Raw genomic sequence first — 112,246 nt, forward strand, 5'->3', positions numbered from 1 at the left:
TGATGATCTGGCCCACCTTTTCGCGGCCATATTTCTCCTGCACATAGCGGATCACCTCTTCGCGGCGATCCATGCAGAAGTCGATGTCAAAGTCGGGCATGCTGACCCGCTCGGGGTTCAGAAAGCGTTCGAACAGCAGGGCATAGCGCAGCGGGTCAAGATCGGTGATCGTCAGTACATAGGCGACAAGGCTGCCCGCCCCCGACCCCCGGCCCGGCCCCACGGGGATGCCGTTCTGTTTGCCCCATTTGATGAAGTCGGCCACGATCAGGAAATAGCCGGGGAAACCCATCTTTTCGATGATGTCGAGTTCAAAGGTCAGCCGGGCCTCGTAATCCTCGCGGCTGGCGGCAAGCGGGATGACGGCTAGGCGGCGCTCTAGCCCCTCCCAGGCCTGACGGCGCAGTTCCTCCACCTCGTCATCGGCGAATTTCGGCAGAATGGGCTTGCGCTTATAGGCGGCAAAGGCGCAGCGGCGGGCGATTTCGACGGTGTTTTCCAGCGCCTCGGGCAGGTCGGCGAACAGGGCGCACATTTCGGCTTCGGATTTGAAATAGTGCTGCGGCGTCAGGCGGCGGCGGGGCTGCTGCTGATCGACATAGGCGCCCTCGGCGATGCAGATCAGCGCGTCATGCGCCTCATACATCTCGGCCTTGGGGAAATAGACATCATTGGTGGCCACCAGCGGCAGGCCCATATCATAGGCCATCTCGATCAGGCCACGCTCGCTTTGCGCCTCGGCCTCGGGCAGTTTGCCACCTTCGCCGGGGTGGCGCTGCAATTCGACATACAGCCGGTCGGGGTAGATGGCAGCCAAGCGTTGCAACAGCGCGCGGGCCTTGGGGTCCTGCCCCTGGCGCAGAAAGCGGCCCAGCGGGCCGTCGGGGCCACCAGTCAGGCAGATCAGCCCTTCGGCGTGGGCGGCAAGGTCGTCGAGGCTGACTTGGGTCAACTGCCCGCCCTTGTCGAGGTAGAGACAAGAGTTCAGCTTCATCAGGTTCATGTAGCCGGCTTCGGTTTGCGCCAGCAAGACAATGGGGGCAGGCAGACGCAGCTTTTCGCCGGGCTGGGCCGGATCATGGGCAAGGCTGATCTGGCAGCCGACAATGGGCTGCACCCCGGCCCCCATTGCGGTCACCGAAAATTCCAGCGCGCAGAACATGTTGTTGGTATCGGTCACGGCGATGGCGGGCATCTCGGCCGCGGCCGCCAGTTTGACCAGTTTCTTGACCGGAATCGCCCCTTCCAGCAGGGAATGTTCCGTATGGACCCGAAGGTGAATGAATCGCGGCGCTGTCATATGCGCAGCCTATCGAAGCCCCGGCGCGGGGGGAAGAGCGCCCAATTCTTCGGCAAGGATTAAGACAGCTTCGCCCAATTCCGAAATATTTGCACTTGCCTTGTGGATCATCGCCCGGCTTCATGGTGAAACAGGGAAACGGGCGGGATAACGCCCACAGGGGCGCATGATCCGCTTTACGCCGCATCGGGCGGACATGCATCACGCCTCGAACGGGGAGAAGGCGGCGGACCGAACATATGGCTGGGATTGCGTTTCTTTTGAACGGAACGCCTGTCCGGGTGGACGCAGAGCCGCCGACCCGGACCCTGCTGGACTGGCTGCGCGAAAATCGTGGCCTGACGGGCACCAAGGAAGGCTGCAACGAGGGCGATTGCGGGGCCTGCACGGTGATGGTGACCGATGCCAGGGGCAGTCGGGCGCTGAACGCCTGCATCCTGTTCCTGCCGCAACTGGCGGGCAAGGCCGTGCGCACGGTCGAGGGGCTGTCAGGCCCCGGCGGCCAGTTGCACCCGGTGCAGCAGGCGATGATCGACCATCACGGCAGCCAATGCGGCTTTTGCACCCCCGGTTTCGTGATGTCGATGGCCACGGCGCATCTGAACGGACAGACCGATCATGATGACCAACTGGCGGGCAATCTGTGCCGCTGCACCGGCTATGCCCCGATCATCCGCGCCGCCCGCGCCGCGGAAAGCGCCCCGGTGCCAGACTGGATGAACGCCGACCATGACTTCATCTGTTCACAAATATCCTCGGGGGGTGAGGCCGAAGGCCGAGGGGGGCAGACAGCCCCCCTGCCCGGCTTGCGCCCCGAAACCACCGATGAACTGGCCGACTGGTATGCCGCCCATCCCCAGGCCACGCTGATCGCCGGGGCCACCGATGTGGGCCTGTGGGTGACCAAGCAGTTGCGCGATCTGGCCCCGGTGGCCTTTTTGAACGGCATTGCCGATCTGGCCCGGATCGAACCGCAGGGCGACCATATCCGCATCGGGGCCGGTGTGACCATCGCCGCGCTGCGGGCCGCGATGCAGGGGCCCCATCCGTCTTTTGCCGAACTGCTGCGCCGCTATGCCAGCGAACAGGTGCGCAATGCGGCCACCATTGGTGGCAATATCGCCAATGGCTCGCCCATCGGGGATGGCCCGCCCGCGCTGATTGCACTGGGGGCCACCCTGCACCTGCGCCGGGGCGCCATGCGGCGCGACATGGCGCTGGAGGATTTCTTTCTTGATTACCGCAAGCAAGACCGCCAGCCCGGCGAATTTGTCGAGGCGGTGACGATCCCAGCCAAAGCCCCGGCCTTGCGCTGCTACAAGATCTCGAAACGCTTTGATCAGGATATTTCGGCGGTGTGCGGTGCGATCAATGTCACCTGTGCCGGGGGCAAGGTGACGGCTGCGCGCATCGCCTTTGGCGGCATGGCGGGCATTCCCAAGCGCGCAGCCCAGGCCGAGGCGGCGCTGGTGGGGCAGGACTGGGCCGAGGCCACGATCCGCAAGGCAATGGCTGCGATGGCGCAGGATTTCACCCCGCTGTCGGATATGCGCGCCAGCAGCGCCTATCGGATGCAGACGGCGCAGAACCTGCTGCTGCGCTATTTCCATGATCTGTCGGGGCACCCTGTTTCGGTGCTGGAGGTGACGCCATGAGTGCGGGAAAATCGCTGCCGCATGACGCGGCCCCGCTGCATGTGACCGGGCAGGCGCGCTATGTCGATGACATTCCGATGCCTGCCAATGCGGTGCATCTGGCCTTTGGCCTGTCAACCATTGCCCATGGCAAGGTGGTGTCGCTGGATCTGTCGGCGGTGCGGGCTGCCCCCGGCGTGATTGCAGTTTGGGGGCCGGATGATTTTGACGATATGCCCGATTGCAGCCCTTCGGCCCATGATGAGCCGCTGTTGGCCACGGGCACGGTGCACTATCTGGGGATGCCGCTGTTTCTGGTGGCTGCCGACAGCCATCTGGCGGCGCGCAAGGCCGCGCGGCTGGCCCGCGTCAGCTATGAGGACTGGCCCGCGCTGCTGACCGTGGATGACGCCCTGGCCGCCGACAGCCGGTTTGAGCAAGGCCCGGTGATCTGGGCCAAGGGCGATGCCCCACGCGCGATTGCCGCATCGGACCGAGTGGTCGAGGGCCGGTTCGAGGTGGGCGGGCAAGAGCATTTCTATTTGGAAGGTCAGGTGGCGGCCGCCCTGCCGCTGGAGGGCGGCGATCTGCTGATCCATTCCTCGACCCAGCATCCGACCGAGATCCAGCACAAGGTGGCCCATGCCCTGCATCTGCCGATGAATGCGGTGCGGGTTGAGGTGCGGCGGATGGGCGGCGGCTTTGGCGGCAAGGAAAGTCAGGGCAATGCCCTTGCGATTGCCTGCGCAGTGGCGGCGGCCCGGTTGGGGCGGCCTGCCAAGATGCGCTATGACCGCGACGATGACATGATGATCACCGGCAAGCGCCATGATCTGCGGATTCTGTATCGGGCGGGATTTGACGATCAGGGCCGGGTGACGGGGCTGGAGTTCACCCATCTGTTCCGCTGTGGCTGGGCGCAGGATCTGTCTTTGCCGGTGGCAGACCGTGCCATGCTGCATGCCGACAACTGCTATCACCTGCCGCATATCCGCATCGAAAGCCATCGGTTGAAGACCCATACCCAAAGTGCCACGGCCTTTCGCGGGTTTGGCGGGCCGCAGGGGATGATCGGGATCGAGCGGGTGATGGACCATATCGCCCACCAACTGGGGCGCGATCCGTTGGCGGTGCGGCTGGCGAATTTCTATGCGGCCAGCGATGGCAGGGGGGCGCTGCCCCCCGCGCTTGCGCGCCCCCCCCGGGATATTTCTGAACAGATGAAGGGGCGGCAGACCACACCCTTTCACATGGAGGTGGACGATTTCATCGGCCATGAGCTGGTGGCCGATCTGGTGGCGCGGTCGGATTATGCGGCACGGCGCGCCGAGATTGCGGCCTGGAATGCCGCGAGCCCGGTGCTGAAGCGCGGGATCGCGCTGACGCCGGTGAAGTTCGGGATCTCGTTCACGCTGACCCATCTGAATCAGGCCGGGGCTTTGGTGCATGTGTATCAGGATGGGTCGATCCATCTGAACCATGGTGGCACCGAGATGGGTCAGGGCTTGTTCCAGAAGGTGGCGCAGGTGGCGGCGGGGGTGTTCGGGGTTGATCTGGCGGCAATCAAGATCACCGCGACGGATACGGCCAAGGTGCCCAACACCAGTGCCACGGCGGCCTCGTCCGGGTCTGATCTGAACGGGATGGCGACGCGGGCGGCCTGTGAGGTGATCCGCGACCGGATGGCTGCCTTTATTGCCGACAAGCATCAGGTGCCCCCCACGCGGGTGCGGTTTGAAGGCGGGATGGTGCGGGTGGCGGGCGAGGCCTATCCGTTCGCGCGTGTGGCGCAATGGGCCTATGAGGCGCGGGTGTCGCTGTCCTCGACCGGGTTTTATGCCACGCCCAAGCTGCAATGGGACCGCAAGGCAGGCAAGGGGCGGCCGTTCCTGTATTTCGCCTATGGCGCGGCGGTGACCGAGGTGGTGATCGACACGCTGACGGGGGAAAACCGCATCCTGCGGGCCGATCTGCTGCATGACACTGGCACGTCGCTGAACCCGGCGCTGGATATCGGGCAGGTTGAAGGGGCCTATGTGCAGGGCGCGGGTTGGCTGACGACGGAAGAGCTGGTCTGGGATGGCAAGGGGCGGCTGGCGACGCATGCCCCCAGCACCTACAAGATCCCCGCCTGTTCCGACCGGCCAGCGGTGTTCAATGTGGCGCTGTGGGGGCAGCCGAACCGTGAGGAGACGGTGGGCAAGTCGAAAGCGGTGGGAGAGCCGCCCTTCATGCTGGGCATCTCGGCCTTTCTGGCGCTGTCGGATGCCGTGGCCTCTTGCGGGGCGGGCTATCCGGCCCTGGATGCGCCGGCCACGGCCGAGCGGGTGCTGGCGGCTGTGGGACGGGTGCGGGGGGCGGCATGAGCCTGAACCGCGATCAACTGGCGCAGGTGGTGGCGCGGCAGGGCCGGGTGGCGCGGGTGGTGGTTGCCAGCTGCGCCGGATCAACCCCGCGCGAGCCGGGGGCGGCGATGCTGGTCTGGGCGGGCGGGCAGATCGGCACGATCGGTGGCGGCGCCCTGGAATATGCAGCGGCCGAGCGGGCGCGGGCGGCGCTGACAACCGGTGACCGGCTGGATCGGGTGTCGCTGGGCCCCGACATCGGCCAATGTTGCGGCGGGGCGGTGACACTGGTGACCGAGGTCTGGGACCGCGCGCGGCTGGATGGGGTGGGCGATGTGCTGGCCCGGCCGATGCCCGGCCATGACGGCGCCGAGATGCCGCTGAAGGTGGCCAATCGGTTGTGGGCCGCGCGCAATGGCACACGGCCTGCCGCTGTCGAGGTGGTTCAGGGCTGGCTGATCGAACCCGTGGCCCCTGCGCGGCGCGTGGTGTGGATCTGGGGCGCGGGCCATGTGGGGCGGGCGATTGTCGATATTTTGCGCCCCCTGCCCGATCTGCATCTGGTGTGGCTGGATACCGCCGCCGACCGGTTTCCCCCCATCCCCGACGGCGTAGAGCAGCGCATCGCCGCTGATCTGGCCGCCGAAGCGGGCCACGCGCCGCCACAGGCAGAGCATCTGATCCTGACCTATTCCCATGCGCTGGATCTGGATCTGTGCCACCGCCTTTTGCAGCATGGCTTTGGCCGTTGCGGGCTGATCGGATCGGCGACGAAATGGGCGCGCTTTCGATCACGGCTGTCAGCTTTGGGGCATGGGGCGCACAGCATCGCACGCATCGACTGCCCGATTGGCGACCCCGGCCTTGGCAAACATCCTCAGGCCATTGCCATTGGCGTCGCTTTGGCCTTTTTGCACAAGCACGAAACCACGGTGTCACGACAGGAGCAGGCAGGATGACAGCACAGCAGGCGAAGCCAGAAGTCTTGCGGCCCGAAGTCTTGCGTATTGACGGCGTGACCAAGGCCTATCCCGGCGTGGTGGCCAACAGCGATGTGTCCTTTGCCATTTCCAAGGGCGAGGTGCATGCCCTGCTGGGCGAGAATGGCGCAGGCAAATCGACGTTGGTCAAGATGATCTACGGGCTGGTCAAGCCAGACAGTGGGCGCATGGTGCTGGAGGGCAAGCCCTATGCCCCGGCCGAGCCTCGGGCCGCGCGGGCGGCGGGTGTGGCGATGGTGTTTCAGCATTTCAGCCTGTTCGACGCGCTGACAGTGGCCGAGAATGTGGCCTTGGGGATGGAAAATCCCCCCCCCATGCAGGCCCTGGCGGGCAAGATCCGGTCGGTTTCGGATGAATACGGCCTGCCGCTGGACCCGTCCCGCATGGTGGGCGATCTGTCGGCCGGAGAGCGCCAGCGGGTTGAGATCATCCGCTGTCTGCTGCAAGACCCCAAGCTGTTGATCATGGATGAACCGACATCGGTTCTGACGCCGCAAGAGGTGGATATTCTGTTCAAGACGCTGCGGCAATTGTCGGCCGAGGGCACGGCGATCTTGTATATCAGCCACAAGCTGGAAGAAATCCGGGCGCTGTGCGACGAGGCCACGATCCTGCGACGCGGCAGGGTGGTGGCCACCTGCACGCCGCGCGATGTGTCGGCCCGCGAGATGGCCGAATTGATGGTGGGGGCGACGCTGACGCCGCCCGCGCGTGCAGGCAAGCCCATGGGCGATGTGGCCTTGCGGGTGGCCGATCTGTCGGTTGCCTCGCCCATTCCCTTTGGCACCAGCCTGAAAAACCTGTCATTCACCGTGCGGCGGGGCGAGGTTCTGGGCATTGCCGGGGTGGCGGGCAACGGGCAAGATGAATTGCTGCTGGCGCTGTCGGGCGAAATTCGCACCGGGCGCGATGTGATTCAGATCGATGGGGTGGGCCTGGGCGACCAAGGCCCGAATGAACGGCGCCGGGCGGGGCTGGTGTCGGCCCCCGAGGAACGGCTGGGCCATGCCGCCGCCCCGGACATGAGCCTTGTGGAAAACGCACTGCTGTCGGGCGCGGTGCGCAAGGGCTTGGTGCGCAAGGGGTTTATCGACTGGCGCGCGACCGAATCCTTTGCCGCAGAGATCGTGCAGGAGTTTGACGTGCGCACCCCCGGCACCCATGTCGCGGCGCGGGCGCTGTCGGGGGGCAATCTGCAAAAATTTGTGGTGGGCCGCGAATTAAGCCAGAGCCCCGGCATCATTGTCATCAACCAGCCGACTTGGGGGGTGGATGCGGCGGCGGCAGCCTCGATCCGGCAGGCCATTCTGGACCGGGCCTCGGCGGGGGCTGCGGTGGTGGTGATCAGTCAGGATCTGGATGAACTGCTGGAAATCGCCGATGATTTTGCCGCGCTGAACGAAGGTCGGCTGACGCCGACACGCCCGGTGCAGGGGCTGACGGTGGATGAGATCGGCCTGATGATGGGTGGCGCACATGGGATGGAGGTGGCGCATCATGGCTGAGCGCGCGCATCAATTTTCTTCACAGAAAATTGCAAATTCCTTTGAAGGAATTTGGGAAAAGGGGCAGACATGCTGAGACTGGAAAAACGCCCGTCGCCCAGCCGGTTCTGGCAATATGCAACGCCCCTGCTGGCCGTTGTGCTGACGATGATCGCAGGCGGGATCATGTTTGCACTGCTGGGCAAGAACCCGGTCGAGGCGATGCGCACGATCTTTTGGGACCCGTTGTTCAACGCGCAATTTGCCAGCTATTCGCGGCCCCAATTGCTGGTCAAGGCCGGGCCGCTGATCCTGATCGCCATTGGCCTGTCCTTGGGCTTTCGCGCGGGCATCTGGAACATCGGGGCCGAGGGCCAGTATATCATGGGTGCCATTCTGGGGGCGGGCGTGGGAGTTGCGTTCTACCCGGCCGAGCATTGGGTGATCTTTCCGCTGATGGTGGTGGCCGGGGCTTTGGGTGGCTGGCTTTGGGCGATGATACCGGCGCTGTTGAAGACCAAGTTCAACACCAATGAGATTCTGGTCTCGTTGCTGCTGGTCTATGTGGCGCAGAATGTGCTTGCCTCGATGGCGGTGGGGTTGCTGCGCAACCCCGAGGGCGGCGGCTTTCCGGGCAGCCGGAACCTGTCGAAATACCCGTCGGCGGCCAATCTGGATCTGATCCCCGGGTCGGGCATGCATTGGGGGGTCGTGGCGGCCTTTGTGGCGGTGATCGCGGCCTATGTGCTGTTGCAGCGCCACATGCTGGGGTTTCAGATCAAGCTGGCCGGGCAAGCCCCACGCGCCGCGCGCTTTGCCGGGGTTGCGCCATCGCGGCTGGTGGTGCTGTGCATGGGCATTTCGGGGGCCTTGGCCGGGCTGGCCGGGTTGTTCGAAGTGTCGGGGCCTGCGGGGCAGATCAGCATTGATTTCAACGTGGGCTATGGGTTTACCGCGATCATCGTGGCGTTTCTGGGCCGGTTGAACCCGATCGGCATCTTGCTTGCGGGCTTGCTGATGGCGCTGACCTATATCGGCGGCGAATTGGCGCAATTCATGCTGGGCCTGCCGGCTGCGGCGATTCAGGCGTTTCAGGGGATGCTGCTGTTTTTCCTTCTGGCGGTTGATCTGTTGACGAATTTCCGCGTCCGGCTGGGCGCCAAGCGTGAGGTGGCGTGATGTTTGGCGGGATTGACCCAAGCCTGTTGATTGCGGCGCTGATCATCGCTTCGGTGCCGATCATTCTGGCGGCAATCGGCGAATTGGTGGTGGAGCGGGCCGGCGTGCTGAACCTTGGGGTCGAGGGGATGATGATCATGGGCGCGGTCTGCGGGTTCATTGCCGCCGTCGAGACGGGCAGCGCGGTGCTGGGCTTTGTCGGCGGGGCGGCGGGGGGCGCGGTTCTGGCGCTGGTCTTTGGGGTGCTGACGCAGTTTCTGCTGGCCAATCAGGTGGCCACGGGGCTTGCGCTGACGCTGTTCGGGTTGGGGCTGTCGTCGCTGCTGGGGCAAAGCTATGTCGGCATCAAGCCCCCGCTGACCGGTTCGGTCCCCTTGGGGCCGCTGGCCGATATTCCGTTCTTTGGCCGCGTTCTGTTCAGCCATGACTGGGTGGTTTACCTGTCGGTCGCAGCGGTGGCGGCGGTCTGGTGGGTGCTGAGATCCACCCGAACCGGGCTGATCCTGCGCGCGGTGGGGGAAAGCCACGATGCCGCCCATGCGCTTGGCTATAAGGTGGTGCGTATCCGCATGGCCGCAATCCTGTTTGGGGGGGCGATGGCGGGCATGGGTGGGGCCTATGTCAGCCTTGTGCGGGTGCCGCAATGGACCGATGGCATCACCGCTGGGGCGGGCTGGATCGCCCTTGCCATCGTGGTCTTTGCCAGTTGGCGGCCATGGCGGGTGTTGATCGGTGCGTATCTTTTCGGCGGAATCACGGTGTTGCAGTTGAACCTGCAAGCTGCCGGTGCGCGGATCCCGGTAGAGTACTTGTCCAGCGCCCCTTATCTGATAACCATCCTTGTGTTGGTCATCATGTCCTCGGGCCGGGGCAAGGCGGCGCTGAACGCGCCGGCCAGTCTGGGCCAGAATTTCCACGCCTCACGCTGAGGCATTTCAACATCGGGGCCTTAAGAGCCCGCAACAGGGAGCATACCGCATGAATCGCAGAACTTTGCTTGCCACCGCAGCGCTGGGTCTTGGCCTGGCTTTTGGCGGTGCCGCATCGGCCCAAGGCATGGACAAGGCCAAGGCCTGCTTCGTCTATGTCGGCCCCATCGGTGATGGCGGCTGGACCTATCAGCACCATCAGGGCGCGCTGGCCGTGCAAGAGGCCTTTGGCGACAAGGTTGAAATCGCATGGCAGGAAAACGTGCCGGAAGGTGCTGATGCCGAGCGCGTTCTGACACAGATGGCGCTGTCGGGCTGCAACATCATCTTCACCACGTCATTCGGCTATATGGACCCGACGAACAACGTCGCGGGCAAGTTCCCCGATGTGAAGTTTGAACATGCCACCGGCTTCAAGCGCGATCACGACAACGTCTCGACCTATAACGCCCGCTTCTACGAAGGCCGGGCGATTCAGGGCCATATCGCGGGCAAGATGACCAAGTCGAACAAGATCGGCTATATCGCCTCGTTCCCGATCCCCGAAGTGATCATGGGCATCAACAGCTATTACCTGCATGCCAAAAAGGTGAACCCGGCTGTTGAACTGTCGGTGGTCTGGGCCTTTACCTGGTTCGACCCCGCGAAAGAGGCCGATGCCGCCAAGGCGCTGATCGATCAGGGCGTGGATGTCATCGCCAGCCACACCGACTCGACCGCGCCGCTGGCCGAAGCGGCCAAAACCAATGGCGCCGTGATCGGCTTTGGTCAGGCCTCGGACATGACCGAGTATAAAGACGGTCCGCGCGTCTCGTCGATCATCGACAACTGGGCACCCTATTACGTCAAGCGCGTTGGTGCGCTGCTGGATGGCACCTATGCCCAAGCCGATGCCTGGGAAGGCATTTCGGGGGGCGAAGTGGAGATCGGCGAGATCACCGATGTGGTTCCGGCCGAAATCAAGGCCGAAGCCGAAGCGATGCGCGATGCGATCAGCGCGGGCACCTATCACCCGTTCACCGGCCCGATCAACAAGCAAGACGGCAGCCCCTGGCTGGCCGAAGGGCAGATCGCGCCGGATGGCGATTTGCTGGGCATGACCTTCTATGTCGAAGGCATCACCGGCGAAATTCCGCAGTAACCCTATCGGCAGACTGACGTTAAAGGCCCGCTTTTGCGGGCCTTTTTCTTATGGCCTGCGACAGCGCGCCGCAGGCTGTATTCATCTGCATACATTCATCTTTCAAGATGTATTGTAGGGCTGTCTGAGGAGGAGGAGAGACTCATGGCGCATGTTGTCGTTCTGGGGGCCGGTCTTGGCGGGGCCATCATGGCCTATGAGGTCAAGGACCAGCTTCGCAAGGAAGATACGGTGACGGTTGTCACCAAAGACCCCTTGTATCATTTTGTGCCATCCAACCCTTGGATCGCCGTCGGCTGGCGCGCGCGCGACGAGATTACCGTCGATCTGGCCCCGACGATGAAAAAGAAGGGGATCAGTTTCATCCCCGTCGCCGCCGAAAAACTACATGCCGCCGAAAACCGCATCGAATTGGTGAATGGCGAGTCGGTCAGCTATGATTATCTGGTGATCGCCACTGGGCCAGAGCTGGCCTTTGACGAAATTCCCGGCTTTGGCCCGCATGGCGGCCATACCCAATCGGTCTGCCATATCGACCATGCCGAAGAGGCCAAGAAGGTGTTTGACGAGCTGGTCAAGAACCCCGGCCCGGTGATCATCGGGGCGGCACAGGGCGCAAGCTGCTTTGGCCCGGCCTATGAGTTCCTGTTCATTCTGGAAACCGCCCTGCGCCGCGCCAAGATTCGCGACAAGGTGCCGATGACCTTTGTGACGTCAGAACCCTATATCGGGCATCTGGGTCTGGATGGCGTGGGGGATACCAAGGGCCTGCTGGAATCGGCCATGCGTGAAAAGCACATCAAATGGATGACCTCGACCAAGGTGAAAAAGGTTGAGGCCGGCAAGATGACGGTGGAAGAAATCAACGAGGACGGCAGCTCGAAAGGCGAAAAAGACCTGCCCTTTGCCTTTTCGATGATGCTGCCTGCATTCCGGGGCATCAAGCCGGTGCGCGACATCGAAGGCCTGTCGAACCCGCGCGGATTTACCATTGTTGACAAGCATCAGCGCAATCCGAAATACCCCAATGTCTTTGCGGTTGGCGTTTGCGTGGCCATTCCGCCCATGGGGCCGACCCCGGTGCCGGTGGGGGTGCCCAAGACCGGTTTCATGATTGAATCGATGGTGACCGCGACGGCGCATAACATCGGCAATATCGTGCGCGGCAAGGAACCCGATCAGGTGGGCACCTGGAATGCGGTTTGCCTTGCCGATTTTGGCGACGGGGGCATCGCCTTTGTGGCGCAGCCGCAGATTCCGCCGCGCAACGTGAACTGGTCGTCCGAGGGAAAATGGGTGCATATGGCCAAGATCGGGTTTGAAAAATACTTCATCCGCAAGCTGAAGAAGGGCACGTCCGAGCCGTTTTATGAAAGCCTTGCCCTGAAGGTTCTGGGCATCGACAAGCTGAAAGAGACCCAAAAGGGCTGACAGGCGGGGGGCCACTTTGGCCCCCTTTTGCCATCTGACCTGCCGGGGCGGGAATATTTGCATCGGCCCGCCCGCCGGTCTTTTCCTTTGCCGCGACGCGTGGCACGGTCACGCCGCATCAGAACAGGGGAAAGACGATGGGCGTGGCCGATATCGTGATCATTGGTGGCGGAATTGCGGGGGTTTCTCTGGCCGCACGGCTGGCACCGCAGGCATCTGTGATCTTGCTGGAGGCCGAGGAAACGCTGGCGCATCACGCCTCGGGGCGGTCGGCGGCGCTGTATGAACCGCGCTATGGCACGCCTGCGGTGGTGGAATTGTCGCTGGCCTCGTCTGACTATTTCCACGCAGCCGAGGGCGTGTTGTCACCGCGGGGCCTGTTGATGGTGGGCAAGGCGGGGACCGAGGCGGAATTTGCCGCCGAAACCCGTGACATGCAGCTTGATCCGATCAGCCCCGATGACGCGCGCAAGATGGTGCCGATCCTGAACCCCGACGTGCTGACGCAGGCCTCTTTTGCCGCCCATGCCTGGGATATTGACACCGATCTGCTGTTGCAGGGCTTTGCCCGCAAGGCGCGGGCGCATGGCGCGCAGATCGTGACCCGCGCACGGGTGACGGCGATGTCGCGCGCCGATGGGCAGTGGAAGATCCGCACGGAAAGCGGCGATTTCAGCGCGGGCCTTGTGGTGAATGCCGCCGGGGCCTGGGTGGATCAGGTGGCCGCGATGGCCGGGGTCAGCCCTTTGGGCTTTACGCCCTATCGTCGGTCGATGGCGCGCATCCCCGCGCCCGAGGGAATGGACCCTGCCGCCTGGCCGATGATCTTTGGTGCGGGCGAGGCGTGGTATGCCAAACCCGATGCCGGGGCACTGATTGTCAGCCCGGCCGAAGAGCATCTGATGGCGCCGCATGACGCCTGGGCCGATGACATGGTGCTGGCCGAAGGCTTGGCGCGCTATGAGGAATTCGTGACGGCACCGGTCACGCGGGTGATCTCGAACTGGGCCGGTTTGCGCACCTTTTCGCCCGACCGCAGTCTGGTGATCGGGCATGATCTGCGCCAAAGCGGCTTTTTCTGGCTGGCCGGCCAAGGTGGGCAAGGCTTTCAGACCTGCCCCGCCGCCAGCCAGATGGCTGCCGATTTGATCACGGGTCGCCCGACCGGCCTGCCCGACAGCTTGGTGGCTGCCCTGTCGCCTGCGCGCTTTGGCTAGGGCCAAACATATATCGGCTTTTGAATGTAACTTGATGTGAATCAAGGCCCCCTGCTCTGCGTCATGGCACCGAAAAGCGCAAGCAAACAGGAGCCTGACATGAGCTATAAAGCCAAAATCCAGGAAATGCGCGGCGAGATCCGGGCCATGAACAAGCTGATCCCCCAAGCCGCGACGGCTTTTGGGGATTTGTCGAAAGCGGCCAAGGATGTTGGGCCGCTGTCGGTGAAGGAAAAGGAATATATCGCGCTTGGGATTGCCATTTCGCAGCGGTGTGAGCCTTGCATCAACTTTCACATCGAAGCCCTGATGCGCACCGGGGCCACCCGAGAGGAGTTGGGCGATGTGCTGGCCATGTCGATCCAGATGGGGGGCGGGCCTGCCCTGATGTATGCAGCCCATGCCTTGGCCTGCTGGGATGAATTGGCCCCCCCTGCCGCCTGAACTTTTCCACCGCTTTTCTTGGGAAAGGGCGACGGAAAGCCGGGGCTTGGTCGTTCAAAGGCCAGGCAAGTGCAGGAACATCACATGATCAAGACGTTGACCACCAGTGCCGCCATGCTGGCCCTGACTGTGGGGCTTGCGATGGCCCAACAGGGCAATCCGGGGGCCCAGATGATCGAGCAATGGGATCTTGATGCCGATGGCGTGGTGACGCTGGAGGAAGCCCGGACCAAGCGCGGGGAAGTGTTCTTCATGTTTGATGTGGCCAGCGACGGCATTCTGAAGGCAGAAGACTGGGTGGGCGTGGCCGAGCATCTGGCGGCTGAATTCGGCCGCCAAGGTCAGGGCCAAGGGGCAGGCCAGGGCCAAGGTCCGGGCGCTGTGCTGCGTGATGCCATGACGCCTGAATTCAACGATGCCAATGGCGATGGTCAGGTGACGGTGGCGGAATTCGACATGGCCAGTGACAAGCTGTTCGCCGCGCTGGACCGCACCGGTGACCATCTGCTGACGGTGGATGACTTTGGCCGCTAGGGCATGACGGCTTTCCGCCGACCGGCACAGCAAGCAGATGACAGGGCGCGTTGCACAGGCCAAGATAGGGCCATGCGACGCGCCCTTTTGTTTTTGCTTTTGCTGACTTTGACAGCCTGCGGCAGTGCCGCCCCCACGCCCCAGAAGGCGGGGCCGGTGGGCCGTGTGGTTGCGCCGAATTTCGGCGATGCCGACCCGCATGATTGGGATGGCCGCGATCCTTTGGCCTATGCGGTGCATGGCATAGACACCTCTCGCTGGCAGGGGCAGGTCGATTGGCCAACGGCGCGGGCCAATGGCGTGAACTTTGCCTTTCTCAAGGCGACCGAGGGCGGCGACATCGTGGATGCCGCCTTTGCCGGAAACTGGCGTGGCGCGCGGGCGGCGGGGGTGCCGGTCGGGGCCTATCATTTCTGGTATCATTGCCGCCCCGCCGCCGAACAGGCGCGCTGGTTCATCCGCCACGTTCCCCGCGCATCAGGCGCCCTGCCCCCGGTGCTGGATATGGAATGGACGCCATTTTCCCCCACCTGCACCAAACGCCCCGCACCAGAGGTGATCCGGGCCGAGGCGAAGATCTTTCTGGATATGGTCGAGGCGCATTACGGCCAACGCCCCATCATCTATTCCGCCCCCGATTTCTTTGAAGCGAACCAGATGTGGAAACTGGGGAATTACGATTTCTGGCTGCGCTCGGTGGCCGGGCACCCGCGGGATACCTATGGCGGGCAGCATTGGACGTTCTGGCAATACAGCGGCACGGGCGTGGTGCCGGGTGTGCGTGGCAAGGCGGATCTGAACGCATTTTACGGCTCGGCGGGTGATTGGGCCGGGTGGCTGGCGGCCCGCACGCGCTGACACTGATGTCGGTGGCCGCGCTTGGGCATTGCTTTTGCCGCAACCCATGCGCACAAGGCATCTTCGCCGCAGCAGGAGTGACCATGCGCATCGCCATTGACGTGACGCTTGACTACGGCTTTCCCGATGCCCGCGTCATCACCGCCGTGATCGAAGCCGCCCGCACCGAGGGGCAGGTTGTGATTGCCGATTATATCGACCTTGGCGATCTGGTGCAGATGGTGCGGGTGCCGGGCGATTCAGATGTGGGCACGCGCATTCTGGCGCAGACCATGTGGCCGCGGCTGATGGTGCGCTACAGCGCCACGGTCGAGCTGACGCGTGAGGTAGCCGATCTGGGGGCTTTGCAGGCAGATGCGCTGATCGCCTTGCCCGGCGATGTGCTGCCCTATCTGCGGGCGTCACGCTATGTGCAGCCAGAACTGTTCGGCGGCTTTGTCGCCAGCGAATTTGCCGGGCGCAGCGGGGGCGATCTGGTTCTGGCCATTCGCGATTTCGTGCAAGGTGCAATGAGCTATATGCCCGGATCATCCAACGGCAACACGACTGCGCTGGAAAGCTTTGCCGCGCGCGAAGGCGTGTGCCGCGATTACGCGCATCTGACCTGTGCCCTTGTGCGGGCCTGCGGTATTCCGGCGCGCTGTGTGGCGGCCTATGGCCCCGGCGCGGTGCCGCAGGATTTTCATGCCGTGGCCGAGGTTTGGCTGGAGGGCGGCTGGCATCTGGTGGACAGCACGGGCATGTGCCGCCCCGACGGTCTGGTCAAGATCGCCGTGGGGCGTGATGCGGCCGACATTGCCTTTCTGGATGCCGGCCGCGATGTCGAGATGATCACCCAAATGGTCAGCGCCACCTTCGTGTAAAGGTGGCGCCACAGGCTTAGCCGTCGATGCGGATCCGGGCGTTCTTGGGGTCGAACGGGCTGTCTTCGACCACCACCGCATCCCATTCCTGCAACAGGATCTTGACCTTCAGTTTGGTGCCCACTTCGGCCAGATCAGGGCGGACATAGCCCATGCCGATCTGCTTGCCAAAGGCCACCGAATAGCCACCCGAGGTCAGGCGACCGACCTTTTCGCCGTTCAGCAGCAAGGCCTCTTTGCCCCAAGGATCGGTGTCGGACGGGCCGTCGATCAGCAGGGTGCAGCATTTGGAGCGGATGCCGGTTTCCAGCATCTTCGCCTTGCCGTTGAAGTCTTTGGACAGGTCAACAAAGCGGTCCAGCGCCGCCTCAAGCGGGGTGGCGTCGCGGCCCAGTTCGTTGCCAAAGGCGCGGTAGGATTTTTCCTGACGCAGCCAGTTCTGCGCCCGGGCGCCAACCGGCTTCAGCCCGTGCTTTTCGCCCGCCTTCATCAGCAGATCCCACAGATACCGGCCCATCTCGATCGGGTGGTGCAGTTCCCAACCCAACTCGCCCGTATAGGCCACACGCACCGCGCGCACGGGGCACATGCCCAGTTCGATGTTGCGATAAGACAGCCAGGGGAAGCGCTTGTTGCCCAGCACGGTGGCAGGATCGGCATCCTTGACGATCTCTTGCAGAATGGCGCGGCTGTTCGGGCCGGCCAATGCGAAAACGCCCCATTGGGTGGTGATGTCGTGGATGTCGATATAGCCACCCCCCTTGGCCATGAAATCCTCGGCCGATTTCATCAGGAAATCAGCGTCATAGGCTGTCCATGCGCCAGCCGAAATCAGGTAATATTCATGCTCGGCCAACCGGACGATGGTGTATTCGGTGCGCGTGGTGCCCGCATCGGTCAGCGCATAGGTCAGGTTGATGCGGCCCACGGTGGGCAGCTTGTTGCAGGTGAAATGGTCCAGAAAGGCGGTGGCACCGGGGCCGCGCACAAGATGCTTGGTAAAGGCGGTGGCGTCGATCAGACCGGCGGTGTTGCGCACAGCTTCGGCCTCGGCCTTGGCATATTGCCACCATGCACCGCGACGGAAAGACCGGGCGTTATGGTCGAAATCGGCAGGCGCATCGACGGGGCCGTAATAATTCGGGCGCTCCCAGCCGTTGACCTGCCCCATCTGTGCGCCAAGGGCGATCTGACGATCATAGTTCGGCGCGGTGCGCAGCGGGCGGCAGGCTTCGCGCTCTTCATCGGGGTGGTGCAGGATGAAGACATGCTCGTAGCATTCTTCATTCTTGCGCGCGGCATATTCGGTGGTCATCCAGTTGCCGTAACGCTTGGGGTCCAGCGACGCCATGTCGATCTCGGCCTCGCCTTGGGTCATCATCTGGGCAAGGTAATAGCCCGTGCCCCCTGCGGCGGTGATGCCAAAGCTGAAGCCTTCGGCGATCCACATGTTGCGCAGGCCTGGCACCGGGCCAACCAGCGGGTTTCCATCGGGCGTATAGCAGATCGGGCCGTTGTAATCGTCTTTCAGACCCACGGTTTCCGACGATGGCAGGCGGTGGATCATCGACATGTATTCTGTCTCGATCCGCTCCAGATCCAGCGGGAAAAGGTCGGCGCGGAAACTTTCGGGCACGTCATAGAGGAAGCGGGCCGGGGCATTGCGCTCATAGGGGCCAAGGATCCAGCCGCCGCGTTCCTCGCGGACATACCACTTGGCATCGGCATCGCGCAGAACCGGGTGCTGAGGATTGGTCTTGCGCCATTCGACCAGCGCCGGGTCAGGCTCGGTCACGATATACTGGTGTTCCACCGGGATCGCGGGGATCTTGACGCCCAACAGCCGTGCGGTGCGTTGTGCGTGGTTGCCGGTGGCGGTGACGACATGTTCGGCCGTAATCTCGAACACGTCGCCCGTGCCGGTCAGCATACCGCCCTTTTCGGCCAGACGCTCGCACGAGACGATCCATTCCGAACCTGTCCAGCGATACCCGTTGACCTGTATCTTGCGCTCGATCGTGGCACCAAACTGACGCGCGCCCTTGGCCATGGCTTGGGTCACATCGGCGGGGTTGATATAGCCATCTTGCGGGTGATACAGCGCGCCGACCAGATCGTCCGTGCGCAGCAGCGGCCAGCGGTCCTTCATTTCCTTCGGTGTCAGGAATTCATGATAGACCCCGGCAGTTTCTGCCACCGAGGAATACAGCATGTATTCATCCATGCGTTCCTGACGCTGCGCCATGCGCAGGTTGCCCACGACATAAAAGCCGGGGTTCAGGCCGGTTTCCGCCTCTAGCCCCTTGTAGAAATCGACCGAGTATTTGTGGATATGGGTCGTGGCGTAAGACATGTTGAACAGCGGCAACAGGCCCGCCGCATGCCAGGTTGAGCCAGAGGTCAGCTCATCCCGCTCGACCAGCATCGTATCCCAGCCGGCCTTGGCAAGGTGATAGGCAATGCCGGTTCCGACGGCACCACCACCGACGACAAGGGCTTTGACATGGGTTTTCATTGGGGCGACTCCGGTCTGTGCATTTGCGCCATCAATGCCAGAGACAGGGCCAAACGGGCAAGATGCGCCGACCTTTGGCGTCAGAAAACGACATTGCCGAAAAACGCGGCCGCCCAAAGGCCGGGCCGCTGCCGCAGGGCAGCTTGCAGTGAACGCCCCCCTGCCCGCACCCCTATTGACCCGATGATCAGATCAGCGCCTGCGTCTTTGCCCAAGCGCGGCAGACAGCGCAAAGATCAGCGCGGCCGCCGTGACGATGGACGGGCCTGCCGGCGTGTCTTGCCAAAGCGACAGTTGCAGCCCGGCAAAGGTGGACAGCGCACCGATCACCGTGGCCATGGCGGCCATCGCCTCGGGCGTGCGCGACAGGGCACGGGCAGCGGCGGCGGGAATGATCAACAGCGCCGCGATCAACAGCGCGCCAACGACCTTGATCGCCACGGCAACCACGACGGCAAGGGCGATGACAAGGATCAACCGTTCGCGATCGGGGTTCAGGCCACTGGCATGGGCCAGATCTTCGTTCAAGGTTGAGGTCAGCAGGGCCTGCCAACGCCAGACCAGCAAGGCCAGCACCAACCCGGCCCCGGCCCAGATAAAGCCAAGATCCGCCTTGGACACGGCAAGGATATCGCCAAAAAGCCAAGCCGACAGGTCGGTGCGCACGCCAGGCAGGAAGGACACCGCGACAAGGCCAAAGGCAAGCGCCGAATGCGCCAGCACCCCCAATGTCGTATCCATGGCCCAGCCTTTGGCGGCCAGTGTGGCAACGGTCACGGCCATGGCAAGCGCAACGATCAGCGTGCCAAGGCCCACGGGCAGGTCGGTGGCCAGGGCCAAGGCCACGCCCAGAATGGCCGCATGAGACGTGGCATCGCCAAAATAGGCCATGCGGCGCCAGACGACAAAGCTGCCCAAGGGGCCAGTCGCCAGCGACAAGCCAAAACCGGCAAGGGCCGCGCGCACCAGAAAATCGTCAAACATGGTCATGCTGGTGCCCATGGGAAGGGTGGCAGGTATGGTCATGCGCGTGATCCTGCGGCTGGCTGTGGTCGTGATCATGCACATGGCGATACAGCGCCAAAGCGCCTTGGGTGCCAAGGCCGAAAAGCGCACGGTATTCGGGGGCCGAGGAAACCACGGCCGGCGTGCCCTCGCAGCAGACATGGCCGTTCAGGCAGATCACCCGGTCGCTGGCGGCCATCACCACATGCAGATCATGGCTGACCATCAGAATGGCCGCCCCGGTGTCAGACCGCACTTCCTCGATCAGGCGATAAAAGGCCGCTTCGCCCGGCTGATCAAGGCCTTGGGTCGGTTCATCCAAAAGCAGGATCTGGGGGTCCGTCAACAGGGCGCGGGCCAGCAACACACGCTGCAACTGCCCACCTGACAGCGCGGCCATTTCAAGGCGGTCCACGCCTTCCAGCCCCACGCGCTGCAATGCGGCCTTGGCGCGGTCATCGCTGACACGGCGGGGCAAAGACAAAAAGCGCCGCACGGTCATGGGCAGCGACCGATCAAGCGCCAGCTTTTGCGGCACATAGCCCAGCCGAAGATCAGCAGCACGGCTGACCCGGCCCTTGGTCAGCGGCACGATCCCCAGCAGCGCCCGCAAAAGCGTGGATTTGCCCGACCCGTTCGGGCCGACGATTGTCACGATTTCTGCGGGCTGGATGGTGACCGAGACGTCATGCAGCACCTCGGCCCCGGAAAACCGCACGCAGATATGATCGGCCCGGATCAGGGCCTGTGGCGCAGATGCGGTGGTCATGCGGCTTGCCCCTGACAGGCCGGGCACAAGCCCAATGCCTCGATATTCGTGCGCTCGATGGCAAAGCCCAGGTCTTTGGCGGCGGCGTCAAGTGCCGCCCGCACAGCCTCGGCCGGGGCTTCGGCCACAATGGCGCAGGTCTTGCAGATCAGAAAGGCCGGGGCATGGGCCTCGCCGGGATGCATGCAGGCGGTAAAGGCGTTCAGGCGCCGCACCCGATGGGCAAACCCCTGATCCACCAGAAATTCCAGCGCGCGATACGCCACGGGGGGTTGGTTGCCAAAGCCTTCGGCGGCCAGGCGTTGCAACACATCATAGGCCCCCAGGGCCTTGTGCTCTTCCAACAGAATTTCCAGCACACGGCGGCGCACCGGCGTCAGCCGCGCGCCCGAAGCTTTCGCCAAAGCCTCGGCCCGGGCCAGAACGTCGCTGGTGCAATGGCTGTGATCGTGATCGGCAAAAGCCAGATCCGAGGTCGTGCAGCCATGGCCTGCAACAGAAGAAGAATCGTCTGACATCGGTCACCCCGGCCTTGACGTGTTATGATATAACATTCATATAGCGACCCAGAGAGAGAATTCAAAGGCCCATCCAGATGCGTTATATCATATCCCTTTTGTTCGCCAGTGCTGCCCTGCCTGCCATGGCCGAGGTGCCCAAGGTGGTCACTGACCTGCCGCCCGTTCATGCACTGGTGTCGCAGGTGATGGCAGGTGTCGGCACGCCCGAGTTGTTGCTGGACAAAGGGGGCAATGCCCATTCCTTTCAGATGCGCCCCAGTCAGGCCAGTGTTTTGGCCGAGGCTGATCTGGTGGTCTGGATCGGGCCCGAAATGACCCCGTGGTTGGACCGCGCTTTGGAAAGCCTGGCCAGCGGGTCGGCGCACCTTGACCTGATCCACAGCCCCGGCACCCTGCTGCGGCAAATCGGGGAAACCGCAAAGCACGGCGACGAGGCCGGCCATGACGACCATGCGGGGCATGCGCACGACGCCGAGCATGACGACCATGCGGCATCCGACGCGGCGACAGATCATGACCATGACCACGAGGCCGAGCATATGCACACCGGCACAGATCCGCATGCCTGGCTGGATCCGGCGAATGCCGAAAACTGGTTGGGGGTGATCGCAGCCGAACTGGCACGGCTGGACCCGGCCAATGCGGCCACCTATCTGGCGAATGCCACAGCCGCACAGGCCGCGGTGAAAGCACTGGATGCCGAGTTGGCGGCAACCCTTGCCCCGGTCAAGGGAAAAACCTTTGCGGTTTACCACAAGGCCTATGGCTATTTCACCGATCACTATGGCTTGATGCCCGCGCTTAGCGTTGCTGCCAGTGATGCCACCGCCCCCGGTGCGGCGCATCTGGCCGAATTGCGCGAGCAAGTGGCCGCTGCCGGAACGATCTGCCTGTTCCCCGAAGCCCAGCATGACCCCCGCGTTCTGGAACAGATCGCAGCAGAAACGGGCGCGCGGATCGGTTCACCGCTGGACCCTGAAGGCAGCCTGATAGAGCCGGGGCCAGAGGCCTATGCCCTGCTCATGCGAGAGCTGGCACATTCTCTGGCCGACTGCTTTGCCCAGGCAGAGTGACCAAAACCAAACGGGGGCGCGATGCCCCCGTCTTCGTCTCGCCCTAGCCTTCGACCCCGCTTATCCCGGCAGACCGAAACCAACGCACAATCGCCTCACGCTCGGCCGGTTCCATATAGCTTAGGTTGCCCGGCGGCATGGCATGGCTCAGGCCAGATTGCAGAACGATCCGCCGCGCCTCATGGGCGATCTGCGCCTCGTTTTCCAGAACGACGCCCTTGGGTGGCCAGTGCAACCCCTCCCACACCGGTTCGGCGGCATGGCACATCGAACATCGCCCCTGCACGATGCTGACCACATCTTCAAACCCATCGGCGGCGACAAAACGCAAGGCCGCCCCCGTCAGCTTTGCCTCGGGCTCTGGCACCGTGCGCATCGGCGCGGTGGACAGCCACGCGATCAGCAAGAACAGCACCGCCGTCACCGCCCATGTCCACCACGGGCTGCCCTTGCCCGCATGTTCGCTGTTGAAGAAATGCCGGATCGTGACCCCCATCAGAAACACAAGTGACGCGATCACCCAGTTCCATTCGGTCGCGAACACCAGCGGGTAATGGTTCGACAGCATCAAGAACAGCACGGGCAGGGTCAGATAGTTGTTATGGGTGCTGCGCTGCTTGGCGATCTTGCCGTATTTCGGGTCAGGCTTGCGCCCGGCCTTCAGGTCGGCCACCACGATCTTTTGGTTGGGAATGATGATCATAAAGACATTCGCGCTCATGATCGTGGCGGTAAAGGCCCCCAGATGCAGCAGGGCGGCGCGGCCCGAAAACACCTGCGCATAGAACCACGACATGAAAACCAGCACCACGAACAGCGCCAGCATCACCAGCGTTTGGTTGGCATTCACGAAAACCCGGCAGATCGTGGTATAGGCCAGCCAGCCAAAGGCCAAAGAGCCGATGGAAATCGCCACGGCCTGCCAGACCTGCAACTCCATCACATTCGGGTCGATCAGGAACATCTCGGCGCCCAGGTAATAGACCAGCACCAGCATGGCAAAGCCGGACAGCCAGGTGGCATAGCTTTCCCATTTGAACCAGGTCAGATGCTCGGGCAGGCGGTCGGGGGCCACCAGATATTTGGTGATGTGATAGAACCCGCCCCCATGCACCTGCCATTCCTCGCCATGGGCCAGGGCCGGCATGCCCGCCGCCTTTTTCAGGCCCAGATCAAGCGCGATGAAATAGAAGGACGACCCGATCCAGGCGATGGCCGTAATCACATGCGTCCATCGCGCGGCGATCTCGACCCATTCCCATAACACCACCCAGTCATACATGCGCCGTCTCCTTGCGTTTCCGTCAGGCTATACCAAGCGGAACTTTGCTGTTAATCCATCAAATAGCGGATCACTTTCAAATCCAGCCTGAATATTGCGTGGGGGCCAAATGTCCTATGTGAACAACATCCGCATGTTCGTGCGTGTCTACGAATTGGGCAGCATGTCGGCTGCCGCCCGCGATCAGCGCACTTCGCCTGCGGTCGCCTCGGCCCGAATCTCGGAACTGGAAAAGCATCTGGGGGTGCGATTGTTCAACCGCACCACGCGCAGCCTGCAACCCACCGAGAACGGGCGCATCTTTCTGGACGGTGCCCGCAAGGTGCTGGAGGCGATTGCCGATGCCGAAGCGGCGGTGATGGATGTCACGCAAAACCCTCGCGGCACGATTTTCGTCGCCGCCCCGTTGGGCATCGGGCGGCGGTTCATCGCGCCGCATGTGCCTGCGTTCAAGGACCAATATCCCCAGATCGACGTGCGCCTGCGCCTGTCAGACCGGCTGATCGATGTGGTGACCGAGGGCATTGATGTGGCCTTTCACTTGGGCATTCTGGACGATTCCACGCTGAAAGTGCGGCTGATTGCCGATTGCCCGCGCCTTTTGTGCGCCGCGCCCGATTACATCGCCCGCCGGGGCATGCCCGCCAATGGCGCGGCACTGGTTGAAGACAAGCACGATTGCCTGAACCTGCGCTTTCCGGGGGCAAAAGAGTTTCAGTGGACCCTGGTCACCCCCGAGGGCCCCAGACGGTTTGAGATTACAGGGCCTTACGAATCGGATGATGGCGATGTTCTGACAGGCTGGGCGCTGACCGGGCGGGGCATTGTGCTGAAACCCGCGTTCGAAGTGGCCGACCACCTGCGCAGCGGGCGCTTGGTGCCCGTTGCCACCGAAACCCCGCCCCTGCCGGTGCAACTGACCTGTCTCAGCCAGCACCGGCGCCTGAAAGACCCCAAGGTGCGGCTGTTCACCGATTTCATGACGGCCCGCATCCGCGAGGAATTGCGTCGTGCCACCACAGGCGTGGCAGATTGACAAAGCACCTGCCCGGACGCTGCGGCCCGGGCAGGTGCCTTTTCTCGGATCAGATCGTTACTGGATCTGCTGGCCGTTCACAAAGATAGATCCGCCCTGACGTGCCTCGATCTGCGAGGTCAGCACATCCTCGCCCTCGGGCTTGCCAAACATCGCCATCATCATCCGCGCGCCCATGGCGTCTTCCGATGTCAACAGCCCGATGGCGATCAGACCGTCGATCAGCTTGTTGCCGCCTTCCAGCCGCAGATCGGCGGTGCCAACGGGCATCGGCGGGCCACCGGCTGCCAACATGCTGTTGTCAAAGGTAAAGGCCCCCGTGCCCGCAAGCGTTGCGCCCGCCACCTTGACCGCCAGTTCCTTGATATCCAGCGAAACCGGCTCGGGGATGGGTGCCGCGGTTCCGGCGGTATCGGCGGCAATCATCGCCAGCATGTCAAACTTGGCCTGACCCGTCAGATCCAGTGCCAGATTGGCAGGCTCTCGCGGCAAGGCGGCACCCGGATCGAACATCGACCAGACCTCTTCGCCCACCACCAGATTGTTCAGGTTCAGCTTCAGTTGGTAATCACCGCCTTCGGGGGCCACGATCGGCATCAGATAGGTCATGCCAAGGCTATCCAACGAGGCCGGAAAGGCCATCGGCATGCCGGGCGGGGTGACATTCAGGGTGATGCCTGTGGCTTCCAGGTCTGTCACCAGTCGCTCTTGATCAAAGGCCAGCTTCATCGACGATCCGGTCGATTGGAACTCTGCCTTGATCGGCATCATCTCTGACCGCTCATCCATCGTGCCGCCCGAGGCGCCGCTGGTCATCGTGGCATCCATGGCAAGCCCCGCCGCAACCGCGGCCTCAAAGGCCCCCGGCGCATCCAACGCCGCCAGATCCACGCCCTCGGGCACGGTCAATGTGCCCGCAATCACCAGATCAGCCGAGTCACTGACCGAGGTGGAATCAATCATCGCGGCCTTGTTGACCTGCGTCAGATCATAGACCAGCCGATCAGCGGTCAGATCAACCGTCATCGCCTCTGTGGCACGACCATAGCTGGCCTCAAGCCCCTCAAAGACAAAGCTGCCCGCATTGCGGATCGCCGTGTCCCCACTGCCTTCGGAACTGTCGAACACCACCTTCAGCATATCGGCGAAAACCGCATAGCCAAGGCCGCCCTCATCTTCAAAAACCGAAACCGACAGTTCCTGCTCTTCGATCGAGGCCGTCATGCCGGGCGCACCGACCACCTTGATGTCAGACGGGAAAAACGCAACCGAGCCGTCGTCTTGCTCCTCGATCGACATTTCGGCGATGGTCACAAAGGCGGGCTTGCCGGCCGGGCCAATGCTGACGCCATTCAGCACCACCGCGCCATCTTCCTTGACTTCGGTTGCCGCACTGATCGCGCTGTCATTTTCCGAAGCAAGACCCTGCAAATCTGCCCAGACCTCTTCTGCGGTCAGGGCAAAAACCGAGGTGCCCGACAGCAAAACTGCGGCCGGCGCGACCAGAAGGAATGATTTGGTAAACATGGACCTCTCCTGAAAGGGATTTTTCTGACCCCAGATCAGAACGCCAATCAGGCGGTCAAAGCAAGGTCATGTTTCAACTACCCCGATAGGTGGAATAGGCAAATGGAGAAATCAGCAAGGGCACATGATAATGCTGTGAAGCATCCGGCACGCCAAAGCGAATGGGGATCTGGTCAAGGAACAACTCACCCTCGCCCGCCTGGCCACTGGCCCGCAGATAGTCGCCTGCGTAAAACACCAGCTCATACTGGCCCTGCTGCAAATCATCGCCCGTCAGCAATGGGGCATCGGTGCGGCCATCGGCATTGGTTGTCACCTCGGCGATCTTTCGGTGGCTGTTGCCAGATACCCGATACAGCGCAATGCGCACCCCCGCTGCCGGTTTTCCACGCGCCGTATCCAGAACATGTGTCGAAAGTCGGCCCATTTGCTTGCCCTTCTCTTGTGCTTTTGCCCATCACAGCATGAAATCACGGCTGATGCGACCTATCCGGCTCATGATAGCACTTTCATGAAAATCCTGAAAACGATCTGACCAGTTTCACCCTAGACTTGCAAATCATCCACCAAAAGAGGCCCCCGTTGAACCGCTATCCCCGAGATTTCCGTGGCCACGGCCCCAATGCCCCCGATGCCGCTTGGCCGGGTGGGGCAAAGATCGCCATTTCGCTGGTCCTGAACTATGAGGAAGGGGGCGAGAACAACCTGCTGCATGGCGATGCCCAGTCCGAGGCCTTTTTGTCGGATATCGCCGGTGCAGCCCCCTGGCCCGGCATGCGGCACTGGAACATGGAGTCGATCTACGACTATGGCGCCCGCGCCGGGTTCTGGCGCCTGCACCGCCTGTTCACCGAACGCGGCCTGCCGGTCACGGTTTATGGCGTCACCTCGGCCCTTGCGCGCAACCCCGAACAGGTGGCCGCGATGAAATCGGCCGGGTGGGAGATTGCCAGCCACGGCCTGAAATGGGTTGATCACCGCGACATGCCCCCCGAGGAAGAGGCCCGCCAGATCGCCGAAAGCCTAGCCCTGCATGCCGAGGTGGTGGGCGAACCGGCGCAGGGGTGGTATACGGGCCGGTGCAGCATGAACACCGTGCGGCTGACGGCCCAGACGGGCAAGCTGACCTGGATTTCCGACGCCTATGACGACGACCTGCCCTATTGGCTGGAACTGGGCGACCATGACCAACTGGTCATCCCCTACACGCTTGAGGCAAACGACATGCGCTTTGCCACTGCCCCCGGCTACATCACGGGCGAGCAGTTTTTCACCTATCTGAAAGACAGCTTCGACACCCTTTATGCCGAAGGCCAAGCGGGCCGCGCCAAGATGTTCTCGATCGGGCTGCACAACCGCCTGATCGGGCGTCCTGGCAAGATTGCGGGGCTGAAACGGTTTCTGGATTACGCCCAAGGCTTCACAGATGTCTGGTTCCCCCGCCGCATTGATATTGCGCGCCATTGGGCCGCCACCCATCCCCACCGCCGCATCGAACGGCCCAGCCAGATGTCGCGCGACCGCTTTGTCGCCCGCTTTGGTGGCATTTTCGAACATTCCGCCTGGATCGCCGAGCGCGCCTTTGATCTGGAACTGGGCCCCGCCCATGACAGCGCCGCGGGCCTGCACAACGCTCTTGCCCGCATGTTCCGCAGGGCCAGCCCAGAAGACCGCATGGGCGTGCTGCGCGCCCACCCCGATCTGGCGGGCAAACTGGCGCAGGCCAGGCGGCTGACGGCCGAATCCACCCTTGAACAGGCCAGTGCCGCCCTCGATGCGCTGACCGATGACGAACGCGCCGCCTTTCAGCGCCTGAACGATGCCTATGTGGCCAAACACGGCTTTCCCTTCATCATTGCCGTGCGCGACAACACCAAGGCCAGCATCCTTGCGGCCTTTCAGACCCGCCTCTCGAACGATACCGAAACCGAATTCGCAACCGCCTGCGCTCAGGTGGAACGGATTGCAGAACTGCGCTTGAAAGATCTGTTGCCATGACCGGATATTACGCCCCCAAAGGCGGCCTTCCGCCACAAACCAGCCTGATGACCGGGCGTGCGGTGTTCACCGAGGCCTATTGCTTCATCCCCAAGGGCTGCTTTTCCGACATCGTCACCAGCGCCCTGCCGGGCTGGGAAAAGGCCCGGCTGTGGCTGATCGCCCGGCCCATGTCGGGCTTTTCCGAAACCTTCAGCCAATATGTGATGGAGGTGGAACCGGGCGGCGGCTCGGATGCGCCGGATGCCGAAACCGGGGCCGAACATGTGATCTTCGTCACCGATGGCCTGATCACCCTGACCATCGACGGCCAAGGCTATGAACTGGATGCAGGCGGCTATGCCTATATCCCCCCCGGCAGCCGCTGGACCGTTCTGGCCGAAGGCAAGACCCCCGCCCGGTTTCACTGGGTGCGCAAACTTTATGAACCGGCCCCGGGTCTTGGCGCGCCGACCGCCTTTGTCACCAATGACCGCGACGTGAAGCCCAGCCCGATGCCCGATACCAACGGGGTCTGGGCCACCACCCGCTTTGCCGATCCGGCCGATCTGCGCCATGACATGCATGTCAATATCGTCACCTTCCAGCCCGGCGGCGTGATCCCGTTCGAAGAAACCCATGTGATGGAACACGGGCTTTACGTCTTGCAGGGCAAGGCGGTTTACAAACTGAATCAGGATTGGGTCGAGGTCGAGGCCGGCGATTTCATGTGGCTGCGCGCCTATTGCCCGCAGGCCTGCTATGCCGCAGGCCCCGGTCCGTTCCGATATCTGCTCTACAAGGATGTGAACCGCCACGCCAGATTGCGCGGCCCCGGTGCTTTTGGGCCTGCCCGATGATCTTCATCTGTTCGAAAATATCCTCGGGGGTCAGCGGTTTTGCCTGCAAAACCGCAAGGGGGCAGACAGCCCCCTTCGCCGCCCCGGCAAAGCGGAGCCGGTGATGACAAAAGAGATCCCCCCCCAGCCGCTGACCGCCGCCGCCTTCGCCCCCTTTGGCGAGGTGCTGGAGGCCACGGGCGATTTCCGGCTGATCAATGACGGCTGGTGTCAACGCCATCACGACCGCGCGGTGCTGGACTTCGGCCCTGACGGTCGGGCGGGCATTTCGGTCTTTCAGGCCAAACCCCGCGCCCTGCCCTACAGCTTTGACCTGATCGAGCGTCACCCCGAAGGCAGTCAGGCCTTTGTGCCCCTGTCGCAGCATCCGTTTCTGGTGATCGTGGCGCAAAGCCCCGATCACACGCCCCTGGCTTTTCTGACCAACGGCCAGCAGGGCATCAACTTTCGCCGGGGCACATGGCATGGGGTGCTGACGCCCCTGCATGCCCCCGGCCTGTTCGCCGTGGTTGACCGGATCGGCCCAACCCCGAACCTTGAGGAAGTCCGGTTCACCGAAAGCTGGACTGTGATCGCACCCTGAGGAGGGGGTGTGGCGAACCGGACGACGCCTTGGGAGGGGCGGTGTCGAGACGGCGCGAATAACCCAAAGCCCCCAAGGGAAAGGACTGACGGATGAACACTTCTGTTCACCCGGTGGATGCGCTTTTGCCGCCACCAAAGCTGTTTACGCTGGGCTTGCAGCATGTGCTGGTCATGTATGCCGGGGCCGTGGCCGTGCCCCTGATCGTCGGGCGCGCACTGAAACTGTCACCCGAGGATGTGGCCTTTCTGATCTCGGCCGATCTGTTCGTCTGCGGCATCGTCACATTGATTCAGGCTTTTGGCGCGACCCAATGGTTTGGCATCAAACTGCCCGTCATGATGGGCGTCACCTTTGCCGCTGTCGGGCCCATGGTTGCCATGGCCAATGTCCAAAGCGGGCCCGAGGGCGCGCGGGCCATCTTTGGCGCGATCATGGCCGCCGGGGTGATCTCGATGCTGATCGCCCCGGTGGTCAGCCGGTTGCTGCGGTTTTTTCCGCCCGTCGTGACCGGCACGATCATTCTGGTGATCGGCGTGTCGTTGATGCGCATCGGGATCAACTGGATCTTCGGCAACCCGGTCGGCCCGACCGCCCCGCAGATTGTCAGCCCTGAACATGCAGACTGGCTGAAAACCGTCTCCGAAGGGGCTGTGGCCGCGGGGCTGCCTGAAATGCCGCCCGGCCTGACACTGGCGGGCAAGATGAACAACCCGGCCTATGCGCCGCTTGGCAACATCCTTGTCTCGGCCATCGTTCTGCTGTCGATCCTGCTGATCGCCAAATTCGGCAGGGGTTTTGTCGCCAACATCTCGGTGCTGCTGGGCATTGTGGTGGGCGTTGTCATCGCCATTGCCATGGGGGCCATGCATTTTGACAAGGTGGCAGAGGCCCAGTGGTTCGCCCTGATCACGCCGTTTCATTTCGGCATGCCGACCTTTAACCCGGTCATGATCGTCACGATGACGCTGGTGATGATCGTGGTGATGATCGAATCCACCGGCATGTTCCTTGCCCTTGGCGATATGACGGGCCGCAAGATCACCCAACCGATGCTGTCGGCGGGGTTGCGGACCGATGGTCTGGGCACGTTGATCGGTGGGGTGTTCAACACCTTCCCCTACACCTCTTTCTCGCAGAATGTGGGGCTTGTGGGGGTCACCGGCATCAAGTCGCGCTTTGTCTGCGTGGCGGGTGGCCTGATCATGCTGGTGCTGGGGCTGGTGCCCAAGATGGGGGCGCTGGTGGAATCGGTGCCGACGATGGTGCTGGGGGGGGCCGGTCTTGTGATGTTCGGGATGGTCGCGGCGACGGGGATCCGCATCCTTGCCGGGGTCAACTTTGCCAGCAATCGCAACAACCTGTTCATCGTGGCCGTATCGCTGGGGTTCGGGATGATCCCGCTGATCGCGCCGAACTTCAAGATGTGGATGTGGCATGACCTGCATCCGCTGATCGAGAGCGGGATCCTGCTGGCCTCGATCTCGGCTGTGGTCTTGAATGCGTTTTTCAACGGAACCGCCGGGTCGGTGGACGAGGCCAAGGCGGCGGCGATGGCGGCGGATCATTGAGCGACGGCTGAAAGGCGGAAGCGGCCCCCGGAAGTGGGGGCCGTTTTGTTTGGCCTTGGGTATCTCTGGCAGAGACGCCTGATGAACCCATTAAAATCAAGGGGTTATAATCGGGTATTCAAGGTTTGCTAAGATATGGACGGCAGGGAAGGGTGTGGCGTGAGGAGGAGTCGGGCTGAAGCCCGACCTACGGGGCGTGTGGGGCGGCCCTAGAGCATGGCGGGCACGACCTGATCTGGGGGGCGGTGGCCATCGGCGAAGGTCTTGATGTTGATGATCACCTTTTCGCCCATCTCGACCCGGCCTTCGACCGTGGCGCTGCCCATATGGGGCAAAAGGACCACGTTCTTCAGTTCGCGCAGGCGCGGGTTCACCTCATGCCCGTGTTCGAACACATCAAGGCCCGCACCGGCGATCTCTCCGGCGCGCAACATACGGGTAAGCGCGTTCTCGTCGATCACCTCGCCCCGCGAGGTGTTCACGATCACCGCCGAGGGTTTCATCAGTTTCAGCCGCCGGGCATTCATCAGGTGATAGGTCGAGGGCGTGTGCGGGCAGTTGATCGACAGAATATCCATCCGGCTGACCATCTGATCAAGGCTTTCCCACCAGGTCGCCTCAAGCCCTTCCTCGATCTCGGGGCGCAGGCGTTTGCGGTTGTGGTAATGCACCTGCATGCCAAAGGCGCGCGCCCGTGTGGCCACCGCCTGCCCGATGCGGCCCATGCCCAGAATGCCCAAGCGACGCCCGCCAAGGCGGCCGCCCAGAAAGGCCATCGGCGACCAGCCCTGCCATTCCCCGGCCTGCATCAGGGCCAAACCTTCGGGAATGCGCCGCGTGACCGCCAAAATCAGCGCCAGCGTCATGTCGGCGGTATCTTCGGTGACCACACCGGGGGTGTTGGACACCAGAATGCCGCGCTGTCGGGCGGTTGAGACATCGATATGGTCGATGCCTGCGCCGTAATTGGCGATCAGTTTCAGCTTGTCACCCGCCTGGCCGATCAGGCCCGCATCAATCTGGTCGGTGACGCAGGGCACCAGAACATCGGTCCGCTGCATCGCGGCGGCCAGTTCCTCGCGCGTCATTTTCACATCGTTTTCACGCAGTTCGACGTTGAACAGCTCTTTCATTCGCGTCTCGACCGGCTCGGGCAACCGTCGCGTGACTACAACACTCAGCCGCTGTGCGGACATCCATGCCTCCCTGGACTTGATCTTGGCGCGTCTCTGCAGGCAAAGTGACGGCAAGCGGGCCGGGGCACAAGCCCCTGAACGGAAGAACACGACGGAATAGCACAAGACACATCGGGAAAAACCGATGGCCGAGCAGCAGAATACCGGGCCAAAGGGTCTGAAACAGGCGGAACAGATGATGAAGACTTGTTGTGCAGGGGCCATTGTGGCCGCGGCCTTCGCCGTGATCAATGCTGCCCCGTCTTGGGCAGAAAGCCCGCGCCCGAAGCCGCGCCCCGAAAGCGTGGTGGCCGCCCCCCCCGCCGAAGCCCAGCAAGAGGCGGCGATCGTTACCGCCGCGGCCCCTGTGGCGACACCGGCCACATCCCCTGCCTCGGGCCCTGCCTCAGCCCCTGCCCCGGTCAGCACCCCGCGCCAAAGCGCGAAACCGGCCGAGCCGGTGCGTGACCCGAACCGGGGCGCGGTGACGAACCTGCCCCTGCCGCGCTATGTCTCGCTGAAGACGAATGAGGGCAATGCCCGGCGCGGCCCCGGCCTGACGCATCGGATTGACTGGGTGTTCACCGTGGCGGGCATGCCGCTGAAAATCACGGCCGAGTTTGAGAACTGGCGCCGTGTCGAAGATGTGGATGGCCTTGGCGGGTGGGTGCATTATTCGCTGCTCTCAGGGGTGCGCACGGCCATTGTGCAGGGCGATATGGTGGATTTTCACACCATGGCCCGCGAAGATGCGGCCCTGGCGTTTCGGGCCGAAGGCGGCGTCGTGGCCCGGATCTTGACCTGCGAAAGCCATTGGTGCCGGGTTCAGGTCGATGGTCAGCGCGGCTGGGTGCCCGATGTGGCCCTGTGGGGCGTTGACCCCGGCGAAAGCATCGAATAGGCGCCGGCGGCTTTTTGCTTTGTCAACGGCTTGGCAGACCTTTATGGCCGCGCCATGATTGGTCATGCCTGCGCTGACCTGCCCTTGCAGACGGAACCCCACGATGACCGCAGCCAACACCACCAGATTGAATCTTTCGGCCGGGGTGCTTTCGGTCAGCGTGGCGGCCATTCTGGTGGGGGTCAAGCTTTGGGCGCTTGGCATGACCGGGGCCTTGTCGGTGGCGGCGTCGCTGGCCGACAGCGCGATGGATCTGATGGTCAGCCTGGGGGCGATGGCGGCCATTTTATATGCCGCCAAGCCCGCGGATGAGGACCATGCCTTTGGCCATACCTCGGTCGAGGATCTGGCGGCCCTTGGTCAGTCTTTGGTCATTCTGATTTCGGCCTGCGTGATTGCGGTGGCCGCTGTGCAGCGCCTGTTGTCGCCCGCCCCTGCCGTGCTGGAGGCAGAGGCGGCGGGGATGGGGGTGATGGGGCTGTCGATCGTGCTGACGCTGGGGTTGGTGCTGTGGCAGGGCCATGTTGCGCGCAAGACCCAAAGCAAGGTCGTGGCGGCGGACAGGCTGCACTATCTGGGCGATCTGTTGCCCAATATCGGGGCGATCCTGTCGCTTTGGGCCTCGGCCACCTTTGGCATGGAGGCGGTGGATTCGGTGGTGGCGCTTGGGGCCTCGGCCCTGTTGGTGGTGGGGGCGCTGCGGATTGGCAGCAACGCGTGGCATGCGCTGATGGACAGGCGGGCGGACCCCGAGGTGATCGAGGGCATTGCCGCCATCGCCCGCACCTGGCCGGGGGTGCGGGGGTTTCACGACATCAAGACGCGCATGGCGGGCAGCCGGATCTTCATTCAGATCCACATCGAGTTGGATGGGGCGCAAACGCTGCACGAGGCCCATGCCATCGGTGCGGGCCTGCGGCGGGCCTTGTTGCGGGCCTATCCGCAGGCGGATGTGATCGTGCACAAGGATGTGGCCGAGAACCGGCCCGCAGAATTGTAACGGCGCGCGGGCACGGCGGCTTGCGGTGTGATCTGCGCGTTGTTATACGATTGTATAACAGTGAGAGGGGCCTGCCCGATGACCGTCGACCGCCGCAGCTTTCGTCGTGAATCCGAAGATCAGCGCCGCGAGTCGCTGATCCTGGCGGCCCTCGAGTTGATGAGCGAGGGCGGGCCTGCTGCGGCCACGGTGCGCGCCATTGCCGAGCGGGCAGGCACGACGCCGGGGCTGATCCGGCATTACTTTCAGTCAAAGGACCAACTGACCCGCGATGCCTATCGCTGGATGATGGACCGGATGACAACCGACAGCCAGTCGGCCAGTGCCACCGCCAGCAGCCCCGAGGCGGCCTTGGCCGCGCTGATCCGCAGCAGTCTGCAGCCGCCGGTCATGGATGGCACGCGGGTGCGGCTTTGGGCGGGTTTTCTGCATATGGTGCAGGATGACCCGGCGATGCGCGAGGTGCATATGGCCACCTATACGCGCTATCGCGACCTGTTGCAGTCGCTGATCCAGCGCCTGCCCGGCAAGGGCAATCCCGGCGTCGCGCGGGGGTTGGCGATTGCCTGCAATGCCGTGATTGACGGGCTGTGGCTGGAGGGCGGCACCCTGCCCGACAGCTTTGCCCCGCGCGAAATCGAACAGATCGGCCTTTCGGCCATTTCGGCCATTCTGGGCACGGATCTGACACCCTTTGCCAAGGACCAAGACGCATGAAATACGCAAGCATCACTGACCGTCTGGCCGATCTGGGGGGCGCGAAATGGAAGGTGCATTTCGAGGCGCGCAAATTGCGGGCCGAGGGGCGCAAGATCATCGAGCTAACCATTGGCGAGCCTGATGTGCCCACCCCCGACCGCCTGATCGACGCGGCCACCGCCGCACTGCAACAGGGCCGCACCGGGTATAGCAATGGCCGGGGCGAGGCCGGGTTGTTGCACGCCCTGACCGCGCGCTATGGCCAGCGGCGCGGGCGGAAGTTTACGCCGCAGCAATTCCTGTGCCTGCCGGGCACGCAAACCGTGCTGTATCTGCTGTTCGCCGCCCTGACCGAGGCGGGGGATGAGGTGTTGGTGGCCGACCCGATGTATGCCACCTACGAAGGTGTGATCCGGGCCAGCGGGGCCACGATGGTGCCGGTGCGGCTGTTGCCTGAAAACGGGTTCCGCCTGCAAGCCGCCGATGTGGCCGCCAAGATCACCCCCCGGTCGCGGGTGTTGTTCCTGAACAGCCCGCATAACCCATCGGGCGCAGTGCTGGGGCGTGACGACATTGCCGCCCTTGGCGCCTTGGCCCGCCAGCATGATCTGTGGATCGTGTCGGATGAGGTTTATGAGGATCTGGTCTTTCCCGGTGTGGCCTTTCATTCCCCGCTTGATTTCCCCGAATTGGCTGACCGCACGATTGCGGCGGCCTCGATCTCGAAATCGCATGCCGCCCCCGGCTTTCGGTCGGGCTGGTGCGTGGGGCCAGAGGAGTTTATCGCCCGCGCCTTGCCGCTGGCCGAAACCATGCTGTTCGGCAATCAGCCCTTTCTGGCCGATGCCACCGCAGCCGCGCTTGCCGCGCCTTCGGATGTGGCGCCGGGCATGGCGGCGCGGTTTCAGCACCGGGCGCAGATGCTGCACCAGCGGCTGAACGGGGTGGCGGGCCTGCGCGTGACGCTGCCACAGGCGGGCATGTTCGCGCTGATCGACGTGACGGCCAGCGGCCAAAGCGGCGAGGCCTTTGCCATGGCTCTGCTGCGGGCCAAGGGGGTGGCGGTGATGCCGGGCGAAAGCTTTGGCCCCGGTCTGGCCGGGTGGCTGCGCGTCAGCCTGACCCGCCCCGATGAAGACATCGCCGCCGCCGCCGAGGCGATTGCAACCTTTGCCCAGGAACAGGTGCCCGCATGACAACCGTTGGAGAACGTCTGGTTCAGGGGCTGGCGGCCCGTGGGGTTGAGGTGGTTTTTGGCATTCCCGGGGTTCACACGGTTGAGTTGTATCGGGGCCTGGCCGGATCACCGATCCGCCATGTGACGGCGCGGCACGAACAGGGCGCGGCCTTTATGGCCGATGGTTATGCGCGGGTCAGCGGCAAGCCGGGGGTGGCCTTTCTGATCACCGGGCCGGGGCTGACCAATGCGCTGACCGCAATGGCGCAGGCCAAGGCCGACTCGGTGCCGATGCTGGTGATCACCGGGGTAAACCGGCGCGATAGCCTTGGCGCGGGTCTGGGCCATCTGCATGAACTGCCCGATCAGGCCGGCATGGTGCGCGCCCTGTGCCCCAGCTTTCAGGTGACTGCGCCCGAAAGGCTGGGGCCGGTGCTGGACCTGGCCTTTGCCGCCCTGACCGCCGATCGGCCCGGCCCGGTGCATATTGAGGTGCCAACCGATGTGATGCCCCTGCCAGCGCCCCCCCTGCCTCCGCCTGCGGCCCAGTCGCTGTGCCTGCCTGACCCGGCGCTGATTGCCGCGGCCCTTTCCCGGCTGGGCACGGCCCGGCGGCCGGTGATTTTGGCCGGGGGCGGGATTCGCGGGGCCGAGGCTGCGGTGCAGGCCCTGGCCGAGCGGCTGGACGCCCCGGTGGTGCAGACGGTGAATGCGCGCGGGGTGATGTTTGGCCATGCGCTTTCGGTGCCGGCCTCGCCCAGCCTTGAGGCCACGCGGGCGCTGATTGCCGGGGCCGACACCGTTCTGGCGATTGGCACGGAAATCGGCCCCACCGATTACGACATGTATCTGCGCGGTGGGTTTCCCGATGTGTCGGGCATGATTCGCATTGATTGCAGCGCGGCCCAACTGGCGCGCCATGCGGCGGGCCTGTGCATTCGGGCAGATGCGGGCGCGGCCATCGCGGCGCTGCTGGCAGGGGTGCCGCCCGGCCAGGCAACAAGGGAGGGTGCAGATCGTGCCGCCAAGGCGCGACAGGCGGCGCGGGCGGAACTGGCGCAGCTTGACCCGGCGATGCCCGCACGGCTGGCCATGGTCGAGGCGATGCGCGATGCCTGCCCCGGTGCAATCATCGTGGGCGACAGCACCCAGCCGGTCTATGCCGCCAATCTGGTTTACGATCACGACCGGCCCCACGGCTGGTTCAATGCCGCCACCGGCTATGGCGCGCTTGGCTTTGCCCCCGGCGCGGCGGTAGGGGCGGCGCTTGCCGCACCGGCCAGCCCGGTGATCTGTCTGATCGGGGATGGCGGGCTGCAATTCAGCCCGGGCGAATTGCGCAGCGCGGTGGATGAATCGCTGCCCATCACCTTTGTGGTCTGGAACAACGCAGGCTTTCGCGAGATTGCCGAGGCGATGACGGGGGCGGGCACGGCGGTGATCGGATGCAGCCCCAGCCCCCTGCGCCTGCAAGCCTTTGCCCAAGCCTGCGATCTGGCCTTTGACAGCGTGCCCCATGACCCGGCGGCGCTGCGGGCGGCGCTGCGTCAGCCACACCAGGGGCCAAGGCTGATTGAAATCCGCGCCGGGGATACGGGGCTAAGCCATTGATGTAAAACGTGCTATCCCCTATCAGCTGTGGGTTTTTGCCTAACAGCGCCGCGATGTGCAGGTTGACCCTATCGAAATGCCGCAAGGGCCCGCTGCTGTGGCCCGGCGCGAACCGGAAAAGGGAAAAACCATGCTGCCCAAGTTGTCCTCTGCCAGAACCACTGCCATCGCCTCGGTCACGGCGCTTGCCATTGCCCTGACGGCCGCCGTCCCGGCCCAGGCCCTTGGCCGGAATGAGCGGAACTTTCTGAAAGGGGTGGCCGCCACACTGATCATCGGGGCGCTGATCAACAACCAAGCCCAAGCCCGCCCCGCCCCGGCCCCCGAGCCGCAGCGGCGGCATGTGCCGCGCGACGACCGCTATCAGCCCCGGCAAGACCATTACCAGCCGCGCCACGACCAGCCTGCGGCGGGGCGGGTGATCGGGTCGCAAAGCTCGGTCTATTCCACCCATGCGGCGCGCGCCTTCAACAGCCTTTCGCTGCCGGAACGGCGTTTGGTGCAAAGCCGGTTGCGGGCTTACGGCTATTATGCGGGCAGCATTGATGGCGCCTTTGGCCCCGGCACCTATGGCGCGCTGGTCGCCTATGCACGCGACACCTCGGGCGAGCGTCAGCTTTCCACCGTGGCGGGCGCTTACGGTGTGCTTGACGGCCTGCTGGCCTGATCGCCGCGCCCCTGCCCCTGCCCCGGCTGCGATGCCGGGGCTTTTTTTCGCCCCGCCGCCAAGGATTGCGGACCGGGCTGCGTCTTGGATAGCGTGATGCAGATGAACAGCCTTGACAGCGCCCCCGAAGGCCCGACCGACAGCGGCCTTGCCCTGGCCGCCGCAGCGGGCGACCGTGTCGCCTTTGCGACCCTGGTCACGCGGCATTACGACCGTATCTTTGGGCTGTGCTGGCGGTTGACGGGCCAGCGGGCCGAGGCCGAAGATCTGGCGCAAGAGATCTGCGCCTCATTGCCCCGGCGGCTGCAAAGCTGGCGCCGAGAGGCGCAGTTCAGCACTTGGCTCTACCGGGTGATCGTCAATGCTGCCCATGATGCCCGACGCCGCAGCGCGACCCGAGGCCGGGCCGCCGCGGGCTGGGGCGATTGGGAAATCGCGCGGCAGGCCACGATGGCCGAGGATCGCGCGGCGCAGGATTGGCTGGCGACGGCGATGCAAAGCCTGCCGCCCGACTTGCGCGATACCGTGGCCCTGGTTCTGGGCGAAGATCTGACACAGGCGCAGGCCGCAACGGTTTTGGGCCTGTCCGAAGGCACGGTTGCCTGGCGCATGTCAGAAGTGAAAAAGCGCCTGCGCGCCCTTGCCGCCGAGGAGGCGCACCCATGACAGATGACATCGACGCCCTGAAGGCCGCGCTGAAGGCCAGCCCCCCGGCGCGCAATCCCGCCCGCACCGCAGCCCTGAGCGCCGCCCTGCGCGCCTTTGACGAGGCGCAGGACAGCCGCCAAGGACTGCCCCATGGCCTGCGTCACACAGCTGACCGTCCAGAAAGGGCGGGTTTGCTGAAAGGATGCCTTGCCATGTTGTCTGGACTGAAACTGAAACCCGTTCTGGCCGCCACCACCTCGGCTGCGGCGCTTGGTCTGGTGATGGTGGCCGTGCTGCCGAACCTTGACCAGGGCCCCATGCGCCAGTTGCCCGCCCCATCCGCGCCAGTGGCTGAAACCGCCGTGGTGCAGATGGACACCGAGGCCGTGGCCGATGACGCCCCGGCCCTGCGCAAGGCCATGGCCCCCGACACCGGGGCCGTGGCAGCACAGGCCCCCGCCGTGATGGCCGAGCCGCCGATGGTGGCGGATGGCGACCTTCCCGAGGCGGAACGGTTCGGGGTCGAAACCGAGGGTGAAGCCTATGCCAATGCCGCCCCGAACCCGGTGCGCAGCACGGCGGAGACGCCGGTTTCGACCTTTTCGGTGGATGTCGATACGGCCTCGTATGCCGTGATCCGCGCCATGCTGAATGCGGGCCAAAGGCCAGACCCGCAGGCGGTGCGGATTGAGGAAATGATCAACTATTTCCCCTATGCCTATCCTGCCCCACAGGCCGGGGGGGCGCCGTTCCTGCCCTCGGTTGCGGTGATGCCAACGCCCTGGAATGCCGACACCCGGTTGGTGCGTATCGCCCTGCAAGGCCGCATGCCCGCGCAAGAGGACCGCCCTCCCCTGAACCTTGTGCTGCTGATTGACACCTCGGGGTCGATGGATGACCCGGCGAAACTGCCGCTGCTGAAGCAATCGCTGGGGATGATGCTGGGCGAATTGCGCGCCGAAGATCAGGTGGCCATCGTGGCCTATGCCGGATCGGCGGGCGAGGTTTTGCCGCCCACCCCGGCCGCCGAGCGTGCGACCATTCTGGCCGCCCTGGACAGGCTGGATGCGGGTGGGCCAACGGCGGGGGCCGAGGGGCTGGATCTGGCCTATCGCCTTGGCGCGCGGATGAAACAGGCGGGCGAGGTGAGCCGCGTCTTGCTGGCGACGGATGGCGATTTCAACCTGGGCCCGTCTGATCCGGCGGCTTTGGCCGATTACATTGCCCGGCAGCGTGACAGCGGTCTGTATCTTTCGGTTCTGGGCTTTGGCCGGGGCAATCTGGATGATGCGGTGATGCAATCCCTTGCCCAGTCGGGCAATGGCACCGCAAGCTATATCGACACCGTGCAAGAGGCGCGCAAAGTGCTGGTCGATCAGTTGACCGGCGCGTTGTTTCCGATTGCGGATGATGTGAAAATTCAGGTCGAGTGGAACCCCGCGCAAGTGGCCGAATATCGGTTGATCGGCTATGAAACCCGCGCCCTGCGGCGCGAGGATTTCAACAACGACCGGGTTGATGCGGGCGAGATCGGGGCTGGGCATCAGGTGACGGCGCTGTATGAAATCACCCCGCCCGGCAGCCCCGCGCTGTTGAACGACCCGCTGCGCTATGGCCCCCCCAGCAGTGCCGAGGCCGACCCCGGCGCGGAACTGGGCTTTGTGCGGCTGCGCTATAAGGCGCCGGGGGAAACCAAAAGCGCCCTGATCGAGGTGCCGGTTCTGGCCGATGCCGCCGCCGATCCCGATGCCCGGTTTGCCGCTGCCATCGCTGGCTTTGGTCAATTGCTGGGCGGGGCCAGCTATCTGGGCGATTGGGGCTGGGATCAGGCGATCGAGCTGGCGCTGAACAACCGAGGCGACGACCCGTTCGGCTATCGGATCGAGGCGATCAACCTGATGCGGTTGGCGCAGAATCTGGCGCGCTGAAAACGACAAAGCCCGCCGGAGGTGATCCGGCGGGCTGAGTTTGGTCAGGCTGGGGTCTGCTTAGACTTCGACCGTTTCCAGCGCCTTGGCCTGCACATCGGTCGGGCGGCCAATTTCGATCCGGCGCGGCTTCAGCGCCTCGGGCGTTTCGCGGATCAGGTCAAGGTGCAACATGCCATGTTCATGGGTGGCGCCGGTGACGCGCACATGATCGGCAAGGGCAAAGCGCCGCTCGAACGCGCGGGTGGCGATGCCACGGTGCAGATAGGTTTTATCGGTTTCATCCGTGGCCTTGCGGGCCGCGACATGCAGGGCACCATCGCGCACTTCGACAGACAGCTCGTCCGGGGTAAAGCCGGCAACGGCGATCGAGATGCGATAGGCATCATCTGCCGTTTTCTCGATGTTATAGGGCGGATAGGTGGGCTGGGCCACATCGGCCGACAAGGCGCGATCCATCAGATCGGCGATACGGTCAAAGCCAACGGTGGCGCGATACAGCGGGGCAAGATCAAAACTGCGCATAGGGATCATCCTTTTTCAAAGCGATGCGTCGTGATGGCCCCCCGATCATCGGGCGGGCCGGTTGACCGGGCCCGTCTGGCACCCGGTTGATTTCTATCTGGGAAGCCTTGTGTCGCAGTTCAAGGGGTGGGGGCCTTGACGAAACGCGCGCCGCCCGCACGGTCGCCCGACCCGACGGTGATGCGCCGCGCGCCCGCCCCCGGCTGTGCGGCGGCCCCCATCACACCGCGCCCCGCGCGCAACTGCGCCTTGAGATCGGCCACCAGACCCGGCAGTTCCATCCCCAGGGCCACATTGCGCGTGCCAGAGCGCCCGCCTGCGGAAATGATCGACACAATCTGTGCGCGCCCTTGCGACCGGTCAAACACAGGGGCGCCGGACGAGCCAAAGGTCACATCGCAATCCACCGCGATCAGCCCCTGCTGCCGCCCCAGAACCCGGCAGGCGCGCTGCCAGGACAGCGCCTCGGACCGGCCACGGGCATAAGAAACGACGCTGACTTCTGCGCCATTGCCGGGGCTGCTGACGGCAAAGGGCGGGGCAAGCGCCGTGGAAATCGGTTGCGCCAATTGCAGCAGGGCCACATCGCGCAAAATCTGCTGGCCGTTTGACCGCCCCCCGACCGAGGGCACATATTCGGCATGGGCCGCCGCCCGCACCACTGCGCTTTCGGCGATGGACTGTCCATCGGCCAGACCGGCGCGAAAGATGATTTGCGTCACATCCTGTGGCTGGCCGCTGTCATCAAACAGGCAATGCGCCGCCGTCAGCACCAGATCGGCGGCAATCAGGGTGCCGGTGCAAAAGCCCGCGCCCCCAAGATCAACCCGCCCCACCGCTTTCCAGCTGATCACCTGATCGGGCCGCGTCAGGCGTTCCAACCCCGAATTCTGCGCAAGTCCAGGGGTGGACAGCGCCAAAGCGGCACAAAGTGACAGCAGAAAACGTGTCATGGCTTGATGAACTTTCCGCCAGAGCCCCCCGACAACACCCGCACATTCCCCGGCAGCGGGCGGGTGCCTTCGTCCTGCATCTGGGCCAGCAGCAGGGGCACCGGATCGGTCAGCGGCGTGCCAAGCGAGACTTTGCGCCCGGCCATTTCCGCCTTTGCCGACACCACCGAGACAATGCGCAACGCACCATCGCGCATCGAAAAGACCGGCGCGCCGGACGATCCGAAATCAACATCGCACGACAAAACCAGCATTCCCTGACGCTGATCCAGCACATGGCAAAGCTGCTGCAACGACGGCACTTCCGAGCGGTCTTGGGCATAAGACACCACCTCGACCTGATCGCCGGTGGCGGGGCGGCCTGCGGTGGAAAAGGGCCGGATCGACGGCAGGCGGATCGGCTGATCCAGCTTGAGCAGCGCCACGTCGAACTGAACACGGTCAATGTTTTCATGACCGCCATAGACATATTCAGGATGCGCCAAGGCCTTGGTCACCCCTCGATAGGCGGCGGCGCGGCCATTGCGCCAACCGGCCAGAAATTCAATCGTCGCAGGGTCGATCCGGGCGCCTGTTTCTTTGTCAAACAGGCAATGCGCGGCGGTCAGCACCAGATCTTCAGCAATCAGCGCACCGGTGCAAAAGCCCCGGTCGCCCAGATTAAGCCGGCCAACCGAATCCCAACCCCGGCTGTCATTGCCGGTTTGCAGGCCCTTCAGGCCGCCATCCTGGGCAAACCCCGGCACCGCAAACCCCGACAGGGCCAAGGCCAGCATGGCCACCATCGCATGAAAATGCCGCATCATCCCTCCGCTTGCTTGCCCCCTCGGGTGCCAGAGCAGTTTGGCAGGATTGTGGCGCTTGTTAAACCACCGCTTTTTCGACCAGCGCCCGTGGCTTGGGGCCCCCCGTCGCCCAATCCAGCAGTTCAACCGTATGCAGGATTGGCACCTGAGTGCCCGAGCCGATCTGCATCATGCAGCCGATATTGCCCGCCGCGATGATATCGGGCGTCTTTGCCTCCAGCGTCTGCACCTTGCGGGCTTTCAGTTGCTGGCTGATTTCCGGCTGCAACAGGTTGTAGGTGCCCGCCGAGCCGCAGCACAGATGCGGGTCGGCCGGTTCCACCACCGTAAAGCCTGCACGTTTCAACAGGTCTTTGGGCAGAGTCTTGATCTGTTGGCCGTGCTGCAAGGAACAGGCGGCATGATAGGCCACCTTCAGCCCCTTGGGCGCGCCCTGCGGCAAGCCCAGTTTGGTCAGCACCTCGGACACATCCATCGCCAGCCCGGCCACCGTGGCCGCATCGGCGGCCAGGGTCGGATCGGTGCGGAACATATGGCCGTAATCCTTGACCGTGGTGCCGCAGCCGCTGGTGTTGATCACAATCGCATCCAGCCCGGCCCCGTTCTTTTCGGCCATCCACGCGCGGATATTGGCGGCGGCCGAAGCATGGCTTTGATCGGCCTTGCCCATATGATGCGTCAGCGCCCCACAGCAGCCCGCCCCTTGGGCCACCACCACCTCGCAGCCCAGACGGCGCAGGATGCGAATGGTGGCATCGTTGATATCGGTGTTCAGCGCCTTTTGCGCACAGCCCGTCATCAGCGCCACCCGCATCCGCCGCGCACCCTGCGGTGCAAAGCTTTGCGGGTCGTCATTGCGGCTGACCGCCGGAATCTGCCGGGGCGCCATTTGCAGCATCGCCTTCAGCCGGGGGTCGGGCATCAGCCTGGCAAAGGGCCGCCCGATCTTGGCCGCCAGCAGCGCAAGGCGAAAACGCATCGGATGCGGAATGACCCAGGCCAGCACCCCGCGCAGGATGCGGTCCATCAGCGGGCGCTTGTAGGTGGCCTCGATGTATTCGCGGGCGTGATCCACCAGATGCATGTAATGCACCCCGGACGGGCAGGTGGACATGCAGGCCAGGCAAGACAGGCAGCGGTCGATATGCTTGACCGTCTTTTCATCCGCCGGGCGGTTGTTTTCCAGCATGTCCTTGATCAGATAAATGCGACCACGCGGGCTATCCAGTTCATCGCCCAGCACCTGATAGGTGGGGCAAGTCGCAGTGCAAAAGCCGCAATGCACACAGGTGCGCAACACTTCGTTGGCACGCTGGATACCGGGGTCTTGCAATTGCTCGGCGGTGAAATTCGTCTGCATCTCAGGCCCCCATCAGACCGGTGTTGAACAGGCCGCGCGGATCGAACTTGGCGCGCAGACCTTGGGTCAGTGCCGCAATCGCGGAGGGTTCGGGCTGAAACGCCCCCGGCCCTTGGCCGCGGATCCTGGTGGCATGGCCCTGAAACGCGCCAAGGCGCGCCCGCAGGTCGGTGCCTTCGGGCACCAGCGCCCAGATCAGACCACCGCCCCAATCATATTGCACCGCATCGGCCCCCAGACGGGCCGTGATGGCAGGCGCATCCGACGGCTTGACCGACAGCCGCCAGACATCGCCCGCGCGCCCGTGAAAGGCCGCCACATCGCGCAGACCGGGCCAGCGTGCGGCGTTTTCCTCAACCTCGACCGTGCCATGTGCGGCCAGATGCTCGCGCAGGCGGTCGGTCCGATAAGCGACCGAGGCGGCAAAGCCTTCGATCCGCAGAAAGGTGCCCTCACCCGGCAGATGCGCGGCCCCGCTGACCTCATACGGAGAGCCAAGCGCCGCCGACATCGCGGCCACGGCCTGTGCATCACTTAGGCCACGCAAGACCAGCGTGGCAGATGCTGCGGGCACAGGCAGCAATTTGAAGCTGACCTCGGTCAAGACCCCCAAAGTGCCCCAAGCCCCCGCCACCAGCTTGACCAGATCATAGCCGGTGACATTCTTCATCACGCGGCCCCCGTTCTTGATGATCGCGCCATCGCCGGTGACCATCCGCACCCCGATCAGGCTGTCGCGGCAAGCGCCCGCCTGCACCCGGCGCGGCCCGCTGGCATTGGCCGCCACCACGCCGCCGATGGTGCTGGTGCCGTCGCGCCCCAAAAGGCCGCGCATATCCGGCACCTCAAAGGGCAGGCGTTGGCGTTCCTTGGCAAGCGTCGCCTCGATCTCGGCAAGGGGGGTGCCCGCAAGGGCCACCAGTGTCAGCGCGCCGGGCTCATACAATTCGATACCACGCAGCGCCGAGGTCGAAAGCACCTCGCCCTCGGTCAGTGCAATCGACCTTGTGCCCCCGCCCATGATGGCCAAAGGCCCCTTGGCATCCCGAATACAAACGGCCAGTTCTTCTTCTGTCGCAGGACGCATTCCCTGCCCCTTCATCTGTTCAAAAATATCCTCGGGGGGTGCGGGGGGCAGACAGCCCCCCGCTTCCGAAACGTCAGGCCGCGCGGCGGCTGGCGGTGACGTGCAACGGAAACACCTTGGCCGGGTTCAGTAGCCATTTAGGGTCGAACACATCCTTGACCCGCAATTGCGCCTCTATATCCTCGGGCGCGAATTGCACCGTCATCAGGTCGCGCTTTTCGATGCCCACGCCATGCTCGCCCGTCAGGCAACCGCCCACTTCCACGCAAAGCTTCAGAATATCCGCACCCAAAGCTTCGCATTTTTCCAGATCGCCGGGCTTGTTGGCATCAAACAGGATCAGGGGGTGCATGTTGCCGTCCCCGGCGTGAAAGACATTGGCCACATCCAGCCCCACCTCTTTACTCATCTCGCCAATCCGGCGCAGAACAAAGGGCAGCGACGACACCGGGATGGTGCCATCAAGGCACATGTAGTCATTGATCTGCCCCATCGCGCCAAAGGCCGATTTGCGGCCCAGCCAGATGCGCTTGGCCTGATCTTCATCCGCGGCTTCGCGCAGTTCGACCGGGTTGTGGCGCAGGGCGATCTGCTTGATCAAGGCCAGTTGTTCGTCAATCTCGGCCGGGCTGCCCTCCACCTCGACAATCAGCAGCGCCTCGCACATCGGATAGCCGGCCTTGGCAAAGGCTTCGGTCGCCTCGATGCAGGGGCGATCCATGAACTCGATGGCAACAGGCAGGATGCCGGCCTTGATGATGTCGGCCACACATTCCCCGGCGACCTCGTTCTGGTCAAAGCCCATCAACACCGGGCGCGCGCCTTCGGGCTTGGGCAGGATGCGCAGCCATGCTTCGGTCACGACGCCAAGCTGGCCTTCCGACCCGCAGATGATGCCCAAGAGATCCAGCCCGCCCGCATCCATATAGGGGCCGCCGACCTGCACGATGGTGCCATCCATCAACACAATGGTCACGCCCAGCAGGTTGTTCGTCGTCACCCCGTATTTCAGACAATGCGCCCCACCCGAATTCATCGCGATATTGCCCGCAATCGCGCAGGCCAACTGGCTGGACGGGTCAGGCGCGTAAAAGAAGCCGTCAGATTCCACCGCCCCCGTCACCGACAGGTTGGTGCGGCCCGATTGCACTTGGATAAAGCGGTTGTCGTAATCGGTTTCGATCACAGCATTCATCCGGCTGACCCCAAGGATCACCGCATCGGCCGTTGGCAGCGCCCCCCCAGCAAGCGAGGTGCCAGACCCGCGTGGCACCACGGGCACGCCCTCTTCGTGGCAGATGCGCAGCACGGCCGACACTTCCTCGGTGGTGCGGGGCAGCACGGCGGCAAGGGGGGGGCAGCGATAGGCGGTCAGCGCGTCGCATTCATAGGCGCGGGTTTCGGCCTCATCCTCGATCACGGCATCGGCGGGCAAAACAGAGCGCAAGCGCGCCACGATCCTTGCCTTTGCCGACAAGATCATGCTGTTGGGTTTTGGCATTTCCATGGCGCAACCTCTCTTTTGTCAGAGCCCAGGGTAGCAGGATAATTGGTAAAATGAAATAACCAATTTATCCATAGCAGCGGCTGGCGGCTGGCGATACTGTCGCACCATGATGATACCGCTACCCCTGCAAAGCCTGTCGCTGCCCGATGCCATTGCCTGCGCTGTGGCTGTCGGGCTTTGGTGGATCACCGGCCTGTTGGTCGAACATCCGCCCGCGCGGCGGATCTCGGTTTCGCGGCTGATGGGCGATTATCGGCGGGACTGGATGGTGCAATTCGTCACCCGCAGCCCGCGGATTTTTGATGCCAATGTCATCGACTCGCTGCGGCAGGGCACGGCGTTCTTTGCGTCGGCCTGCATGCTGGCGATCGGGGGCGGGGTGGCGCTGATCGGCAATGCGGCGCAGTTGCAGGGGCTGGCGCAGGATCTGACGCTGGAAACCGACAATCTGGTGATCGAGTTGAAGATCATCTTCGTGCTGGCCTTTCTGGCCAATGCGCTGCTGAAATTCGTCTGGGCGCATCGCCTGTTTGGCTATTGCTCGATCATGATGGCGGCGGTGCCGAATGATCCGGCTGACCCGCTGGCCTATCACCGGGCAGGTCAGGCGGCTGAGATCAACATCACAGCGGCCAAAAGCTTCAACCGTGGGCTGCGATCCATCTATTTCGCGCTTGCCGCGCTTGCCTGGCTGTTGGGCAATGGCGCGCTGATCGTGGCGGCCGTTGCCGCCACCGTGGTGCTGTTGCGCCGCGAATTTGCCTCGCTGTCGCGCGAGGTGATGTTGCAGCGCAAACCCTGATCAGGCGCGGCGGGTGCCCTTGCGCCCCTCGATCAGCCAGGCCGCAATCGACAGGGCCGCCGCCAGAATCAGCCAGGCCCATCCGGGCAGCAAGGCCGCCACTTTGACATCCTGCGTCACATAAGCGCCGCGCGGCGTCACGCCGATCCAGCCGCGCCCAAAGGCGGGGCGGCCCTCTCGCACGCTGCGGATATCGGGGGCGCCGTCTTCCAACCGCAAGATGCCGCCATTGGTGGGGGTGACCACCGGGGCAAGCACATCGCCGCTGGCGATGGTCTGCACGAATTCACGCGGGGCCGACGGGCCAATGGCCACCACCCGCGTCAGATCACCCTGCTCCAGTCGATACAGCCCCATCATCGGCGCGGGCCATTCCACCTCATGGCGGCCCGGCGACACCTCGGTCATGGCAAGGCTGGTCTGGCTGCCATCGGGGGCCGTGACCGTCACCTCTCCGGGTGGGGTTTCGGCAATGCTGCGGCGGATGATCGTCATCTGTTGGCCCGAGACATTGGCGGTCAGCGTCTCTTCTTCCAGCTCTGGCTCTTTCAGCATCCAGTGCGCAAGGCGGCGCAGCAGTTCAAGTTGCGGCCCGCCGCCTTCGTAGCCACGGCCCCAGAGCCACGCATGATCAGACGCCAGAATGGCAACCCGGCCCTGATCAACGCGGTTCAGGATCAACAGCGGGCGTTTGTCCGGCCCCTCCATCACGATCTGGCCTGCGCGCGGGGTCACATCCACCATGCGGAACCAGCGGCCCCAGCCACCTTCGGGGGCCAGTGCCTCCAGCCCTTCGGTCACCGGATGGCGGCGGCCCAGATCGGTCAGTTGCGGGGAAAAGCCCTGCTCGACCACCCGCGCCGTGGGATCGGCGGGCAGGATTTCGGCCAAGGGCGAGCGCCAGATGGAATCGACGGCGCCATATTCCGGGCCAGCGGCCACCAGAACGGTGCCCCCGCCCCGCACATAATTGACGATGTTTTCCATATAGGACATCGGCAGGATGCCCCGCATCCGATAGCGGTCGAACACGATCAGGTCGAATTCGTCGATTTTTTCCACGAACAATTCGCGCGTGGGAAAGGCGATCAGCGACAATTCACTGACCGGGATGCCATCTTGCTTTTCGGGTGGGCGCAGGATGGTGAAATGCACCAGATCGACGCTGGCATCAGATTTCAAAAGGTTGCGCCAGACCCGTTCGCCGGCATGGGGTTCCCCCGAAACCAGCAGCACGCGCAGCCGATCGCGCACGCCGTTGATCTGGACCACGGCGGCATTGTTGCGGTCGGTCAATTCGCCCGGCGCAGGGGCAAGGCTGAATTGCAGCACGTTCATCCCGCCATGGGGCAGCGTGACGGGCAGTTCCAGATCTTCGCCCACCGGCACGGTAAAGGTGCGGGGGGCATCGGAATCGACGGCAATGGTCAGTTCCGCCATGCCTGCCATGGCAGCGGGCACTTGGCCCTCATCCTCGATCCGCAGGGTCAGGGTGATTTCTTCGCCCAGAATGGCAAAGGCCGGCGCGTTGCGCACGATCAGGCGGCGGTCCCAGTCAGACTCGCGCCCTGTCAGCAGCACATGCAGCGGCGCCGGCAGGTTCGGCGCGATTTCCAGATCATGCACCTGCCCGTCGGTGATCAGGATCGCCCCGGCGATGCGCGCGCGCGGTTCTTCGGCCACGGCTTCGGCAAGGGCGGTCATCGCCTGCGTGCCCGCATCCTCGGGGCCATCGCCCAGGCGAACCACGCGCAATTCGGTATTGTCCAGCGCCGCCACCTCAGCCTCGATCGCGGCCAAGGCCTGCGCCGCCTGATCGGGGCGGTCTGACAATTGCTGGCTGGCGCTTTCATCAACGACTGCAATCACGATGTCGGTCTGCGCGGCGCGGTCTTCCTCTTGCAGGGCGGGGTTGGCCAGGGCCAGCAACACCACCGCCACCGCCAGCCCCCGCAGCCACCATCCCGTCAGCCCCCGCCACAGCGCAAGCGACAGCAGGCCAACGGCCACGGCCAAAGCCGCCCACAGAACGGGCCAGGGGATCAGCGGGTCGAAGATCAGCGATTGTGTCATTGGCCCAACCTGTCAAGAAGTGCAGGCACATGGACCTGATCGGATTTGTAATTGCCGGTCAGCACATGCATGACCAGATTGACGCCAAAGCGATAGGCCATCTCGCGCTGCTGTTCGCCCGCAAAGCCGCGCCCGACGGGCAGCAGCGGCACACCGGCATCGGTCACGGCCCAGGCTGCGGCCCAGTCGTTGCCGCCGATCACCACCGGCGTCACCCCGTCATTCAGATTGCGAAAGGGCATGCCTTCGACCTGTTCGGCATCAGGGGGCGCGGCTTCGACCCAGATGGCGCTGCGGGTAAACCGGCCCGGAAAGGTTTGCAAAAGATAGAAAGTGCGCGTCAGCACATGATCGGCGGGCACCTGTTCCAGCGGCGGAATATCCAGCCCCGCCGCCAGACGCTGCAAATGCTGCGCCTCGGGCGAGGTGCCGCCGCCGACCAGATCGCCATCGCGGGTATCGAACAAGATCATGCCACCTGTGCGCAGATAGTCGTTCAGCCGCGCATAGGCCGCAGCCGAGGGCAGGGGCTGCGCGGTGGAAATCGGCCAGTAGAGAAAGGGAAAAAACGCCAACTCGTCGCGCTCGATATCCACCGCGACGGGCAGATCAGGCTCGATCGAGGTGCGCGCCCACAAGACATCGCCAAGGCCGATCAGGCCCTGCCGCGCCACCTCATCAACGCGGGTGTCGCCGGTGACGATATGGGCCAGCACCAGCCCGGTGGTGGCCTGCAAGGCAAAGGCATCATCGGGGGTATCAGCCGCAGGGGTCTGCGTTTGCGCCTGCGCCTGAGGCGTCACCAACAGCAGGGCGGCCAGAACCGCTGCCCCGCGTGCGAGGCCAGCCAATCGGCCCGAAACCCACAGCGCCGCCAGCACATCCAGCAGCAAAAGCCCCAGACCCGCCGACAGGAACCCACCCTTCAACGATTGCTCGGGCGCGGTTTCCAACCCTTCGATCACGGTGCCCGTGGGCCAATCGGCGGCGACAAGCGTGGTGTCGGCCCCGATCACATTCAGCGCCACCCGGCGGTCGGCCCCGGCATAAAGACCCGGCGGCAGGTCGGGCCCGGCCCCTGTGGTCAGCGCCCCGGCCAAAGCCTGCCCCTGAACGCCGGGCATCTCGCCTGCATCCTGGGGCTGGCCATAGGCATCCAGCAGCGTTTCCGCCACCCAGACTTGCCCCGCCAGATCCGCCGCATCGGGGGCCACCGGTCGGGTCGAGACGGCCAGACGCTCGAGCATCTGCATGAACAGGCCCGACAGCGGCAGGGTGGACCATTCGGCATTGGCCGTCACATGGACCAGAACCACCTGCCCCTGCCCCACCGTCTTGCGCGTGACCAAGGGCGTGCCATCGGCCAGTGCGGCGATCGTGCGCTCGGCCAGATCGGGGTCGGGCTGGGCCAGAACCTGGGCTGTAACCTGCACATCATCAGGCACGGGCAGGCCGTGAAAGGGGCTGCCCTCGGCAAAGGGGGCCAGCGTCTTTGGCTCTCCCCAACTCATGGCCCCGCCGACGGTGCGGCCGCCTTCGCGCAGGCGCACCGGCATCAGCGGGTCTTCCTCAAACCGGCTGACATCGCTGGCGGCCAGTTGCGGCCCGGCAAAGCGCAGCAGCATGCCACCCGTATCCAGCCAATCCAGCAGCGCGTCGGTTTCGCCTTGGGTCAGTTTGGCGACATCGGCCATGATCACCACATCGGGCGAGGCCAGCAGCAGGTCGGTCAGCCCGCCCTCCATCAGATCGGCCACCGGGGCCAGAGCCTGGCGCAGATAATGGGTGGGCGACAGAAGTTGCAGGCCCTCACGGTCGTCGCGGCCTCCGATCAGCGCCACCTTGCGGCGCTTGAGGCTGTCATCGGTCAGGCTGACTGCCCCGGCCGAGCGCAGCCCCGCCAGTTCAAACCGGGTGATGCGGTTGCGCAATTCGGGCGGCAAGGACAGCGCATTTTCGGCTCGGGCGGCGCCTGCCTCGAACGTCAGGGGCAGGCGGGCCAGTTCACGCTCGATCCCCGCAGGATCGGGGCCACGGGCCACCACATCCAGCGTCAATGCATCGCCCACGGGCAAACGGCTGGCCGCCACCTGCACCGCGCCATCGGCGAAGCCCGACGGATGCAGGGCCAGCACCGGGCGCGGGCTTTCAAACACCGTGACCGCCCCCTTGGCCGACAGGGCCGACATCAGGGCATCGCGGCCCGGATGATCCAGCCCATCCGACAACCAATAGCTGTCAAACCCACCCTCGGGCAACACAGTCGCCCAGGCCGCCAGATCGCGTGGGGCCCAAGCCTGCGGCGCAATCCCGGCCAGACGCGGCAGCAGCGCATCGGCAGCCTGAAAGGCGATCTGGCCCGGCGCATCGGTCAAACGGATCAGCGCCACGGGGCGGCCATCGCGCCCGGCCTCTTCGGCCAAGGCCTGAACGCGGTCCATCCGGCGGGGCCAGTCACGGGCATCGGCCCATGTGGCATCCATCGCAATCAGCAAGGGGCCGGTGCCGGCCACCCTTTCGCGCGGGTTCAGAACGGGGCCGGCAAAGGCAATGATTGCCGCCGCAATCGCCGCCATCCGCAGCAACAGCAGCCACCACGGCGTCTTGTCGGTTTCGGCATCATCATCTTGCAGCCCCAGCAGCAGTGCCACCCCCGGAAAGCGCCGACGGATCGGCGCAGGCGGCACCGCGCGCAACAGCAGCCACAGGATGGGCAGCGCGATCAGGCCCAGCAACAGCAGGGGCGTGGCAAAACCGATGGGGCCCAGCATGAACATCAGCGACCGCCCTCCAAAGCGCGAAAGGCCCACAGCAGCGCCGATTGCGCCGGTTGCCCGGTGTGATGGGTGCTGACATGCCAGCCGACGGCCCGGCCCAGTTCGGCCAGCCTGTCCTTGCGTTCGGCCAAACGTGCCAGATAGCGGTCGCGCAGATCGCCCGCCTGTTGGGTTTCGTGCCGAATGCCGCCGCCCATTGATTCAAAGATCGTGCGGCCATGAAAGGGGAATTCTTCCTCGGCCGGGTCAAGCACCTGCAAGATCGCACCGCGCACGCCGCGGTCGGCAGCGGCGGTCAGTGCCGCCTGCACCGGGGCCAGATCGCCCAGAAAATCAGAGATAAAGACCGCCCGCCCGTGGCTGACCATGCCAGTGGCCGTGGGGGTGCCGTATTCGGCGGCATCATCTTCGGCGGCCAAGAGTGCGGCCAGTTTCACGATCTGCGCCCGGCCCGGACGCGGCGGTGCGGCAGTGCCCACCAACCCCACACGTTCGCCCCCGCGCAGCAACAGAACGGCCAGCGCCAGGGCCAAAAGCCGCGCCCGATCAGATTTGGAGCCGCGCCCGCCATCACCGGAAAACGCCATGGATCGGGCCGGATCCACCCAAAGCGACACCGATTGCGCCGCCTGCCATTCGCGTTCGCGCACAAAGGGCAGGTCAGAGCGGGCCGAGCGCCGCCAGTCGATCATGCGGCTGTTGTCGCCGGGTGCCGCGGCGCGATATTGCCAGAATTCATCCCCCTGCCCTGCCCGCCTGCGGCCATGTTCGCCCAGCATGACAGTGGCGGCCAAAAGCTCGGCCTCGGCCAACAGCGCGGGCAGCGATTGGCCCAGCGCCTCGGCCTTGGATTGCAGCTCAAGGCTCACGCGGCGGCCTCAAGTCCCAGGGTGCGGGTGGTGACGCGGTCGATGATGCCGGCCAGCGTTTCGCCGCGCGCGCGGGCCGCGAAAGACAGCGCCATGCGGTGGGTCAGAACCGCCCGCGACAGCGCCGCCACATCGGCCACCGACGGCGCCAGACGGCCATCCAGCAAGGCGCGCGCCCGCACTGTCAGCATCAGGGCCTGCGCCGCGCGGGGACCGGGGCCCCAGGACAGGCTGCCCTCCAGATCACGGCCCTCGGCCTCTCCGGGGCGGCAGGCGCGAACCAGATCAAGGATCGCCTCGACCACCGTGTCGCCCACCGGCATGCGACGCAGAACCGATTGCGCCATCAGCAGTTCTTCGGCGGTAAACACTTGGGAAGATTGCGCTTCCTCGGCCCCGGTGGTGGCGATCAGGATGTCACGCTCGGTTGCGCGGGTGGGATATTCGACATCCACCTGCACCAGAAAGCGGTCAAGCTGTGCCTCGGGCAGCGGATAGGTGCCCTCTTGCTCGATCGGGTTTTGCGTGGCCAGAACGTGAAAGGGCTTGCCCAAGGGGCGGTGCTTGCCGGCAATGGTGACCTCTTTTTCCTGCATGGCCTGCAACAGCGCCGACTGCGTGCGGGGGCTGGCGCGGTTGATTTCGTCGGCCATCAGCAACTGGCAAAAGATCGGGCCTTCCAGAAAGCGGAAGGCGCGGCTGCCATCCTTGGCGGTTTCCAACACCTCAGACCCCAGAATATCGGCAGGCATCAGATCGGGGGTGAACTGGATGCGGTTGCCTTTCAGCCCCATGACGGTGGACAACGTGTCGACCAGACGGGTTTTGCCAAGGCCGGGCAGGCCCACAAGCAGCGCGTGGCCGCCACACAGCATCGACGACAAGACCAGCTCAACCACTTGTTCCTGGCCGATAAAACGGCGGTTGATCGAGGCCTTCGCCTCACTCAGCTTGCCCCCCAACCGCTCAATTTCGGCCACAAGGTCGTGTGTCTGGGGGTCAATGGCCATGACAATGCTCCTGTCCGGTGTATATGGTGACATTAGAACCAAACTATTGCCCCCGGCACAAATGGCAAAACCAGAACACGGACAAATGATTGTGAAACCTTCGGCAGATGCCCTGACGCAGTCGCTTTCGGCCCTGCCCCGGCAAAAAGGCCCCCCCCCGGTGCATTTGTGGAATCCGCCCTATTGTGGCGAGATGGATATGCGGATCGCGCGGGATGGCACATGGTTTCACGAAGGCACCCCCATCGGGCGGCCCGGATTGGTCAGGCTGTTCTCGTCGATCCTGAAAAAAGAGGGGGATCGGTATTTTCTGGTGACGCCCGTCGAAAAGGTGGGCATCGTGGTGGAAGATGCGCCAATGCTGGCGGTGGATTTCGACGTGGCAGACAAGGGCCCCGATCAGGTGCTGACCTTTCACACCAAAACCGAAGATATTGTGGTTGCGGGCCCGGAAAACCCCATCCGTGTGGTGCGTGATGCCCAGACGGGCGAGCCGTCGCCCTATGTTCTGGTGCGCCGCAACCTTGAGGCGCTGATTGACCGCAAGTCGTTTTACCGCCTGATCGACCTTGGCACGCATGAAGAAACGGCCGAGGGGCGGTGGTTTGGCCTGCGGTCTTCGGGGCAGTTCTTTCCCATCATCCCTTCGGCTGACCTGACCTGATGCCCCGGTTTGCCGCCAATCTGACGCTGCTGTTCACCGAAGTGCCCGTCTTGCAGCGGGCCGATCTGGCTGCGCAGGCGGGGTTTGACGGGGTGGAAGTCCTGTTCCCCTATGACCACCCGGCTGCCGAATGGGAAAAGGCGCTTGGCAGCATGCCGGTGGCGCTGATCAACACGCCGCCCGGAAACTGGGGGGCGGGCGAGCGGGGCTTTGCCGCTGTGCCGGGGCAGGAAGACCGCTTTCGTGATGGCTTTCTGCGGGCGGCCGAGGTGGCCAACCGATTGAAGGCACAGCATATTCACATCATGGCCGGGGTCGCCAAAGGCCCCGAGGCCGAGCAGTGTTTTCGTGAAAATTTGACCTGGGCCTGTGCCCGTGCGCCGGGGCAAAAGCTAACGGTCGAGCCGATCAACCCGGATGACATGCCGGGCTATTTTCTGAACGATTTCGATCAGGCCGCGCGGATCTTGCAGGATGTGGGTCTGCCACAGATCGGTCTGCAATTCGACCTGTGGCATGCCGCGCGCATTCACGGCAACGCGGCCACGGTCTGGGCCACGCATCGCGACCGGGTTTCGCATGTGCAGATTGCCGGCTTTCCGCAGCGCCATGAACCGGGTGGCGGCGGGTTTGATCTGACCGCCCTGTGCCGCGAGATCGACAGCCTTGACCGTGACATCTGGGTGGCCGCCGAATACCGGCCCTTGCGGGCGACCGTGCATGGGCTGATGTGGCTTGCGGCGCTGAAGGGCCGCGCCCGGATGATCGGGGCCTGACGGCCCACCCAGCGCCATAAGCCGCTGATCTGGCGGTGATTTTAGCGTGGTCAAAGCGTGGGAACCGCGTGGTTTTTCTGTGGTTTTCCTGTGGTCACAGCTGTGGTTTTTTGCGCGGCCCGGTGCCTTGCCCTGACAGCCGTTTTCCGTAATATGTCAGGCCAGCCCAGCAAAGGAATCTGCCATGCCGATCGACGCCCCCGAAACCCAGGTTGTAACCAAATGGAAGGTGGCCTGTGACGGCGGCGAGGGCGCTTTGGGCCACCCCCGCGTCTGGCTGACCATTCCGCAAGAAACCGGCTGGGTGGAATGCGGCTATTGCGACAAACGCTATGTGATCGACCGCGAGCACGCCCACGACGACCACTAGGGCCACAGACCACAAAGGCCCAGACCACAGGGGCGCGCGATCCTGTGGGCCTTAGGCCAGTTCCACCGAAAAGCGGGGGCCGGGAAGCGGCAGTTCCGCCAGACCCATGGCGCGATAGCCAAGGATGGCGGCATCGTTTTCAGGATGGGTGCCGATGGTCAGGCCGGTGCAGCCTTCGTCGCGGGCCAAGGCGCGCGCGCCATCGATCAGCGCCCGGCCAATGCCCTGATGCCGCAGCGGTGCCTGCACAAAGAGGTGCTCGATGGCACAGCCCTGCCCGCCCGTAATCAGGTCAGGCCGCAGCACCAGCAAGGCATAGCCCACCGGATGGCGCTGCGGGCTGTCATCCAGCATGGCCACAAGCAAGCGCGCCGCAGGCCCCTGCAGGGCGATGCGCCGCAAGGCATCGGGGGTGATCGTCGCCTGATCGCCATGATGGGCGGCAAGGGCGATCAGCATGCGGTGCACCTCGGGCAGATGCGGGGGCGTTGCACGGTGGATGGTGACGGGTTTTCGGGTCATGATCTGGTTCCTTTGCGCGGCCCGCGCGGGGAACCCTATGCCTTGGCCTGCCCGTCGCGGGCGGCTGATGGGGTGGTTTCCGAAGGATGAAACGCTGCCCGGCCGCCTATGTGGCGTCGGTCCAATAAAACGAAGCGGGGCGGATCAGGTGCAGCATGGGCGCACCTAACGCCATGCGCGGTGATTGGTCAAGGGGCGGCCTTGGCGCGCAGGGTGATGCCAAGGGTGGAAGCAGGGCGCAGAACGTGGCAAGACAGAGGCCAAAGCGACAGAGGGAGACGCGCGTCATGGGCAACGGCTTTGGCAAGGGCTGCCATCTGAATCTGATTGATGGCTCGGCCTATATTTTTCGGGCCTACCATGCCCTGCCCCCGCTGACGCGGAAATCCGATGGCTTGCCCGTGGGCGCAGTGGCCGGCTTTTGCAACATCCTGTGGAACGAGTTGACGCGCAACGGCGGCAAAGAGTCCCCCACCCATCTGGCGGTGGTGTTCGATTATTCGTCAAAAACCTTTCGCAACCAGATTTACGACAAATACAAGGCCAACCGCCCCGAGCCCCCCGAAGACCTGCGCCCGCAATTTCCGCTGACCCGCGATGCCACGCGGGCCTTTAACGTGGCCTGTCTGGAGATCGAGGGGTTCGAGGCCGATGACATCATCGCCACATTGGCCCGGCAAGCGGTAGAGGCCGGGGGCGAATGCACGATCATTTCGTCTGACAAGGATCTGATGCAACTGGTTGGCAATGGCGTGCGGATGCGCGACCCGATGAAAGACAAGCTGATCGGGGTGGATGAGGTTTTCGAGAAATTCGGGGTCGGCCCGGACCGGGTGGTGGATGTGCAATCGCTGGCGGGCGATTCGGTCGATAACGTGCCGGGCGCGCCGGGCATCGGGCTGAAGACCGCGGCGCTGCTGATCAACGAATATGGCGATCTCGAAACCCTGCTGGACAGGGCGGGCGAGATCAAGCAACCCAAGCGGCGCGCGGCGCTGCTGGAAAATGCCGACCTGATCCGCATTTCCAAGCAATTGGTCAGCCTGGACGGCCAGGTGCCGCTGGAGTTCGGGCTGGACAGCCTGGAGGTGCAAGAGCCCGAGCCGGAAAAGCTGATGGCCTTTTTGCAGGATATGGAGTTCCGCACCCTGACCCGCCGGGTGGCCGAGCGGCTGAAGATCGACCCGCCCGCCGTGCCCGAAGGCGCAGGCTTTGGCGGTGGCGACGCGGCCCATGACGCCACTGGGGACGCCACTGGTGCAGCCCCCGAACGGCTGCCCTTTGACCATGCCGGCTATGACTGCATCCGCGACATGGCCACGCTGCAAGCCTGGATCGACCAGATCCGCGACATTGGCCATGTGGCGGTGGATACCGAAACCACCAGTCTGGATGAGATGAAGGCCGAACTGGTGGGCATCTCGCTGTGCGTTCAGGCCGGGCGGGCCTGCTATATCCCCTTGGGCCATCGTCAGGGTGGCGGCGATCTGTTCGGCTCGAACGATCTGGCCCCGGGGCAGATGCCGCTGGATCAGGTGCTGGCTGCGCTGAAACCGGTGCTGGAAGATCCGGCCATTCTGAAGATCGGCCAGAACATCAAATATGACTGGAAGATCTTTGCCCGCCACGGTGTGCGGATCACGCCCTTTGATGACACGATGCTGTTGTCTTACGCCATGCATGCGGGCCTGCACAATCATGGCATGGACGGGCTGAGCGAAACCTATCTGGGCCATGTGCCGATCCCGATCAAATCGCTGCTGGGGTCGGGCAAAAGCCAGATCACCTTTGACCGGGTGGCCATCGATGATGCGGTGAAATACGCCGCCGAAGATGCCGACATCACCCTGCGCCTGTGGCAGGTGTTCAAGCCGCGCCTGCACCGTGCGCAGGTCACTACCGTTTATGAAACGCTGGAACGCCCGCTGGTCACCGTGCTGGCCGAGATGGAAATGGCCGGCGTGCAGGTGGACCGCGATACGCTGTCGCGCATGTCCAACGCCTTTGCCCAAAAGATGGCAGGGCTTGAGGACGAGATCGCCACAATCGCCGGAGAGCCGTTCAATGTGGGCAGCCCCAAGCAGTTGGGCGAGATCCTGTTTGACCGCATGGGCGTTCCGGGCGGCGAAAAAGGCAAGGCCGGGGCCTATTCCACCGGCGCCGACGTGCTGGAAGATATCACCACGCTGGAAGACAGCCAGCCACAGGCAGCCAAACTGGCCGCATTGGTGCTGGACTGGCGGCAATTGTCCAAGCTGAAATCCACCTATACGGATGCGCTGCAAACCCATATCAATGCCGAAACCGGGCGGGTGCATACGTCTTACTCCATCGCCGGTGCCAATACCGGGCGTCTGGCCTCGACCGATCCCAATCTGCAAAACATCCCCGTCCGGTCAGAAGAGGGCCGCCGCATCCGCGAGGCCTTTGTCGCCCCCAGGGGCCGGGTCATCGTCAGCCTTGACTACAGCCAGATCGAATTGCGCATTCTGGCCCATATCGCCGAGATTCCGGCGCTGGTGCAGGCCTTCAAGGATGGCATCGACATCCATGCGATGACCGCCTCGGAAATGTTCAACGTGCCGCTTGACCAGATGACACCCGAGATCCGCCGCCAGGCCAAGGCGATCAACTTCGGCGTGATCTACGGCATTTCCGGCTTTGGCCTTGCCCGCAACCTGCGCATCCCGCGGGCCGAGGCTCAGGGCTTTATCGACCGCTATTTCGACCGCTTCCCCGGCATCAAGGAATATATGGCCGAAACGATCAAATTCGCCCAAGGGGCCGGCTTTGTGAAAACCCTGTTCGGGCGCAAGATCCACACACCCGACATCAATGCCAAAGGCCCCGGCGCGGGCTTTGCCAAACGCGCCGCCATCAACGCCCCGATCCAGGGCACCGCTGCCGATGTGATCCGCCGCGCCATGATCCGCATGCCCGCCGCCATTGCGGGGATGGATGCAAAGATGCTGCTGCAGGTGCATGACGAACTCTTGTTCGAAGTGGCCAGCGATCAGGCCGATGACCTGATCACCACAGCGCGCCGCGTGATGGAAGGGGCCGCCGCCCCGGCCGTGCATCTGAAAGTGCCGCTGGTCGTCGATGCAGGAAGGGGTGCCAACTGGGCCGAGGCGCATTGACCCTTCCGCTTCATCTTGGCCCAAATACTCCCGCCAGAGGCGGCCCCTCGCCGGTTGGCCGCAGGCCAGAGGCGAGGCAAAAAGAAAGGCCCTTCCCGCAAGGGAAGGGCGCTATTTGAAAACCGTTGCAGGCGGTGCGGCGATCAGTCGGCCCGGGCCACCATGCGGCCCATCACCCGACCGCCCAGGATGTGCAGGTGGTAATGCGGCACTTCCTGCACGCCATGTGCGCCGGAATTGGTGATGGCGCGAAACCCCTCACCCGGCTTGACGCCCGTCATCTCGCAGACCTTGGCGGCGGTGCGATGGAAATCGGTGATCTCTTCGGCACTGGCATGGGCCGCGAAATCGGCGAAATCAACGTAAGGCCCCTTGGGGATCACCAGCACATGCACGGGGGCTGCGGGGTTGATGTCGTGAAAGGCCAGCGTATGGGCACTGTCCAGCACGGTCTTGTTGGGAATTTCGCCGCGCAGGATGCGGGCAAAGATATTGTTCGGATCGTAAGCCAAGGGTCTGTCCTTTAGTCAACGAAAAGATATTCGGTCGCCGCGATCTCGCGCGCCTTATCCACGGGGATATCAAGGAATTCGGCCAGCGGCACGGTGTTTTCATCCACGCTGGCCGATTGCCGGATGCGGTGAAAGCCCGAAAAGCCGGCATCGCGGATGCGGTCGGATTCAAAGCGCACGTCATAGCGGATGGTCGGCAGCAGGCGGTCGATGGTTTCTTGCGGGGTGCGGTCGCCCGCAAGGCCAACGCGGCGGGCATGGCCGATCAGATAGTCATCGGTGAAATCGCATTCCACCTCCAGCAGCCGGACGGCCGCCTTGTCGTTGTAGAAATCCTGCATCAGATCGACATTCGCCGGGTCGATGCACAAGATCAGCTTGTCGGTTTCCCAATAGTCGAACAGCATCCGCACCAGCGCGCGGCGATGGCGGGTGCGTTTTTCCAAGGTGGACTGGATCCCCCCCAGATCGGGCAGATGCGTCGCCTCTTCGTTGAACAGATAGTCGATGGCGGGCATGTTGGTCACCTGCCGCACGCGATCGACCAGACGTTTGGCCACATGCCATTTCTTGCAGGTCACCATCATCAGCTGCCGTTCGCGCCCGATCGAACTTTCACGCTCCCAGAACCTTGGGGCAAAGCGGCGCCCGATGCGGCCCCGGCCTGTCAGAAACTGAAACAGGCTGCGGCCTTCGTTCGAGATCTGAAAGCGCACGTTCTGCGAAGTGTAGAGTTTGCCCAGACGGTCTTTCAGCGCCTTGGCATCCTGGCTGATCTTGCGTGCGAACAGATAATCCTGGCTGACCAGCAGGTCATAGTGATCGTTGTAAAACGTCACCGGCATGCCGTAATCGGTGAACATCAGGAAGGTCAGCGTGCGCGAGCGGATTTCATGTTCGGGCACCAGATGGCGCACCAACGTCTGGAAAAAGGTTTCGTCCGGAATCCATGTGGTGCGGAAGAACCGCAGCACATCCTTGCGGCGGGCCAGAAATTCCAGAATGAATTCAATGGTGCGCCGGCGCAGGCACCACCATTGCGAGCCGATCTGCATTTGCAGGTCCGCCGGCACCTTGCGGCGCAGGCCAAGTTTTTCCTGCAACCGCATGGACCGGTAGAACCATTCTTTCTGCGTGCGTTCGTTGAACAGGTGGCGATAGACCAGCCGTTCTTCCTTGATCCCCGTCTTGATCCAGTCAGAGTTGAAGAAATCGACGCTTTCGATGTAATCGACATCGTCGCGATCCAGAAAACTATGGGCATATTCGGCCGATTTGATCGGCATGCAATCGCCCGACAGCATGTAGAAATGTGTGGCGCGCGGAAATGCCTCGACCGCCGCTTCGACCGCCATCAGAGACGCGCCGACAAGGCTCCACTCGCCCCAGCCGCATTTGACACGGGTTTTGGTAAAGACAACGCCCGGATTGTCGGCAAGCGCCGCCTTGATCTGGTCGTAATCCTTTTGCGCCGAGCGCGCGTCATAATGGATGGCGACATAGTCACCGGCCGCGGTCAGCCGTTCGGATTGGGCAATCACGCCCTCCGGGTCTTTGTGGGTCAGCAGGATATAGGCGATTTTTGCCATATGGGCGACGATTTCCGCGGCAGACGAGTCACTGTTTCCCTAAATAGCTTTATCACACGTTGAAACGACAGCGTTTATTTGCGAATTTGCGGACAAGATGAACGAGCGGGCACAATAAGCCCGGCGAAACGGAGAGCAGTTGAATGGGGTTTCCCGGCACTTGGATGACGGAAAGCGAAAGCATGGTCTATCGGGTGGTGCCCAAATGCGCCTGCTCGTCGATCGGGCAGATCATGTTCTATTCCGACCATGGCACGTTTTTCGACGGCGATATTCATGACGCGAAAGAGGGCCTGCACAAATGGGCGCTGGAAGACAGCCAGCCGCGGATCGAAGCCAATGTGAAGGCGCATAAAAGCTATGCCTTTACCTGTGTGCGCAACCCCTACACCCGCATTCTGTCCAGCTTTTTCGACAAGATCGCGGGCATTCAGCGCAACGGCAAACGCTATCGCGGCAATCTGGTGCCGCAGTTGGCGCAGAAATACGGGGTTGAGGTGGGCAGCCCCGAGGATGATTTTGCCTTTGATCAGGTCAAAAGCTTTCGCCGCTTTTTGCTGTTTGCCCGCGACACCATTCGCTGGAAAAAACCGATGGAGCCGGACATCCATTGGTCGGCCATGTCGGGGCATATCTCGACCTATATCTGCAATGGTGGCCGCTATGACCACATCTTTTTCACCGAGCATTTCGATGACGGGATGCAGACGGTTCTGGATAATACCAAGCAAAAACATAAGGTTGATCTGAAAAAAATCCCCCGCTTTAACGAAAGCGAAGGTCACGGGCCCAAGCGGCTGCACCCGGTTGAGGACTATTTCGACGATCTGTCGATGCATCTGGTGTGGGAAATCTACAAGCGCGATTTCCAGCTGTTCAAATATGATTTCGAGAACCCGGGCAACAAGCTGCCCAAGGGCGAGATTGATCTGGCCGAGATCCACGCCAAACTGGGCGAGTGATTTTCCGCACCGCGGCACCTCGCCTGCCCGTCTGATCGCGCTAACTTGATCCGCAAGTGATTGGGAACGGGCGGACAGCTATGAAACAGGTGATCATCATGGGGTCCGGCCCCGGCGTTTTGCGGGCACAAGGCTGGGACAAGCGGGCCGGTCAGGTGCTGGTGGCGATCAACAACGCCTGGCAGGTGCGGCCCGATTGGGATTGGCTGATCCATCCCGAAGACTTCCCCGCCGACCGCTGGCCCAGCGCGCTGATGCCCGGTCAGGCGGTGGTAACGGCGGCAGATTATGTGCCGGTGCAGAACGACTTTGGCGGGTTCGTCTATGCAGGCGGGACCATGGCCTTTACGGCGGCGTATTGGGCGCTTGGGGCCTTGCGGCCCGATGTGATCGCGATGATCGGCTGTGACATGGTCTATCCCGCCACCGGGCGCACCCATTTTTACGGCACAGGTGAGGCTGATCCCCTGCGCGACGATGTGACCCTGCGGTCGCTGGAGGCAAAGTCGGCCCGTCTGATGGTGCAGGCTGCCGAACTGGGATGTGCCGTGGTGAACCTGTCAGAGGCGCGGGACAGCCGGCTGGTCTATCCGCGCGCCACGCGCGAAGGGCTGGCGGCCTTTCGCGCCTGGCAATTTGATCCAGTGTGCATTGCAGCCGCGCGTCTTGCAGAAACAGAGGCGGCCTACTCTGTCCCCTCGGGGCGCTACTGGACAGAGGCGGAGCGTTTCGATCCCACTGTGATCGACCGCATTGATGCCTTGTGGCTGCAGGCCGCGCAAACCCCGGCCAATGCCGGACGCTGGGCGCAGGGTCAGGGCAGTCTGTAAGACCGGTTGCCCTGGTCATCGGCGACCGTATTGGAGTCGATGATCTTGACGAGGAACGGCGTTGACATCGTTTCACCCCCTGCTGGCCCCATTTGCGAGGAATAGCTGATCATCACCAGTGGCGTGACCACAATGGTATCGGCCCCCTGCATGGCTGCCGTAAAGCTGCCCTCTCCGGACAGGGTGAAGGTCATCTGCTGGCCGTAAACCGACATGCCGTTGATCGTGCCATAAATCCGCAGAGCGCCGCCGGATGCGTAAGTGGCGGTGGCCTGAATCGTGGCGCTGGAAAAACCCTCCAGTTGGGTGTTGATCGGGTCGCTGCGCCAGGTGCCGGTCAGATAGCGGTTCGGGTCGAACTTCACCTCGGGCGGAAGGGACGCAAATAGAGGTTGCAGGGCCACAACCTTTTCGGCAGCGACCCAGTCGGCCATTCCTTCGGCCCAGACCAGCGTATCGCGCTTCAACTCGCCCCGTGCCACCATGGCGCGCAGATCAGCCTCGGCAAAGGGGCCCGTAGGCTGGCCGTTGACCGCCACGAAATGCGGCGCAATCCCCCCTTGTGCGGGGGGCGTCGGAACCAGTGGCGGGGGCGCAGGCAAAGGCGGCGGCGTGCCGCCCCCAATCACAGGACCCGGGGCTGGTGCCGGTGCGGGGTTTGGGGCGGGGGTCGGTTCGGGGGTCGGTTCGGGGGCTGGTGCCGGGGCTATCCCACCACCGGGCGTCGGAGCGGGCCCGCCTGCGATGCCGGGTGCCACACCATCACCTATTCCTGCTGAAATCTGGGCAGCCAATGGCGCAGCCAACACAGTCAGTGCCAATGCGGCTGTCAGGACAAAACCGCGGAAAACAGTGGTTTTCGACATGGAAACCCCCTTGAGACGGTATCTCTCAAGGGTGAACCTTTGCTCGGCGCCGATCAATGATTGTTTTTCAGCCAATCCTGTTGGGACAACACCTTGAAAATGCGCAAGAACAGAGTGGAATTCGCGCAGTCTTGCGCGAATCACCTCGGTTTCGGTTCGGTCGATTCGGCCTAGACCAACCCGTGCTGGCGGAACAGGGCCATCAGATCGGCCTCGGGGCGAGCGCCGATATGGCTGATGATTTCCGATGCCGCCACATTGCCCATCCGGGCGCAGGTTTCCAGATCATGGCCGTGGGTCAGCCCCCACAGAAACGCCCCGGCAAACAGATCGCCCGCCCCGGTGGCATCGACGATCTGGGTGGGCACGGCGGGCACATCCCACCGCTGACCATCAGACAGGATATGCGCCCCATGTTCGCTGTGGGTGCAGGCCACGATCTTGACCTCGGCCGCGGCCTGCGCCAGGGCGGATTCAAAATCATCGGTCTGATACATCGACAGCATTTCGGCGCGGTTGCAGAACAGCAGATCGACATCGTCGCGGATCATGCGGCGAAAGGCGTCGCGGTGGCGTTCGACACAGAACGGGTCAGACAGGGTGATCGACACGCGCCCCCCTGCCCCCTTGCAGGCGGCAATGGCCTTGGCAAAGGCGGCGTGGCTGTCGGGGCCGTCAAAGCGATAGCCTTCCAGATAGATCCATTCCGCCTGCGCCATCATCTCGGGGTCGATGTCTGACGGCTCCAGAAACTCGGTCACGCCCAGATAGGTGTTCATCGAGCGTTCGCCATCAGGCGTGACCACCACGATGCAGCGCCCGGTTTCATGCGTGGCGGTCTTGGGGGCAAGGGAGGTTTGATAGACCGCCCCTTGGGCGCGCAAGTCATGGGCAAAGATCGCGCCAAGCTGGTCATCCTTGACCTTGCCGACATAGGCCGTGCGCCCGCCCAGACGGGCCACGCCCGCAATCGTATTGGCCGCCGAACCGCCCGAGATTTCCTTGGCCGGGCCAATGCGGGAATAAAGATCAACGGCGCGATCCATGTCGATCAGCTGCATGATGCCCTTGCCGATGCCAGCCTGATCAAGAAAGGCGTCTTCGGCGCGGGCCAGAATATCGACCATGGCATTGCCGATGCCGACGACGTGAAACTGTTTCATTCGGTCTTGTCCTCGAACTGGCACCATTCCGCGATCGGGCAGGCGCCGCATTTGGGTTTGCGCGCGACGCAGATATACCGGCCGTGCAGGATAAGCCAGTGATGCGCGTGCAATTGGAATTCGGCGGGCACATGATCTTCGATGGCGCGCTCGACCTGATCGACATCCTTGCCGGGGGCGATGCCGCTGCGGTTGCCGACGCGGAAGATATGGGTATCCACCGCCTGCGCGGGCTGATGGAACCACATGTTCAGCACCACATTCGCCGTCTTGCGCCCCACACCGGGCAAAGATTGCAGCGCCGCCCGGCTGGAGGGCACCTCGCCGCCATACTGGTCGTGCAAGATCTGGCTGAGTTTGATGACGTTCCTGGCCTTGTTGCGATACAGGCCGATGGTCTTGATATGCTGGATCAGCCCCTCTTCGCCCAGGGCCAGCATCTTGGCAGGCGTATCGGCCACCGGCCACAGCGCCCGGGTGGCCTTGTTCACCCCGACATCGGTGGCCTGTGCCGACAGGGCGACAGCCACCAGCAGGGTATAGGCGTTGGTATGTTCCAACTCGCCCTTCGGTTCCGGTTCCGCCTGCTGGAACCGGGTGAAGATCGCTTTCATCGCGTGATAGTCAAGTTGCTTTGCCATAGCGGTTATGGACCACAAAGCCGCCAGCCCGACAAGCGTTTTGCCGCAGGAATCGGGTCGCAGATGCCGCAGGCGGGGCCTATGGTCAGCGCAAGGAGAGCCGCATGACCGATCTTTCGCCCGAATATCATTACAAGGTGATCGCCCGCGCCCTGCGCGAGATTGATGCCGCTGGCCCGGGCCTGACGCTAGAGGCACTGGCCGCACGGATGGGGATGAGCCCGGCGCATTTTCAGCGCACCTTTAGTCAGTGGGTCGGGGTCAGCCCCAAGCGCTATCAGCAATATCTGGCGCTGGACCATGCCAAGGACATGCTGGCCAACCGCGCCACGATGCTGGCCGCTGCCGAAGGGGCGGGCCTGTCCGGGGCCGGGCGGCTGCATGATCTGTTTCTGACATGGGAGGCAATGACGCCGGGCGACTATGCCCGCGCGGGACGCGGATTGACCATCCTGTGGGGCTGGTTTGACAGCCCGTTCGGCCCTGCCATCGTGATGGGCACCGAGAAGGGCATTTGTGGCATGGGCTTTGCCGCCGAGATGGGAGAGCAGGAGGCCTTTGACGATCTGCTGCGGCGTTGGCCGCAGGCGCGCTTTGTCGAAGATCCGGTGGCCCTGCGCGCTTGGGTGCAGGCGGCCTTTGGCGCGCGCAACGATGGCGCGCAGGCGCCGCTTTACCTGATCGGTGCCCCGTTCCAGATCAAGGTCTGGGAGGCGCTGCTGGCCATTCCTTCGGGCCATGTCACGACCTATGGCGAGATTGCACAGGTGATCGGCCACCCCAAGGCCGTGCGTGCGGTGGGAACGGCGGTGGGGCGCAACCCGATCAGCTGGCTGATCCCCTGCCATCGCGCCCTGCGCAAGGGGGGCGGATGGGGCGGCTATCACTGGGGAATGCCGATCAAGCGCGCCCTGCTGGCATGGGAGGCCGCGCGCGCCGACGCGAAAGACACTGCAACGTGATCGGCGAAAAGCTGCTGAAACCGGGTGGGAACTGTTGGGGGCGCAAGGGCGTTGCTATAAATGGATCGTCCCGATCTGTTCGGGTTTCAGAAAGACAAGAGGCGGCAGCTATGATGTTCAAGACCCCCCTTCTGATCGCGTCGGCGTCGTTGCTGGCGTTGACGGCGTGCGTTGACCCCAATGCCTATCCCGATGACCCGAATGCCCGGACGAAATCCGGTGCCGTAATCGGCGGTCTGGCAGGCGCGTTGGCAGGTGCCAATGCGGGCGGCGACGACCGGCTGGCCAAAGCCGTGGTTGGTGGTGCCCTTGGTGCCGCAGTGGGTGGCGCCATCGGTGCCTCGCTTGACCGGCAGGCGGCGGAACTGCGCGGCTCGATCAACAATCCGAATGTGACGGTGACAAACAACGGCAGCTATCTGACGGTGAACATGCCACAAGACCTGCTGTTCGCGGTAGACAGTGCCAGCCTGCGCCCTGACCTGCGGTCGGATCTGGGCAGCGTGGCGCAAAGCCTGATCCGCTATCCCAACAGCCGGATCGAAGTGATCGGTCATACCGACAACACCGGCAGCGCGGCCTATAACTATGATCTGTCGCAGCGCCGTGCCAGCGCGGTTTCGGCCGTGCTGACGCAGAACGGTGTGCCCTACGGGCGGATCACCACCATCGGTCGCGGCTTTGATCAGCCGATTGCCAGCAATGCCACGCCGCAGGGCCGTGCCCAGAACCGCCGGGTTGAAATCATCATCCGCCCGACCCAGTAAGTCGCCCCAGCCAGAGTTGCAAAGGGCCGGCCCTCGCGCCGGCCCTTTCGCGTTCGACCCAGATATTTGACTTGAGACCTTGACCAAGTGGTCATAGATTTTGACCAATACAGCCAGGTGCGCGCATATGCCATTTATGAAAATCCAGACGGAAAAGCTGTCGCAGTCGGTGGTTCGTCAGATCGAACAGTTGATCCTGCGCGGCATTCTGCGCCCGGGCGAACGGCTGCCTTCGGAACGTGAACTGTCGGATCGGCTGGGCGTGTCGCGCCCATCTTTGCGCGATGCGATTTCTGAATTGCAGGACCGGGGCCTGCTGACCGCCCGCGCCGGCGCCGGCGTCTATGTGGCCGAGGTGTTGGGATCGGCCTTTTCCGATGCTTTGGTGCAGCTTTTCGCCAGCCATGAAGAAGCCGTCTTCGACTATATCGCCTTTCGCCGCGATATGGAGGGGCTGGCCGCCGAGCGGGCGGCGCGGATGGGGTCGGACACCGATCTGAAGGTGGTGAACACCATCTTTCAGAAGATGGAGGCCGCCCATCTGAAGCGCGATCCGACGGATGAAGCGGCGCTGGATGCCGAGTTTCATCTGGCCATCATCGAAGCCAGCCATAATGTGGTGATGCTGCACATGATGCGGTCGATGTATGATCTGCTGCGCCAGGGCGTGTTCTACAACCGCCAGATGATGTTCAAGAACCGCACCACCCGCGATATGCTGCTGGATCAGCACCGGGCGATCAATGACGGATTGCAGGCGCGCGATGCGGTGGCCGCACGGGCCGCGGTTGAAGCGCATCTGAATTACGTCGAGAATTCGCTGGCCGAGCAGGTCAAGGCCGAAAAGCACGAAGCCATCGCCCGCCAACGCTTTGAGCATGAGATCAACCGCTGACACGACCGCGCAGGCAAGAAAAAACCGGCCCAAGGGCCGGTTTTTCAACTCTGATGATCGGCAAACGATCAGTGCAGTTTGGCTTCGACCTGCGTGATGGCGGCATCGATCGATGCAGCGGCATTTTCGGCCGTCATCTGCTTGGCCAAGATTTCGCCAGCGGCGGCAACGGCAATCGAAATTGCCTTTTCCCGCACTTCGCGCACAGCGCCGTTTTCGGCGGCGGCGATCTGCTCTTCGGCTGCGGCCAGACGGCGCGCAATCGACACTTTCAGATCAGCCTGGGCCTGAACGCCAGCGGCCTCGGCCTCGGCTTTGGCCGACGTCACGATCTGGTCAGCCAGTTCCTTGACTTCTTTCTGCTTGCGCTCGAACGAGGCAAGCAGGGCCTTGGCTTCTTCGCGCAGGCTGCGGGCTTCTTCCAGTTCGGCCTTGATCTGGGTGGCGCGCTTGTCGAGCAAGCCGATGATCATGCCCGGCACCTTGAAATACACAAGGATGCCAAGGAACAGCAGGAAGGCGATCAGCACCACAAAGTCGGTGTTGCGCAGGCTGAAGAACGGACCACCAGCAGCCAAGGCCGGGGTGGCCGTCAGGGCCAGAAGAACGGATGCGTATCTGATCATCATCTTACCCTTTCAGCCGTGCCGTCACGGCCGATGTCACCGAACGGGCATCTGCCTTGCCACCAAAGGCCGCGACGATTTCTTTCGCAGTGTCTTTGGCAACTTCGGTCACGGCCTCAAGTGCGCCCGCGCGGATTTCCGAAATACGGGCCTCGGATTCTGCGGTGCGTGCGGCAATCTCGACATCGGCTTTGGCCGTGGCGGCGTCCAGTTGTTTCTGGATTTCAGCCTTGGCATCAGCCACAATCTTGTTGGCCTCGACCTTGGCGGCGGCCAAGGCGTCGTTATAGGCCTGCTCGGCGGCAACGGCCTTTTGCTTAAGTTCTTCTGCGGCGGCCAGATCATTGGTAATCGTGCCCAGACGTTCGGCCAGAACGCCCCCGATGCGCGGCAGCGCGATGCGCGACAGCACGAAGAAGATCACGACCAGAGAGACGACCAGCCAAAAGACCTGGTTCGGCATCCAGTCAACGCAAAGCTGCGGCATGCCGATGGCACTGCCGACATCATTGACGCAAGTGCCAGCCTGGGCTGCACCATGTGCCGCATCGGCTGCGGTTGTTTCAGTTGCCATCTTGACCTCCGACGGACCCCTTTGAAGGTAGAAGGGGCGCCGAGAGCCGGCGCACCCCCCTTACGTAAGGATTCGAATTCGGATCAGACGGCGAACATCAACAGCAGAGCGACGAGGAATGCGAAGATCCCCAGAGCTTCTGCGAAGGCGAGACCGATGAACAGGGTAGCGGTCTGGCTGCCAGCGGCCGAAGGGTTGCGCAGGGCGCCGGCCAGGAAGTTGGCGGCCACGTTGCCCACGCCGACAGCGGCGAGGCCCGAACCGAGGGCGGCGATGCCCGCACCGATGAATTTGCCGAGTGCGGCTGCTGCTGCGAGTTCCATGTGATGCTCCTTACGATGGAATGGTTGTTCAGTAAGACCGGGTGTCAGTGCGACGGATGCAAGGCATCTTTCAGGTAGACACAGGTCAGGATGGTAAAGACATAGGCCTGGATCACGGCCACCAGCACTTCGAGTGCGTAGATCGCAGTGATCGCAAGGATCGAGGCGGGGGCAATCGCGGCGACAGCGGCAAAGGCTGCAAACACCTTGATCACCGCGTGGCCTGCCGTGATGTTGCCGGCAAGACGGATGGAATGGCTGACCGGGCGCACGAAGTATGAGATGACTTCGATCACCGCGATGACGGGGCGCAGGAACAGCGGCGCATCAGACATCCAGAACAGGCCCAGAAAATGCGCGCCGTTCTTGGCAAAGCCGATCAGCGTAACCGCAAAGAACACGCCAAAGCCCAGAACCGCAGTCACCGCGATGTGCGAGGTGGGCGAGAACGAGCCGGGGATCAGTGCCAGCATGTTGGCAAAGAAGATGAATAGGAACAGCGTCATGATCCAGGGGAAATACTTGATCCCGTCACGGCCCGTGACATCCTCGATCATCTTGTAGACAAAGCCATACAGAACTTCGGCAACCGACTGGATGCGGGTTGGCACGATGGCGCGGCCACGGGTGCCCAGAACGAACAGGGCCACGATGGCCAGAATGGCGATCGCCATCCACAGCGTCACGTTGGTGGGCGTGTACCATTGCACAGGCCCGTCACCAAACAGGGGCTTGACGATGAACTGATCCATCGGGTGAAAAACCAGACCCGATCCACCTTCGCTGTGTGCTTCCGTTGCCACGTCAATCTTCCTTTGCTTCGGCAGCCTCTTTGGCCGACCAGCGATCTTGCACTTCCTTGGCCGAGCGCAGCATGGTTTTCACCCCTGCGGCAAAGCCGAACCCTATGAACAGCACCAGAAAGATCGGCAAGGTTCCAAACAGGGAATCCAGCCCGTATCCGATGCCGAAACCGATCACCAGACCGGCCACCAGCTCTATCACCATCCGCCAGGCCAGATTGGCCTGAGAATAGTCTTTCTTCATGTGATGGACATCTTCCGGCGTGCCTTTGGCCCTGGCGATCCTTGCCTCAAGGTCCAGCAGGCGGGCCTTGTCATGCGGCAATTCGGGGTCAGACACGGGGATATGTCCCATGAAGTTGGTTGAGGGGGTGCTAATGCCTGACGGCGCCCGAGTCAACAACCCGTGAAAGGCTGAATTATTACGCGAATTCAGTGCGTTGACTTTCGCCCCCTGCCCTGCGGCCATTCCGCCGCACCCGTTTTCGCCCCTTTTCTTTATTCAACCGATTGGTTGATTGTGGCCCAAGCGGCAAAAGCGGCACCAAATGCTTAACCCCGCAGTTGACCATTCGCGCGCGATCTGGCCTAGGATAGCAGCCATGAGCGATCCCCTCTCCACTGTCTTTGCCGCGCTTGCCGATCCGACGCGGCGGGCCATCTTGTCGATGCTGCTGGAAGACGACATGGCCGTGACCGATGTCGCCGCCCCCTTTGAGATGAGCCTTGCCGCGATTTCAAAGCATCTGACCGTGCTGGCCGAGGCAGGGTTGATCAGCCGTGAAAAGCGGGGCCGGGTGATCTGGTGCAAGCTGGACCCTGACGCGCTGAAAGAGGCCAGCGTCTGGATGCAGGGCTTTGGCCAGTTCGACCCTGTGGATCTGGATGATTTCGAGCGGTTTCTGTTGGTCGAATTGCGCGACGACGCCGCGCCGGATGACACGGCAGAACCGCGATCCGACCTGCAAGAGATCTAGACCCGGCGCCGATCAGGCCCGTTGTCGCGGATTTGGCAACGCGGCGTTTCCTGCATGCCTTGCAGCAGGCCCGGACTTGCCCCGATTTCGCCGCATAGCCACGTCACACCGACACCAAGGGGCAAAGTGATAAAACAAGGAGGCCAAAATGTCGGCACTCATGTCGCTGTTGACCAAGTTTGGGCTGTTTGCCCCCAAAGCGCCGGTGGATGATGCCTTTGACCTACGGCTGACGCGGCTGCAAACCCGCGAGGCGCGGCGCGATGTGCAAGGCACGATTTTTGTCAGAGGTCCACTTTGACGCCGGGCAAATTCAACTCGTGCATCAGATCGCGCACTTCTTGGCGGGCTGCGATGTTTGACATGTTCAGCTGATCGACGCCGGTATCTTTCAGATCCAGCAGCGTGATCCCGCGCGGGAAAAGTTCGCGAAAGATCACACGCTCGGAAAAACCGGGGGCGACGCGAAAGCCGATGCGGCGGGACAAATCCTCAAGCGCCGCGCCGACCTTGCGTTTGTTGTGCATCTGTTGCGCGCCCATGCGGTTGCGCAGCACGATCCAGTCAATCGGCTTTAGCCCCGCCTGCGCCCGCAACTGGCGCGCATTCCACACCATTTCGGCATAGATCGACGGGCCTTTGACCTTGTTCGTCTCGGGGTCGATGCGGGCCAGCAGGTCAAAATCGACAAAGCTGTCATTCAGCGGCGTGATCAGCGTATCGGCAAGGCTGTGCGCCACCTGTGACAGCCGGGTATGGCTGCCGGGGCAATCGATGATCACGAAATCAGACACCGGATCAAGCGCCGCCACGGCCGCCGACAACCGCGCATCATAAGGGTTTTCGCCCGGTTGCAGGCTGGCCGGGTCAATCTCGGGCAGATCGCGGTAATCGGGGGTTGGCAAATTCAGCCCGTTACGGGCCAGATAGGCCCAGCGGTTTTCGATATAGCGGCCAAAGCTTTTCTGGCGCAGGTCCAGATCCAGCGCACCCACGCGAAAGCCCAGCCGCGACAGGGCCGTTGCCACATGCATGCAGGTGGTCGATTTCCCTGATCCACCCTTTTCGTTTCCAACAACGATGATATGCGCCATGGCCCCGGTTCCTTGATGCCCTACCTTGTCGGCAGGGGTCTTTGTCCCCTCTATTGGCAAGGGAACGCGGCAGAGGGAAGCCCCCTTGTGCAGGGATCGTAGGGGAAATCAGGCGATGAAACGAGAGGGCGGGCGCTATCTGGCGGTGACTGTGGTGATTGCGGCCACGGTTTTCGTGCATCTGCTGTGGATGCAGGCCTTGCGCGCAGTGTCTGCGGGCGCCCAGACCGGGATCTGGCCCGATGTTGCCTTTGGGCTGCATCAACTGTGGTTTTTCAATCCGGTTCTGTGGCAGGGGGCCCAGGCCTATCCGGGCGGTGCGGTGCTGATGTTTGTCACCCATGGGTTCGTGCACAGCGGGTGGGAACATCTGCTCTGGAACATGCTGCCGCTGGTTCCGCTGGGGGTTTATGCCTGCCGCCGGGTTGGCCAGATCGGGTTTCTGGCGCTGTATTTCGGGGCGATGGTGGTGGCGGCTGGCGTCTATGCGCTGACAGCCCGGCATGGGGCGGCGATGTTCGGGGCCTCGGGCGCGGTTTACGGGCTGGGCGGGGCCGTCTGGCTGTGGAGTGCGCGCGACGCGGCGGGGTGGCTGGGGCGATGGGTGATCCCGGCTCTGGTGGGTGCGGCCCTGGTGGCGCTGAACCTGTGGTTCCTGTCGCGCGGCATCGCCGTGGCCTGGACCCTGCATCTGGGCGGGTTTCTGTTCGGGGCCGCGATTGCAACGGCCACGGGCCGACGCGGGGCCGTGGCAGACGCGGGCGCATGAAAAAGGGCGCACCAGATGGCGCGCCCTTTTCAACCTTGGTGCAGGTCTTAGAAGCCCAGACCGGCGTATTTGTTCTTGAACTTCGACACACGGCCGCCGGTATCCAGCAGCTTGGCCGACTGGCCGGTCCATGCCGGGTGGGCCAGCGGGTCGATGTCGAGCGCCAGCGTCTCGCCTTCTTTGCCATAGGTCGAGCGGGTCCGGTAGGTGGAGCCGTCGGTCATCTTCACTTCGATGAAGTGATAATCGGGGTGAATGCCCTCTTTCATCTTCCTGGCTCCTCTTATTCGGATTTGGCTTTGTAGGTGGTGTTCTCGGCGATACGGGCCGACTTACCGCGACGGGTGCGCAGGTAATACAGCTTGGCGCGACGGACGCGGCCGCGACGGACCACTTCGATCGAGTCGATGTTGGTCGAGTAGAGCGGGAACACACGTTCCACGCCTTCGCCGAACGAAATCTTGCGGACGGTGAACGAGGCGGCGATGGTGGCGCCACCGCGGCGGCTGATGCAGACGCCTTCGTAGTTCTGCACGCGCGAGCGGGTGCCTTCGGTCACTTTATAGCCGACACGGATGGTGTCGCCTGCCTTGAAGTCCGGGATGGACTTGCCGAGCGCAGCAATCTGCTCGGCTTCGATCTGGGCGATGAGGTTCATGCGCCTTTTACTCCGTTCTGCCTGCGGTGGTTTCCGCAGAGGTGATGCCGCCAGAGAGCTCTTGGTCTTCGATCGGGTTCCCATCCGTGGATGAGCCCGCCAGAGGTCAGGCCTGCGTTCCTTTTGATGCCGCCCCGATGCCCCGTGATGGCCGGGGAAGAAACCGGCGCGGGCAATGGGAATCGGGCCCGATGGGCAAGACTGCCCCGGACCAGCGGGCTTTAGGGGATGGTTTAGGTGCGGTCAAGAGGCGTTCTTGCGGTGACTCTGACAGAGACGGGGCATAGCGCAAAGGAAATCAATGGGTTGGCACCGCGAATTCGAAATTTGTTCGGAAGTGGCGGCGGGGGGCAAGGGAGACGGGCTGAAGCCCGGCCTACGGGGGCACCGCAGGCTTAGCCTTTGCGATGCGTTTGCCAGAGATCGGGGCGGCGGTCGGCGGTCAGGGCCTCGGACTGGGCGCGGCGCCATTTGGCGATTTCGGCATGGTTGCCCGACAGCAGGACGGGCGGAATCTCATGCCCCTGCCAGACCGGGGGTTTGGTATATTGGGGGTGTTCCAGCAGGCCGTGGGAATGGCTTTCCTCGGCGATGCTTTCGGCATTGCCCAGCACACCGGGCAACAGGCGCACCGTGGCGTCAAGCATGGCCTGCGCCGCAATTTCACCGCCCGTCAGAACGAAATCGCCCAGACTGACTTCCTCGATCTGCCAATGATCGAGAACGCGCTGATCGACACCTTCGAACCGCCCGCAGAGCATGGTCAGCCCATCACAAGCGGCAAAGCGCCGGGCCATGGCCTGATCAAACCGCCGCCCGCGCGGCGACAGATAGATCAGCGGCCACTGCGCGCGCGGTTGGGTGACGCCTGCCATGGCCTGTGACAGGGCGGCATCGACCACATCGGCGCGCAACACCATGCCCGCGCCGCCACCGGCGGGCGTGTCATCGACATTGCGGTGCTTGCCGATGCCAAAGGGGCGCAGATCGGTGGTTTCCAGCCGCCAGCGGCCCAGATCCAGCGCCTTGCCGGTCAGCGACTGGCCCAGAACGCCGGGAAAGGCATCGGGAAACAGGGTGATGATCCGTGCCACCCAAGCACCGCGCACAGGCGGCGGGCCGCCCATCAGATCACGCGGTTGCAGCGTGGGCCGGATGGACAGGCGGCCATGCGATTTCGCCGGTTTGGCTGGCATTTCGGGTGTGTCACTCATGCCGCGCTGTTTAGCGGGCGGGGGGCAGCGGTGCAAAGGGAATCGCGGGTCAGAGCGGAGAGACGGGGATGTCAGGCGCCAAGGCTGGCCTGCTCGGCCTGTTTCATATGGTGCGCCAGGGCCGCGAGGGCCTGCTGCACCTGTGGGGGTTGGCTGTCGTCGATCGTGATTTCGATATCGCGCGATTGCGGGAAATCTGCGGCCAAGGCGGGGGTCTGATGCAGGGCCGCCAGCCCGCGTGTGGCAAACAGGGCCAGAAGATCGGGGCGCAGGCCCGCCAAGGAAAAGGCGGTGGCCGGGCCCCCGTGCAGATCGCCGCCCGGTGTGCGGGCCGGGTCGGTGGCCCAGAGGATCAGCCCCTGACGCAGGGCCAGACGCGGCGGGTGGGCATGTTCCAGCGCCGCTTCCAGCAGGGACAGCCGCAGACCGCCCTGATGCCCGCGCAGGGCCGCATCAAGGGCCTGTGCGGTCAGGTCGGGGTCGGCGCCTTCGGGCAGGCCAAGCAGCGTATCAACCATGACATCGCGCGGCCCGCCCGTCAGCGGGTGAAAGGCGGGGTCGTGGATCTGGCGCAAGGCATCTTGCATCAGCTGGTGCGTGGCATCGCCGTGCTGCGGGTTCCAGATCAGGCGCGACAGCGGCGTGGCCAGAAAGGCCAGCCCCACGGGCAAGACGGCGGGCAGATTGGGCACAAAGCCCGCCACCCCGCCAAGGCCCCGGCCGGTGGCAAAGAGGATCAGGACAAGCAGCGTGTTGACGGCCAGTTGGGCCATGGCGGCCAGCACCGTTTCGCCCGTCCAATCCGACAGGTCGCGCGGCCATTGGGCGGGGCGCATCACCACCAGCCACAGCGCGAAGAGGGCGATGAAGACAGGGGCGGCGTTCCAGCCCAGCCCGATCAGCCCGGCCAGAAGCGGGCCGAAATACAGCAGCGCCGAGGCGCCCATCAACAGCCGCAGGCGGTTTTGCATCGCTGCCCCTTGTCACATCGTCTGATCAGGTCAGAAAACGGGGTTTGGCGCGAAAAGGCAAGTCGGGTGGCGATTTTCGCGGGTTTCGGGCCTAGTCAAGGCCTTCGGGCAGATCGGCGATCACCTTGCCGCTGTGCAGATCGACCGTGGGCACATTGGCCATGGTAAAGGGAAGCAGCAGGGGCTGTTTGCGGCCTGTGGCGTCGATTTCCAGCAGATCGCCCGCGCCATGGTTGTGGACGGCACGGATCGCGCCAATGCGTTGGCCGCCAGTGTCGAACACGGCAAGGCCGATCAGATCGGTGTGGTAGAATTCATCATCGGGCAAGCGTGGCAGGCGGCTGCGTTCGGCGAAAAGGGCGGTGCCGCGCAGGGCATCGGCCTGCTCCTTGGTGGTCACGCCCGACAGGCGGGCGGCAAGGCCCCCGGCCACGCCGCGCGTCAGTTTCACGGTGAAACTGCGGCTGCCATCTTCGGTGAACAGCGGGCCATAGGCCGCAATCGCCTCGGGGTCAGAGCAAAAGGATTTGAGCCGGACCTCGCCTTGCACGCCAAAGGCGCCAGCAACCGAGCCCACGCAGATCCTGTCAGAGCCAGTCATGGCGGCGATCCCTTTTCACAGCCCGAAACAGTAACGTGCCCACCCGCATCCTGGCATCTGTCAGGGGCTTGCGCGCGTTCAAAACGCATGCCGGCCCAAAAGGCGGTGGCACAAAGGCCAAGTGTCACGGTTCGGCGCACAAGGCCGAAACCGGGCAGAAAGGCGGCCCCCATGGGGACCGCCAAGCATTTGAACAACCAGAGGATTATTCTTCGGCCGGGGCCGCAGCGCGCGCGGCTTTCTTGGCGGCGCGTTCTGCCATCTGCTTGCCCGGAACAGCCGATTTCGGGTTGTTGCGCACCTTTTTGGCCAGCACGCCCGCAGCTTCCAGGAAGCGGGTCACGCGGTCGGTCGGCTGGGCGCCGGTGGCCAGCAGTTCCTTGACGCGGTCGATGTTCATCTTGACGCGGTTTTCGTCATCCTTGGCCAGCATCGGGTTATAGGTGCCCAGCTTTTCCAGGAAACGGCCATCGCGCGGCATGCGGCTGTCGGACAGAACGATCGAATAATGCGGGCGCTTTTTCGAACCACCACGGGCGAGACGGATTTTGGTTGCCATGTCATATACTCCTTTTACGATGGCGGATACCGGCGGTAAGTGCCGGTTATTTCTGTAGTTTTTCGTGATGCCTGATGACTTCGGAGATGATGAAGGTCAGGAATTTCTTGGCGAACTCGGGGTCCAGATCGGCCTCTTTCGACAGCCATTCTAGACGCTCGATCTGCCGGGCTTCGCGGCTGGGGTCGCTGGGCGGCAGGTCATGCTCGGCCTTGAGACGGCCCACAGACTGCGTGTGCTTGAAGCGTTCGGCCAAAGTATAGACGAGGATCGCGTCCAGACGGTCGATCGACTCGCGGTGGTGTTTCAGCAGTTCGGCGGCGCGGGTGATGGTGTCGGTCATCTCGGCACTCATTTCTTCTTCATCAGCCCCGACAGGCCCGAAGGCAGCGACATGCCGCGCGGCAGGCCGGGCATGCCGCCCATTCCACCCATGCCTTCGCGCATGCCTTTGGCGGCGGCTTCCAGTTCGGCGGGGGACATCTTGGACGGGTCGGGCAAGCCGCCGCCGCCCAGTTTGCCGCCCATCATCTGCTTGACCATCTGCTTCATGCCGCCGCCTTTGCCCATCTTCTTCATGACATCGGCCATCTGCTTGTGCTGTTTCAGCAGGCGGTTCAGTTCGGCCACTTCCAGCCCCGCCCCGGCGGCGATACGCTTTTTGCGGCTGGCTTGCAGCATGTCGGGGTTGGCGCGTTCCTTTTTGGTCATCGAATTGATCAGCGCGATCTGGCGGCGCAGCATGCGATCGTCAAACCCGGCCTCTTCGGCGGCCTTGGCCATCTTGCCCATGCCCGGCAGCATGCCCATCAGGCCCTGCATGCCGCCCATCTTCATCATCTGTTCCAGCTGCATCTTCAGGTCGTTCATGTTGAACAGACCCTTGGAGAAGCGGCGGGCCATGCGTTCGGCCTGTTCGGCCTCAAACGTCTCTTGCGCCTTTTCGACAAGGGCAACGATATCGCCCATGCCAAGGATGCGGCCTGCGACGCGCTCGGCCTCAAAGGTCTCAAGCGCATCCATCTTTTCGCCAAGGCCGACAAAGCGGATCGGCTTGCCCGTCACGGCGCGCATCGACAGGGCGGCACCGCCCCGGCCATCGCCGTCCATCCGGGTCAGGACAACGCCGGAAATGCCCACCTTGCCGTCAAATTCGCTGGCCACATTCACCGCGTCTTGCCCGGTCAGGCCATCGACGACCAGCAGGGTTTCGCGCGGTTGGGCAATGTCACGGACGGCCTGCACCTCATCCATCAGCACTTCGTCGATATGCAGGCGGCCTGCGGTATCGAGGAACAGCACGTCATAGCCGCCCATGCTGGCCTGCGTCTTGGCGCGCTTGGCGATTTGCGGGGCGGTTTCGCCCTTGACGATGGGCAGGGTATCGACGCCGATCTGGCCGCCAAGAATGGCCAACTGCTCCATCGCGGCGGGGCGGTTGGTGTCAAGGCTGGCCATCAGCACGCGCTTGCCATTGCGGTCTTTCAGACGCTTGGCCAGCTTGGCGGTGGTCGTGGTTTTCCCCGAGCCTTGCAGACCAACCATCAGGATGGCTGCGGGCGGGTTGTCGATTTTCAGCGCATCGGCCGGGCCGTCACCCGCCAGAAACCGCACCAGTTCGTCATGGACGAATTTGACGACCATCTGGCCCGGCGTGACCGATTTGGTCACTGCGACCCCGGTGGCCTTGTCCTGCACGCGCTTGATGAAATCGCGCGCCACGGGCAGCGACACGTCGGCCTCAAGCAAGGCGACGCGCACTTCACGCAGGGCGGCGGTCACATCAGCCTCGGACAGGGCGCCTTGCTTGGTCAGGCGGTCAAAGACACCGCCAAGGCGTTCTGAGAGGCTTTCAAACATGCGCGTCACTCCTGACTTACGGGTTGCCCCGATATGGGGGCGGCAGCGGATAGGGCCAAGGGCAAAGCGGAAGGGCACCTGCGGGCGCAACGCGCTGGCAGATGGCGATCCCGGGATAAGCCCAAGGGACCGGAAGCCTGTGCCTCCGGGGAATTTGAACTGGCGGATATGCGTCTTGGGTGCCGGAGTCAAGGAATAAAGGCCATTTGCAAGCGAAAGCCCGCCAGACGCAGGGTCTGACGGGCTTTGCCGGGAGCTGGGGAGAGGCTGATCAGTCGTTGTCGATCTGTGCCGCATAGAGCGAGGTGAGTTCGGCCAAGCTGTAATCAGCGGCGTTGACACCCAGAGCGGCTGCCAGCTGCTGCCCACCGGCAGTGCTGCCCGATACGCTGGAGTGCTTGCGGGCCTCGCCCGAGACGATGAAGCTGATGGTTGCCGTGTCATCATCCCGCATGGCGCGGTCCAGACGCAGCAACTCATCCAGCGTGTAGCGGCCGGGTTCGACACCGAGGCTGTTTGCCAGCTGTGCCGCACCGGCGCTGGTGCCGCCCATGTCGGACCGGCTGACGCCAGATGACTGCTGCGAAAGGATGAAGTTGATTTGTTCTTGGTCGCCATCGCGCTGTGCATTGATCAGACGGGTCAGTTGGGCCTGAGTGAAGCCCTCGGACGAGACGCCGGCGATGGCCGCCAGTTGCGCCACCCCCGGAGAAACCGACTGGGCCATGGCAGCGCCGCCCGACAGAGCAGCGGCGAGAACGAGGGCGGAGATTGCAAAGTTACGCATGAGATAGTCCTTTTCATCTTGCGGTTCGGTGCGCCTTTAACGGACGCGGTGTCTTGTTCTGTCGGCCAATCCCGTTTTTAGTTTTGGCCGTCGTGATCCCTAGATGGTGCAGAAATTTTTTCTTTGTAATTCAGAAATTTAGGATCATGTCTGTGCGAATACGCACAGCACATTTCGGTGAAACTTCGTGAGTCTGCGCCACTTTTTGCCCCCTCCCCGCCCCCGGCTTCGAGAGACTGGACCCGATGTTTCAAGCAGGCCTGCTTGGCCTGTCTGGGGGCAGCGTCGGGGGTGCGCCATACTCACGGCGCAGTGAAGGATGGGAGGATCTGGCCCGCGAAATCGCTCTGAAAAGCCTCCTGCCGGTTATCTGGCGCCGAAGATGCCCGCCGTTTTTTTCGATGGCCTCGAACCGGCGCCTTGCCGCAGCACCATGATGGGGGCCAAGCGCCCCGATGGAAGCTGCGGCCTTTCGCGTTGCATTCCATGGGCTTGCCACTAGTCTGTCGGCAAAGGCGGAAACCCCCGCACGCCGGGTTTTGAAAAAGAGGCATTCCATAATGCAACAACCCAACTGGGATGAGATCCGCACAGCCTTTCAGGTGGCCCGGATGGGCACGGTCTCGGGTGCGGCCGAGGTGTTGGGGGTGCATCATGCGACGGTGATCCGGCATATTGACGCGCTGGAAAAGGCCCTGGGCACCAAGCTGTTTCAGCGCCATGCGCGCGGCTATACCCCGACCGAGTCGGGGCGGGATCTGTTGTCGGTGGCGCAGACCACCGAGGAGCAGTTCGCGCAGCTTGCCAGCCGGATCAAGGGCCAGGGCGAGGCGGTGACGGGGGAATTGGTCATCACCGCGATCGCCGGGATTTCGGGATTGCTGACACCGGTTCTGGCCAGCTTTCAGCAGGCCTATCCGGGGGTGATGGTGCGGTTTCTGACCGATATGCGGGTGTTTCGGCTGGATTATGGCGAGGCGCATGTGGCGATCCGGGCCGGGGCCGCGCCGGAAGAGCCCGACAATGTGGTGCAGCCCCTGGCGCGCATCCGCACCGGGCTTTATGCCGCGCGCAGCTATGTGGATCGCAACGGCCTGCCCCAAAGTGACGCCGAGTTTGACCGCCATCAGTTCATCAGCGTGGATAATGAAGCAACGCGCGCCCCGTTCTATCGGTGGCTGACCGCGACGGTGCCGCCCGAGCAGATCAGCTTTCGCTGCACCGAGCCTGCCGCGCTGGACGAAGCGCTGCGCCGGGGTGTGGGGATCGGGTTCATGTCAACCTACAAGGCCGATGCCGACCCCGATCTGATCGAAGTGATGCCGCCGCGCCCAGAGTGGGAGGCCCCTTTGTGGCTGGTAACGCATGTCGATTTGCACCGCACCCGCAAGGTGCAGGCCTTTGTTCAGCACCTGCGCGAAGCCGTGAAAAGCTGGCCCCTCTGACATGACCCTGACCCAGCCGCAGCGGGGCCATCTGGCGATGCTGGGCTTTTCGGCCCTTGTCGCCGGGTCGTTCAGCCTTGGGTCGGTGGCCGCGCCCTTTGTCGATGCGGCGGCGCTGACGACATTGCGGTTCTTGATCGCGGCCCTGCTGGTGGGGATCGCCGCGGGGCTGAGCGGCGGGCTGACCCGACGCATGTGGGCGGCACCCTGGCGCTATGGCGTGTTGGGGGCGTTGATGGCCGCCTATTTCGTCCTGATGTTCGAGGGGCTGAAAACCGCCCCGGCTGTGGCAACGGCGGCCGTTTTTACCCTGACGCCGGTGATGTCGGCGGGCTTTGGCTGGGTGCTGCTGCGCCAGGGCCTGACACTGCGCATGGCTGTGGCCCTGGCGCTTGGGGCAAGTGGCGCGCTTTGGGTGATCTTTCGCGGCGATTGGGCGGCGCTGACCGGGTTTCAGCTGGGCCGGGGTGAGGCGATCTATTTCTGGGGCTGCGTCGCACATGCGCTTTATACGCCCATGGTGCGGCGGCTGAACCGGGGGGAAAGCGCCATCGCCTTTACCTTTGGCACCATGCTGGCGGGATTTGGCTTGCTGACCCTTTGGGCCGGGCCGGCGGTGCTGGCCACCGATTGGGCTGCCCTGCCCGCAATCGTGTGGTGGACCCTGGCCTATATCGCCGTGGTCGCCAGTGCGATCACCTTTGTTCTGGTGCAATACGCCAGCCTGCGCCTGCCCGCGTCGAAAGTGATGGCCTATACCTATCTGACGCCAAGCTGGGTGATTCTGTGGGAGCTGGCCTTGGGTCGCGAAGCACCCCCGCTGGTTGTCAGCGCCGGATTGGGCCTGACTGTCGTCGCTTTGTGGCTATTGCTGCAGGAACCGCGCCCGCGTTGACCGTTTGGAAACCCTTTCCCGTTTGAATCCGCTCTATTGCCACATTTGCGCCCAAGTGTCTGGCAAAGGTAGGGACCAGAGCAGGAGAGTTCTTATGGCGGCAATCTTCATCCTTGCAGGCGGGTTACTGGGCTTTGCCTCGGCCATCGGGTCGATGATCCTGATTGATGCAAGCGTTCTGATGGCCTTGGGCATCTGGTGCGGGGTTGGCCTTGCCTTCTTTGCCATCGGCCTTGGCCTTGCCCTTGCCCCACGTCAGGCCGCGGCCCCGGCGCGCCAATCACAGTCGGCCTGAACCGCCGTTCGCAGGGCCTGTCACCTGTGGCAGGCGGCAAAGAATTGCCTTTTCTCTTGATTTTCTAGGGGTATTGCGGCATATTCTGGGGGCGACGTTATCTAATTCGACCACTGTCTCCGACTTCGGCCACAGCAATCGACTATCAGCTGACTGCGCCGGGCCGTCGCACTTCCGCGGGCGGCAATTCTAGAGGAGACTTCACGATGGCCAAGGGCACCGTGAAATGGTTCAATGAAACCAAAGGCTTCGGCTTTATCGCCCCGGAAGGCGGCAAAAAGGACGTTTTCGTCCACATCACCGCTTTGCAGCGTGCTGGCCTGACCAGCCTGAAAGACGGCCAGCCGGTGACGTTTGACATCGAAGCAGGCCGTGATGGTCGTGAATCGGCCACCAATCTGGCACTGGCCTGATCCACCTGCCGTTTCGGCGCAGTTCATTTGAAACGGGCATTTGCCATGCGCAAGTGCCCGTTTTCCTTTGACCCGGCCTTTGACATGGCCCGATTTGTGACAGCGTCCGCCTGAACCTATCCCCACCTGAACCACCCAAGCCCGCTACCAGCCTTTGGCCGAAAACAGGGCAGGCAGGCGTATTTCAAGCGCCAGCCGCAACGCCACGCGGCTAAGCGGGGCCCGAAGCAGCACAGGATCCATCCGCTGCTGCGGAAAGACCTGTTCGGCGCAATGCATCGACAGCAGAATCACCGGGGCGCGCCGTTCATCCGGCCCAAGGCGCCCAAAGGCGCGGCGCACGGCGGCCAAACCGTCAAAGCCATCGCAATCCACCACCACCAGATCGCAGGCCCGTGGATCGTCGCCAATCATCGTCAGACAGGCGTAAAGTTCGTCAATGACATCAAGATCAGCCCCCTGATGCACCAGACGCCGCGCCGTCTGGCCCAGCGGGCCATCCCGGGTGGCCAAAAGCGCCGAAAAGCAAGGCCGGCTTTCAGGCTGGCCGGGACCACTCAGCCGCAGCAGTTCCATTCCCTACCCCAACACCGTTGCGCAGATTGCGCTTGCCCCGTTCCCCCCCTTGCCTAACGCCTGGCAGAGGGCCACTCTGCCCCTGCAAGGCACGATCCTTTGATCAACGCGCACAGGGTGCAGGGGCAGCATGGCAAACCCGGATTACCAAAGCCTTATCGACGCCAAGACCTGGGACTTTATTCGGGCAACCGAAGCCGCCTATCCGTCCGATACGGCCAGCCTGACCATTGCCGATCAGCGCCGCATTTATGATGCGATGTGCGCGCGGTTTCATGCAGGCCGCCCGCCGGGGGTGACGGCCCGTGATGGGGCGATTGCGCAGGTGCCCTGCCGGTTCTATGCCGGGGCAGACCCGACGGTGCTTTATTTCCATGGCGGTGGCTTTGTCGTGGGTGGGCTGGACAGCCATGACGATATCTGCGCCGAAATTCGCGCGGCCACCGGCTTTGGTGTGGTGGCGGTTGATTACCGGCTGTGCCCCGAACACCCCCACCCCGCCGCCTTTGACGACGCTCTGGCCGTCGCCCTGGCCCTGCCGGGGCCCTTGGTTCTGGTGGGCGACAGCGCCGGCGGCACCATTGCGGCGGCTTTGGCCCATGCGTTGCGGGGCCGCAAGCCGGTGCTGGGGCAGGTTCTGATCTACCCCGCACTGGCGCGCGATCACACAGGGGGCAGCTATGTGACCCATGCCCATGCGCCCCTGCTGACGGCTGCGGATATGGAATTTTATGCCGCGATCCGCCACGGCGGAACTGTGCCCGACCAGCCCGACCCCAGCGCCACCCCTTTGGCGGCCGGGGATTTCAGCGGCCTGCCGCCGACCCTTGTGGTGGCTGCCGAATGTGACCCGCTGGCCGATGATGCTCCGGCCTATGCGGCCAAGGTGCGGGCCGCCGGGGGGCTGGCCTGGGCCATCACCGAACCGGGGCTGGTTCACGGATATCTGCGGGCGCGCCATTCGGTGCCGCGCGCCGCCGCCAGCTTTGACCGCATCACCCGCACCATCACCGCCTTTGCCAACCGCATCTGGCCCTTTGGAGACGCGCCATGAAAGATCATCTGAACATCACCCATTGGGCCGAACGCACCGACATGGCCGCCGCCTTTCAGTGGGCGGCGAAACTGAACCTGCATGAGGCTGTGGCCAACCATTTCAGTCTGGCCGTCAATGACAGTGGCAGCCGTTTTCTGATCAACCCGCGCGGGCGCCATTTTGCGCGGATCACGGCCAGCAGTCTGGTCGAGATCGACGCCAATGACCCCGAAACGATGAACCGCCCCGATGCGCCCGATCCAACCGCCTGGGGCCTGCATGGCAGCCTGCACCGCGCCTGCCCCCATGCCCGCTGCGCCATGCATGTGCATTCCATTCACGCCACGGTTCTGGCCAGCCTGGCAGATTCGCGCTTGCCCTCGATCGATCAGAACACGGCGATGTTTCACAACCGGGTCGTGGTGGATGACCACTATGGCGGCATGGCGTTTGAAGAAGAAGCCGCCCGCTGCGTGCAACTTCTGGCCGATCCGAAGATCACCACCATGGTCATGGGCAACCATGGCGTGCTGATCATCGGTCGCACGGTCGCAGAAACCTTCAATCGCCTCTATTACTTCGAACGGGCCGCTGAAACCTATATCCGCGCACTGCAAACCGGCCAGCCCCTGCGCCACCTGCCCGATGCCATCGCGGAAAAGACCGCACAGGAATGGGAGGCCTATCCCGGCTTTGCCGAAGACCACCTGCGCGAAATCAAGGCCCTCTTGGACGAAACCGCATCGGCCTATGCCTCGTGACCCCAGCTTTCATCTGTTCATAAATATCCTGGGGGGAGCCGAAGGCGGGGGGCAAAGCCCCCCTGACATCACGGCTGAAAGAACGGCTTTGCCCGCATGGATGCGGGCACCGGCACCCCCAATCGCGTCAGGATCGACGGTGCCAGCGCCAACTGGCCCAGCACCTCGTCTGGTGGCGGCATCGGGCTGTCACCGAAATAGTAAAAGGCGAACTCCTGCTGCAACTCGCCCGTGCCGCCGTGATGGCCGCGTGCGTCTTGCCCGTGGTCGGCGGTGACGATCACCTCATAGCCCTGATCGCGCCAGCGCTGCACAAAGGGGGCCAGCATCGCATCCATCATATAGCAGGCGTTATCCATTTCTTCGCAATCGTGGTAGAAACGGTGGCCCATGCTGTCCAGCGTGCAGGTGTGCAAGATACCGTAATCAATGCCCTTCACCTCGGCCAACCGGGTCAGGGTGGCAAAGAGATCGACATCTGATGGCGTCATCTGGTTGATGTTGCCATAGCCCGTCATGGTGTGGAACCGGCCATGGTGGATCGGCCCGGCCTCTTCGTCATATTCGATGTCGCGCACCAGATCGAAAGGCGCGCGCTGAAAGAATTCAGACCAGAAGCTGTGGGTCACCGCGCCGGTGCGTTTGCCGGCGCGCGCACATTCGGAAAAGATATCGGGCAGGTCCAGCTTGCGCACGGCCTCATTGCCCCAGACATGATGCACCTGCGGGGGCACGCCGGTGTGGATCGAGGCATAGCATGACGCGCTGGTGGACGGCAGAACCGAGCGCATCCGCCAGACCCGCGCATCGCCATTCTGGACCCAGCCTTCCAGATTGCCGAACAGACGGCGCCAGTTGCGATAGGGCACCCCGTCAAGAATGATCAACAGCAGTTTCCGGCTCATGGCACACTCCTGCCCCGCCCAAGCCGCGGATGCCCGTGGCGGGGTTGTTTATGAACAGATGACGTCAGTTATCGGCGCTTTCCATCTTGCGATGGCGGATCACCTTTTCCAGCCAGCCCAGTTCCATTTCGGGCACGGATGACAGCAACAGATCGGTATAATCATCAAAGGGCGGGGCCAGAACATCGGATTTCTGCCCATAGCGCACCACCTGACCGCGATACATGACCGCGATCTTGTCGGCGATGGCTTTGACCGTGGCCAGATCATGGGTGATGAACAGATAGGCCACATTTTCCTTGGCTTGCAGGTTCAGCAACAGCCTCAGGATGCCATCGGCCACCAGCGGATCAAGGGCCGAGGTCACCTCATCGCAGATGATCAGCTTGGGCTTGGCCGCCAAGGCGCGGGCGATGCAGACACGCTGCTTTTGCCCGCCCGACAATTCCGCCGGATAGCGATCGGCATAGCCTTCGCCCATTTCGATCTGATCCAGCAGTTCCTGAATCCGCTTTTGTTTGGCCGCACCTTTCAGGCCAAAGTAGAATTCAAGGGGGCGGCCGATGATGGTGCCCACGGTCTGGCGCGGGTTCATGGCGGTATCGGCCATCTGATAGATCATCTGCACTTCGCGCAGGTCATCGCGGCTGCGCGCGCGTTGATCGGCGGTCAGCGTGCGCCCCGAAAAGGTGATCTGCCCCTGCGCGGGCGGCAACAGACCGGTGATCACCCGTGCCAGGGTTGATTTTCCCGACCCACTCTCGCCCACGATGGCCAGGGTCTGGCCCGGCGCCACATCGACATTCACATTCTTCAGCACGTCGAAATTCGTGCCCCGATAGCGCGCCGTGACGTTCTGCACCGTCAGGATGGGGTCGGCCTGCGGCTTTTCCTGATGGTCGATCGAGCGCACAGAGACCAGCGCCTGAGTATAGGCCTGGACAGGGCGATGGATGATCTGCCCGGTGTCGCCGTATTCCACCTTTTTGCCGGATCGCAGCACAAGGATATCATCGGCAACCTGCGCCACCACGGCAAGGTCATGGGTGATATACAGCGCCGCCACCCCGGTATCATGGATCGCATCCTTGATCGCGGCCAGCACATCGATCTGGGTTGTCACATCCAGTGCCGTCGTCGGCTCGTCAAAGATCACAAGATCGGGCTTGGGGCACAGGGCCATGGCTGTCATTGCGCGCTGCAACTGCCCGCCAGACACCTGATGCGGATAGCGGCTGCCAAAGGTTTCAGGCTTGGGCAGGCCCAGCTTGCCAAACAGCATCACCGCGCGCTCTTCGGCTTCGGCCCGGCTCATCACGCCATGGGCAAGGCTGGTTTCGATCACCTGATCCATCAGCCGGATCGCCGGATTGAAGGCCGCAGCCGCCGATTGCGCGACATAGGTCACTTCGCGCCCCCGCAGTGCCCGCAGTGCCGATGGCCCGGCAAGCCGGATGTCGCGGCCGTTCAGCCGGATCACCCCGCCCGTCAACCGCACCCCGCCCCGGCCATAGGCCATGGACGACAGGCCAATGGTCGATTTCCCCGCGCCGGATTCGCCGATCAGCCCCAGCACTTTGCCTTTTTGCAAGGCAAGCGACACGTCATCAACCAGCACGACATCTTTCGGCGGCTCGCCCGGCGGATAGGCGGTCGCCTCGATCCGCAGGCCCGTGATCTCTAAAAGCGCGTCACTCATCGCCTGTCTCCTTTGGCCTTTCTTCTGGCCCAACTATCGCAAGGGGGGCCGGGGAGCTGCCCCCCGGCCAGTGTCACCACGCCAAGCCGTGGCCAGACTTATCCACGCCCGCCCTTCAGGCTGGTTGTGCGGCTTAGCACCCAATCGGCCACCAGATTGACCGAAATCGCCAATGCCGCGATGGCAAAGGCGGGGATCAGTGCGGCGGGGATGCCATAGACCAGACCAGCCGAGTTTTCTTTGACGATGCCGCCCCAATCGGCCATCGGCGGTTGCACGCCAAGGCCCAGGAACGACAGGGTCGAGATGAACAAGACCGCAAAGATGAAGCGCAGGCCCAGCTCCGCCACCAAGGGCGACAGGGCATTGGGCAGGATTTCGCGGAAGATGATCCAGCCCCAGCCTTCGCCCCGCAGGCGCGCGGCCTCGACATAATCCATCACCACGATATCGGCAGCCACGGCGCGTGACAGGCGGAAGACGCGGGTGGCATCCAGCAGACCGATCACCACGATCAACACCGGAATCGTGACCGGCGTCACCGACAGGATCACCAGCGCAAGGATCAGCGACGGGATCGACATCGCCAGATCGACCAGACGCGACAGCACCTGATCAGCCCAGCCCCCCAAGACAGCGGCGGTAAAGCCCAAAACCGAGCCCGTGACAAACGACAGGATCGTGGCGGCCGAGGCGACAAAGATCGTCGTGCGCCCGCCGTAGATCATCCGGGTCAGCATGTCGCGGCCGATGGCATCGGTGCCAAACCAATGGTCGGCCGAGACCGGATCCCAGACGCCCCCGACGACTTCGCCCACGCCATAGGGCGCGATCACATTCGCCAGAAGCGCCCCGATGAAAAAGGCCCCTGTCAGCACAAGGCCCAGCATTGCGGAAAATGGCATCCTCATTTCGGGTGCCTCAATCTTGGATTGGCAAGGATAGAGATCACGTCAGCCATGATGTTCAGCCCAATATAGACGGCGGCAAAGACAAGACCCACGGCTTGCACCACCGGCAGGTCACGCTTGGTGACATGGTCCACCAGATATTGCCCCATACCGGGATAGACAAAGACCACCTCGACCACGACCACGCCCACCACCAGATAGGCCAGGTTCAGCATGACCACATTCACCACCGGTGCGATGGCATTGGGAAAGGCGTGGCGCCAGATCACCGCCATGGGCGACAGGCCCTTCAACTCGGCCGTTTCGATATAGGCCGATTGCATGACGTTCAGGATGGCCGCACGGGTCATCCGCATCATATGGGCCAGCACGACCAGCACCAGAACGATCACCGGCAAGATCACGGCATTCAGCCGCTCGATGATGCCCATGCCGGGAAAGACCATGGCGACCGAGGGGAAAAGCTGCCACTTCACCGCAAGGAAATACAGCACGATATAGCCCACCACGAATTCGGGCAGCGAAATCGTTGACAGCGTAACGCCAGAGATCACCTTGTCGGGCCAGCGCCCGTTATAGCGCGCCGCGATCAGGCCCAAGAGAATGGCCAAGGGAACCGAGATCACCGCCGCCCAGAACGCCAGGAACAGCGTGTTGCCCAGGCGTTGGCCGATGGCCGCGGCGATGTCGGTCTTGTTGGTCAGCGACGTGCCAAGATCGCCGGTGAAGATGCCGCCCAGCCAGGCGAAATATCGGGTCAGCGCCGGCTGATCGAGGCCCATCTCGGCGCGGAGGTTTGCAAGGGCCTGCGGTGTTGCCGACTGGCCCAGAATGGCCTGTGCGGTATCACCCGGCAAGGCCTCGACGCCCAGAAAGATGACCGCCGAGACCGCAAGGAGGAGAAGGCAGCCCAGCGCAAGGCGCTGGACCACCAGAGTTACGATCGGATGCACGCAGCCAGCCCTTATGCCAACCAGCAGCGCGACAGCGCCTTGCCGTTCATCAGCTCGCCATTCGGGTCGGCTTCCCAGCCCGCCACGTCATCGCGCACGCCATCAACGAAATCGTTGAACATCGGCAGGATCAGCCCGCCTTCGTCGCGCACGATATGGGCCATTTCCGAATACATCGCCTTGCGCTTTGGCGCATCCAGTTCCGCGCGGGCCGCGATCAGCAGTTCGTCAAACTTGGCGTTCTTGAACTTGGTGTCGTTCCATTCCGCCGTTGACAGATAAGCGGTGGAATACATCTGATCCTGCACCGGACGCCCGCCCCAATAGCTGGCGCAGAACGGCTGAACGTTCCAGACATTCGACCAATAGCCGTCATCCGGCTCGCGCTGGATTTCCAGCGGGATACCGGCAGCCTGTGCGGTTTGCTGGAACAGCTGTGCCGCCTCGACTGCGCCGGGGAAGGCACCTTGGGCGGTGCGCAGAATGATGGGCGAGCCATCATGACCCGATTTCTTGTAGTATTCAGCCGCTGCCGCCGCATCATATTCACGCTGCGGGATGGTGTCGTCAAACAGCGGATAGGCCGAGTTGATCGGGAAGTCATTGCCGACCGACCCCAGACCGCCAAGGATCTTTTCGACCATTTCGCCGCGGTTGATCGCCAGTTTCAGCGCCATCCGCAGATCGGCATTGTCGAACGGGGCCTTGTCGACATGCATGATAAAGACGTAATGCCCGCGGCCCGGCACGTTCTTGATCTGCACCCCCGGCACGCGCGCGATCAACTGGGCAATCTTGGGATCAACCCGGTTCATCATATGCACCTGGCCCGATTGCAGCGCGGCTGCGCGGGCGGTGCCATCGTTGATGACCAGAATTTCCACCTGGTCGGCATGGCCGGTTTCGGTATCCCAGTAATTGGCGAATTTCTCAAAGCCGTGACGCACGCCCGGCTCGTTCACCACCACCTTGTAGGGGCCTGCGCCCACGCCTTCGGTTGGATTGTCCACGCCCCCATTCGGCTGAATGATCAGGTGGTAATCGGCCATCAGGAACGGCAGGTCGGCATTGCCCGCAGCCAGTTTCAGCGTGACCATATCGCCATCGGCCGACATGTCGGTGATGCCCTGCACAATGCCCAAGGCCCCCGATTGCGACTTTTCATCGGTGTGGCGCTTCAGCGTGGCGATCACATCCTCGGCCGTCACAGTCTTGCCGTTGTGGAATTCAACGCCTTGGCGCATCTTGAATTTCCACTCGGTCGCATCGGCATTGGCGCTGACTTCTTCGGCCAAGCGATACTGAATTTCGCCCGTGGCCCCCACATCGACCAGCATTTCTCCCCAGGTCATGTTGATGGCAAAGGGCACTTCTGATGCGGCCAGCGCCGGATCAAGCGAATTGGTGGATTCGCCGCCCTGCATCCCTGCCCGCAAGAGGCCGCCCTTTTTGGCCTGCGCCTGAGCAGCCTTGCCATACAGCGCCGAGGCCAGCCCGGCCGACAGGCCAAGCGCCGTGGTGCCGCCCACAAATTCGCGGCGGTTCATCTTGCCAGCTTTGGCCGCAGCCACAAAGCGGTCGAGTTGTTCAGACATAGATCGTCTCCCTGTTGTCGTTCTTGGTGTTTTTGTTGATTACGCAATCAATAACCCGCATCGCAGGCAGCGGGCAAACCTTTTTCTGTCGAGCGGCCGAATTGGGGGCCGCGTTCAGACCCATAGGCGCGGCACCTCCTCGTGAAATACACGGTCAAAAACCTCGGTGCCATTTTCCCAGGCGGTCAAGCGCGCCTCATGCACCAAATGGGTGGCCGTGGCCGTCATCCGGGCCGAAACGACGGTGCGCACCGACCAGTCCCCGCGCGACAACCGCTGTTCCCAATCATGGATGGCAACGGCGCTTTGCGGATCATCGGGGGCGATCTCCCAACGCTCTGACATCGTTTCCCCGGTGCACAGGCCATGGGTCAGGTTTTCCTGGTCACCCAGATCATCGTGCACCATCAGAGCCCGGCGGCCCGTGATCAGATCCTGTTCAACCCAGCGTCGGCTTTGGCCCGCGCGGATCACCCGATGCCGCCATTCGGGCGCGGCCTCGGGCGCAGGCGGCTGCCAGCCGGGGCTGTCGCCCTGATGCACGGGCAGCAACAGATGCCCCCCTGTCACTGTCAGCACCGCCGCTTCGGGCGAGGGCCAGAGGAACGGCCAATAGCTGGTGGACAAGGCCAGCCGCAAGTGATGCCCCGCTGCCAGCCGATAGGCCATCTGGTCCAGGGTCAGGGCCACATCGACCACCTGCCCCGGCACCATCTGCGCCGGCGTGCTGCGGCTGGTGCGGTGGCACAGGTTCAGCATCCCATGGGCGATGCGCACCGAGGAGCCGTCGGGGGCCACATCGCACAGCCGCGCCACCACAAAGGCCAGGGGCTTGTCCGAGGCCAGCCGCAGATGCAGGCGCGCGGCCCCCAGCAGATCAAGCGGGGTCTTCTGCACCTTACCGTCGAAACACAACGACAGGGCATCATCTGCCGCCTGATCCCCCGGCATTTCGGCATTCAGACCCATCGGAAAATACTCACCCGCCGCCAGCCCCAGATGCTGGGGGCTGGCGATCGTAAGCGCAAAATCCGGACCATGTTCCGGCCGCAACTGCCCTTGGGGGCCAGACGCCCCCATGGCCGCCCCCAGATGCAGGGGCGTGACCGTTACCCGGTTGCTGGGCCACTCGGTCTCGGCCACCCAATGCCCCGGCCTGTCTTTGGCGCAGGCATCGGGCGGGGCGGAATGCATCATCCAGACCCGATAGGCCGGGTCTGCATCGGCACCGTTGTCGATGCCTTTCAGCCAGCGGTCCCACCAGCGGATGGCCACCTGCAAAAAGCCGATCGCAGGCCCCGGCACCGCCGTATGCGGGTATTGATGCACCCAAGGCCCCACAATCCCCTTGGCCCCCACATTGCGCACCAAGGCATCGACCGTGTTCATATAGCCATCGGCCCAACCGCCAAACGACAGCACCGGCACCTGCACACGCGCATAATCCTGGCAGATCGACCCATGTTGCCAATAGGCATCGCGCGCCTGATGCCCGGCCCAGCGGGGGGCCAGAAAACGCAGATTTTCCAGCCGCCGCAGCCAGTCTTCGCGCCAGTCGAGCCGCAGGGCGGGATCGGCGGGGCGGCTGGAATATGACAGCATCACCGCCCCCCAGCCGAAATTCTCGCCCATCAGGCAACCGCCCTTGAAATGGATGTCATCGGCAAAGCGGTCTGTGGTGGAACAGACCGACAGCACGGCCCTTAGCGCCGGGGGCTGAAGAAACGCGGTTTGCAGGCAGTTAAAGCCCCCCCAGCTTTTGCCCATCATCCCCACATGACCCGTGCACCAGTCCTGCGCCGCGATCCATGCGATCACGTCACAGGCGTCTTGCAATTCCTGCGGGGTGTATTCGTCCTCCATCAACCCTTGGCTATCGCCATTGCCGCGCATATCGACACGCAGACAGGCATAACCGTGCCCCGCGACATAGGGGTGCATCCGTTCATCCCGCGGCAGGGTGCCGTCGCGCTTGCGATAGGGGATATATTCCAGCACCGCCGGAACCGGCCGCACGGCAGCATCCTCGGGCATCCAGACACGGGCCGACAAACGGGTGCCATCGGGCATCACGATGGCCATATCCTCAAATTCAACCAGATTTCTTTCGAATTCCGTAACCACTTTCATGCGAAGGCTCCGGCATGCCGTATCTGGACGGGCGCTGTCGTTTGGGGGAAAGACGCGGTCGGGGCGACGGCGCAGCCTCGCGCCACGCACAGCAGGAGACAAGACCGATGACCGACCGCCCGAATATTCTGATCATCATGGTGGACCAGTTGAACGGAACGTTGTTTCCCGATGGCCCTGCCGAATTCCTGCATGCGCCCAACCTGCGGCGGCTGGCCGACCATTCGCTGCGCTTTCAGAACTGCTATACCGGGTCGCCGCTGTGTGCGCCGGCGCGGGCCTCGTTCATGTCGGGGCAATTGCCGCGCCGCACACGCGTGTATGACAATGCCGCCGAATTCGCATCCGACATTCCCACCTATGCCCACCACCTGCGCCGTGCAGGCTATCTGACGGCGCTGTCGGGCAAGATGCATTTCGTCGGCCCCGACCAGATGCATGGGTTCGAAGAACGCCTGACCACCGACATCTACCCCGCCGATTTCGGCTGGACGCCCGATTACCGCAAACCCGGCGAGCGGATTGACTGGTGGTATCACAACCTTGGGTCGGTCACCGGCGCGGGCGTGGCCGAGATCACCAACCAGTTGGAATATGACGATGACGTGGCCTTTCAGGCGGTGCAGAAACTGTATGATCTGTCGCGGGGGGCAGATCAGCGCCCGTGGTGCCTGACGGTCAGCTTTACCCACCCGCATGACCCCTATGTTGCGCGGCGCAAATACTGGGATCTGTATGACGGCGCGCCCGAAGTGGAACCGCCCGCCGCCATCGCCTATGCGGATCAGGATCCGCATTCCCAACGGCTGATGGATGCCTGCGACTGGCGCAACTTTGACATCACCGATGACCATATCCGCCGCGCACGGCAGGGCTATTTCGCCAATATCTCTTACATCGACGACAAGGTCGGCGAGATTTTCGCGGTGTTGGAGGCGACGCGGCAAGAGGCCGTCGTGATCTTTGTGTCGGACCATGGCGATATGTTGGGCGAGCGCGGTTTGTGGTTCAAGATGAATTTCTTTGAAGGCTCGGCCCGCGTGCCGCTGATGATCTCGGCCCCCGGCTATGACCCGGCGCTGATCACCGATCCGGTGTCGACCATTGATGTCACCCCCACGCTGGCGGCCCTTGCGGGTGTCGATCTGGGCGAGGTTGCGCCCTGGACCGATGGCGTCAACATCCTGCCCCTTGCCGCTGGCGGCAAGCGCCCGATGGTGGCGATGGAATATGCCGCCGAGGGCACGATCACGCCGATGGTGGGCCTGCGCGAAGGGGCGTGGAAATACATTCGTTGCCCTGCCGACCCCGAATTGTTGTTCGATCTGGCCTCTGATCCGGGCGAGAGCCGGAACATGGTGGGCGACCCCCGCGCTGCTGAAATTCTGGCCTATTTCCGCAAAGCCGCCGATGCCCGTTGGGATTTGCCCGCCTTTGATGCCGAGGTTCGGCAAAGTCAGGCACGGCGGTGGGTGGTCTATGAGGCACTGCGCAACGGCGCCTATTTCCCCTGGGATTATCAACCCCTGCGCGCCGCGTCGGAACGCTATATGCGCAACCACATGGATCTGAATGTGCTGGAGGAGTCGAAACGCTTTCCGCGTGGCGAATAACGGGGGCCTGCCCCCCGCCAATGGCCATGGGGGGATCGGCCTATCTGGCATCTTCCAGCACAAGGGCCGCCCCCTTCCACCCCATCAAAATCGCCGGGGCATTGGTGTTTCCGGCGATCAGATTGGGGAAACTTGACGCATCAATCACCCGCAGCCCATCGACCCCACGCACCCGGCAACGATGGTCCAAAACACTGGTCGCCGGGTCTGCCCCCATCCGCGCGGTGCAAGAGGGGTGATAGACCGTGCCCGAGCGTTTGCGAAAATCGTCGATCAGGGCCTCGTCCGTCGTGACCTCTGGCCCCGGCCGCAATTCTTCGATGATCAGCCGCTTCATCGCCGGTTGCGCCGCCAGATGGCGCAGGAACTTTACGGCGGCCAGCATCTCGGTCACGTCGTGATCGGTGGAAAAAGCATTGGCCGTGATCACCGGATGGGCCATCGGATCGGGGCTGCCCAGCCGGATATGGCCCCGGCTGGTCGGGCGGCAGTTCGACAGGCCCAAGGACAGGCCAGACCACGGATCGGGGTTCAGGATCGGCCGCTCGCCGTCACGCGGGATCAGCGTTGAAAACGCCTGCATGTAAAGTTGCATGTTCGGGCGTGGCAGATCGGGCGAGGTGCGGAAAAACCCGCCGCCATGGTTGATCGACTTGGCCAGCGGGCCAGTGCCGCCAAGGAAATACTTCATCCCCGCCAGCGCCTTGCCCCACCACGGGCGCAACTCGTCATTATAGGTCGGCACGTTCATCGACCATGTGTAGTTGATCCCCTGGTGGTCGTTCAGGTGATCACCGACATTGGGGTTATCGACCAGCACCGGCAGGCCCAGCGATTGCAACAAGGCCCCCGGCCCGATGCCAGACAGTTGCAGCACCTGCGGCGAGTTGATCGCGCCGCCCGACAAGATCACCTCGGCCTTGGCGCGCAGCGTCTTGATCTGGCCGCCCTGCCGGTATTCGACGCCAACAGCGCGCCCCTGTTCGATCAGCACCCGCGTCACATGGGCATGGGTCACCACCCGCAGGTTCGCCCGCCCCATCGCCGGGCGCAGAAAGGCGCGCGCAGTGGAATTGCGGCGCGCGCCCTTGATCGTCATCTGATAGATGCCGGCGCCTTCCTGCTCGGCCCCGTTGAAATCGGGGTTATGCGCCAGACCGGCCTGACCGCAGGCGGCAATGTAATCCTTGACCAGCGGATGCAGCCCGCGGCGGTTGGCCGAAATGAACAAGGGCCCGCCCTGCCCGCGATAGGCGTCGGCCCCGGCCTCGTTATCCTCGATGGCGCGATAGGCATCGCAGCATTCCTGCCATCCCCAACCGGGGGCTTCGCGCCCCCAATCTTCGTAATCGGCGCGGTGCCCCCTGATCCAGACCATCGCATTGATCGAAGACGATCCGCCCAGCAGTTTGCCCCGCGGCCAGTGGTCACTCGCCCCGGCAAGGCCCGCATCCGGTTCGGTCTTGTAAAGCCAGTTCAGGCTGGGGTCGAAGAACAGTTTGCCATAGCCAAGGGGCAGATGCACATAGAACCGCCGGTCACTGCCGCCGGCCTCAAGCAGCACCACCTTGTGTTTGCCCGACTCGCTTAGCCGGTTGGCCAGCACACAGCCCGCACTGCCCGCCCCCACAATGATGAAATCGGCATCTTGCGTCATGTCGTGCCCCTGCCCCCGTGGCTGCCAGATCGCGGCAGGTTAGGCGCAAACGCCGGCCAAAACCTTGGCCCTTTGCGACAGTAAATGTCGGGAACACGCGCCACTTACGCTACAACCTGCTTGCCTGTGCAGACGACGGCAGGACGCGTGCGCGCTTGGATGGCGGCATCTGGGGTGTCCATCTCAGCACCCTTTCCAGACGGGATCGCGCTTTTCGGCAAAGGCACGCGCGCCTTCCAGCTGGTCTTCGCTGGAATACAGCCGATCAACCGTTGCAAACTGGCGCTTTGTGATGCGGTTCAACCCATCCTGAAAGCGCAGGGCCTCGGCCTCACGCACCACTTCCTTGATCGCCGCATAAACCAGCGGCGGCCCACTTTCCAAAAGCCGCGCCAATTCCCATGCCTTGGGCAGCAGATCCTGCGATGTGGTGATCTCTTTCAAGATGCCCCAGCGCAGCGCCTCGTCTGCGTCAAACCAACGCCCGGTCAGCAAGAGATCCATCGCGACATGATAGGGAATGCGCTTGGGCAGTTTCAGGCTGGCCGCATCGGCCACGGTGCCTGACCGGATTTCGGGCAGGGCAAAGGTGGCATTGGCGGATGCCAAGATCAAATCGCAAGACAGCGCCAGTTCCAGCCCGCCGCCACAGCAGATGCCATTGACGGCACAGATCACCGGTTTGTTCAGATTGGGCAGTTCCTGCAAACCGCCAAAACCGCCCACGCCATAGTCGCCATCCACCGCATCGCCCGCGGCGGCGGCTTTCAAATCCCATCCGGGGCAAAAGAACTTGTCGCCCTCGGCACGCAAGATCGCCACACGCAGGCTGTCGTCATCGCGAAAATCACGAAAGACAAGGCCCATGATCCGGCTGGTGGCCAGATCGATCGCATTGGCCTTGGGGCGATCCAGCGTGACCTCCAGCACCGCGCCTTCGCGCCGTGTCAGGATCGGTCCTTCGGTGCGCATCTGCATCATTCTGTCGCCTCCCAGATCACCGCATCGGCGGCAACGGCCCCTTGGGCCCGCACCATCAGCGGATTGATTTCAATTTCCTCCAGCCGGTCGTCTGCCACCATCATGGCTTGCAGCGCCATCACCGCCTGCACAACCGCACCGGTATCGGCCCGCACCCGGCCCCGATAGCCATCCAGCAAAGGCCAAAGCCGCAAGCGACGCAAGGCCGCGCTGACCTCTTCGGCCACCACAGGCAGGGCAAGGGTGACCGTATCGGCCAAAAGCTCGGCCTCGACCCCGCCAAAGCCAAGCGTCAGCGTGGCTCCGTAAACAGGGTCACGCCGCAGGCCCAGCAACAGTTCAGCCACGGTGCCCGTCACCATTTCTTCTGCCAGATAGCCTTGCGCGCCTGCCATCTCGTCCTGCCCCTGCAGCGAGGTCAGGCTCAGGCGCACGGCCCCCACCTCGGACTTATGGGCAAAGCCCAGACCCTTGAGCGCCAACTTGCCCGTCAAGCCCAAGGCCAGCGGCACAAGTTCGGCAAGGCAGGGGGCCGTGACGCCCCGCGGCACCGCGACCCCGGCCAAGGCCAGCCGCGCCTTGGCAGCGGCCTCGTCCAACAGATGCGTCTGCCGGGGCGGCAGGGCCGCCCAAGGCCGCCAGCCCACCCGGCCCGGCGGCGTTTGCGCCGCGCGCAAGGCCGGCAAGGCCGCAGCCAGCCCCATCAAGGGGCAAAGGCCACGGGTCATCATGGCAACGGCCAGGTCTTCGTCAAAATTCTCGGGTAGCGAGGCCACGGGAAAGGCGGGCTTGCCCGTGGCGGCCTGCGCCGCCTCGATCGCCGCAAGGGCCGGTTGAAAACTGGCCGGGTCGCAGCGATCAGGGCGCGGCGGGTCGATGATGAAGATCCCCGCATCAAAGGCCGACAGCATCGTCGAAAAGACATCGGTGGTGCGCGGCCCGTCGCCCCAGATAAAGGTGTGGTAATCCAGCGGGTTGGCGATGGTGACAATGGGGCCCAGAAGATCCGACAACCGCGCCTTGGTCGCCTCGGGCACCGGGTCAAAGCCCAAACCGGCAGGCGCCGCCATATCGGCCACCAACCCCGCCTCGCCACCCGAACAAGACAGCGAACAGACCCGCGTTCCAATCGCAGGGCCATGAACGTGAAAGATCTTCAGGGTTTCGATCAGCGCATCCAGCGTGGCCACCTCGGCCACGCCACAGGCCGCCAGAAAGGCGCTGCTGGCGGCCCCACCCCCCGCGAGTGAGGCGGTGTGCGATGCCGCGGCCACGCGCGAAAGCTCGGTCTTGCCGGATTTGACGCAGACAACCCCCTTGCCCGCCGCGCGCGCCGCCTGCGCCACAGCCGCAAAGGCCGGGGCGTCGTCAATGCCTTCGATATACATGCCAAGGGCGGTGACGCGATCATCCGCCAACAGGGCAGCGGCCAGATCGGCCAGCCCCACCTGCGCTGCATTGCCCAGACAGGCAACATAGGCCACCGGCAGGCCCCGCGCCTGCATCGTCAGATTGATGACGATGTTGGACGATTGCGACAGCAGCGCAACCCCGCGCTCAACCCGCCGCCCCCCATGCTGATCGGGCCACAGCAAGGCCCCATCCAGATAGTTGATCACGCCATAGCAATTCGGCCCCAGAACGGGCATATCGCCTGCCGCTGCCACCAGTTGTGCCTGCAGGTCCGCCTCGCCCGCCTCTTGCCAACCGCTGGCAAAGCAGATCGCGCCACCCGCACCTATGCCGGCCAGGTCGCGCACCACCTTAACCGTGGCAAAACGGTTGACGCCGACGAAAGTGGCATCGGGCGGGGCAGGCAGATCGGCCAGCGAGGCAAAGGCAGGCAGCCCCCCCACCACATCCCGCTTGGGGTGAACGGGCCAGATCGGGCCGGTGAACCCCATTTTCTGACATTGCTCGATCACGTTCTCGGCCCAGCCTGCGCCCAGAACGGCAATCGACTGCGGGCGCAGCAGGCGCGACAGGTCAGGCATGTGGCAGCCCCCAACCTGAGGCGACCAGACCAGCCAAGCACAGCGCTGCAGCCAACGGCCGGGGGCTGTCTGCCCCGGACCCCCGAGGATATTTTTGAACAGATGAAGATCAGGGCGGTGACGCCCTGCCCCCAAAAAAAGAGGCAGGGACGCTTCACCTGTTACCGTCATCGGGGTCCCCCCCTGTTCGGCAGGGTCAGATTGGCAGGCCATGGTTAACATTTGGTTGACTTCATCTGTTCATAAATATCCCGGGGGAAGCGCGGAACGCGCGTGGGGGCAGCGCCCCCAGACGCGGTGTCAGCCCCCGACGGCACGCAGCAATTCGCGGCTGATGATATGCCGCTGGATTTCCGAGGTGCCTTCCCAAATCCGCTCAACCCGCGCATCGCGCCAGATCCGCTCAAGTGGCAGTTCTTCCATCAGGCCCATACCGCCGTGAATCTGGATCGCCTCGTCCGCGATCATGGCAAGGGCTTCGCTGGCTTTCAGCTTGGCCATCGACATATCGGCCTCGGTCACCGTGCCTTGGTCGAATTTCCACGCGGCCTCCCATGTCAGCAACTCGGCCGCCTTCAACTCCATCGCCATATCGGCCAGTTTGAAGCTGACGCCCTGATATTTGCCGATGGCCTGACCAAATTGCTTGCGTTCCGCGGCATAAGACAGGGCATGACCAAGGGCACGTTCAGCGCGGCCAAGACAGGTGCTGGCGACCTGCAGGCGCGTGGCCCCCAGCCAGGTGTTGGCGACGTCAAAGCCTTTGTGCACCTCGCCCAGCACGTTTTCGGCCGGAACGCGGCAATCGTCGAATTCCAGCACGGCATTGGTATAGCCGCGATGCGAGACGTTGCGATACCCGTCGCGCACGCTATAGCCCTTGGTGCCCTTGTCGACGAAAAAGGCGGTGATCTTTTTCTTTGGCCCTTTCGGCGTCATCTCTTCGCCGGTTGCCATGAACGCGATGGTAAAGCCCGCCAGATCGGCATGGCTGATGAAATGCTTGGTGCCGTTCAGCACCCAGTCACTGCCGTCTTGCCGGGCACTGGCCTTCATCCCGCGCAGGTCTGACCCGGCACCGGGTTCGGTCATTGCCAGACAATCCCATGTCTCGCCCCGGATGCAGGGCATCAGATAGCGGTCGCGCTGCTCGGCCGTGCCGGCCAAAAGGATGTTCGACGGGCGGGCTACGCAGGTCCAGTGCAGGGCATAATTCGCCTTGCCCAGTTCTTTTTCATACAGCAGCCACGACAGCGTATCGAGCCCCGCCCCCCCCACTTCGGCGGGCATGTTCGCGGCGTAAAGCCCGGCAGCCATGGCCTTTTGCTGGATCTCGCGGATCAATTCCAGCGGCAGATGCCCGGTGCGTTCGACCTGCGCTTCATGCGGAAACAACTCGGCCTCGACAAAGGCGCGGGTGGTTTCAACGATCATGCGTTGTTCATCCGTCATGCCAAACTGCATCACGCGCCCCTTTGTCCGACGTGGCGGCCGGCAGCGGCGGGTTTGGGCAGGCTGGCATGGGCCTTGGCAATCGGCAGCAGCCGGTCAAGGATGGCGGCCGGGGCCGCGCAGGTTTTGCCGGCCTGCATATCCACATGCAGCAGCATCTGTTCAAGGGTCGCCACGGGGGTTTCCCCCTTGAGGATGCGGATGAAGATGTGCAGGCGCTTTTCATCGGCATGCAGCACCTGCACCGTGCCGGTCAGGGCATCGCCCAGTTTGGCCTCTCCCAGATGCATGATATGCGTCTCGGCGGTGTAATAGCTGAACCCCGTGCCGACATAGGCGATGTCGGCCCCGATATGGCGCAAGAACGCATCCGAGGTTTCCGAGGCCGCAAAGAGATAGCGGCTTTCGGTCATATGCCCGTTATAGTCGATCCAGCCCGGCAACACCGTCATGCGGGCCATTTCCATCGGGCCGTCGCCCATTGTGGGCTGGGGCATGGCGGCGCGGCGGCGGGCGTCGTGGTCCAGCAGCACCTTGCCCGCGCCCCAGTTGCGTTCCTTCAGCACCCGCAGAAAGCCGATCAGGTTGCGGTCGCGGATCCGCTCCAGCTCGCGGATCGTGTGGTGGCCCGATTGCGCATCAGATTGGCCGGCGATCAGATCGACCAGTTCGTCGGTGAATTCGGGCACATCGGTCAGCTTGGTCCAGGGCCATTGCAGGCAGGGGCCGAACTGGGCCATGAAATGCTTCATCCCCGCTTCGCCGCCCGCGACGCGATAGGTTTCAAACAGGCCCATCTGCCCCCAGCGCAGGCCAAAGCCCATGCGGATCGCCTCGTCGATTTCCTCGGTCGTGGCGATGCCGTCTTTCACCAGCCACAAAGCCTCGCGCCATACCGCCTCGAGAAAGCGGTCGGCGATATGGGCGTCGATCTCTTTGCGCACATGCAGGGGGAACATGCCGATTTCGCGCAAAATCTCTTTGGCAGCGTCGATCACCTTGGCATCTGAACGGGGCGACGGCACCACTTCGGCCAAGGGCAACAGGTAAACCGGGTTGAACGGATGGGCGACGAAGATGGTGCCGGGGTTGGCCGCGCCTTGTTGCAATTCGCTGGGTTTGAAGCCGCTGGTCGATGATCCGATGGGCGTTGTCAGCGGGGCTGCCTGCTGAATTTGCGCCAGAACGCGGTGCTTCAGCTCCAGCCGCTCACCCACGCTTTCCTGAATGTAATCAGCCCCCTGCACCGCCTCGGATACCGAGGAGACAAAGCTGAGCGTGCCTTCGGCAGGCATCGGCCCGTCCGACAGCGCGGGCAGGCTGGCGCGGGCATTGGCCAGCACTTCCCCCACCTTGCGCGGGGCCTCGGGGTCTGGGTCATACACCGCCACATCCCAGCCGTTCAGCAGGAACCGCGCGGCCCAACCGCCCCCGATAACGCCACCCCCAATGATCCCAGCCTTGCGTGTCATCTTGTCTTTCCTGTCTTTTCGTTGCCCGGCCCAAACCCTTGGGCTTAGCGTGATAAAATCGCAGCCAGATAGCCGACCGCCCCAAATCCGATCATCAGGGCCAGTTGCCCCCCTGACAGCGGCGCAAGGGGGCCAGCCCGCATCTGCCACCAGCGAAACCCTGCCCCCACCGCAAATGCCCCCAGCACGATCATCACCAGGATCGCCGTCTGCCCTGACTGCCCCGCGGCCAAGGGGCCACCGTTCCACCAGATCACGGCGCCGCCTGTTGCCATGACAACCAGCACGGCTTGGCGCAGCCTTGCGCGGTCACGGATCATGGCCAATCCGATGACCAGCCCAAGGATGGCCACCTCAATCACAAAGCCCCCCCGCCCAAGGCACCGTGCCCGCGCTTCACTGCGGCGTCCTTTGCATCGCAGCCTCGTCATAGCCGTTCTTGCGGAAAACCTCGCGCGCCCAGCGGCGCTGCTCGGGGGTAAAGACGCGATCGCGGTGCAGCACCCAGCCCGCGATGCGTGTTGGCGTGCCCACCAGAAGGGTGCGGCCATCACGGCTGGCACCGATCACCCAGTAATCGCCAGCAAAGGGCACACCTTGCAGCCGGACCTTGAACTTGCCGGGGCCATTCGGCGTGGCGACGCCTGAAATCCTGACCTCACGCCCGTTTCGCACACAGCGGTTGGTCAGGCCCAAAGTGCCGTCGCCGCGGTTGGCATAGGTGGCCGAAGTCTGGGTGCAGCCGTCCTGGAACGGGCCGGGAAAGGTTGCCACCTCATACCAGGTGCCCACCAACCGCTCGGGCGCGATTGGCAGCAGATACATGGGCGCAGCCGAGAGTTGCTGCGTTGGCGTATGCGGATCGCAACCCGCAAGCGCAAGGGCCAGACTAGCGGCAGTTATCAGGCGTTTCATCATGCACCCCTTTGGTCAGCAGCATCTGTCACCGGCACCCGCCCCCGCGCGCCATGGCCCAAGGGGGCATCATCTTTTTATCGCGGCAAAGGTGAACGCCAGCATCTGCCTTCCCCCCCGCATCACCACATCAGCGCGGCATTGGCGCGCGCTTTTCCAGTTTCAGCCGCGCGCGCACTTCGGCCGGGGTGATCACCCGCGCACCCATGTTTTCGATGATGGTCGCCGCACGATCAACAAGCTGCGCATTGGTCGCCAGCACGCCCTTGTCCAGCCACAGGTTATCTTCCAGACCCACCCGCACATTGCCCCCGGCCAGAACGGCCGCGGCAACATAGGGCATCTGGTGACGCCCCAGCGCGAATGCCGACCAGTGCCAATGCCCCGGCACATTGTTGACCATCGCCATCAGCGTGTTCAGATCATCCGGCGCGCCCCACGGCACGCCCATGCACAGCTGCACCAGAACCGGGTCGGGAATAATGCCTTCGGCGGCCAGTTGCTTGGCAAACCACAGATGGCCGGTGTCAAAGGCCTCGATCTCGATCCGCGTGCCCGAGGCCACCATCCGCGTGGCCATGTCGCGCAACATGCCGGGCGTGTTGACCATCACATAATCGGCCTCGTTGAAATTCATCGTGCCGCAATCCAGCGTGCACAATTCGGGGCGGCATTCCACCACATGGGCCACCCGTTCAGCAGCGCCCGCCATGTCTGATTTGTCGCTCATGCGGTTCATGGCTTCGGTGCCATCGAACAGCATGTCGCCACCCATGCCAGCAGTCAGGTTCAGCACAACATCTTCGCCCGCGTCGCGGATGCGCTCGGTCACCTCTCGATACAGCGCAAGGTCACGGCTGGGTTTGCCGGTTTCCGGGTCGCGCACATGGCAATGCACCACGGCGGCCCCGGCCTTGGCGGCGTCGATGGCGCTCTCGGCGATTTGCTTGGGGCTGCGCGGCACATGCGGGCTGCGGTCTTGGGTGCCGCCCGATCCGGTGACGGCACAGGTGATAAAGACCTCTCGGTTCATGGTCAGTGGCATGGTCACACTCCCTGATTTTGGGCCAGCTTAGCCCGCTTGAAATGGCCCGCATTACATAATACGAAATTGCGATGTCGCAAAATGCTGTGTTCACCGCCGATCCCCGTCCGCTGTCGATTGCGGTGCTGGTGCTGGCCCATGCGTCCATCCTTGAGGTGGCCTCGGTGCTTGATCCGCTGCGGGCGGCCAATCGCCATCTGGGACGCGAGGCGTTTCGCTGGCGCGTGGTGACGCCGGATGGCCAGCCCGCGCCGTTGACCTGCGGCATCTCGCTGCCCGCCAGCGGGCCCTTGGCCAGTGCCGATGGGGCCGAGGTGCTGATCGTGATCGCGGGCTATCGGCTGAATGAGGTGGCGACGCGCCCGCTGATCCGCGACTTGCGGCAGATCGCGCCGCGCTTTGCGCTTGTGGGCGGGGTGGATTCCGCCCCTTGGGTGCTGGCGCGGGCCGGATTGCTGTCAGGCTTCAAGGCCACAGTGCATTGGGAGGATCTGGAGGATCTGGCCACCGCCCACCCCCAGATCGAGGTGCTGCCCGACCGCTATGTGATTGACCGCAACCGGATGACAGCGGGGGGCGCGGCCCCGGCGCAAGATCTGATGCTGCATCTGATCCGCACGCGCCACGGCGCCCCGTTGGCGCGGCAGGTGGCGCAAAGCTTTATCGCCACAGCCCGCCCCGGATCAGACCCGCAGGTGGCGCCGCGGTCACGCGACCCCTTGCTTGACCCCCGTGTCGCCCGCGTTGTGGCGCGTATGGAAGCCAATCTGGAGGCAGTTGAGACGGTGGCAGACCTTGCGGCGCAGGTGGGGCTGTCGCCCCGGCGTCTGGAAAGCCTGTTTCAACAAAGCCTTGGCACCTCGCCGGGGGCCTACAGGCTGTCGCTGCGGCTGGCGGCGGCGCATCGGATGCTGACCGACACCAGCCATCCACTGGCCGAAATCGCCTTGCGCACGGGCTTTTCTGGCGCACCTGCCTTGGCGCGGGCCTTTCGCGCCAAACATGGGGTGACCCCCAGCAGCCTGCGTGTCAGCCGTGCCTAGTCGCGCTGATTGCGCTGATTGCGCAGGTTCAGCACCAGATCCCAGCCGGCCAGCACAACGGTGGCACCGATCACAGCGATCAGATCAAGCCGGGGAACATGGACGACAAGGATCACCAGAAAGCCGACAAAGACCAGAAATGCGGCAATAGCCAACAGGTTTTTCATCAGATCACTCCGCCTGATCAAGGGTTTCAAGATGCGCGGCCAGCCAGCGGGCCGTGCGCAGCAAACGGGCATCATCCCCCCGGCGGCCCACCAGTTGCACGCCCATGGGCAGGCCGTTTTCGGCCGTGAACACCGGCAATGTGATGGCGGGCACCCCGGCCAGCGTCCAAAGCCCGTTGAAAATGGCCGATCCGGTGCTGTCCAGCCCAGCCGGGGCGGGGCCGAGGGCGGCGGGGCACAGGATGGCATCGCAACGGTCGAACACAGGGTCCAAGGCACTGTTCATCAGCGCGCGCCAATCCATCGCGGCGATGTAATCGCGGGCCAGCACGGCCTTGCCTTCGTCAAGCGCGGCTTTCAGCACATCCGACATCCGGTCACGCCCGCGCCGTTCAAGGCCGTAATAGCATTTGGACATTTCGGCAAAGTTGATCTGCTGGCGCAGCGCCGCGACCTGTTCGAAACCGGGGATCGGGGCCTCGAAACACTGCTCGCCCAACAGGTCGGCCAATTCCTCTAGCGCGTCTTTCATCTGCGGCTCGGCCGTGTCCCAGCCCGGGGGGCGGAAAAAGGCAAAGGTCGGCGTCACTGGGGGCTTGGATTGCGCCGCTTTCAGCAAGCGCGGCATCGGCACGGGTTCGGTCGCCAGATCGGCAGGGTCATGGCCTGCCAACACCTCGGCCAGCAGGGCGGCATCCTCGACACTGCGGGCAAAAACGCCCAGCGTATCAAGGAAAGGCGATTGCATCAGCACACCGGTGCGCGGGATCAGGCCAAAGCTGGGTTTCAACCCGACCACACCACAGAACGCCGCAGGCCGGATCACCGAGCCGCCCGTTTGCGTGCCAATGGCCAGCGGCACCATACCCGCCGCCACCGCCGCAGCCGACCCCTGAGATGATCCGCCCGGCGTATGCGCGGGGTTGTGCGGATTGGTCGTCTTGCCCGGATGCAGGAAGGCGCATTCAGTGCTGACCGTCTTGCCCAGAATGATCGCGCCCGCCGCCTTAAGCCGCGCCACCACCCAGGCGTCTGCCTCGGGCACCCGGCCTTCGTCGATGACCGTGCCGTTCTGGGTGGGAATACCTTTGGTGTCGATCACATCTTTCAGACCCACCGGCAAGCCGTGCAACGGCCCCACCGGCTTGCCCGATTTGCGCCACTTGTCCAGCCGGCGCGCCTGTTCCAAGGCGTGTTGACCATCCAGCCAAACCCAGGCTTGCACCTGCGGTTCCACAGCGGCGATGCGGTCAAGGCAGGCTTCGACCACCTCTTCCGCATTTAGCGCGCCACTGGCCAGCCTGTCGCGCAGGCCAATGGCGCCCAAGCCAAGGATCGTCGCCGAATTATCTGGCCGGGCCATAGAACGCTTCCGGCAGGGCAAAGACGATTTGCGGATAGAGATACATCAGCGCCATACAGATCACGACCATGCCGCAATAGGGCAGCACGCCTTTGAAGATCTCGGTCAGCTTGATTTCTGGCGGGGCGATGCCTTTCAGGTAATAGGCACTCATGGCCATGGGTGGCGTCAGGAAACTGGTTTGCAGGTTCAGCGCCACAAGCACGCCAAAGAACAGCGGATCAATGCCGAACACCGGCAGCAACGGCAGGAAGATCGGCACGAAGATGATGATGATCTCTGACCATTCCAGCGGCCAGCCCAACAAGAAGATGATCAGCTGCGCAATGATCAGGAACTGAATGGGCGTCAGATCAAGTCCCTGCACGAATTCAGCGATCACATGCTCGCCGCCCAGATAGCTGAACACGGCCGAGAAGGTGTAGGAACCGACGAACAGCCAGCACACCATCGCCGTCGTGCGCACCGTCAGATAGACCGACTCGCGCAGGCGCTGGAACGTCATGGCGCGGTAGGCCACGGCCAGAACCATGCCACCAAGGGCCCCGATCGACGCCGCTTCGGTCGGGGTGGCCAGGCCGAACAGGATCGAGCCAAGCACCGACAGGATCAGGATCGCCAGTGGCAGGAAGCTGGTCGCCAGCATCCACATCATCTTGCCAAAGGGCACCTCGGGCATTTCTTCCTTTGTCGGCTTCGGGGCCAGCTTGGGGTTCAGGATCGACCGGCCAACGATGTAGATTAGATACAACCCCACCAGCGTAAAGCCCGGCAACAAGGCCCCGGCATAGAGCCGCACGATCGACACACCCGACGAGGCCGCATAGACGATCAGCATGATCGACGGCGGGATCAGGATGCCCAAGGTGCCGCCGGCGCAGATGATGCCGGTGGCAAAGCTGTGATCATAGCGCATCTTCAACATCTGCGGCAGCGCCAGCAGGCCCATCAGCGTGACCACGGCCCCCACGATGCCGGTTGCCGTGGCAAACAGCGCACAAGTGATCAGTGCCGCCACGCCCATCGAACCGGGCACATTGCGGGTGGCAACGGCCAGCGTGCCGAACAGCTTGTCAACGATATTGGCCCGTTCAACGATATACCCCATGAACAGGAACAGCGGGATAGCCGTCAGCACCTCGTTCGAGATCACCGTATAGGTCTGGTTCACGAACAAATCGAAGATGCGGTTGTTGTAGAACCCCTCGATCCACAGGCTGGTGCTGTCCCACCAGCTGGCGTCTTCGGTCAGGCGATTGAACGAGCGCCACATGCGGCCTGCATCGAAATAGGCGTAATAGCCAAAGCCGATGCCAAGGGCCATCAGGGTGAAGGCAATGGGGAAACCCAGAAACACGCAGGCAATGAAAATGCCAAGCATGGCAAGGGCGATCTGTGGATCGGTCACGGTGTGAACTCCAGGGCAGGCGCGGGCGGGCCGCTGCTGTCAGCTTTGTCGGGAAAGGAGAAGTCGGGCGCGCAGGCGATCAGCTCAGCTCGCCTTTGGCTGCCTTTTTGATCAGGATCTGTTCGGTTTCTTCGACGTCTTCTTCGGCTTCCAGCCAATACCCGTCACGCATGCACAGGATGCAGCGAAAGACCTGCGCAATGCCCTGGATGATCAGCAAGATACCCGCCGCCACGATCACGGATTTGAACTGGTAGATCGGGATACCCGCCGGGCTGTTCACCGAAACTTCGGCATAGCTCCAGGATCGGGCGGCATATTTCCAGCCGGTCAACACCAGCGCCAGAATGCCGGGGAAGAAGAACAGGATATAAAGAACAAGATCGACCAGCGCCTGCGTGCGCGGTTTCCAGGTGCGATAGACGAAATCGCCCCGCACATGCCCGCCCCGAGACAAGGTATAGGCCCCGCCCATCATGAACATCGTGCCATACATGATAAAGCTGACGTCCAGCGACCATGGCGTGGGCGCGTTGAACATGTAGCGCACCAAGACTTCGTAACTCATCCCGAAAGTCATCAGAATGATAAGCCAGCCAAAGGTTTTGCCGACCATCGCCGAAAGACTGTCGGCAAACCGAATGTAGCGGACCATTTGCACAAACTCCGTCCAGAGCATGACGCCGAGGCTCTGCACCTCGGCGTCACTGGGAAATGGGGCGCCTTGGGTGCGCCCCGCTCAGTCCTTACAGGGCCAGTTTGCCCGGGAAGTAATGCTCATAGGCAAGGCCCAGATCGGGGGCGTTCATCAGCTCATAGTAGGCGACTTTTTCCACCCACTCACGCTGGCTGTCCATGACCTTCTTGCTGAACGCATCTTCTTCCAGTTGCGGGATCAGCACATCCCAGGCCGCGATCTGGCCATTGAGGATGTCTTTCGAGGTGCGGCGCACCGTGACGCCCGAATCCGCGATCAGCTTTTGCAGGTCGTTCGAATATTCCTTCATCGCCAGCGCCAGGTTTGCGGTGGCCGAAGCCTCAACCCCATACCGCAGGATGGCCTGCAGATCGGGCTCTAGGTCATCCATGAAGTCCTTGTTGAACAGGAATTCAAAGGCTTCGGACGCCTGATGATAGGACGACAGGTAGTAGTTCTTGGCAACGTCCTGCGCGCCGAAACGGCTGTCCGACGACGGGTTGTTGAATTCAAAGGCGTCGATCACGCCACGCTCCATCGCCGGCACGATCTCGCCGCCCGGAAGCTGGGCAACCGACATCCCCATGCTTTGCAGCAGGTCAGCCGCCAGACCCACGGTGCGATACTTGAAGCCCTGCAGATCGGCGACCGTGTTCACTTCTTGCTTGAACCAGCCAAAGGGCTGGGCGGGCATCGGCATGCCCATCAGGCCATAGACATTCAGGCCCATGATCTGCTGGGTCAGCTCTTCATACAGCTCTTTGCCGCCGCCCTGATAGAACCAGCCAAGCATCGTGGTGGACGACCCGCCAAACACCGGGCCGGTGCCAAAGAACGATGCCGCCTTGTTCTTGCCATACCAGTAAACCGACACCGAATGCGCGGCATCGATCACACCGTCGCTGACCGCATCCATCACCTGAAACGCGCCGACGACTGCGCCCGCTGGCAGCAGGTCGATTTTCAGGCGGCCACCCGACATCGCCTCTACCCGCTCGACATACTGGCGGGCGAAATCCATCCAGATATCCGATGCCGGCCACGAGGTTTGCATCTTCATAACCAGCGGGGCTTGGGCCAGAACCGCAGGTGCAGCAAGCGCCGTTGCAGCAGCCGCAGAGCCACCCAAGGCGCCTTTGCGCAGGAATGAACGGCGCGAAAGCCGTGCGGAATCACGGGTATCTGTCATCGGTGTCCTCCCAGACGATATATGCCGCCCTGTGGCAGCGGTTTTATCCCTGTCGAGATTAAGGCCCCCACGAAAAAAGGCAAGTGCTGGTAAGTTTATTTTACCAAATAGCCTGTTAGCGCCGGACATATCTATTTTTATGAATAAGTTCAGTCACTTGATGCGCCAACCCCAAGGGCAGACCCGCCAAAGCCCAGAAAAAACTTTCGTATAGGCCCCGGCGGGTGGCACCATCAGGCGGCGTCCAACAGACCGCGCCCTTTCAGCAATGCCTCGACCCCCGGCATCTTGCCGCGGAACTTCAGATACAGCGCCTCGGCATCGTCAGACCCGCCCGCCGACAGAATGAACTGCTCCAACCGGGCTGCGGTGTCAGGATCAAAGGCGTTGCCCGCTTCCTCGAACGCGGCAAAGGCATCGGCATCCATCACCTCGGACCACATGTAGGAATAATACCCCGAGGAATAGCCATCCCCCGAAAAGACATGGGCGAAATGCGGGGTGGCG

General features: G+C 63.3%; 109 protein-coding genes (2 of these 109 cut by a window edge). 48 read left to right on the forward strand and 61 right to left on the reverse strand.

From position 1 onward, the window contains the following. Positions 1–1,300, reverse strand: partial view of a DNA polymerase III subunit alpha gene (gene dnaE / locus V3C85_RS15175; RefSeq protein WP_331796120.1) — the start only. The gene continues 2,198 nt to the left of window position 1, outside the view; only the first 1,300 of its 3,498 coding nucleotides appear in the window; the start codon lies at positions 1,298–1,300; its stop codon lies off the left edge, out of view. A gap of 239 nt (positions 1,301–1,539) precedes the next feature. Between dnaE and xdhA the strand changes: the two genes are divergently transcribed. The 13 genes from xdhA (at position 1,540) to V3C85_RS15240 (ending at position 16,360) form a co-directional block, all read left to right on the forward strand. Beyond that, positions 1,540–2,955, forward strand: a complete 1,416-nt coding sequence (gene xdhA, locus V3C85_RS15180) for a xanthine dehydrogenase small subunit (RefSeq protein ID WP_331796121.1) — start codon at positions 1,540–1,542, stop codon at positions 2,953–2,955. Beyond that, positions 2,952–5,300 carry a xanthine dehydrogenase molybdopterin binding subunit gene (gene xdhB, locus V3C85_RS15185; RefSeq protein WP_331796122.1) on the forward strand — a complete coding sequence of 783 codons (2,349 nt, stop codon included), beginning with the start codon at positions 2,952–2,954 and terminating at the stop codon, positions 5,298–5,300. The genes xdhA and xdhB overlap by 4 nt, the downstream gene beginning before the upstream one ends. Further along, on the forward strand, positions 5,297–6,238 hold the full coding sequence (xdhC, locus tag V3C85_RS15190; RefSeq protein ID WP_331796124.1) for a xanthine dehydrogenase accessory protein XdhC: 942 nt from the start codon (positions 5,297–5,299) through the stop codon (positions 6,236–6,238). The genes xdhB and xdhC overlap by 4 nt, the downstream gene beginning before the upstream one ends. Continuing rightward, complete coding sequence (locus V3C85_RS15195; RefSeq protein ID WP_331796126.1) at positions 6,235–7,785, forward strand: ABC transporter ATP-binding protein; 1,551 nt, start codon at positions 6,235–6,237, stop codon at positions 7,783–7,785. The genes xdhC and V3C85_RS15195 overlap by 4 nt, the downstream gene beginning before the upstream one ends. A 69-nt stretch (positions 7,786–7,854) precedes the next feature. After that, positions 7,855–8,943 carry an ABC transporter permease gene (locus tag V3C85_RS15200; protein WP_331796127.1) on the forward strand — a complete coding sequence of 363 codons (1,089 nt, stop codon included), beginning with the start codon at positions 7,855–7,857 and terminating at the stop codon, positions 8,941–8,943. After that, positions 8,943–9,872 (forward strand): ABC transporter permease, encoded by a 930-nt coding sequence (locus tag V3C85_RS15205; RefSeq protein ID WP_331796129.1) that lies wholly within the window; start codon positions 8,943–8,945, stop codon positions 9,870–9,872. The genes V3C85_RS15200 and V3C85_RS15205 overlap by 1 nt, the downstream gene beginning before the upstream one ends. A 49-nt stretch (positions 9,873–9,921) precedes the next feature. After that, positions 9,922–11,013 carry a BMP family ABC transporter substrate-binding protein gene (locus V3C85_RS15210; protein WP_331796130.1) on the forward strand — a complete coding sequence of 364 codons (1,092 nt, stop codon included), beginning with the start codon at positions 9,922–9,924 and terminating at the stop codon, positions 11,011–11,013. 144 nt (positions 11,014–11,157) lie between these two features. After that, a complete protein-coding gene (locus tag V3C85_RS15215) occupies positions 11,158–12,444 on the forward strand; it encodes an NAD(P)/FAD-dependent oxidoreductase (RefSeq protein WP_331796131.1) in 1,287 nt (428 codons plus the stop codon). A gap of 137 nt (positions 12,445–12,581) precedes the next feature. Further along, on the forward strand, positions 12,582–13,661 hold the full coding sequence (locus V3C85_RS15220; protein ID WP_331796133.1) for an NAD(P)/FAD-dependent oxidoreductase: 1,080 nt from the start codon (positions 12,582–12,584) through the stop codon (positions 13,659–13,661). A gap of 99 nt (positions 13,662–13,760) precedes the next feature. Further along, positions 13,761–14,105: a carboxymuconolactone decarboxylase family protein gene (locus V3C85_RS15225; protein WP_331796135.1), complete on the forward strand. Its 345-nt coding sequence runs from the start codon at positions 13,761–13,763 to the stop codon at positions 14,103–14,105. Between the two features lie 84 nt (positions 14,106–14,189). Beyond that, positions 14,190–14,639 (forward strand): EF-hand domain-containing protein, encoded by a 450-nt coding sequence (locus tag V3C85_RS15230; protein WP_331796137.1) that lies wholly within the window; start codon positions 14,190–14,192, stop codon positions 14,637–14,639. Positions 14,640–14,711: 72 nt separating this feature from the next. Next, on the forward strand, positions 14,712–15,497 hold the full coding sequence (locus V3C85_RS15235; protein WP_331796138.1) for a glycoside hydrolase family 25 protein: 786 nt from the start codon (positions 14,712–14,714) through the stop codon (positions 15,495–15,497). Positions 15,498–15,580: 83 nt separating this feature from the next. Beyond that, positions 15,581–16,360 carry a transglutaminase-like domain-containing protein gene (locus tag V3C85_RS15240; protein WP_331796139.1) on the forward strand — a complete coding sequence of 260 codons (780 nt, stop codon included), beginning with the start codon at positions 15,581–15,583 and terminating at the stop codon, positions 16,358–16,360. 16 nt (positions 16,361–16,376) lie between these two features. On the opposite strand, the gene V3C85_RS15245 is transcribed toward V3C85_RS15240, so the two are convergent. The 4 genes from V3C85_RS15245 to V3C85_RS15260 form a co-directional block, all read right to left on the reverse strand. Then, a complete protein-coding gene (locus V3C85_RS15245) occupies positions 16,377–18,875 on the reverse strand; it encodes a GcvT family protein (protein WP_331796140.1) in 2,499 nt (832 codons plus the stop codon). A gap of 192 nt (positions 18,876–19,067) precedes the next feature. Continuing rightward, positions 19,068–19,859: an iron chelate uptake ABC transporter family permease subunit gene (locus V3C85_RS15250; RefSeq protein ID WP_331796807.1), complete on the reverse strand. Its 792-nt coding sequence runs from the start codon at positions 19,857–19,859 to the stop codon at positions 19,068–19,070. Then, positions 19,852–20,649: a metal ABC transporter ATP-binding protein gene (locus V3C85_RS15255; RefSeq protein WP_331796142.1), complete on the reverse strand. Its 798-nt coding sequence runs from the start codon at positions 20,647–20,649 to the stop codon at positions 19,852–19,854. The genes V3C85_RS15250 and V3C85_RS15255 overlap by 8 nt, the downstream gene beginning before the upstream one ends. Further along, positions 20,646–21,167 (reverse strand): transcriptional repressor, encoded by a 522-nt coding sequence (locus tag V3C85_RS15260; protein WP_331796144.1) that lies wholly within the window; start codon positions 21,165–21,167, stop codon positions 20,646–20,648. The genes V3C85_RS15255 and V3C85_RS15260 overlap by 4 nt, the downstream gene beginning before the upstream one ends. A gap of 77 nt (positions 21,168–21,244) precedes the next feature. Between V3C85_RS15260 and V3C85_RS15265 the strand changes: the two genes are divergently transcribed. Beyond that, positions 21,245–22,243, forward strand: a complete 999-nt coding sequence (locus V3C85_RS15265) for a zinc ABC transporter substrate-binding protein (RefSeq protein ID WP_331796146.1) — start codon at positions 21,245–21,247, stop codon at positions 22,241–22,243. Positions 22,244–22,286: 43 nt separating this feature from the next. Here the strand turns inward: V3C85_RS15265 and V3C85_RS15270 are convergent, their stop codons facing one another. Next, positions 22,287–23,525 (reverse strand): urate hydroxylase PuuD, encoded by a 1,239-nt coding sequence (locus V3C85_RS15270; RefSeq protein ID WP_331796148.1) that lies wholly within the window; start codon positions 23,523–23,525, stop codon positions 22,287–22,289. Positions 23,526–23,634: 109 nt separating this feature from the next. Between V3C85_RS15270 and V3C85_RS15275 the strand changes: the two genes are divergently transcribed. Further along, positions 23,635–24,561: a LysR family transcriptional regulator gene (locus tag V3C85_RS15275; protein WP_331796150.1), complete on the forward strand. Its 927-nt coding sequence runs from the start codon at positions 23,635–23,637 to the stop codon at positions 24,559–24,561. A 57-nt stretch (positions 24,562–24,618) separates the two neighbouring features. Here the strand turns inward: V3C85_RS15275 and V3C85_RS15280 are convergent, their stop codons facing one another. Both V3C85_RS15280 and uraH read right to left on the reverse strand, forming a co-directional pair. Continuing rightward, the gene (locus V3C85_RS15280) at positions 24,619–26,088 is read right to left on the reverse strand and encodes a DUF2125 domain-containing protein (RefSeq protein WP_331796151.1); all 1,470 of its coding nucleotides are present in this window, start codon (positions 26,086–26,088) and stop codon (positions 24,619–24,621) included. 73 nt (positions 26,089–26,161) lie between these two features. Continuing rightward, positions 26,162–26,515, reverse strand: coding sequence for a hydroxyisourate hydrolase (gene uraH, locus V3C85_RS15285; protein WP_331796153.1), 354 nt, complete (start codon positions 26,513–26,515; stop codon positions 26,162–26,164). 155 nt (positions 26,516–26,670) lie between these two features. Between uraH and puuE the strand changes: the two genes are divergently transcribed. The 4 genes from puuE to V3C85_RS15305 all read left to right on the forward strand — a co-directional run bounded on the left by puuE (position 26,671) and on the right by V3C85_RS15305 (position 31,079). Then, on the forward strand, positions 26,671–28,086 hold the full coding sequence (gene puuE / locus V3C85_RS15290) for an allantoinase PuuE (RefSeq protein WP_331796154.1): 1,416 nt from the start codon (positions 26,671–26,673) through the stop codon (positions 28,084–28,086). After that, a complete protein-coding gene (locus tag V3C85_RS15295; protein ID WP_331796155.1) occupies positions 28,083–28,925 on the forward strand; it encodes a bifunctional allantoicase/(S)-ureidoglycine aminohydrolase in 843 nt (280 codons plus the stop codon). Before puuE ends, V3C85_RS15295 begins: the two co-directional genes overlap by 4 nt. A gap of 103 nt (positions 28,926–29,028) precedes the next feature. Further along, positions 29,029–29,508: an ureidoglycolate lyase gene (locus V3C85_RS15300; protein ID WP_331796156.1), complete on the forward strand. Its 480-nt coding sequence runs from the start codon at positions 29,029–29,031 to the stop codon at positions 29,506–29,508. 92 nt (positions 29,509–29,600) lie between these two features. Continuing rightward, the gene (locus tag V3C85_RS15305) at positions 29,601–31,079 is read left to right on the forward strand and encodes a nucleobase:cation symporter-2 family protein (RefSeq protein ID WP_331796158.1); all 1,479 of its coding nucleotides are present in this window, start codon (positions 29,601–29,603) and stop codon (positions 31,077–31,079) included. Positions 31,080–31,288: 209 nt separating this feature from the next. On the opposite strand, the gene V3C85_RS15310 is transcribed toward V3C85_RS15305, so the two are convergent. After that, complete coding sequence (locus V3C85_RS15310; RefSeq protein ID WP_331796160.1) at positions 31,289–32,275, reverse strand: 2-hydroxyacid dehydrogenase; 987 nt, start codon at positions 32,273–32,275, stop codon at positions 31,289–31,291. A gap of 124 nt (positions 32,276–32,399) precedes the next feature. Between V3C85_RS15310 and V3C85_RS15315 the strand changes: the two genes are divergently transcribed. From V3C85_RS15315 to V3C85_RS15350, 8 genes are all read left to right on the forward strand, one after another. Continuing rightward, on the forward strand, positions 32,400–33,155 hold the full coding sequence (locus V3C85_RS15315) for an SH3 domain-containing protein (protein ID WP_445942025.1): 756 nt from the start codon (positions 32,400–32,402) through the stop codon (positions 33,153–33,155). A 103-nt stretch (positions 33,156–33,258) separates the two neighbouring features. Continuing rightward, positions 33,259–34,155, forward strand: coding sequence for a cation diffusion facilitator family transporter (locus V3C85_RS15320; protein WP_331796161.1), 897 nt, complete (start codon positions 33,259–33,261; stop codon positions 34,153–34,155). Between the two features lie 78 nt (positions 34,156–34,233). Continuing rightward, the gene (locus tag V3C85_RS15325; protein ID WP_331796162.1) at positions 34,234–34,872 is read left to right on the forward strand and encodes a TetR/AcrR family transcriptional regulator; all 639 of its coding nucleotides are present in this window, start codon (positions 34,234–34,236) and stop codon (positions 34,870–34,872) included. Next, positions 34,869–36,050 carry a pyridoxal phosphate-dependent aminotransferase gene (locus tag V3C85_RS15330; RefSeq protein WP_331796163.1) on the forward strand — a complete coding sequence of 394 codons (1,182 nt, stop codon included), beginning with the start codon at positions 34,869–34,871 and terminating at the stop codon, positions 36,048–36,050. The genes V3C85_RS15325 and V3C85_RS15330 overlap by 4 nt, the downstream gene beginning before the upstream one ends. Continuing rightward, entirely contained in the window at positions 36,047–37,642 is a 1,596-nt protein-coding gene (locus tag V3C85_RS15335; protein WP_331796164.1) for a 5-guanidino-2-oxopentanoate decarboxylase, read from the forward strand. Before V3C85_RS15330 ends, V3C85_RS15335 begins: the two co-directional genes overlap by 4 nt. 130 nt (positions 37,643–37,772) lie before the next feature. Then, positions 37,773–38,309, forward strand: a complete 537-nt coding sequence (locus V3C85_RS15340) for a peptidoglycan-binding domain-containing protein (RefSeq protein WP_331796165.1) — start codon at positions 37,773–37,775, stop codon at positions 38,307–38,309. 96 nt (positions 38,310–38,405) lie between these two features. Then, a complete protein-coding gene (locus V3C85_RS15345) occupies positions 38,406–38,975 on the forward strand; it encodes an RNA polymerase sigma factor (RefSeq protein WP_331796166.1) in 570 nt (189 codons plus the stop codon). After that, positions 38,972–40,885 (forward strand): vWA domain-containing protein, encoded by a 1,914-nt coding sequence (locus V3C85_RS15350; RefSeq protein WP_331796167.1) that lies wholly within the window; start codon positions 38,972–38,974, stop codon positions 40,883–40,885. The genes V3C85_RS15345 and V3C85_RS15350 overlap by 4 nt, the downstream gene beginning before the upstream one ends. 60 nt (positions 40,886–40,945) lie before the next feature. Here V3C85_RS15350 and V3C85_RS15355 read toward each other — a convergent pair whose 3' ends face one another. The 6 genes from V3C85_RS15355 to V3C85_RS15380 all read right to left on the reverse strand — a co-directional run bounded on the left by V3C85_RS15355 (position 40,946) and on the right by V3C85_RS15380 (position 47,123). Further along, positions 40,946–41,410, reverse strand: coding sequence for an Hsp20 family protein (locus tag V3C85_RS15355; protein WP_331796168.1), 465 nt, complete (start codon positions 41,408–41,410; stop codon positions 40,946–40,948). Positions 41,411–41,529: 119 nt separating this feature from the next. After that, positions 41,530–42,363, reverse strand: a complete 834-nt coding sequence (locus V3C85_RS15360; protein WP_331796169.1) for a trypsin-like serine peptidase — start codon at positions 42,361–42,363, stop codon at positions 41,530–41,532. Continuing rightward, positions 42,360–43,166, reverse strand: coding sequence for a trypsin-like serine peptidase (locus V3C85_RS15365; RefSeq protein WP_445942026.1), 807 nt, complete (start codon positions 43,164–43,166; stop codon positions 42,360–42,362). The genes V3C85_RS15360 and V3C85_RS15365 overlap by 4 nt, the downstream gene beginning before the upstream one ends. Positions 43,167–43,227: 61 nt before the next feature. Continuing rightward, positions 43,228–44,529, reverse strand: coding sequence for a glycolate oxidase subunit GlcF (glcF, locus tag V3C85_RS15370; protein WP_331796171.1), 1,302 nt, complete (start codon positions 44,527–44,529; stop codon positions 43,228–43,230). A 1-nt stretch (position 44,530) separates the two neighbouring features. Then, positions 44,531–45,616: an FAD-binding protein gene (locus V3C85_RS15375; protein WP_331796173.1), complete on the reverse strand. Its 1,086-nt coding sequence runs from the start codon at positions 45,614–45,616 to the stop codon at positions 44,531–44,533. 73 nt (positions 45,617–45,689) lie between these two features. Further along, positions 45,690–47,123 carry an FAD-linked oxidase C-terminal domain-containing protein gene (locus V3C85_RS15380; protein ID WP_331796174.1) on the reverse strand — a complete coding sequence of 478 codons (1,434 nt, stop codon included), beginning with the start codon at positions 47,121–47,123 and terminating at the stop codon, positions 45,690–45,692. 106 nt (positions 47,124–47,229) lie between these two features. Here V3C85_RS15380 and V3C85_RS15385 point away from each other — a divergent pair, with 106 nt between their 5' ends. Further along, positions 47,230–47,925, forward strand: coding sequence for a DUF599 domain-containing protein (locus V3C85_RS15385; protein ID WP_331796175.1), 696 nt, complete (start codon positions 47,230–47,232; stop codon positions 47,923–47,925). On the opposite strand, the gene V3C85_RS15390 is transcribed toward V3C85_RS15385, so the two are convergent. Genes V3C85_RS15390 through V3C85_RS15405 form a run of 4 tightly spaced genes read right to left on the reverse strand, consistent with a single transcriptional unit; the run spans position 47,926 to position 54,654 of the window. After that, entirely contained in the window at positions 47,926–49,998 is a 2,073-nt protein-coding gene (locus V3C85_RS15390) for a hypothetical protein (RefSeq protein ID WP_331796176.1), read from the reverse strand. Continuing rightward, entirely contained in the window at positions 49,995–52,775 is a 2,781-nt protein-coding gene (locus V3C85_RS15395; protein WP_331796177.1) for a DUF4159 domain-containing protein, read from the reverse strand. The genes V3C85_RS15390 and V3C85_RS15395 overlap by 4 nt, the downstream gene beginning before the upstream one ends. Continuing rightward, on the reverse strand, positions 52,775–53,644 hold the full coding sequence (locus V3C85_RS15400; RefSeq protein WP_331796178.1) for a DUF58 domain-containing protein: 870 nt from the start codon (positions 53,642–53,644) through the stop codon (positions 52,775–52,777). The genes V3C85_RS15395 and V3C85_RS15400 overlap by 1 nt, the downstream gene beginning before the upstream one ends. Continuing rightward, positions 53,641–54,654, reverse strand: a complete 1,014-nt coding sequence (locus V3C85_RS15405) for an AAA family ATPase (RefSeq protein WP_331796179.1) — start codon at positions 54,652–54,654, stop codon at positions 53,641–53,643. The genes V3C85_RS15400 and V3C85_RS15405 overlap by 4 nt, the downstream gene beginning before the upstream one ends. An 85-nt stretch (positions 54,655–54,739) precedes the next feature. On the opposite strand from V3C85_RS15405, the gene V3C85_RS15410 reads away from it, so the two are divergent. From V3C85_RS15410 to V3C85_RS15420, 3 genes are all read left to right on the forward strand, one after another. Further along, positions 54,740–55,318 (forward strand): DUF1285 domain-containing protein, encoded by a 579-nt coding sequence (locus V3C85_RS15410; RefSeq protein WP_331796180.1) that lies wholly within the window; start codon positions 54,740–54,742, stop codon positions 55,316–55,318. After that, positions 55,318–56,094, forward strand: a complete 777-nt coding sequence (locus V3C85_RS15415; protein ID WP_331796182.1) for a hydroxypyruvate isomerase family protein — start codon at positions 55,318–55,320, stop codon at positions 56,092–56,094. Before V3C85_RS15410 ends, V3C85_RS15415 begins: the two co-directional genes overlap by 1 nt. Before the next feature lie 184 nt (positions 56,095–56,278). Beyond that, a complete protein-coding gene (locus V3C85_RS15420; RefSeq protein ID WP_331796184.1) occupies positions 56,279–56,464 on the forward strand; it encodes a zinc-finger domain-containing protein in 186 nt (61 codons plus the stop codon). 51 nt (positions 56,465–56,515) lie between these two features. Here V3C85_RS15420 and V3C85_RS15425 read toward each other — a convergent pair whose 3' ends face one another. Next, positions 56,516–56,986, reverse strand: coding sequence for a GNAT family N-acetyltransferase (locus V3C85_RS15425; protein ID WP_331796186.1), 471 nt, complete (start codon positions 56,984–56,986; stop codon positions 56,516–56,518). Positions 56,987–57,273: 287 nt separating this feature from the next. Between V3C85_RS15425 and polA the strand changes: the two genes are divergently transcribed. After that, entirely contained in the window at positions 57,274–60,126 is a 2,853-nt protein-coding gene (gene polA / locus V3C85_RS15430; RefSeq protein ID WP_331796188.1) for a DNA polymerase I, read from the forward strand. A 143-nt stretch (positions 60,127–60,269) separates the two neighbouring features. On the opposite strand, the gene V3C85_RS15435 is transcribed toward polA, so the two are convergent. Then, on the reverse strand, positions 60,270–60,638 hold the full coding sequence (locus V3C85_RS15435) for an HIT domain-containing protein (protein ID WP_331796190.1): 369 nt from the start codon (positions 60,636–60,638) through the stop codon (positions 60,270–60,272). 11 nt (positions 60,639–60,649) lie between these two features. Continuing rightward, a complete protein-coding gene (locus V3C85_RS15440) occupies positions 60,650–62,227 on the reverse strand; it encodes a DUF5928 domain-containing protein (RefSeq protein WP_331796192.1) in 1,578 nt (525 codons plus the stop codon). A 143-nt stretch (positions 62,228–62,370) separates the two neighbouring features. Here V3C85_RS15440 and V3C85_RS15445 point away from each other — a divergent pair, with 143 nt between their 5' ends. Both V3C85_RS15445 and V3C85_RS15450 read left to right on the forward strand, forming a co-directional pair. Beyond that, the gene (locus tag V3C85_RS15445) at positions 62,371–63,189 is read left to right on the forward strand and encodes a sulfotransferase family protein (protein WP_331796194.1); all 819 of its coding nucleotides are present in this window, start codon (positions 62,371–62,373) and stop codon (positions 63,187–63,189) included. Positions 63,190–63,269: 80 nt separating this feature from the next. Next, entirely contained in the window at positions 63,270–64,019 is a 750-nt protein-coding gene (locus V3C85_RS15450) for a hypothetical protein (protein WP_331796196.1), read from the forward strand. On the opposite strand, the gene V3C85_RS15455 is transcribed toward V3C85_RS15450, so the two are convergent. The 3 genes from V3C85_RS15455 to nth form a co-directional block, all read right to left on the reverse strand. Next, positions 64,004–64,885: a DUF4339 domain-containing protein gene (locus V3C85_RS15455; protein WP_331796198.1), complete on the reverse strand. Its 882-nt coding sequence runs from the start codon at positions 64,883–64,885 to the stop codon at positions 64,004–64,006. The genes V3C85_RS15450 and V3C85_RS15455 overlap by 16 nt on opposite strands. A gap of 170 nt (positions 64,886–65,055) precedes the next feature. Further along, positions 65,056–66,048: an adenosine kinase gene (locus V3C85_RS15460; RefSeq protein ID WP_331796199.1), complete on the reverse strand. Its 993-nt coding sequence runs from the start codon at positions 66,046–66,048 to the stop codon at positions 65,056–65,058. After that, positions 66,045–66,689 (reverse strand): endonuclease III, encoded by a 645-nt coding sequence (gene nth, locus V3C85_RS15465; RefSeq protein WP_331796200.1) that lies wholly within the window; start codon positions 66,687–66,689, stop codon positions 66,045–66,047. Before nth ends, V3C85_RS15460 begins: the two co-directional genes overlap by 4 nt. Positions 66,690–66,793: 104 nt before the next feature. Here nth and V3C85_RS15470 point away from each other — a divergent pair, with 104 nt between their 5' ends. From V3C85_RS15470 to V3C85_RS15480, 3 genes are all read left to right on the forward strand, one after another. Then, positions 66,794–67,651, forward strand: a complete 858-nt coding sequence (locus V3C85_RS15470; RefSeq protein WP_331796201.1) for a bifunctional helix-turn-helix domain-containing protein/methylated-DNA--[protein]-cysteine S-methyltransferase — start codon at positions 66,794–66,796, stop codon at positions 67,649–67,651. 110 nt (positions 67,652–67,761) lie between these two features. Further along, on the forward strand, positions 67,762–68,418 hold the full coding sequence (locus V3C85_RS15475) for an OmpA family protein (protein WP_331796202.1): 657 nt from the start codon (positions 67,762–67,764) through the stop codon (positions 68,416–68,418). A gap of 127 nt (positions 68,419–68,545) precedes the next feature. Then, positions 68,546–69,313: an FCD domain-containing protein gene (locus V3C85_RS15480; RefSeq protein WP_331796203.1), complete on the forward strand. Its 768-nt coding sequence runs from the start codon at positions 68,546–68,548 to the stop codon at positions 69,311–69,313. A 68-nt stretch (positions 69,314–69,381) separates the two neighbouring features. On the opposite strand, the gene V3C85_RS15485 is transcribed toward V3C85_RS15480, so the two are convergent. From V3C85_RS15485 to V3C85_RS15505, 5 genes are all read right to left on the reverse strand, one after another. Then, positions 69,382–69,939, reverse strand: a complete 558-nt coding sequence (locus V3C85_RS15485) for a F0F1 ATP synthase subunit B (protein WP_445942027.1) — start codon at positions 69,937–69,939, stop codon at positions 69,382–69,384. A gap of 4 nt (positions 69,940–69,943) precedes the next feature. Continuing rightward, the gene (locus V3C85_RS15490) at positions 69,944–70,513 is read right to left on the reverse strand and encodes a F0F1 ATP synthase subunit B' (protein ID WP_331796204.1); all 570 of its coding nucleotides are present in this window, start codon (positions 70,511–70,513) and stop codon (positions 69,944–69,946) included. Positions 70,514–70,596: 83 nt separating this feature from the next. Beyond that, positions 70,597–70,836, reverse strand: coding sequence for a F0F1 ATP synthase subunit C (locus V3C85_RS15495; RefSeq protein ID WP_331796205.1), 240 nt, complete (start codon positions 70,834–70,836; stop codon positions 70,597–70,599). 44 nt (positions 70,837–70,880) lie between these two features. Then, positions 70,881–71,588, reverse strand: a complete 708-nt coding sequence (locus tag V3C85_RS15500) for a F0F1 ATP synthase subunit A (protein WP_445942038.1) — start codon at positions 71,586–71,588, stop codon at positions 70,881–70,883. A gap of 52 nt (positions 71,589–71,640) precedes the next feature. Further along, entirely contained in the window at positions 71,641–71,994 is a 354-nt protein-coding gene (locus V3C85_RS15505; RefSeq protein WP_331796207.1) for an AtpZ/AtpI family protein, read from the reverse strand. 247 nt (positions 71,995–72,241) lie between these two features. Between V3C85_RS15505 and V3C85_RS15510 the strand changes: the two genes are divergently transcribed. Both V3C85_RS15510 and V3C85_RS15515 read left to right on the forward strand, forming a co-directional pair. Continuing rightward, positions 72,242–72,616, forward strand: a complete 375-nt coding sequence (locus V3C85_RS15510; protein ID WP_331796208.1) for an ArsR/SmtB family transcription factor — start codon at positions 72,242–72,244, stop codon at positions 72,614–72,616. A gap of 148 nt (positions 72,617–72,764) precedes the next feature. Next, on the forward strand, positions 72,765–72,917 hold the full coding sequence (locus V3C85_RS15515; RefSeq protein ID WP_331796209.1) for a hypothetical protein: 153 nt from the start codon (positions 72,765–72,767) through the stop codon (positions 72,915–72,917). On the opposite strand, the gene V3C85_RS15520 is transcribed toward V3C85_RS15515, so the two are convergent. Continuing rightward, positions 72,901–73,710, reverse strand: coding sequence for a division plane positioning ATPase MipZ (locus tag V3C85_RS15520; RefSeq protein WP_331796210.1), 810 nt, complete (start codon positions 73,708–73,710; stop codon positions 72,901–72,903). The genes V3C85_RS15515 and V3C85_RS15520 overlap by 17 nt on opposite strands. 115 nt (positions 73,711–73,825) lie before the next feature. Between V3C85_RS15520 and V3C85_RS15525 the strand changes: the two genes are divergently transcribed. After that, entirely contained in the window at positions 73,826–74,479 is a 654-nt protein-coding gene (locus V3C85_RS15525) for a rhomboid family intramembrane serine protease (RefSeq protein WP_331796211.1), read from the forward strand. 47 nt (positions 74,480–74,526) lie between these two features. Here the strand turns inward: V3C85_RS15525 and rpmE are convergent, their stop codons facing one another. From rpmE to V3C85_RS15570, 9 genes are all read right to left on the reverse strand, one after another. Next, positions 74,527–74,748, reverse strand: a complete 222-nt coding sequence (gene rpmE / locus V3C85_RS15530) for a 50S ribosomal protein L31 (protein WP_331796212.1) — start codon at positions 74,746–74,748, stop codon at positions 74,527–74,529. A gap of 14 nt (positions 74,749–74,762) precedes the next feature. Beyond that, a complete protein-coding gene (gene rplS / locus V3C85_RS15535) occupies positions 74,763–75,137 on the reverse strand; it encodes a 50S ribosomal protein L19 (protein ID WP_331796213.1) in 375 nt (124 codons plus the stop codon). Positions 75,138–75,532: 395 nt separating this feature from the next. Next, positions 75,533–76,351: a tRNA (guanosine(37)-N1)-methyltransferase TrmD gene (gene trmD / locus V3C85_RS15540; protein ID WP_331796215.1), complete on the reverse strand. Its 819-nt coding sequence runs from the start codon at positions 76,349–76,351 to the stop codon at positions 75,533–75,535. 71 nt (positions 76,352–76,422) lie between these two features. Then, positions 76,423–77,322: a hypothetical protein gene (locus V3C85_RS15545; RefSeq protein WP_331796216.1), complete on the reverse strand. Its 900-nt coding sequence runs from the start codon at positions 77,320–77,322 to the stop codon at positions 76,423–76,425. 91 nt (positions 77,323–77,413) lie between these two features. Further along, positions 77,414–77,923: a ribosome maturation factor RimM gene (rimM, locus tag V3C85_RS15550; RefSeq protein ID WP_331796217.1), complete on the reverse strand. Its 510-nt coding sequence runs from the start codon at positions 77,921–77,923 to the stop codon at positions 77,414–77,416. Positions 77,924–78,128: 205 nt separating this feature from the next. Continuing rightward, positions 78,129–78,482 carry a 30S ribosomal protein S16 gene (gene rpsP / locus V3C85_RS15555; protein WP_331796218.1) on the reverse strand — a complete coding sequence of 118 codons (354 nt, stop codon included), beginning with the start codon at positions 78,480–78,482 and terminating at the stop codon, positions 78,129–78,131. Between the two features lie 46 nt (positions 78,483–78,528). After that, positions 78,529–78,825 (reverse strand): chorismate mutase, encoded by a 297-nt coding sequence (locus tag V3C85_RS15560; protein WP_331796220.1) that lies wholly within the window; start codon positions 78,823–78,825, stop codon positions 78,529–78,531. Between the two features lie 8 nt (positions 78,826–78,833). Next, positions 78,834–80,342, reverse strand: coding sequence for a signal recognition particle protein (gene ffh / locus V3C85_RS15565; protein ID WP_331796222.1), 1,509 nt, complete (start codon positions 80,340–80,342; stop codon positions 78,834–78,836). Positions 80,343–80,613: 271 nt separating this feature from the next. Continuing rightward, positions 80,614–81,129 (reverse strand): hypothetical protein, encoded by a 516-nt coding sequence (locus tag V3C85_RS15570; protein ID WP_331796223.1) that lies wholly within the window; start codon positions 81,127–81,129, stop codon positions 80,614–80,616. 560 nt (positions 81,130–81,689) lie between these two features. Here V3C85_RS15570 and V3C85_RS15575 point away from each other — a divergent pair. From V3C85_RS15575 to V3C85_RS15590, 4 genes are all read left to right on the forward strand, one after another. Further along, positions 81,690–82,574 carry a LysR family transcriptional regulator gene (locus tag V3C85_RS15575; RefSeq protein WP_331796225.1) on the forward strand — a complete coding sequence of 295 codons (885 nt, stop codon included), beginning with the start codon at positions 81,690–81,692 and terminating at the stop codon, positions 82,572–82,574. Between the two features lies 1 nt (position 82,575). Beyond that, positions 82,576–83,469, forward strand: a complete 894-nt coding sequence (locus V3C85_RS15580) for a DMT family transporter (protein ID WP_331796226.1) — start codon at positions 82,576–82,578, stop codon at positions 83,467–83,469. A gap of 94 nt (positions 83,470–83,563) precedes the next feature. Further along, a complete protein-coding gene (locus tag V3C85_RS15585; protein WP_331796227.1) occupies positions 83,564–83,764 on the forward strand; it encodes a hypothetical protein in 201 nt (66 codons plus the stop codon). Positions 83,765–83,970: 206 nt separating this feature from the next. Beyond that, on the forward strand, positions 83,971–84,177 hold the full coding sequence (locus tag V3C85_RS15590) for a cold-shock protein (RefSeq protein WP_331796228.1): 207 nt from the start codon (positions 83,971–83,973) through the stop codon (positions 84,175–84,177). 144 nt (positions 84,178–84,321) lie between these two features. On the opposite strand, the gene V3C85_RS15595 is transcribed toward V3C85_RS15590, so the two are convergent. After that, on the reverse strand, positions 84,322–84,753 hold the full coding sequence (locus V3C85_RS15595) for a hypothetical protein (protein WP_331796229.1): 432 nt from the start codon (positions 84,751–84,753) through the stop codon (positions 84,322–84,324). A 130-nt stretch (positions 84,754–84,883) separates the two neighbouring features. Here V3C85_RS15595 and V3C85_RS15600 point away from each other — a divergent pair, with 130 nt between their 5' ends. Together V3C85_RS15600 and V3C85_RS15605 are read left to right on the forward strand one after the other, a co-directional pair. After that, entirely contained in the window at positions 84,884–85,807 is a 924-nt protein-coding gene (locus tag V3C85_RS15600; RefSeq protein ID WP_331796230.1) for an alpha/beta hydrolase, read from the forward strand. Further along, positions 85,804–86,550 carry a class II aldolase and adducin N-terminal domain-containing protein gene (locus V3C85_RS15605; RefSeq protein WP_331796232.1) on the forward strand — a complete coding sequence of 249 codons (747 nt, stop codon included), beginning with the start codon at positions 85,804–85,806 and terminating at the stop codon, positions 86,548–86,550. Before V3C85_RS15600 ends, V3C85_RS15605 begins: the two co-directional genes overlap by 4 nt. A gap of 68 nt (positions 86,551–86,618) precedes the next feature. Here V3C85_RS15605 and V3C85_RS15610 read toward each other — a convergent pair whose 3' ends face one another. From V3C85_RS15610 to V3C85_RS15635, 6 genes are all read right to left on the reverse strand, one after another. Further along, positions 86,619–87,455 carry an alkaline phosphatase family protein gene (locus tag V3C85_RS15610; RefSeq protein WP_331796233.1) on the reverse strand — a complete coding sequence of 279 codons (837 nt, stop codon included), beginning with the start codon at positions 87,453–87,455 and terminating at the stop codon, positions 86,619–86,621. A 64-nt stretch (positions 87,456–87,519) separates the two neighbouring features. After that, positions 87,520–89,154 (reverse strand): ABC transporter ATP-binding protein, encoded by a 1,635-nt coding sequence (locus tag V3C85_RS15615; protein ID WP_331796234.1) that lies wholly within the window; start codon positions 89,152–89,154, stop codon positions 87,520–87,522. Positions 89,155–89,252: 98 nt separating this feature from the next. Then, positions 89,253–90,065, reverse strand: a complete 813-nt coding sequence (locus V3C85_RS15620; RefSeq protein WP_331796235.1) for an ABC transporter permease — start codon at positions 90,063–90,065, stop codon at positions 89,253–89,255. Continuing rightward, a complete protein-coding gene (locus V3C85_RS15625; RefSeq protein ID WP_331796237.1) occupies positions 90,062–91,018 on the reverse strand; it encodes an ABC transporter permease in 957 nt (318 codons plus the stop codon). The genes V3C85_RS15620 and V3C85_RS15625 overlap by 4 nt, the downstream gene beginning before the upstream one ends. Before the next feature lie 11 nt (positions 91,019–91,029). Further along, positions 91,030–92,613 carry an ABC transporter substrate-binding protein gene (locus V3C85_RS15630; protein WP_331796238.1) on the reverse strand — a complete coding sequence of 528 codons (1,584 nt, stop codon included), beginning with the start codon at positions 92,611–92,613 and terminating at the stop codon, positions 91,030–91,032. Positions 92,614–92,727: 114 nt separating this feature from the next. Next, on the reverse strand, positions 92,728–94,743 hold the full coding sequence (locus V3C85_RS15635) for a CocE/NonD family hydrolase (RefSeq protein WP_331796240.1): 2,016 nt from the start codon (positions 94,741–94,743) through the stop codon (positions 92,728–92,730). Between the two features lie 107 nt (positions 94,744–94,850). Here V3C85_RS15635 and betC point away from each other — a divergent pair, with 107 nt between their 5' ends. After that, a complete protein-coding gene (betC, locus tag V3C85_RS15640; RefSeq protein ID WP_331796242.1) occupies positions 94,851–96,356 on the forward strand; it encodes a choline-sulfatase in 1,506 nt (501 codons plus the stop codon). 40 nt (positions 96,357–96,396) lie between these two features. Here betC and V3C85_RS15645 read toward each other — a convergent pair whose 3' ends face one another. The 8 genes from V3C85_RS15645 to V3C85_RS15680 all read right to left on the reverse strand — a co-directional run bounded on the left by V3C85_RS15645 (position 96,397) and on the right by V3C85_RS15680 (position 105,872). Then, entirely contained in the window at positions 96,397–98,013 is a 1,617-nt protein-coding gene (locus V3C85_RS15645) for a GMC family oxidoreductase (RefSeq protein WP_331796243.1), read from the reverse strand. A 183-nt stretch (positions 98,014–98,196) separates the two neighbouring features. After that, positions 98,197–98,994: a carnitinyl-CoA dehydratase gene (locus tag V3C85_RS15650; protein WP_331796244.1), complete on the reverse strand. Its 798-nt coding sequence runs from the start codon at positions 98,992–98,994 to the stop codon at positions 98,197–98,199. Then, positions 98,991–100,988, reverse strand: coding sequence for an acetate--CoA ligase family protein (locus tag V3C85_RS15655; protein ID WP_331796245.1), 1,998 nt, complete (start codon positions 100,986–100,988; stop codon positions 98,991–98,993). Before V3C85_RS15655 ends, V3C85_RS15650 begins: the two co-directional genes overlap by 4 nt. A gap of 300 nt (positions 100,989–101,288) precedes the next feature. After that, positions 101,289–102,452, reverse strand: a complete 1,164-nt coding sequence (locus V3C85_RS15660) for an acyl-CoA dehydrogenase family protein (protein ID WP_331796246.1) — start codon at positions 102,450–102,452, stop codon at positions 101,289–101,291. Next, positions 102,452–103,912, reverse strand: a complete 1,461-nt coding sequence (locus tag V3C85_RS15665; RefSeq protein WP_331796247.1) for a carnitine 3-dehydrogenase — start codon at positions 103,910–103,912, stop codon at positions 102,452–102,454. The genes V3C85_RS15660 and V3C85_RS15665 overlap by 1 nt, the downstream gene beginning before the upstream one ends. Before the next feature lie 44 nt (positions 103,913–103,956). Next, a complete protein-coding gene (locus V3C85_RS15670) occupies positions 103,957–104,274 on the reverse strand; it encodes a hypothetical protein (RefSeq protein WP_331796248.1) in 318 nt (105 codons plus the stop codon). Positions 104,275–104,308: 34 nt separating this feature from the next. Further along, a complete protein-coding gene (locus V3C85_RS15675; protein WP_331796249.1) occupies positions 104,309–104,827 on the reverse strand; it encodes a lipocalin family protein in 519 nt (172 codons plus the stop codon). Positions 104,828–104,957: 130 nt separating this feature from the next. Next, the gene (locus V3C85_RS15680) at positions 104,958–105,872 is read right to left on the reverse strand and encodes a 3-keto-5-aminohexanoate cleavage protein (protein WP_331796250.1); all 915 of its coding nucleotides are present in this window, start codon (positions 105,870–105,872) and stop codon (positions 104,958–104,960) included. Between the two features lie 71 nt (positions 105,873–105,943). Between V3C85_RS15680 and V3C85_RS15685 the strand changes: the two genes are divergently transcribed. Further along, entirely contained in the window at positions 105,944–106,915 is a 972-nt protein-coding gene (locus tag V3C85_RS15685; RefSeq protein WP_331796251.1) for a GlxA family transcriptional regulator, read from the forward strand. On the opposite strand, the gene V3C85_RS15690 is transcribed toward V3C85_RS15685, so the two are convergent. The 6 genes from V3C85_RS15690 to V3C85_RS15715 form a co-directional block, all read right to left on the reverse strand. Next, a complete protein-coding gene (locus V3C85_RS15690; protein ID WP_331796252.1) occupies positions 106,912–107,082 on the reverse strand; it encodes a hypothetical protein in 171 nt (56 codons plus the stop codon). The genes V3C85_RS15685 and V3C85_RS15690 overlap by 4 nt on opposite strands. Before the next feature lie 4 nt (positions 107,083–107,086). Next, on the reverse strand, positions 107,087–108,445 hold the full coding sequence (locus tag V3C85_RS15695; RefSeq protein WP_331796254.1) for an amidase: 1,359 nt from the start codon (positions 108,443–108,445) through the stop codon (positions 107,087–107,089). Then, complete coding sequence (locus V3C85_RS15700) at positions 108,429–109,853, reverse strand: TRAP transporter large permease (protein ID WP_331796256.1); 1,425 nt, start codon at positions 109,851–109,853, stop codon at positions 108,429–108,431. Before V3C85_RS15700 ends, V3C85_RS15695 begins: the two co-directional genes overlap by 17 nt. Before the next feature lie 79 nt (positions 109,854–109,932). Continuing rightward, positions 109,933–110,508, reverse strand: coding sequence for a TRAP transporter small permease subunit (locus tag V3C85_RS15705; RefSeq protein ID WP_331796258.1), 576 nt, complete (start codon positions 110,506–110,508; stop codon positions 109,933–109,935). Positions 110,509–110,599: 91 nt separating this feature from the next. Then, positions 110,600–111,739, reverse strand: a complete 1,140-nt coding sequence (locus V3C85_RS15710) for a TRAP transporter substrate-binding protein (protein WP_331796259.1) — start codon at positions 111,737–111,739, stop codon at positions 110,600–110,602. A 233-nt stretch (positions 111,740–111,972) separates the two neighbouring features. Next, on the reverse strand, positions 111,973–112,246 hold the final stretch of the coding sequence (locus V3C85_RS15715; RefSeq protein ID WP_331796260.1) for a M3 family metallopeptidase. 1,742 nt of this gene lie beyond the right edge of the window; 274 of the gene's 2,016 nt are visible here — the last part of the coding sequence; the start codon falls outside the window, past its right edge — the gene reads right to left on this strand; it ends in the stop codon at positions 111,973–111,975.

This window comes from Pseudotabrizicola sp. L79 (genome assembly GCF_036553525.1).
Taxonomy (GTDB): domain Bacteria; phylum Pseudomonadota; class Alphaproteobacteria; order Rhodobacterales; family Rhodobacteraceae; genus Pseudotabrizicola.

What these genes read in the sequence shown, in the direction of transcription:
- xdhA (WP_331796121.1), top strand. Translation starts at nt 1,540, where the DNA reads ATGGCTGGGATTGCGTTTCTTTTGAACGGAACGCCTGTCCGGGTGGAC.
- xdhB (WP_331796122.1), top strand. Translation starts at nt 2,952, where the DNA reads ATGAGTGCGGGAAAATCGCTGCCGCATGACGCGGCCCCGCTGCATGTG.
- xdhC (WP_331796124.1), top strand. Translation starts at nt 5,297, where the DNA reads ATGAGCCTGAACCGCGATCAACTGGCGCAGGTGGTGGCGCGGCAGGGC.
- V3C85_RS15195 (WP_331796126.1), top strand. Translation starts at nt 6,235, where the DNA reads ATGACAGCACAGCAGGCGAAGCCAGAAGTCTTGCGGCCCGAAGTCTTG.
- V3C85_RS15200 (WP_331796127.1), top strand. Translation starts at nt 7,855, where the DNA reads ATGCTGAGACTGGAAAAACGCCCGTCGCCCAGCCGGTTCTGGCAATAT.
- V3C85_RS15205 (WP_331796129.1), top strand. Translation starts at nt 8,943, where the DNA reads ATGTTTGGCGGGATTGACCCAAGCCTGTTGATTGCGGCGCTGATCATC.
- V3C85_RS15210 (WP_331796130.1), top strand. Translation starts at nt 9,922, where the DNA reads ATGAATCGCAGAACTTTGCTTGCCACCGCAGCGCTGGGTCTTGGCCTG.
- V3C85_RS15215 (WP_331796131.1), top strand. Translation starts at nt 11,158, where the DNA reads ATGGCGCATGTTGTCGTTCTGGGGGCCGGTCTTGGCGGGGCCATCATG.
- V3C85_RS15220 (WP_331796133.1), top strand. Translation starts at nt 12,582, where the DNA reads ATGGGCGTGGCCGATATCGTGATCATTGGTGGCGGAATTGCGGGGGTT.
- V3C85_RS15225 (WP_331796135.1), top strand. Translation starts at nt 13,761, where the DNA reads ATGAGCTATAAAGCCAAAATCCAGGAAATGCGCGGCGAGATCCGGGCC.
- V3C85_RS15230 (WP_331796137.1), top strand. Translation starts at nt 14,190, where the DNA reads ATGATCAAGACGTTGACCACCAGTGCCGCCATGCTGGCCCTGACTGTG.
- V3C85_RS15235 (WP_331796138.1), top strand. Translation starts at nt 14,712, where the DNA reads ATGCGACGCGCCCTTTTGTTTTTGCTTTTGCTGACTTTGACAGCCTGC.
- V3C85_RS15240 (WP_331796139.1), top strand. Translation starts at nt 15,581, where the DNA reads ATGCGCATCGCCATTGACGTGACGCTTGACTACGGCTTTCCCGATGCC.
- V3C85_RS15245 (WP_331796140.1), bottom strand. Translation starts at nt 18,875, where the DNA reads ATGAAAACCCATGTCAAAGCCCTTGTCGTCGGTGGTGGTGCCGTCGGA.
- V3C85_RS15250 (WP_331796807.1), bottom strand. Translation starts at nt 19,859, where the DNA reads ATGTTTGACGATTTTCTGGTGCGCGCGGCCCTTGCCGGTTTTGGCTTG.
- V3C85_RS15255 (WP_331796142.1), bottom strand. Translation starts at nt 20,649, where the DNA reads ATGACCACCGCATCTGCGCCACAGGCCCTGATCCGGGCCGATCATATC.
- V3C85_RS15260 (WP_331796144.1), bottom strand. Translation starts at nt 21,167, where the DNA reads ATGTCAGACGATTCTTCTTCTGTTGCAGGCCATGGCTGCACGACCTCG.
- V3C85_RS15265 (WP_331796146.1), top strand. Translation starts at nt 21,245, where the DNA reads ATGCGTTATATCATATCCCTTTTGTTCGCCAGTGCTGCCCTGCCTGCC.
- V3C85_RS15270 (WP_331796148.1), bottom strand. Translation starts at nt 23,525, where the DNA reads ATGTATGACTGGGTGGTGTTATGGGAATGGGTCGAGATCGCCGCGCGA.
- V3C85_RS15275 (WP_331796150.1), top strand. Translation starts at nt 23,635, where the DNA reads ATGTCCTATGTGAACAACATCCGCATGTTCGTGCGTGTCTACGAATTG.
- V3C85_RS15280 (WP_331796151.1), bottom strand. Translation starts at nt 26,088, where the DNA reads ATGTTTACCAAATCATTCCTTCTGGTCGCGCCGGCCGCAGTTTTGCTG.
- uraH (WP_331796153.1), bottom strand. Translation starts at nt 26,515, where the DNA reads ATGGGCCGACTTTCGACACATGTTCTGGATACGGCGCGTGGAAAACCG.
- V3C85_RS15295 (WP_331796155.1), top strand. Translation starts at nt 28,083, where the DNA reads ATGACCGGATATTACGCCCCCAAAGGCGGCCTTCCGCCACAAACCAGC.
- V3C85_RS15300 (WP_331796156.1), top strand. Translation starts at nt 29,029, where the DNA reads ATGACAAAAGAGATCCCCCCCCAGCCGCTGACCGCCGCCGCCTTCGCC.
- V3C85_RS15305 (WP_331796158.1), top strand. Translation starts at nt 29,601, where the DNA reads ATGAACACTTCTGTTCACCCGGTGGATGCGCTTTTGCCGCCACCAAAG.
- V3C85_RS15310 (WP_331796160.1), bottom strand. Translation starts at nt 32,275, where the DNA reads ATGTCCGCACAGCGGCTGAGTGTTGTAGTCACGCGACGGTTGCCCGAG.
- V3C85_RS15315 (WP_445942025.1), top strand. Translation starts at nt 32,400, where the DNA reads ATGGCCGAGCAGCAGAATACCGGGCCAAAGGGTCTGAAACAGGCGGAA.
- V3C85_RS15320 (WP_331796161.1), top strand. Translation starts at nt 33,259, where the DNA reads ATGACCGCAGCCAACACCACCAGATTGAATCTTTCGGCCGGGGTGCTT.
- V3C85_RS15325 (WP_331796162.1), top strand. Translation starts at nt 34,234, where the DNA reads ATGACCGTCGACCGCCGCAGCTTTCGTCGTGAATCCGAAGATCAGCGC.
- V3C85_RS15330 (WP_331796163.1), top strand. Translation starts at nt 34,869, where the DNA reads ATGAAATACGCAAGCATCACTGACCGTCTGGCCGATCTGGGGGGCGCG.
- V3C85_RS15335 (WP_331796164.1), top strand. Translation starts at nt 36,047, where the DNA reads ATGACAACCGTTGGAGAACGTCTGGTTCAGGGGCTGGCGGCCCGTGGG.
- V3C85_RS15340 (WP_331796165.1), top strand. Translation starts at nt 37,773, where the DNA reads ATGCTGCCCAAGTTGTCCTCTGCCAGAACCACTGCCATCGCCTCGGTC.
- V3C85_RS15345 (WP_331796166.1), top strand. Translation starts at nt 38,406, where the DNA reads ATGCAGATGAACAGCCTTGACAGCGCCCCCGAAGGCCCGACCGACAGC.
- V3C85_RS15350 (WP_331796167.1), top strand. Translation starts at nt 38,972, where the DNA reads ATGACAGATGACATCGACGCCCTGAAGGCCGCGCTGAAGGCCAGCCCC.
- V3C85_RS15355 (WP_331796168.1), bottom strand. Translation starts at nt 41,410, where the DNA reads ATGCGCAGTTTTGATCTTGCCCCGCTGTATCGCGCCACCGTTGGCTTT.
- V3C85_RS15360 (WP_331796169.1), bottom strand. Translation starts at nt 42,363, where the DNA reads ATGACACGTTTTCTGCTGTCACTTTGTGCCGCTTTGGCGCTGTCCACC.
- V3C85_RS15365 (WP_445942026.1), bottom strand. Translation starts at nt 43,166, where the DNA reads ATGCGGCATTTTCATGCGATGGTGGCCATGCTGGCCTTGGCCCTGTCG.
- glcF (WP_331796171.1), bottom strand. Translation starts at nt 44,529, where the DNA reads ATGCAGACGAATTTCACCGCCGAGCAATTGCAAGACCCCGGTATCCAG.
- V3C85_RS15375 (WP_331796173.1), bottom strand. Translation starts at nt 45,616, where the DNA reads ATGCGTCCTGCGACAGAAGAAGAACTGGCCGTTTGTATTCGGGATGCC.
- V3C85_RS15380 (WP_331796174.1), bottom strand. Translation starts at nt 47,123, where the DNA reads ATGGAAATGCCAAAACCCAACAGCATGATCTTGTCGGCAAAGGCAAGG.
- V3C85_RS15385 (WP_331796175.1), top strand. Translation starts at nt 47,230, where the DNA reads ATGATGATACCGCTACCCCTGCAAAGCCTGTCGCTGCCCGATGCCATT.
- V3C85_RS15390 (WP_331796176.1), bottom strand. Translation starts at nt 49,998, where the DNA reads ATGACACAATCGCTGATCTTCGACCCGCTGATCCCCTGGCCCGTTCTG.
- V3C85_RS15395 (WP_331796177.1), bottom strand. Translation starts at nt 52,775, where the DNA reads ATGTTCATGCTGGGCCCCATCGGTTTTGCCACGCCCCTGCTGTTGCTG.
- V3C85_RS15405 (WP_331796179.1), bottom strand. Translation starts at nt 54,654, where the DNA reads ATGGCCATTGACCCCCAGACACACGACCTTGTGGCCGAAATTGAGCGG.
- V3C85_RS15410 (WP_331796180.1), top strand. Translation starts at nt 54,740, where the DNA reads ATGATTGTGAAACCTTCGGCAGATGCCCTGACGCAGTCGCTTTCGGCC.
- V3C85_RS15415 (WP_331796182.1), top strand. Translation starts at nt 55,318, where the DNA reads ATGCCCCGGTTTGCCGCCAATCTGACGCTGCTGTTCACCGAAGTGCCC.
- V3C85_RS15420 (WP_331796184.1), top strand. Translation starts at nt 56,279, where the DNA reads ATGCCGATCGACGCCCCCGAAACCCAGGTTGTAACCAAATGGAAGGTG.
- V3C85_RS15425 (WP_331796186.1), bottom strand. Translation starts at nt 56,986, where the DNA reads ATGACCCGAAAACCCGTCACCATCCACCGTGCAACGCCCCCGCATCTG.
- polA (WP_331796188.1), top strand. Translation starts at nt 57,274, where the DNA reads ATGGGCAACGGCTTTGGCAAGGGCTGCCATCTGAATCTGATTGATGGC.
- V3C85_RS15440 (WP_331796192.1), bottom strand. Translation starts at nt 62,227, where the DNA reads ATGGCAAAAATCGCCTATATCCTGCTGACCCACAAAGACCCGGAGGGC.
- V3C85_RS15445 (WP_331796194.1), top strand. Translation starts at nt 62,371, where the DNA reads ATGGGGTTTCCCGGCACTTGGATGACGGAAAGCGAAAGCATGGTCTAT.
- V3C85_RS15450 (WP_331796196.1), top strand. Translation starts at nt 63,270, where the DNA reads ATGAAACAGGTGATCATCATGGGGTCCGGCCCCGGCGTTTTGCGGGCA.
- V3C85_RS15455 (WP_331796198.1), bottom strand. Translation starts at nt 64,885, where the DNA reads ATGTCGAAAACCACTGTTTTCCGCGGTTTTGTCCTGACAGCCGCATTG.
- V3C85_RS15460 (WP_331796199.1), bottom strand. Translation starts at nt 66,048, where the DNA reads ATGAAACAGTTTCACGTCGTCGGCATCGGCAATGCCATGGTCGATATT.
- nth (WP_331796200.1), bottom strand. Translation starts at nt 66,689, where the DNA reads ATGGCAAAGCAACTTGACTATCACGCGATGAAAGCGATCTTCACCCGG.
- V3C85_RS15470 (WP_331796201.1), top strand. Translation starts at nt 66,794, where the DNA reads ATGACCGATCTTTCGCCCGAATATCATTACAAGGTGATCGCCCGCGCC.
- V3C85_RS15475 (WP_331796202.1), top strand. Translation starts at nt 67,762, where the DNA reads ATGATGTTCAAGACCCCCCTTCTGATCGCGTCGGCGTCGTTGCTGGCG.
- V3C85_RS15480 (WP_331796203.1), top strand. Translation starts at nt 68,546, where the DNA reads ATGCCATTTATGAAAATCCAGACGGAAAAGCTGTCGCAGTCGGTGGTT.
- V3C85_RS15485 (WP_445942027.1), bottom strand. Translation starts at nt 69,939, where the DNA reads ATGATCAGATACGCATCCGTTCTTCTGGCCCTGACGGCCACCCCGGCC.
- V3C85_RS15490 (WP_331796204.1), bottom strand. Translation starts at nt 70,513, where the DNA reads ATGGCAACTGAAACAACCGCAGCCGATGCGGCACATGGTGCAGCCCAG.
- V3C85_RS15495 (WP_331796205.1), bottom strand. Translation starts at nt 70,836, where the DNA reads ATGGAACTCGCAGCAGCAGCCGCACTCGGCAAATTCATCGGTGCGGGC.
- V3C85_RS15500 (WP_445942038.1), bottom strand. Translation starts at nt 71,588, where the DNA reads ATGGATCAGTTCATCGTCAAGCCCCTGTTTGGTGACGGGCCTGTGCAA.
- V3C85_RS15505 (WP_331796207.1), bottom strand. Translation starts at nt 71,994, where the DNA reads ATGGGACATATCCCCGTGTCTGACCCCGAATTGCCGCATGACAAGGCC.
- V3C85_RS15510 (WP_331796208.1), top strand. Translation starts at nt 72,242, where the DNA reads ATGAGCGATCCCCTCTCCACTGTCTTTGCCGCGCTTGCCGATCCGACG.
- V3C85_RS15515 (WP_331796209.1), top strand. Translation starts at nt 72,765, where the DNA reads ATGTCGGCACTCATGTCGCTGTTGACCAAGTTTGGGCTGTTTGCCCCC.
- V3C85_RS15520 (WP_331796210.1), bottom strand. Translation starts at nt 73,710, where the DNA reads ATGGCGCATATCATCGTTGTTGGAAACGAAAAGGGTGGATCAGGGAAA.
- V3C85_RS15525 (WP_331796211.1), top strand. Translation starts at nt 73,826, where the DNA reads ATGAAACGAGAGGGCGGGCGCTATCTGGCGGTGACTGTGGTGATTGCG.
- rpmE (WP_331796212.1), bottom strand. Translation starts at nt 74,748, where the DNA reads ATGAAAGAGGGCATTCACCCCGATTATCACTTCATCGAAGTGAAGATG.
- rplS (WP_331796213.1), bottom strand. Translation starts at nt 75,137, where the DNA reads ATGAACCTCATCGCCCAGATCGAAGCCGAGCAGATTGCTGCGCTCGGC.
- trmD (WP_331796215.1), bottom strand. Translation starts at nt 76,351, where the DNA reads ATGAGTGACACACCCGAAATGCCAGCCAAACCGGCGAAATCGCATGGC.
- V3C85_RS15545 (WP_331796216.1), bottom strand. Translation starts at nt 77,322, where the DNA reads ATGCAAAACCGCCTGCGGCTGTTGATGGGCGCCTCGGCGCTGCTGTAT.
- rimM (WP_331796217.1), bottom strand. Translation starts at nt 77,923, where the DNA reads ATGACTGGCTCTGACAGGATCTGCGTGGGCTCGGTTGCTGGCGCCTTT.
- rpsP (WP_331796218.1), bottom strand. Translation starts at nt 78,482, where the DNA reads ATGGCAACCAAAATCCGTCTCGCCCGTGGTGGTTCGAAAAAGCGCCCG.
- V3C85_RS15560 (WP_331796220.1), bottom strand. Translation starts at nt 78,825, where the DNA reads ATGACCGACACCATCACCCGCGCCGCCGAACTGCTGAAACACCACCGC.
- ffh (WP_331796222.1), bottom strand. Translation starts at nt 80,342, where the DNA reads ATGTTTGAAAGCCTCTCAGAACGCCTTGGCGGTGTCTTTGACCGCCTG.
- V3C85_RS15570 (WP_331796223.1), bottom strand. Translation starts at nt 81,129, where the DNA reads ATGCGTAACTTTGCAATCTCCGCCCTCGTTCTCGCCGCTGCTCTGTCG.
- V3C85_RS15575 (WP_331796225.1), top strand. Translation starts at nt 81,690, where the DNA reads ATGCAACAACCCAACTGGGATGAGATCCGCACAGCCTTTCAGGTGGCC.
- V3C85_RS15580 (WP_331796226.1), top strand. Translation starts at nt 82,576, where the DNA reads ATGACCCTGACCCAGCCGCAGCGGGGCCATCTGGCGATGCTGGGCTTT.
- V3C85_RS15585 (WP_331796227.1), top strand. Translation starts at nt 83,564, where the DNA reads ATGGCGGCAATCTTCATCCTTGCAGGCGGGTTACTGGGCTTTGCCTCG.
- V3C85_RS15590 (WP_331796228.1), top strand. Translation starts at nt 83,971, where the DNA reads ATGGCCAAGGGCACCGTGAAATGGTTCAATGAAACCAAAGGCTTCGGC.
- V3C85_RS15595 (WP_331796229.1), bottom strand. Translation starts at nt 84,753, where the DNA reads ATGGAACTGCTGCGGCTGAGTGGTCCCGGCCAGCCTGAAAGCCGGCCT.
- V3C85_RS15600 (WP_331796230.1), top strand. Translation starts at nt 84,884, where the DNA reads ATGGCAAACCCGGATTACCAAAGCCTTATCGACGCCAAGACCTGGGAC.
- V3C85_RS15605 (WP_331796232.1), top strand. Translation starts at nt 85,804, where the DNA reads ATGAAAGATCATCTGAACATCACCCATTGGGCCGAACGCACCGACATG.
- V3C85_RS15610 (WP_331796233.1), bottom strand. Translation starts at nt 87,455, where the DNA reads ATGAGCCGGAAACTGCTGTTGATCATTCTTGACGGGGTGCCCTATCGC.
- V3C85_RS15615 (WP_331796234.1), bottom strand. Translation starts at nt 89,154, where the DNA reads ATGAGTGACGCGCTTTTAGAGATCACGGGCCTGCGGATCGAGGCGACC.
- V3C85_RS15620 (WP_331796235.1), bottom strand. Translation starts at nt 90,065, where the DNA reads ATGAGGATGCCATTTTCCGCAATGCTGGGCCTTGTGCTGACAGGGGCC.
- V3C85_RS15630 (WP_331796238.1), bottom strand. Translation starts at nt 92,613, where the DNA reads ATGTCTGAACAACTCGACCGCTTTGTGGCTGCGGCCAAAGCTGGCAAG.
- V3C85_RS15635 (WP_331796240.1), bottom strand. Translation starts at nt 94,743, where the DNA reads ATGAAAGTGGTTACGGAATTCGAAAGAAATCTGGTTGAATTTGAGGAT.
- betC (WP_331796242.1), top strand. Translation starts at nt 94,851, where the DNA reads ATGACCGACCGCCCGAATATTCTGATCATCATGGTGGACCAGTTGAAC.
- V3C85_RS15645 (WP_331796243.1), bottom strand. Translation starts at nt 98,013, where the DNA reads ATGACGCAAGATGCCGATTTCATCATTGTGGGGGCGGGCAGTGCGGGC.
- V3C85_RS15650 (WP_331796244.1), bottom strand. Translation starts at nt 98,994, where the DNA reads ATGATGCAGATGCGCACCGAAGGACCGATCCTGACACGGCGCGAAGGC.
- V3C85_RS15655 (WP_331796245.1), bottom strand. Translation starts at nt 100,988, where the DNA reads ATGCCTGACCTGTCGCGCCTGCTGCGCCCGCAGTCGATTGCCGTTCTG.
- V3C85_RS15660 (WP_331796246.1), bottom strand. Translation starts at nt 102,452, where the DNA reads ATGCAGTTTGGCATGACGGATGAACAACGCATGATCGTTGAAACCACC.
- V3C85_RS15665 (WP_331796247.1), bottom strand. Translation starts at nt 103,912, where the DNA reads ATGACACGCAAGGCTGGGATCATTGGGGGTGGCGTTATCGGGGGCGGT.
- V3C85_RS15675 (WP_331796249.1), bottom strand. Translation starts at nt 104,827, where the DNA reads ATGAAACGCCTGATAACTGCCGCTAGTCTGGCCCTTGCGCTTGCGGGT.
- V3C85_RS15680 (WP_331796250.1), bottom strand. Translation starts at nt 105,872, where the DNA reads ATGCCACTGACCATGAACCGAGAGGTCTTTATCACCTGTGCCGTCACC.
- V3C85_RS15685 (WP_331796251.1), top strand. Translation starts at nt 105,944, where the DNA reads ATGTCGCAAAATGCTGTGTTCACCGCCGATCCCCGTCCGCTGTCGATT.
- V3C85_RS15690 (WP_331796252.1), bottom strand. Translation starts at nt 107,082, where the DNA reads ATGAAAAACCTGTTGGCTATTGCCGCATTTCTGGTCTTTGTCGGCTTT.
- V3C85_RS15695 (WP_331796254.1), bottom strand. Translation starts at nt 108,445, where the DNA reads ATGGCCCGGCCAGATAATTCGGCGACGATCCTTGGCTTGGGCGCCATT.
- V3C85_RS15705 (WP_331796258.1), bottom strand. Translation starts at nt 110,508, where the DNA reads ATGGTCCGCTACATTCGGTTTGCCGACAGTCTTTCGGCGATGGTCGGC.
- V3C85_RS15710 (WP_331796259.1), bottom strand. Translation starts at nt 111,739, where the DNA reads ATGACAGATACCCGTGATTCCGCACGGCTTTCGCGCCGTTCATTCCTG.